111 protein-coding genes, 1 tRNA gene and 1 riboswitch (1 of these 113 cut by a window edge) are annotated in these 115343 nt (G+C 41.7%); of the genes, 50 read left to right on the top strand and 62 right to left on the bottom strand.

What is annotated here, in order from left to right; all coding sequences use genetic code 11:
• Window positions 1-61 precede the first annotated feature (61 nt).
• Together ACOQON_RS13045 and ACOQON_RS13040 are read left to right on the top strand one after the other, a co-directional pair.
• Window positions 62-367 (top strand): FtsB family cell division protein, encoded by a 306-nt coding sequence (locus tag ACOQON_RS13045; RefSeq protein WP_420575859.1) that lies wholly within the window; start codon window positions 62-64, stop codon window positions 365-367.
• The gene (locus tag ACOQON_RS13040; RefSeq protein ID WP_420575858.1) at window positions 364-882 is read left to right on the top strand and encodes a hypothetical protein; all 519 of its coding nucleotides are present in this window, start codon (window positions 364-366) and stop codon (window positions 880-882) included. Before ACOQON_RS13045 ends, ACOQON_RS13040 begins: the two co-directional genes overlap by 4 nt.
• Here ACOQON_RS13040 and ACOQON_RS13035 read toward each other — a convergent pair.
• The 5 genes from ACOQON_RS13035 to ACOQON_RS13015 all read right to left on the bottom strand — a co-directional run bounded on the left by ACOQON_RS13035 (window position 879) and on the right by ACOQON_RS13015 (window position 5733).
• Window positions 879-1235 carry a SiaC family regulatory phosphoprotein gene (locus ACOQON_RS13035; protein ID WP_420575857.1) on the bottom strand — a complete coding sequence of 119 codons (357 nt, stop codon included), beginning with the start codon at window positions 1233-1235 and terminating at the stop codon, window positions 879-881. The two genes, ACOQON_RS13040 and ACOQON_RS13035, sit on opposite strands and share 4 nt — an antisense overlap.
• Before the next feature lie 112 nt (window positions 1236-1347).
• Entirely contained in the window at window positions 1348-1866 is a 519-nt protein-coding gene (locus ACOQON_RS13030) for a hypothetical protein (protein WP_420575856.1), read from the bottom strand.
• A gap of 11 nt (window positions 1867-1877) precedes the next feature.
• On the bottom strand, window positions 1878-2951 hold the full coding sequence (locus ACOQON_RS13025) for an Ldh family oxidoreductase (protein ID WP_420575855.1): 1074 nt from the start codon (window positions 2949-2951) through the stop codon (window positions 1878-1880).
• A gap of 9 nt (window positions 2952-2960) precedes the next feature.
• Window positions 2961-4646 (bottom strand): hypothetical protein, encoded by a 1686-nt coding sequence (locus ACOQON_RS13020; protein ID WP_420575854.1) that lies wholly within the window; start codon window positions 4644-4646, stop codon window positions 2961-2963.
• A 58-nt stretch (window positions 4647-4704) separates the two neighbouring features.
• Complete coding sequence (locus ACOQON_RS13015; protein ID WP_420575853.1) at window positions 4705-5733, bottom strand: exopolyphosphatase; 1029 nt, start codon at window positions 5731-5733, stop codon at window positions 4705-4707.
• Window positions 5734-5767: 34 nt separating this feature from the next.
• On the opposite strand from ACOQON_RS13015, the gene ACOQON_RS13010 reads away from it, so the two are divergent.
• From ACOQON_RS13010 to ACOQON_RS12995, 4 genes are read left to right on the top strand one after another with little or no spacing between them, the layout of a single operon-like run.
• Window positions 5768-7351, top strand: coding sequence for an acyl-CoA carboxylase subunit beta (locus ACOQON_RS13010; RefSeq protein WP_420575852.1), 1584 nt, complete (start codon window positions 5768-5770; stop codon window positions 7349-7351).
• 38 nt (window positions 7352-7389) lie between these two features.
• Window positions 7390-8457 carry a M42 family metallopeptidase gene (locus ACOQON_RS13005; RefSeq protein ID WP_420575851.1) on the top strand — a complete coding sequence of 356 codons (1068 nt, stop codon included), beginning with the start codon at window positions 7390-7392 and terminating at the stop codon, window positions 8455-8457.
• Between the two features lies 1 nt (window position 8458).
• Window positions 8459-8908, top strand: coding sequence for a hypothetical protein (locus ACOQON_RS13000; RefSeq protein ID WP_420575850.1), 450 nt, complete (start codon window positions 8459-8461; stop codon window positions 8906-8908).
• Window positions 8898-9659 carry an ABC transporter substrate-binding protein gene (locus ACOQON_RS12995; protein WP_420575849.1) on the top strand — a complete coding sequence of 254 codons (762 nt, stop codon included), beginning with the start codon at window positions 8898-8900 and terminating at the stop codon, window positions 9657-9659. Before ACOQON_RS13000 ends, ACOQON_RS12995 begins: the two co-directional genes overlap by 11 nt.
• Window positions 9660-9662: 3 nt before the next feature.
• Here ACOQON_RS12995 and ACOQON_RS12990 read toward each other — a convergent pair whose 3' ends face one another.
• Entirely contained in the window at window positions 9663-10916 is a 1254-nt protein-coding gene (locus ACOQON_RS12990) for a serine hydrolase domain-containing protein (RefSeq protein ID WP_420575848.1), read from the bottom strand.
• 223 nt (window positions 10917-11139) lie between these two features.
• Between ACOQON_RS12990 and aat the strand changes: the two genes are divergently transcribed.
• The 5 genes from aat to ACOQON_RS12965 all read left to right on the top strand — a co-directional run bounded on the left by aat (window position 11140) and on the right by ACOQON_RS12965 (window position 18212).
• Window positions 11140-11775, top strand: coding sequence for a leucyl/phenylalanyl-tRNA--protein transferase (gene aat / locus ACOQON_RS12985; RefSeq protein WP_420575847.1), 636 nt, complete (start codon window positions 11140-11142; stop codon window positions 11773-11775).
• 45 nt (window positions 11776-11820) lie between these two features.
• Complete coding sequence (locus ACOQON_RS12980) at window positions 11821-14724, top strand: GH92 family glycosyl hydrolase (RefSeq protein WP_420575846.1); 2904 nt, start codon at window positions 11821-11823, stop codon at window positions 14722-14724.
• Between the two features lie 137 nt (window positions 14725-14861).
• On the top strand, window positions 14862-15842 hold the full coding sequence (locus tag ACOQON_RS12975) for an isoaspartyl peptidase/L-asparaginase family protein (RefSeq protein ID WP_420575845.1): 981 nt from the start codon (window positions 14862-14864) through the stop codon (window positions 15840-15842).
• Window positions 15835-17088, top strand: coding sequence for a sugar MFS transporter (locus ACOQON_RS12970; protein WP_420575844.1), 1254 nt, complete (start codon window positions 15835-15837; stop codon window positions 17086-17088). Before ACOQON_RS12975 ends, ACOQON_RS12970 begins: the two co-directional genes overlap by 8 nt.
• 212 nt (window positions 17089-17300) lie before the next feature.
• Complete coding sequence (locus ACOQON_RS12965) at window positions 17301-18212, top strand: ROK family protein (protein WP_420575843.1); 912 nt, start codon at window positions 17301-17303, stop codon at window positions 18210-18212.
• Between the two features lie 6 nt (window positions 18213-18218).
• On the opposite strand, the gene ACOQON_RS12960 is transcribed toward ACOQON_RS12965, so the two are convergent.
• The 3 genes from ACOQON_RS12960 to ggt are packed head-to-tail and all read right to left on the bottom strand — an operon-like array spanning window position 18219 to window position 22421.
• A complete protein-coding gene (locus ACOQON_RS12960; protein ID WP_420575842.1) occupies window positions 18219-18377 on the bottom strand; it encodes a hypothetical protein in 159 nt (52 codons plus the stop codon).
• 1 nt (window position 18378) lies between these two features.
• Complete coding sequence (locus ACOQON_RS12955) at window positions 18379-20691, bottom strand: GH92 family glycosyl hydrolase (RefSeq protein WP_420575841.1); 2313 nt, start codon at window positions 20689-20691, stop codon at window positions 18379-18381.
• An 11-nt stretch (window positions 20692-20702) separates the two neighbouring features.
• Window positions 20703-22421, bottom strand: a complete 1719-nt coding sequence (gene ggt, locus ACOQON_RS12950; RefSeq protein WP_420575840.1) for a gamma-glutamyltransferase — start codon at window positions 22419-22421, stop codon at window positions 20703-20705.
• A 234-nt stretch (window positions 22422-22655) separates the two neighbouring features.
• On the opposite strand from ggt, the gene ACOQON_RS12945 reads away from it, so the two are divergent.
• The 4 genes from ACOQON_RS12945 to ACOQON_RS12930 are packed head-to-tail and all read left to right on the top strand — an operon-like array spanning window position 22656 to window position 25754.
• Entirely contained in the window at window positions 22656-23456 is an 801-nt protein-coding gene (locus tag ACOQON_RS12945) for a hypothetical protein (protein ID WP_420575839.1), read from the top strand.
• 45 nt (window positions 23457-23501) lie between these two features.
• Window positions 23502-23846: a hypothetical protein gene (locus tag ACOQON_RS12940; RefSeq protein ID WP_420575838.1), complete on the top strand. Its 345-nt coding sequence runs from the start codon at window positions 23502-23504 to the stop codon at window positions 23844-23846.
• Window positions 23843-24670, top strand: coding sequence for a tetratricopeptide repeat protein (locus ACOQON_RS12935; protein ID WP_420575837.1), 828 nt, complete (start codon window positions 23843-23845; stop codon window positions 24668-24670). Before ACOQON_RS12940 ends, ACOQON_RS12935 begins: the two co-directional genes overlap by 4 nt.
• A gap of 25 nt (window positions 24671-24695) precedes the next feature.
• Window positions 24696-25754: an amidohydrolase family protein gene (locus ACOQON_RS12930; protein WP_420575836.1), complete on the top strand. Its 1059-nt coding sequence runs from the start codon at window positions 24696-24698 to the stop codon at window positions 25752-25754.
• An 18-nt stretch (window positions 25755-25772) separates the two neighbouring features.
• Here ACOQON_RS12930 and ACOQON_RS12925 read toward each other — a convergent pair whose 3' ends face one another.
• The 3 genes from ACOQON_RS12925 to ACOQON_RS12915 all read right to left on the bottom strand — a co-directional run bounded on the left by ACOQON_RS12925 (window position 25773) and on the right by ACOQON_RS12915 (window position 27506).
• The gene (locus tag ACOQON_RS12925; protein WP_420575835.1) at window positions 25773-26237 is read right to left on the bottom strand and encodes a nuclear transport factor 2 family protein; all 465 of its coding nucleotides are present in this window, start codon (window positions 26235-26237) and stop codon (window positions 25773-25775) included.
• Window positions 26234-26929: an SIR2 family NAD-dependent protein deacylase gene (locus ACOQON_RS12920; RefSeq protein WP_420575834.1), complete on the bottom strand. Its 696-nt coding sequence runs from the start codon at window positions 26927-26929 to the stop codon at window positions 26234-26236. Before ACOQON_RS12920 ends, ACOQON_RS12925 begins: the two co-directional genes overlap by 4 nt.
• 112 nt (window positions 26930-27041) lie before the next feature.
• Window positions 27042-27506, bottom strand: a complete 465-nt coding sequence (locus ACOQON_RS12915) for an outer membrane protein (RefSeq protein ID WP_420575833.1) — start codon at window positions 27504-27506, stop codon at window positions 27042-27044.
• Between the two features lie 386 nt (window positions 27507-27892).
• Here ACOQON_RS12915 and ACOQON_RS12910 point away from each other — a divergent pair, with 386 nt between their 5' ends.
• From ACOQON_RS12910 to ACOQON_RS12900, 3 genes are all read left to right on the top strand, one after another.
• Window positions 27893-28378, top strand: coding sequence for a hypothetical protein (locus tag ACOQON_RS12910; protein ID WP_420575832.1), 486 nt, complete (start codon window positions 27893-27895; stop codon window positions 28376-28378).
• Between the two features lie 90 nt (window positions 28379-28468).
• A complete protein-coding gene (locus ACOQON_RS12905) occupies window positions 28469-29047 on the top strand; it encodes a porin family protein (protein ID WP_420575831.1) in 579 nt (192 codons plus the stop codon).
• Window positions 29048-29179: 132 nt separating this feature from the next.
• Window positions 29180-29704 (top strand): hypothetical protein, encoded by a 525-nt coding sequence (locus ACOQON_RS12900; protein WP_420575830.1) that lies wholly within the window; start codon window positions 29180-29182, stop codon window positions 29702-29704.
• A gap of 45 nt (window positions 29705-29749) precedes the next feature.
• On the opposite strand, the gene rsmG is transcribed toward ACOQON_RS12900, so the two are convergent.
• The 3 genes from rsmG to ACOQON_RS12885 all read right to left on the bottom strand — a co-directional run bounded on the left by rsmG (window position 29750) and on the right by ACOQON_RS12885 (window position 32116).
• Window positions 29750-30376 carry a 16S rRNA (guanine(527)-N(7))-methyltransferase RsmG gene (rsmG, locus tag ACOQON_RS12895; RefSeq protein WP_420575829.1) on the bottom strand — a complete coding sequence of 209 codons (627 nt, stop codon included), beginning with the start codon at window positions 30374-30376 and terminating at the stop codon, window positions 29750-29752.
• 70 nt (window positions 30377-30446) lie between these two features.
• A complete protein-coding gene (locus ACOQON_RS12890) occupies window positions 30447-31058 on the bottom strand; it encodes an RNA polymerase sigma factor (RefSeq protein WP_089356963.1) in 612 nt (203 codons plus the stop codon).
• Window positions 31046-32116, bottom strand: coding sequence for a glycosyltransferase (locus tag ACOQON_RS12885; RefSeq protein ID WP_420575828.1), 1071 nt, complete (start codon window positions 32114-32116; stop codon window positions 31046-31048). The genes ACOQON_RS12890 and ACOQON_RS12885 overlap by 13 nt, the downstream gene beginning before the upstream one ends.
• 90 nt (window positions 32117-32206) lie before the next feature.
• Between ACOQON_RS12885 and tgt the strand changes: the two genes are divergently transcribed.
• The 4 genes from tgt to ACOQON_RS12865 are packed head-to-tail and all read left to right on the top strand — an operon-like array spanning window position 32207 to window position 35665.
• Window positions 32207-33337, top strand: a complete 1131-nt coding sequence (gene tgt / locus ACOQON_RS12880) for a tRNA guanosine(34) transglycosylase Tgt (protein WP_420575827.1) — start codon at window positions 32207-32209, stop codon at window positions 33335-33337.
• 6 nt (window positions 33338-33343) lie between these two features.
• Entirely contained in the window at window positions 33344-34435 is a 1092-nt protein-coding gene (locus tag ACOQON_RS12875; protein ID WP_420575826.1) for an LptF/LptG family permease, read from the top strand.
• Window positions 34432-35343 (top strand): DMT family transporter, encoded by a 912-nt coding sequence (locus tag ACOQON_RS12870; protein WP_420575825.1) that lies wholly within the window; start codon window positions 34432-34434, stop codon window positions 35341-35343. Before ACOQON_RS12875 ends, ACOQON_RS12870 begins: the two co-directional genes overlap by 4 nt.
• 1 nt (window position 35344) lies before the next feature.
• Window positions 35345-35665 (top strand): heavy metal-binding domain-containing protein, encoded by a 321-nt coding sequence (locus ACOQON_RS12865; RefSeq protein WP_420575824.1) that lies wholly within the window; start codon window positions 35345-35347, stop codon window positions 35663-35665.
• Here ACOQON_RS12865 and ACOQON_RS12860 read toward each other — a convergent pair.
• The 5 genes from ACOQON_RS12860 to ACOQON_RS12840 all read right to left on the bottom strand — a co-directional run bounded on the left by ACOQON_RS12860 (window position 35662) and on the right by ACOQON_RS12840 (window position 41258).
• Entirely contained in the window at window positions 35662-36627 is a 966-nt protein-coding gene (locus ACOQON_RS12860; RefSeq protein ID WP_420575823.1) for an NAD(P)-dependent alcohol dehydrogenase, read from the bottom strand. The genes ACOQON_RS12865 and ACOQON_RS12860 overlap by 4 nt on opposite strands.
• Before the next feature lie 58 nt (window positions 36628-36685).
• A complete protein-coding gene (locus ACOQON_RS12855; protein ID WP_420575822.1) occupies window positions 36686-38299 on the bottom strand; it encodes a SulP family inorganic anion transporter in 1614 nt (537 codons plus the stop codon).
• 92 nt (window positions 38300-38391) lie between these two features.
• Window positions 38392-39474, bottom strand: coding sequence for a DUF6544 family protein (locus tag ACOQON_RS12850; RefSeq protein WP_420575821.1), 1083 nt, complete (start codon window positions 39472-39474; stop codon window positions 38392-38394).
• Between the two features lie 110 nt (window positions 39475-39584).
• A complete protein-coding gene (locus ACOQON_RS12845) occupies window positions 39585-40184 on the bottom strand; it encodes a porin family protein (protein WP_420575820.1) in 600 nt (199 codons plus the stop codon).
• 153 nt (window positions 40185-40337) lie between these two features.
• Window positions 40338-41258, bottom strand: a complete 921-nt coding sequence (locus ACOQON_RS12840) for an App1 family protein (RefSeq protein ID WP_420575819.1) — start codon at window positions 41256-41258, stop codon at window positions 40338-40340.
• 128 nt (window positions 41259-41386) lie between these two features.
• Here ACOQON_RS12840 and ACOQON_RS12835 point away from each other — a divergent pair, with 128 nt between their 5' ends.
• A complete protein-coding gene (locus ACOQON_RS12835) occupies window positions 41387-42262 on the top strand; it encodes a diacylglycerol/lipid kinase family protein (RefSeq protein WP_420575818.1) in 876 nt (291 codons plus the stop codon).
• Window positions 42263-42309: 47 nt separating this feature from the next.
• Here the strand turns inward: ACOQON_RS12835 and ACOQON_RS12830 are convergent, their stop codons facing one another.
• The 9 genes from ACOQON_RS12830 to ACOQON_RS12790 all read right to left on the bottom strand — a co-directional run bounded on the left by ACOQON_RS12830 (window position 42310) and on the right by ACOQON_RS12790 (window position 51111).
• On the bottom strand, window positions 42310-42510 hold the full coding sequence (locus tag ACOQON_RS12830) for a hypothetical protein (protein WP_420575817.1): 201 nt from the start codon (window positions 42508-42510) through the stop codon (window positions 42310-42312).
• Window positions 42511-42695: 185 nt separating this feature from the next.
• Window positions 42696-43487: a 4-(cytidine 5'-diphospho)-2-C-methyl-D-erythritol kinase gene (gene ispE / locus ACOQON_RS12825; RefSeq protein ID WP_420575816.1), complete on the bottom strand. Its 792-nt coding sequence runs from the start codon at window positions 43485-43487 to the stop codon at window positions 42696-42698.
• A 76-nt stretch (window positions 43488-43563) separates the two neighbouring features.
• The gene (locus ACOQON_RS12820; RefSeq protein WP_420575815.1) at window positions 43564-44376 is read right to left on the bottom strand and encodes an enoyl-ACP reductase FabI; all 813 of its coding nucleotides are present in this window, start codon (window positions 44374-44376) and stop codon (window positions 43564-43566) included.
• Between the two features lie 98 nt (window positions 44377-44474).
• A complete protein-coding gene (recN, locus tag ACOQON_RS12815; RefSeq protein ID WP_420575814.1) occupies window positions 44475-46145 on the bottom strand; it encodes a DNA repair protein RecN in 1671 nt (556 codons plus the stop codon).
• 27 nt (window positions 46146-46172) lie between these two features.
• On the bottom strand, window positions 46173-47060 hold the full coding sequence (locus ACOQON_RS12810; RefSeq protein WP_420575813.1) for a DUF4835 family protein: 888 nt from the start codon (window positions 47058-47060) through the stop codon (window positions 46173-46175).
• The gene (gene coaBC / locus ACOQON_RS12805; protein ID WP_420575812.1) at window positions 47057-48247 is read right to left on the bottom strand and encodes a bifunctional phosphopantothenoylcysteine decarboxylase/phosphopantothenate--cysteine ligase CoaBC; all 1191 of its coding nucleotides are present in this window, start codon (window positions 48245-48247) and stop codon (window positions 47057-47059) included. The genes ACOQON_RS12810 and coaBC overlap by 4 nt, the downstream gene beginning before the upstream one ends.
• A 10-nt stretch (window positions 48248-48257) precedes the next feature.
• Entirely contained in the window at window positions 48258-48590 is a 333-nt protein-coding gene (locus ACOQON_RS12800; RefSeq protein WP_420575811.1) for a DNA-directed RNA polymerase subunit omega, read from the bottom strand.
• Between the two features lie 10 nt (window positions 48591-48600).
• A complete protein-coding gene (locus ACOQON_RS12795; protein ID WP_420575810.1) occupies window positions 48601-49416 on the bottom strand; it encodes an outer membrane protein assembly factor BamD in 816 nt (271 codons plus the stop codon).
• A 60-nt stretch (window positions 49417-49476) separates the two neighbouring features.
• On the bottom strand, window positions 49477-51111 hold the full coding sequence (locus ACOQON_RS12790) for an OstA-like protein (protein ID WP_420575809.1): 1635 nt from the start codon (window positions 51109-51111) through the stop codon (window positions 49477-49479).
• A 78-nt stretch (window positions 51112-51189) separates the two neighbouring features.
• On the opposite strand from ACOQON_RS12790, the gene tilS reads away from it, so the two are divergent.
• Together tilS and ACOQON_RS12780 are read left to right on the top strand one after the other, a co-directional pair.
• On the top strand, window positions 51190-52443 hold the full coding sequence (gene tilS, locus ACOQON_RS12785; protein ID WP_420575808.1) for a tRNA lysidine(34) synthetase TilS: 1254 nt from the start codon (window positions 51190-51192) through the stop codon (window positions 52441-52443).
• Window positions 52444-52478: 35 nt separating this feature from the next.
• A complete protein-coding gene (locus ACOQON_RS12780) occupies window positions 52479-53696 on the top strand; it encodes an ABC transporter permease (protein ID WP_420575807.1) in 1218 nt (405 codons plus the stop codon).
• Between the two features lie 18 nt (window positions 53697-53714).
• On the opposite strand, the gene ACOQON_RS12775 is transcribed toward ACOQON_RS12780, so the two are convergent.
• The 18 genes from ACOQON_RS12775 to ACOQON_RS12690 all read right to left on the bottom strand — a co-directional run bounded on the left by ACOQON_RS12775 (window position 53715) and on the right by ACOQON_RS12690 (window position 70363).
• The gene (locus ACOQON_RS12775) at window positions 53715-55646 is read right to left on the bottom strand and encodes a cation:proton antiporter (RefSeq protein WP_420575806.1); all 1932 of its coding nucleotides are present in this window, start codon (window positions 55644-55646) and stop codon (window positions 53715-53717) included.
• Between the two features lie 72 nt (window positions 55647-55718).
• The gene (locus tag ACOQON_RS12770; protein ID WP_420578692.1) at window positions 55719-55910 is read right to left on the bottom strand and encodes a YwbE family protein; all 192 of its coding nucleotides are present in this window, start codon (window positions 55908-55910) and stop codon (window positions 55719-55721) included.
• Complete coding sequence (locus ACOQON_RS12765; protein ID WP_350219394.1) at window positions 55910-56149, bottom strand: CBU_0592 family membrane protein; 240 nt, start codon at window positions 56147-56149, stop codon at window positions 55910-55912. Before ACOQON_RS12765 ends, ACOQON_RS12770 begins: the two co-directional genes overlap by 1 nt.
• Window positions 56150-56198: 49 nt before the next feature.
• Window positions 56199-58772: an FtsX-like permease family protein gene (locus ACOQON_RS12760; protein WP_420575805.1), complete on the bottom strand. Its 2574-nt coding sequence runs from the start codon at window positions 58770-58772 to the stop codon at window positions 56199-56201.
• On the bottom strand, window positions 58759-59088 hold the full coding sequence (locus tag ACOQON_RS12755; protein ID WP_420575804.1) for a PadR family transcriptional regulator: 330 nt from the start codon (window positions 59086-59088) through the stop codon (window positions 58759-58761). The genes ACOQON_RS12760 and ACOQON_RS12755 overlap by 14 nt, the downstream gene beginning before the upstream one ends.
• A 217-nt stretch (window positions 59089-59305) precedes the next feature.
• Complete coding sequence (locus ACOQON_RS12750; RefSeq protein ID WP_420575803.1) at window positions 59306-59752, bottom strand: YHS domain-containing (seleno)protein; 447 nt, start codon at window positions 59750-59752, stop codon at window positions 59306-59308.
• An 11-nt stretch (window positions 59753-59763) separates the two neighbouring features.
• A complete protein-coding gene (locus tag ACOQON_RS12745; RefSeq protein ID WP_420575802.1) occupies window positions 59764-60105 on the bottom strand; it encodes a hypothetical protein in 342 nt (113 codons plus the stop codon).
• 66 nt (window positions 60106-60171) lie between these two features.
• On the bottom strand, window positions 60172-61128 hold the full coding sequence (locus ACOQON_RS12740) for an AraC family transcriptional regulator (protein WP_420575801.1): 957 nt from the start codon (window positions 61126-61128) through the stop codon (window positions 60172-60174).
• Between the two features lie 424 nt (window positions 61129-61552).
• A complete protein-coding gene (locus ACOQON_RS12735) occupies window positions 61553-61987 on the bottom strand; it encodes a hypothetical protein (RefSeq protein ID WP_420575800.1) in 435 nt (144 codons plus the stop codon).
• 37 nt (window positions 61988-62024) lie between these two features.
• Complete coding sequence (locus tag ACOQON_RS12730; protein WP_420575799.1) at window positions 62025-62213, bottom strand: hypothetical protein; 189 nt, start codon at window positions 62211-62213, stop codon at window positions 62025-62027.
• 307 nt (window positions 62214-62520) lie between these two features.
• On the bottom strand, window positions 62521-63147 hold the full coding sequence (locus tag ACOQON_RS12725; RefSeq protein ID WP_420575798.1) for a hypothetical protein: 627 nt from the start codon (window positions 63145-63147) through the stop codon (window positions 62521-62523).
• A 9-nt stretch (window positions 63148-63156) separates the two neighbouring features.
• Entirely contained in the window at window positions 63157-63591 is a 435-nt protein-coding gene (locus ACOQON_RS12720) for a hypothetical protein (RefSeq protein ID WP_420575797.1), read from the bottom strand.
• Window positions 63592-63720: 129 nt separating this feature from the next.
• Window positions 63721-65256: an NFACT RNA binding domain-containing protein gene (locus tag ACOQON_RS12715; RefSeq protein ID WP_420575796.1), complete on the bottom strand. Its 1536-nt coding sequence runs from the start codon at window positions 65254-65256 to the stop codon at window positions 63721-63723.
• A gap of 45 nt (window positions 65257-65301) precedes the next feature.
• Window positions 65302-65664, bottom strand: a complete 363-nt coding sequence (locus tag ACOQON_RS12710; protein ID WP_420575795.1) for a four helix bundle protein — start codon at window positions 65662-65664, stop codon at window positions 65302-65304.
• 51 nt (window positions 65665-65715) lie between these two features.
• Window positions 65716-66477 carry an MBL fold metallo-hydrolase gene (locus tag ACOQON_RS12705; protein ID WP_420575794.1) on the bottom strand — a complete coding sequence of 254 codons (762 nt, stop codon included), beginning with the start codon at window positions 66475-66477 and terminating at the stop codon, window positions 65716-65718.
• Window positions 66474-66749, bottom strand: coding sequence for a hypothetical protein (locus ACOQON_RS12700; protein WP_420575793.1), 276 nt, complete (start codon window positions 66747-66749; stop codon window positions 66474-66476). The genes ACOQON_RS12705 and ACOQON_RS12700 overlap by 4 nt, the downstream gene beginning before the upstream one ends.
• On the bottom strand, window positions 66739-67113 hold the full coding sequence (locus tag ACOQON_RS12695; protein ID WP_420575792.1) for a response regulator: 375 nt from the start codon (window positions 67111-67113) through the stop codon (window positions 66739-66741). The genes ACOQON_RS12700 and ACOQON_RS12695 overlap by 11 nt, the downstream gene beginning before the upstream one ends.
• Entirely contained in the window at window positions 67106-70363 is a 3258-nt protein-coding gene (locus ACOQON_RS12690; protein WP_420575791.1) for a PAS domain S-box protein, read from the bottom strand. Before ACOQON_RS12690 ends, ACOQON_RS12695 begins: the two co-directional genes overlap by 8 nt.
• Before the next feature lie 125 nt (window positions 70364-70488).
• Here ACOQON_RS12690 and miaA point away from each other — a divergent pair, with 125 nt between their 5' ends.
• The 7 genes from miaA to ACOQON_RS12655 all read left to right on the top strand — a co-directional run bounded on the left by miaA (window position 70489) and on the right by ACOQON_RS12655 (window position 79434).
• A complete protein-coding gene (gene miaA / locus ACOQON_RS12685) occupies window positions 70489-71406 on the top strand; it encodes a tRNA (adenosine(37)-N6)-dimethylallyltransferase MiaA (RefSeq protein WP_420575790.1) in 918 nt (305 codons plus the stop codon).
• Window positions 71407-71440: 34 nt separating this feature from the next.
• Window positions 71441-72721, top strand: a complete 1281-nt coding sequence (locus ACOQON_RS12680) for a glycosyltransferase family 4 protein (RefSeq protein WP_420575789.1) — start codon at window positions 71441-71443, stop codon at window positions 72719-72721.
• Window positions 72721-73728: a Gfo/Idh/MocA family protein gene (locus ACOQON_RS12675; protein WP_420575788.1), complete on the top strand. Its 1008-nt coding sequence runs from the start codon at window positions 72721-72723 to the stop codon at window positions 73726-73728. Before ACOQON_RS12680 ends, ACOQON_RS12675 begins: the two co-directional genes overlap by 1 nt.
• Window positions 73721-74560, top strand: coding sequence for a hypothetical protein (locus ACOQON_RS12670; protein ID WP_420575787.1), 840 nt, complete (start codon window positions 73721-73723; stop codon window positions 74558-74560). The genes ACOQON_RS12675 and ACOQON_RS12670 overlap by 8 nt, the downstream gene beginning before the upstream one ends.
• Window positions 74553-75365 (top strand): N-acetylmuramic acid 6-phosphate etherase, encoded by an 813-nt coding sequence (gene murQ / locus ACOQON_RS12665; protein ID WP_420575786.1) that lies wholly within the window; start codon window positions 74553-74555, stop codon window positions 75363-75365. The genes ACOQON_RS12670 and murQ overlap by 8 nt, the downstream gene beginning before the upstream one ends.
• Window positions 75366-75561: 196 nt before the next feature.
• Complete coding sequence (locus ACOQON_RS12660; protein WP_420575785.1) at window positions 75562-78783, top strand: TonB-dependent receptor; 3222 nt, start codon at window positions 75562-75564, stop codon at window positions 78781-78783.
• 81 nt (window positions 78784-78864) lie between these two features.
• Window positions 78865-79434 carry a hypothetical protein gene (locus ACOQON_RS12655; protein ID WP_420575784.1) on the top strand — a complete coding sequence of 190 codons (570 nt, stop codon included), beginning with the start codon at window positions 78865-78867 and terminating at the stop codon, window positions 79432-79434.
• On the opposite strand, the gene ACOQON_RS12650 is transcribed toward ACOQON_RS12655, so the two are convergent.
• Window positions 79431-80240, bottom strand: a complete 810-nt coding sequence (locus tag ACOQON_RS12650; protein ID WP_420575783.1) for a ParA family protein — start codon at window positions 80238-80240, stop codon at window positions 79431-79433. The genes ACOQON_RS12655 and ACOQON_RS12650 overlap by 4 nt on opposite strands.
• Before the next feature lie 80 nt (window positions 80241-80320).
• The gene (locus tag ACOQON_RS12645) at window positions 80321-80941 is read right to left on the bottom strand and encodes a SprT-like domain-containing protein (protein ID WP_420575782.1); all 621 of its coding nucleotides are present in this window, start codon (window positions 80939-80941) and stop codon (window positions 80321-80323) included.
• 132 nt (window positions 80942-81073) lie between these two features.
• Between ACOQON_RS12645 and ACOQON_RS12640 the strand changes: the two genes are divergently transcribed.
• Window positions 81074-82246 (top strand): T9SS type A sorting domain-containing protein, encoded by a 1173-nt coding sequence (locus ACOQON_RS12640; RefSeq protein WP_420575781.1) that lies wholly within the window; start codon window positions 81074-81076, stop codon window positions 82244-82246.
• A 2-nt stretch (window positions 82247-82248) separates the two neighbouring features.
• On the opposite strand, the gene der is transcribed toward ACOQON_RS12640, so the two are convergent.
• From der to era, 4 genes are all read right to left on the bottom strand, one after another.
• Complete coding sequence (gene der, locus ACOQON_RS12635; protein ID WP_420575780.1) at window positions 82249-83553, bottom strand: ribosome biogenesis GTPase Der; 1305 nt, start codon at window positions 83551-83553, stop codon at window positions 82249-82251.
• A 97-nt stretch (window positions 83554-83650) separates the two neighbouring features.
• On the bottom strand, window positions 83651-85504 hold the full coding sequence (locus tag ACOQON_RS12630; RefSeq protein WP_420575779.1) for a S41 family peptidase: 1854 nt from the start codon (window positions 85502-85504) through the stop codon (window positions 83651-83653).
• Between the two features lie 78 nt (window positions 85505-85582).
• Window positions 85583-87220 (bottom strand): S41 family peptidase, encoded by a 1638-nt coding sequence (locus tag ACOQON_RS12625; protein WP_420575778.1) that lies wholly within the window; start codon window positions 87218-87220, stop codon window positions 85583-85585.
• A gap of 18 nt (window positions 87221-87238) precedes the next feature.
• Entirely contained in the window at window positions 87239-88123 is an 885-nt protein-coding gene (gene era, locus ACOQON_RS12620) for a GTPase Era (RefSeq protein ID WP_420575777.1), read from the bottom strand.
• Between the two features lie 38 nt (window positions 88124-88161).
• Between era and ACOQON_RS12615 the strand changes: the two genes are divergently transcribed.
• The 5 genes from ACOQON_RS12615 (at window position 88162) to ACOQON_RS12595 (ending at window position 95382) form a co-directional block, all read left to right on the top strand.
• Window positions 88162-88605: a nuclear transport factor 2 family protein gene (locus tag ACOQON_RS12615; RefSeq protein ID WP_420575776.1), complete on the top strand. Its 444-nt coding sequence runs from the start codon at window positions 88162-88164 to the stop codon at window positions 88603-88605.
• Window positions 88606-88652: 47 nt separating this feature from the next.
• Window positions 88653-88725, top strand: a tRNA-Met gene (locus ACOQON_RS12610).
• Window positions 88726-88809: 84 nt separating this feature from the next.
• A complete protein-coding gene (locus tag ACOQON_RS12605; RefSeq protein ID WP_420575775.1) occupies window positions 88810-90318 on the top strand; it encodes a tetratricopeptide repeat protein in 1509 nt (502 codons plus the stop codon).
• 114 nt (window positions 90319-90432) lie between these two features.
• Complete coding sequence (locus tag ACOQON_RS12600) at window positions 90433-94452, top strand: Ig-like domain-containing protein (protein WP_420575774.1); 4020 nt, start codon at window positions 90433-90435, stop codon at window positions 94450-94452.
• 135 nt (window positions 94453-94587) lie between these two features.
• The gene (locus ACOQON_RS12595; protein WP_420575773.1) at window positions 94588-95382 is read left to right on the top strand and encodes an RMD1 family protein; all 795 of its coding nucleotides are present in this window, start codon (window positions 94588-94590) and stop codon (window positions 95380-95382) included.
• On the opposite strand, the gene ACOQON_RS12590 is transcribed toward ACOQON_RS12595, so the two are convergent.
• Both ACOQON_RS12590 and ACOQON_RS12585 read right to left on the bottom strand, forming a co-directional pair.
• Window positions 95379-95582 carry a hypothetical protein gene (locus ACOQON_RS12590; RefSeq protein ID WP_420575772.1) on the bottom strand — a complete coding sequence of 68 codons (204 nt, stop codon included), beginning with the start codon at window positions 95580-95582 and terminating at the stop codon, window positions 95379-95381. The genes ACOQON_RS12595 and ACOQON_RS12590 overlap by 4 nt on opposite strands.
• Before the next feature lie 51 nt (window positions 95583-95633).
• Entirely contained in the window at window positions 95634-96203 is a 570-nt protein-coding gene (locus ACOQON_RS12585; RefSeq protein WP_420575771.1) for an RNA polymerase sigma factor, read from the bottom strand.
• A gap of 53 nt (window positions 96204-96256) precedes the next feature.
• On the opposite strand from ACOQON_RS12585, the gene ACOQON_RS12580 reads away from it, so the two are divergent.
• The 6 genes from ACOQON_RS12580 (at window position 96257) to ACOQON_RS12555 (ending at window position 101470) form a co-directional block, all read left to right on the top strand.
• Window positions 96257-96988, top strand: a complete 732-nt coding sequence (locus ACOQON_RS12580; RefSeq protein WP_420578691.1) for a C39 family peptidase — start codon at window positions 96257-96259, stop codon at window positions 96986-96988.
• The gene (locus ACOQON_RS12575; RefSeq protein ID WP_420575770.1) at window positions 96966-98411 is read left to right on the top strand and encodes a RimK family protein; all 1446 of its coding nucleotides are present in this window, start codon (window positions 96966-96968) and stop codon (window positions 98409-98411) included. Before ACOQON_RS12580 ends, ACOQON_RS12575 begins: the two co-directional genes overlap by 23 nt.
• Before the next feature lie 4 nt (window positions 98412-98415).
• Complete coding sequence (locus tag ACOQON_RS12570) at window positions 98416-99675, top strand: carboxylate-amine ligase (RefSeq protein ID WP_420575769.1); 1260 nt, start codon at window positions 98416-98418, stop codon at window positions 99673-99675.
• Window positions 99651-100370, top strand: coding sequence for an N-formylglutamate amidohydrolase (locus tag ACOQON_RS12565; protein ID WP_420575768.1), 720 nt, complete (start codon window positions 99651-99653; stop codon window positions 100368-100370). The genes ACOQON_RS12570 and ACOQON_RS12565 overlap by 25 nt, the downstream gene beginning before the upstream one ends.
• Window positions 100367-100591: a hypothetical protein gene (locus ACOQON_RS12560; protein WP_420575767.1), complete on the top strand. Its 225-nt coding sequence runs from the start codon at window positions 100367-100369 to the stop codon at window positions 100589-100591. The genes ACOQON_RS12565 and ACOQON_RS12560 overlap by 4 nt, the downstream gene beginning before the upstream one ends.
• Before the next feature lie 147 nt (window positions 100592-100738).
• A complete protein-coding gene (locus ACOQON_RS12555; protein ID WP_420575766.1) occupies window positions 100739-101470 on the top strand; it encodes a hypothetical protein in 732 nt (243 codons plus the stop codon).
• Window positions 101471-101686: 216 nt separating this feature from the next.
• On the opposite strand, the gene ACOQON_RS12550 is transcribed toward ACOQON_RS12555, so the two are convergent.
• Window positions 101687-102592, bottom strand: coding sequence for a Ppx/GppA phosphatase family protein (locus ACOQON_RS12550; RefSeq protein WP_420575765.1), 906 nt, complete (start codon window positions 102590-102592; stop codon window positions 101687-101689).
• Between the two features lie 59 nt (window positions 102593-102651).
• Window positions 102652-102763, top strand: a riboswitch (SAM riboswitch).
• A gap of 46 nt (window positions 102764-102809) precedes the next feature.
• Here ACOQON_RS12550 and ACOQON_RS12545 point away from each other — a divergent pair.
• Genes ACOQON_RS12545 through metF form a run of 5 tightly spaced genes read left to right on the top strand, consistent with a single transcriptional unit; the run spans window position 102810 to window position 108269 of the window.
• A complete protein-coding gene (locus ACOQON_RS12545) occupies window positions 102810-103838 on the top strand; it encodes a homocysteine S-methyltransferase family protein (RefSeq protein ID WP_420575764.1) in 1029 nt (342 codons plus the stop codon).
• A gap of 6 nt (window positions 103839-103844) precedes the next feature.
• Complete coding sequence (locus ACOQON_RS12540; RefSeq protein ID WP_420575763.1) at window positions 103845-104198, top strand: four helix bundle protein; 354 nt, start codon at window positions 103845-103847, stop codon at window positions 104196-104198.
• On the top strand, window positions 104195-106891 hold the full coding sequence (gene metH / locus ACOQON_RS12535) for a methionine synthase (RefSeq protein WP_420575762.1): 2697 nt from the start codon (window positions 104195-104197) through the stop codon (window positions 106889-106891). The genes ACOQON_RS12540 and metH overlap by 4 nt, the downstream gene beginning before the upstream one ends.
• Window positions 106892-106913: 22 nt before the next feature.
• Window positions 106914-107282, top strand: a complete 369-nt coding sequence (locus ACOQON_RS12530) for a four helix bundle protein (protein ID WP_420575761.1) — start codon at window positions 106914-106916, stop codon at window positions 107280-107282.
• Window positions 107283-107315: 33 nt separating this feature from the next.
• Window positions 107316-108269, top strand: a complete 954-nt coding sequence (gene metF / locus ACOQON_RS12525; RefSeq protein ID WP_420575760.1) for a methylenetetrahydrofolate reductase [NAD(P)H] — start codon at window positions 107316-107318, stop codon at window positions 108267-108269.
• Between the two features lie 3 nt (window positions 108270-108272).
• Here the strand turns inward: metF and ACOQON_RS12520 are convergent, their stop codons facing one another.
• Window positions 108273-108653: a hypothetical protein gene (locus ACOQON_RS12520; RefSeq protein ID WP_420575759.1), complete on the bottom strand. Its 381-nt coding sequence runs from the start codon at window positions 108651-108653 to the stop codon at window positions 108273-108275.
• 53 nt (window positions 108654-108706) lie between these two features.
• On the opposite strand from ACOQON_RS12520, the gene ACOQON_RS12515 reads away from it, so the two are divergent.
• The gene (locus ACOQON_RS12515) at window positions 108707-109552 is read left to right on the top strand and encodes a hydroxymethylglutaryl-CoA lyase (protein ID WP_420575758.1); all 846 of its coding nucleotides are present in this window, start codon (window positions 108707-108709) and stop codon (window positions 109550-109552) included.
• 11 nt (window positions 109553-109563) lie between these two features.
• Here ACOQON_RS12515 and ACOQON_RS12510 read toward each other — a convergent pair whose 3' ends face one another.
• The 5 genes from ACOQON_RS12510 to ACOQON_RS12490 all read right to left on the bottom strand — a co-directional run.
• A complete protein-coding gene (locus ACOQON_RS12510; RefSeq protein ID WP_420575757.1) occupies window positions 109564-111966 on the bottom strand; it encodes an FtsX-like permease family protein in 2403 nt (800 codons plus the stop codon).
• 128 nt (window positions 111967-112094) lie between these two features.
• Window positions 112095-113189 (bottom strand): DNA-processing protein DprA, encoded by a 1095-nt coding sequence (dprA, locus tag ACOQON_RS12505; RefSeq protein WP_420575756.1) that lies wholly within the window; start codon window positions 113187-113189, stop codon window positions 112095-112097.
• 3 nt (window positions 113190-113192) lie between these two features.
• Complete coding sequence (locus tag ACOQON_RS12500) at window positions 113193-113528, bottom strand: MerR family transcriptional regulator (RefSeq protein ID WP_420575755.1); 336 nt, start codon at window positions 113526-113528, stop codon at window positions 113193-113195.
• Between the two features lie 16 nt (window positions 113529-113544).
• Window positions 113545-114729 (bottom strand): CapA family protein, encoded by a 1185-nt coding sequence (locus ACOQON_RS12495; RefSeq protein WP_420575754.1) that lies wholly within the window; start codon window positions 114727-114729, stop codon window positions 113545-113547.
• A 65-nt stretch (window positions 114730-114794) separates the two neighbouring features.
• Window positions 114795-115343 carry the 3' portion of a M23 family metallopeptidase gene (locus tag ACOQON_RS12490; protein ID WP_420575753.1) on the bottom strand. It continues 435 nt past the right edge of the window, so only the last 549 of its 984 coding nucleotides appear in the window; the start codon falls outside the window, past its right edge; the stop codon is at window positions 114795-114797.

Here is a 115343-nt window from a genome sequence, read left to right as displayed (position 1 = left end):
ACATTTGTACAGCTATCTGCTGAAGCTTTGAAAGACAAACCACCCATTAAATTCAAAGCAGATGAAACAGTTGTTAGATCGTATTCCTTCTTTCTTTAAAAATTTTTACTTCCTATCTACACTTTTTTTTGTGGTGTGGCTGGCTTTCGTGGATAGCAATGACCTGTTTTTGCAGACGCAGCTATCCAATAAAAAAGCTGAATTGGAGGAGGCCAGACAGTTTTATCAGGATAAGATCATGCAGGTAAAGAATGATCAGGCAGCATTGAACCACAATCCTGATCTTCTGGAAAAAATGGCGCGTGAGAAATACCTGATGAAAAAACCAAACGAAGATCTATTCATTGTCGTAAGAGAAGATCGATGAAATCGCTAATTACAGTCTTCTCTTTGGTACTTGCTTTTGGCCTTTATGGTCAAGACAAACTTTCTGACAAAATCTACTTCGGTGGCGGAGGAGGCTTCAGTGCAAGTTCCAATCAAACCAATATCAGCGTTTTTCCACAGGTAGGTTACAAGATCACTGATCGTTACTCGGCAGGTGTGGGCATTACATATCAATATGTAAAAGTCAAGCAGCCGAGCTTCACATTTTCAAACTATGGTTGGAGTGTTTTCAATCGCTTCAATATCACCAGACAGTTTTTCGCATATGGAGAATTTGAAAGGCTAAACTTCGAATATCCAGTTTCTTTAGAACGTACAGAACGAAGCTCTTTCAATAGCCTTCTGCTTGGAGCAGGATATTCTGAACAGCTAGGTGGAAAGGCATCTTTTAATGTCATGGCACTTTACAATGTACTCTATGATGAGAGCGAGGTTCCTCGGCCTTACAGGAGCCCCTGGGTAATACGTGCCGGTGTTGGTATAGGGATCTTTTAGTTATCCGATATATCAAACTCCATTTCCAGCAATTCACTGTAGTCATTCGCCATTTCCTTCATTTCCTCATCCTTATTATTAAAATACCAATGTATGGAAGGTGCTTTGCTGTTAAACTTGAAGGACTTTAGTAGTTCAAGCAACGACTTAGCTGCCATGGTATTAAAAACATCCAGTTTGATATTCAAATCATTGTAATCGAACTTATCAAATTGTTCGATCATTTCTTTGATCACAGACGCATAAACTGTGATGTCACGACATAAGGAAGAGCCTGAAATAAGAGCTGATTTTGTTTTTGAATCCATCATCACCACAGGCGAAGTGCTGGTGGCTTTTCGAAAATAATCCATGTGATTAAGTATTAGGGTGTAATGATTATACACTTTATCTACTCATGAGTTTTTAGGATTAGCTAAGTGCTATTATTTCTTCGTCGAACTTCATTTATTAATAGTCAAAGAGCTACTTCATGTTCACAACTAAGGTATCAATTATTTTTTCGATTACTTGATCCATTTCATTTAGTGTTTCAATAGTTGAAGCTGAACAGGTTAACTCAAACCGTTGATTAAACCGCATGAAGTAAAAGGTTCTATTAATTGCTGTTCTTTTTTCTAGCTTAAAGGAATACGTGCATGTATATAATTCGGAATCCTTATGATCAGATTTCTTTATCGATCCGATTAACTTATAAGCTGGCTTATTTACCTCTAGCAGTTCTTGCCTAAACTCAATGATTTTATTTAAGGGAACTGTATCAAAACTTTCTTCCGAGGCTGCTTCAAAATAGGTTATGTTGATTTGCTGAATTTCTTCAACAGGTTTTTTAGGGTACATTGAAATGTTGAATCCATCATCTACCAATTCCCATTTACTAGGCTTTTTAAAGCTAAAACTCAGGTCAGGGTCATTAAATGATACTCGCTGAGAGAATAAAATAAATACTTGGAAAAGAAATGCTAAGAATAAAAACTGTCGCATGGTTGATGCATTTAGTTCAGCTTTATTCCAAACTTCTTGCCAAGTTCTTCCAGGTCTTCAACCACAGGATCAAGTAAGTCAATACCATTTTTGAGTCTCTCTTCAGTCATTTCTCTCTCCGGATCACCAGGGATCAGGACTTTCTCTTCGGGGTTTACCGTTTCAGATGCTCTAAATCGCTCAATCCAGTTATCCATGTGTGATTTGAATTCTTCCCCATCACGAAAAGCATCAATCCGCATGGCACCAAAGAAATGGCCAAGACCTTCGCCTACCGGATTGGGGGCAGGGTCGATAAAAGCCACAAAAGGGGGTACCCACGGGCCGTAGTTGGCCCCTGATAACACAGCGGAAAGAATATCTACAACTGCTCCGAGCGCGTATCCTTTGTGAGATCCATGTTCTCGATCTCCACCCAATGGGCGCATTGAACCACCTTTGATTAGTCCTTTTGCATCGGTTGTAATATAACCTTCTTTGTCTTGCAGCCAGCCTTCGGGGGCATCAAGTCCTTTTCGCTGCAACACTTCCAACTTGCCATTTGCAGCGGTGGTAGTAGCCATATCCAGCACGAATGGAGGTTGATTCTTGGTTGGGATGGCAATAGAAATCGGATTTGTGCCAAGCAATCGTTCCTTGGAAAAAGTAGGAGAAACGAGTGGACTGGCATTCGTGAGTGAGATGCCAATGCAGTCTTCTTCCAGTGCCATCATGGCGTGATATCCGGCGATACCGTAGTGGTTGGAGTTTTTTACAGAAACCCAGCCTGAACCTACATTTTTTGCTTTATCAATGGCGAGTTTCATTGCATGTGGCCCAACCACTAACCCAAGCCCTAAATCACCATCAACAACTGCTGTTGAGGGAGTTTCGTGTGCGGTTTTAATCGATGGTGTGGCATTAAGCCGCTTCTTTTCGTGCAAACGAATATATCCTGACAAACGCGCAACTCCATGAGAATCTACGCCTCTGAGATCGGCACTAACTAAAACATCGGCTGCCTGCTGTGCTTCTGCTTCAGGACAACCGATGCTTAAAAATATCTCTTTTGAAAATCGCTTAAGTTCTTCCGCTGAAAAAATCATGCGGCGAAATTACTCATTTAGCTCCGCTATGATCTGGTTGAAAACTAAAATTACATTTCTTGCCTTCTCAATATCTGTCATACTAAGCTCAAACCCGTCCTGATAGTTTTCGATTTCTCCGTCTTTGTAATACTTGATGATATCTTCCTTGAATTTGGTTTCGAATGATATCGCTAGTGTTTTGCTTCCGATATCATATTGGATACTTTTTGGGTTCAGGTCTGTGAAGTTGAATTCGAAAATTTCTTCCTGGCTGCCTTTTGAGTCCACTTCCAGTTTCGTGAGTTTGATTTTGTCAGGGTCAGAATTATCAATGCGCTCAAATGTTTGGGTTATGGTCTCATCGTCAATTCGGACTTCTCCCATGTTTTCGGTTAGCCAGATCACTTTTTGGTCAAGCGTCATTTCAGTGAAAGGGTCAATGTAATCACGTTCGCATATTTTTATTAAATCTTCCAAAACCGCCTTTATTCTTCTGGCAACTTCAACATTCTCGGTATAGATTTTTAGCTCGTCATCATAGCCATCGAACTCATCGTTTTCATAAACCTTTAAAAGATCCAATGACTCCTTCGTAGTGAATTCAACATACATTTTGTCTGACGAAACATCATAGTCAATGAGGTTACCGTTGATGTCAATCAGGTTGAATTCGGCGATAAGTTTTTCTGTTGATTTAGGATCGGATTCAACTCTGGAAAATTTCATCAGACAGTCACCAGTTACAGATTGCTCAAATGAATCATCACCGTAATCAATGTTCTTGACAAATTGCCCCAGATAATCAAGCGCCGGTTGAAGAGATTCAAATTTTTGTATAGAGCCTTCCACTTTGTCCTTTGCAAGTGGAACAGCGAGTGTAAGAATATTTTTTAAGTCTCTAGCTTCCTCTACATTGTTGGTGAAAATTTCAATTTCATCATCAAATCCAGCCGGAACACCATTCTCCAAAACCTTAATGACTTTTTGCTTTCGGTTTGTTTCAAAGTCAAGCGAAAAATTTGACCCGGAAATGTTGAATTTCAGACTATTAATGTTAATGTCTGCCAGGTTGAAGATATATTGCTTTTCTTCGGAAGACTTTGATGTGATCTCTGTTTGAATGAGTCGAAAATTAGCGGGAAAGTCTTCTAACGCAACCAGTTTTTGGTTGTAGCTGTCGCCACCGCTCTCGGCATTCACCACATGTTCCTCCAGCCAGTCTTCCATCTCCTGGTAAGTCTTCACTTTTAGCTTATTCTTCATGATCTCCTCTGCCAATGGGATGGCTTTTTTAATTAGATCTTTTAGAATTCTGGCATTGTCAATATTCTTGGTCACCATTAGCATATTTTCTTCATATCCTTTGGCTTCACCATTTTCGTATTCCTTGATAAATTTTTGACCGTTATCTACAGTCAGGCTCAGATATATGATATCATTTTTTGTTTCCTCCCTAACAACATAGGGGTCTAAGTCTGCTACATTGAATTCATAGACAAGCTCCTCTCGGTCCCCTTTTTTGTCTACCTCTATCAATGTGTACTTAAGAACAGAGTGGCCCAATGATTCTAGTTCATGAGTGTAGGTTTCATCACCGGTTTGAACTTCAAGTAAGTTTGCTTTAATTTCTGTGACGATGCTTTCAAACTCAGTACTTTGAGCATAACCACAATAGGATATAATAAGTAAAGACGCTGCAAAAAAAGACTTCATAATAGGAGTTAGGTTGATAAAGTGTAAAAGTTAAAAAGAAGTGACTGTTTGCCAATACCTAGTTAGAGGTATTTATTTCAGCTTGCAACTTATCTAGTACATTATAAAGGATGCCCTCCTTTAGAGCATAAGCAGAAACCCGTATGTTCTTCAGGTCAAGTTTTGTGACGATGTAATCAACAAGCACGCAAGCCACTACAATCATATCCACTCGCATTTCAATCATCCCGGGGATAGAAAGGCGTTGTTCTCTGTTTTTGCTAATCAGCTCATTAAAAATGTCTCTGAAAGCATCTTTGCCAAATGGATACTCCGTTTCGTTAGGGTTTCGTTCTTGGCCGGTTTCTTCACAATAAATATCACTAAGCGTATCAAATGTGCCCGAGCAGCCCACCAGAGTCACGGGTTTAAATTCCTCACAAGCGGCGATTAGTGGTTTTAATTCCTGATCAAAAAAAGCATGCAGGTCAGCGATTTCATCTTGAGAGATAGGATCTGTTCGGTGAAACTTCTCCACAAGCCGTTGACCTCCCACCTCGAAGCTCCTCAGCCAATATGTCTTAGACGAGTCAGCGATGATGAACTCGATGCTTCCACCGCCTATATCCATGATTAAATTCTTCTCAGATCCAAAATTGAGGGCTTTACTGGCGCCAAGGTGTATAAGCTCAGCTTCCCTGGTACCGGATATCACTTCTATTTCAATTTCTGTCTGTTTATAGATTTCTTCCACCAGGTCTTGTCCATTGCTTGCATTGCGAATAGCACTCGTTGCTGTCGCAAAAACCTGATCAATCTGATGCTCGTCTATGATACTCTTGAACTCATTTAATGCCTGAAGTGCTCGTTTCCATGCAGCCTTTGTTATTTCACCTTTATTGATCCCCTTCTCTCCAATTTTTACAGCTTTACGCTCACGAAGAAGAATTGCATGCGAGTCCTGCTCTACTCTGGCAATGAGTAGATGAAACGTATTTGTACCTAAATCAATAACTGCGACCTTCATAAACAGGCCGCAATATAGCAAAATGGATTTGAGTGTTTTTAGAATTCCCCGATAGATAATTGCTGAATTCTCATTGTCCATTGCTCACCTTATCTTTGGCGTTTTCAATAGGAATATGAGCACAGAGAAACCAAAAACCGCAACGAACATACAAACCATCGCTGAAAAAATTGAGCGATTGGAATCCATGAATGAAGAAGCCCTGAAAGGAGGGGGAGAGGATCGGATAGCCAAGCAACATGAAAAGGGCAAACTGACGGCTCGTGAACGAATAGACCTGCTGCTGGATGAGGGGTCATTCGAGGAAATAGGCAAATTCGTTACACATCGTGCTACTGATTTCGGGATGGATAAGCAAAAGGTTTTAGGAGATGGAGTCGTTACCGGTTATGGTACTATTGATGGCCGTCTCACCTATGTCTTCAGTCAGGATTTCACTGTTTTTGGAGGATCTCTTTCGGAAACGTTTGCTGAAAAGATTGTAAAGATCATGGATATGGCGATGAAGAATGGGGCTCCTGTGATTGGGCTGAATGATTCCGGTGGTGCAAGAATTCAGGAAGGAGTGGTTTCGTTGGGTGGATATGCAGATATTTTTTACAGAAATACACTGGCGTCTGGTGTAGTACCACAGATCTCAGCGATCCTTGGTCCGTGCGCAGGAGGAGCAGTATACTCACCAGCCATTACGGATTTCATCTTTATGGTGGAGCAGAGTAGCTACATGTTTGTAACCGGACCGAATGTGGTAAAGACAGTTACTCAGGAGGATGTAACGAGCGAAGAATTAGGTGGAGCGCAGGCACATGCTTCCAAAAGTGGGGTGACTCACTTTGCTTGCGCTAATGAAGCGGAATGTATTCGTCAGATTAAACAGCTCATGAGCTACATTCCTTCCAACTGTGAGGAAGAACCACCAAGGGTTGATTATGAAATAGGTGATGAAACCAGGAACCAACTTGATGATATTCTTCCGGACAACCCTAACCAACCGTATGACATGCATGATGTCATCAACGGGATCATTGATTCGGATAGTTTTTTAGAAGTGCATAAGGATTTTGCTGAAAACATCATTTGTGGCTTTGCAAGACTTGCCGGAAGAAGTATTGGTATTGTAGCCAACCAGCCTATGAGCATGGCTGGTGTATTGGATATTCAATCAAGTACAAAAGGTGGAAGGTTTGTGAGGTTTTGCGATAGCTTCAATGTTCCACTGCTTGTTTTGGTGGATGTTCCCGGATTCTTACCTGGAACGGATCAGGAGTGGAATGGGATCATAACCAATGGAGCGAAACTTCTTTATGCATTCAGTGAGGCAACTGTTCCAAGGATTTCTGTTATCACAAGGAAAGCATATGGAGGAGCCTATGACGTGATGAACTCCAAGCATATTGGTTCTGATATGAACTATGCCTGGCCTACAGCAGAAATTGCGGTAATGGGAGCTCAGGGAGCATCTGAGATCATCTTCAGAAAAGAAATTCAGAAAGCAGATGATCCAAATGCCAAGCTTCAGGAAAAAATCAATGAGTATACGGAGAAGTTTGCTAATCCGTACATAGCGGCAGCTCGAGGCTTTGTGGATGAGGTGATTATGCCACATAACACCCGAACCAAACTCATTCATGCATTTAAAATGCTGGAGAATAAAGTAGATAAGCTACCGAGAAAGAAACACGGAAATATTCCGCTGTAAAATTGAGAATAGAGAATTAAATAATTGACAATTACAATATGGATCAGAAAAGCAGAGATTTCCTTTTCAAATACCTCAATAACGCATCTCCTACGGGTTTTGAGCAGGAGGGACAAAAAATATGGTTGGATTACATCAAACCCTATGTAGATGACTATGTTGTAGATACCTATGGCAGTGTGTACGGTGTGGTAAACCCTGAAGCTGAATACAAGGTAGTGATAGAAGCACATGCGGATGAAATCAGCTGGTTTGTAAATTATATTACAGATAAAGGGTATATCTATGTTGTAAGAAATGGTGGTTCCGATCATCAGATAGCACCATCCATGCGGGTAAATCTTCATACGAATAAAGGAATCGTAAAAGGTGTTTTTGGCTGGCCGGCGATCCATGTGAGAAAAGAAAAGGAGGATAACCCAACTTTAAAAAATATCTGCATTGATGTGGGAGCAGAGTCAAAAGAGGAGGTAGAGAAAATGGGTATCCATGTAGGTACCGTTGCTACTTTTCAGGATGAGCTATTCGAAATGAATGAGAAGTACTTTGTTGGAAGAGCACTGGATAATCGTGCCGGTGGTTTTATGATCGCTGAGGTGGTTAGAAGAATATCTGAAAACAAAATGAAGTTGCCTTTCGGACTTTATGTAGTAAACTCTGTTCAAGAAGAAATTGGCCTTAAAGGTGCAGAAATGGTCTCCAGACGGATCAAACCTAACCTTGCGATTGTTACAGATGTAACCCACGATACTCAGTCTCCAATGTATGACAAGATCACGAGTGGAGATATGACGGCAGGCAAAGGTCCGGCTATAACATATGGTCCTGCGGTGCAAAATAACGTGCGTGATATGATCATTAAAGTAGCTGAGAAAAAGAAAATACCATTTCAACGAATGGCAGCTTCCCGAACCACTGGTACCGATACGGATGCATTTGCTTACTCTGACATTGGAGTTGCTTCTGCATTGATTTCACTTCCATTGAAGTACATGCACACGACCGTAGAGACCGTACATAAGGAGGATGTTGAAAATGTAATTAAGCTCATTTACGAAACAGTTATTCAGGTCAAAGACGGCCAGGATTTCACCTATTTTAAGTAAAATGAGAAACGCTCTAATCCTTGGTTTACTTGTTCTTTTAATTAGCTGTAATACAAAGGAGACGACTTCTGTAAAAGGGAAGTGGTATACCTATGCTGAGAGTGGTGACTATATGGAATTGTGGCTGGGAGAAGATAAAGCAATAAGCTACTTAAGCGGAATTGATGAGTTTCTTCTTTATGATTTGAAACGAGATGGGAATGTGCTAAAGTTTTCTCTCATTGAAAGCAGAATCACTGATGAGCACCAGTTTCAACTCATTGTAAACAAGTCTAGTGAGGAATTATTTCAAGCTACTTTCATTGGTGGGGAGAAGGTCGATTCACTCAAAACCTATTTCCTGGTAGACAGCAAAGTGCCGGAAATAAAAGCTTCGTTAGAAGCCAATAGGGATAATATGCAGGAGCTGCTTTCTCGAATGGAAGGATCGCATGCCGGGCATGGTCACTGATCAAACCAGAAGGATAGAAGATATGATGGATAGGGAAGTAAAATTTCCCTATCCACCTAAACGCGTTGTTTCTCTGGTACCTTCACAAACGGAATTTTTATTGGATATTGGAGCGTCTGTGGTTGGACGGACAAAGTTTTGCGTCCATCCTAAAGACCAATTGAAGGATATTCCAATTATTGGAGGGACTAAGAATTTCCGCTTTGAGAAAATCCGGGAGCTACAACCGGACTTGATTATTGGCAACAAAGAGGAAAACTATAAATATGGTATCGAGAAGCTGGAAAAAGAATTTCCGGTCTGGATGAGTGACATTTATACCTTCGGTGACGCATTTGAAATGATGACGGCTATTGGTCGCATCTGTGATTTGGAAGGCAGTGCTGGCAACATCATTCGTGAATGCCGTGAAGCTACCGAAAGTGTAAAAGGAACCAAATCAGGAAAAGTTATCTACCTGATCTGGAACAAACCCTGGATGGCAGCAGGAAAAAACACCTTCATTGATCATTTGCTCAATCATTTGGGATATGAAAATCTGGTCACTAAGGACCGCTATCCTGAGTTAACCACGGAGCAAATCACCGAATTAAATCCTGATAAAATCCTTTTTAGTTCCGAGCCATTTCCTTTTAAAGAAGAGCATTTAGCTGAGGCACGGGAGTATTGGGAAGACGCAGCGTGCGAACTAGTTGACGGTGAGTTGTATAGTTGGTATGGAAGTCGACTAAGAAAGTGGAACAACTCTTAAATACTACTCTTTTATCCACACATACTCTTCTCCCTGCTTGATTATAATCTTATCATCCTCGAAAGTGACTGTAGCTGCAGGTTGTATGGTTTTTGTAATGAAAACGTTATTACCTTGAGGCATCAATTCAGACCTCCAACGCTTTTTTTGTTCCACAAAGAGGTTACCTTTTTTTAAGAATACTTCTACGGTTTTATCTTTAGCATCCACCGATCGATACGTTCCTTCATAGCTTTTTAGCTCATCCTTCGTAGGCGCATCTGCTCGTTCAACAATGGTGGGTAAGTAAGTACTCCAACCATATGTTTCAGCAATACCCCGCATGATTTCATGGATGAGATCAAACTTTTCGGCATTGATCATAACAACAGCTCCATGTCCTTTTTCCATACTGGCATAATACAGGCAGTTGAATCCTTCATTTCCTCCTGAGTGTTGGAAGTATTTGATTTCTCCTTCACTATCAATAAATGTTCCCAGTGCATTGGTTTGTCCCTCCATCCATGGGGTAGTAAGTAGTTGCACAGTTTGTTGAGTTAATATTTTTTCTGATTTACCTTCCAAAGACAATTGCAGTTCGATAATGAGTTTGGCTAAATCGGTTGGAGTTGTCCAAAGTGCAGCAGCTCCAAGTTCCGGGTAAACATTATATCCATTTTTTCTTGTTTTTCCTTTGTGGTCGTGACTCATGCTTACAAGGTCTTTGAAATTGGTGGGATAGAACGATCGCTCCATTTCCAATGTAGTGAAGATGGCTTTTGACATGTATGCTGCATAATCTCCTGCATTATCCTCAAGCAGCAGTTGGATAATGGTGGTTCCTCCACCGGAATATTTGAATTTTTCTCTTGGTGCAAATAGCGGCTCAATTCTATTGTTATTAGCAGGTTTTTGACCATTGAGTATTTGTACTGTGCCAGGTAAATCACTATCATCGGTGTATCCAGGAAATCCATGAACAGAAAGTCCAGCAGTATGGGTCAGCAAGTCATAAATTGTTACTGTATCCTCACTTTCAAGCTTCCATGATTTTAAATACTTATTCACATCTGTTTTGATGTCAATGTTATTTTCTAGCGCCCATTTTAATACTCCAATGGCATTGATGGTTTTGCTAATAGAAGCAGCTTGAAAAGCAGTAGATGGAGTCACTTTTTCTTCTGTTTTCTGATTCAACACCCCATATGCGTCTGCCCAATCAAGCGCATAGTCTTTGATAACAGCAATTGTTACACCGGGTACTTTGTAATGAGCCATTCTTTCTTCAATATTCCATGGTTTCTCATCATTGAATCTTAGGTTTGATGTGAGTCCATTCTCAACCTGTTGCTTTCGAATTTCAACTGAATTCTGTGAATAGAGTCCTGTGATAGTTAAGGTAAAAAGCAGGATAATACATATATTTTTCAGTAGGATAGATTGTTAAGGTGAATCTTGCATTGAGCAATTTTAAAGCCAAAGACTGAGACATCATTCAAATATGCCCATTTACCAACTCACAGATGATCTGATTTTTCCTCCTGTTGAAGGTGCTGAAGATGGAATTGTAGCTGTGGGTGGTGACCTGCTCCCAGAGCGATTGATTATCGCTTATCAATCTGGAATATTTCCATGGTACACCAAGGGTGATCCAATTATCTGGTGGAGTCCCGATCCTCGTTTTGTGCTATTTCCTGATAAACTTCATATCTCTCGCTCGATGAAACGAGTGTTGAATAGTGATAAATTTTCTATCACATACAATCAGACTTTTGAAAGAGTCATTCATCAATGCAAACAAATGCCTCGTGCCGGACAGCAGGGGACATGGATTACAGAGGAAATGGAATTGGCTTATATCCGATTGCACGATATGGGTTTCGCTGAGTCAGTAGAAGTATGGAAGGGGGATGAATTGGTGGGTGGAATGTATGGCGTTCGGACCGGAAATATTTTCAGTGGCGAGTCTATGTTCTCTAAAGAAGCCAATGCGTCTAAGTTGGCACTGATTCATTTCATTCAAAAATTCCAACAAGAAGGAGGGAAGCTATTTGATTGTCAGGTGCACTCAAAGCACATGGAAACCATGGGCGCAGAGGAGATACTTCGAGAGGGGTTTTTGAATTATTTGAAATAATATTTATCCATAGCACTCTGCATTTTTCATTAATTTCCGGTCAGTATGAAAAATCAAAACCTGACCAGAAAGACTCTTTTCAGTCTTTTAGCTTTAATTTTCCTTTTTTCCTGCTCTGATCAAGCCACAAAAGCACCCTTCGAATATGTTGATCCTTTTATCGGGACAGGTGGACATGGACACACGTTTCCCGGAGCAACTATGCCGTTTGGAATGGTACAGCTAAGTCCGGATACACGACTTACCGGCTGGGATGGGTGCTCGGGTTATCATTATACCGATTCGATTGTTTATGGTTTCAGTCATACTCATTTGAGTGGTACAGGAATCTCTGACTATGGAGATGTACTGATCATGCCGTATACGGGGACAACTTATTATCATAATGGAGCCGACGGGAAACTTGGCTATAGATCTCACTTTTCAAAAGAAACAGAAGAAGCAGCCCCCGGATACTATTCTGTTAACCTTTCCAAAGACAATATCAAGGTTGAACTCACAGCTTCAGAACGAGTAGGGTTTCATCAATACACATTCAATGGCTCAAAGGATCGCAAGCTGATCATTGATCTTGATCATCGGGATAATGTGTTGGCATCCAGTCTCAAACAGGTAAACGATTACGAACTCACGGGTTTCCGTCACAGTAAAGCCTGGGCCGAAAAACAATATGTATTTTTCCGCATCATCTTTGATCAGCCGATTCAATCCATGACTTACGGTGGAACTGCTAATGGGGTGAAGGCTGCTTTGTCATTTGGAGAAGGACCACAACTGAAAGTGAAGACCGCCATTTCAGCAGTGGATGAAGAAGGAGCCAGTAAAAATCTGGAGGCTGAAATCCAATATTGGGATTTTGAAAAAGCGCGCCAGGAAGCACGACAATCCTGGGAGAAACAGCTGAATAAAATCATGGTTGAAGGTGGAAACGATAAGCAACAGCGAATTTTCTATACGGCATTCTATCATACAATGATCGCCCCAAACCTCTACCATGATGTAGATGGGAGGTATCGGAGCACGGATTTAAAAGTGCATCTGGATACTACTTTCACCAATCACACTGTCTTTTCTCTTTGGGATACCTACCGCAGCACACATCCGCTTTATACAATCCTGGAACGTGAACGAACGACTGATTTTATCCGAACTTTCCTGAAGCAATACCAGCATGGCGGTCGTCTTCCGATGTGGGAATTGGCCGGCAACTATACCAACTGCATGATCGGTTATCATGCGGTTCCGACCATTGCAGATGCCTATGTAAAAGGGATCAGAGGATTTGATGAAGAGTTGGCATTGGAAGCCATGATTCATAGCTCTATGCAGGATCGGTTGGGTATTGATCATTTTCGAAATCAAGGGTTTATTCCTTCCGATCTGGAAGCAGAAAGTGTTTCTAAAACATTAGAATATGCCTATGATGATTGGACGATCGCTGAGATGGCCGATCAAATGAGTGAGTCCGAAATAGCTGCAAATTACTATGAGCGAGCACAGTACTACAAAAATGTATTTGATTCATCGACCGGGTTTATGCGTGCGAGAAACAACAACCGATGGTTTTTCCCTTTTGAACCAGCGGAGGTGAACGTCCACTACACCGAGGCAAACTCGTGGCAATACAGCTACTACGTGCCGCAGGACGTGGAAACCTGGATAGATCTATTAGGTGGAGATGAAGCTGCCGAGCAAAAATTGGATGAACTCTTTTCAGCCGAATCGGAAACTTCCGGCCGGGTGCAAGCTGACATTACCGGGCTGATTGGACAGTATGCGCATGGAAATGAACCTAGTCATCACATTTCGTACCTCTACAATTTTGTGGGTCGTCCTGACAAAACGCAACAACTTGTACGTCAAATCATGGAAGAGCTTTACTCTGATCAGCCTGATGGACTTTCCGGCAATGAAGATTGCGGACAGATGTCTTCCTGGCTGGTGATGAGTGCAATGGGATTCTACCCGGTGACACCCGGAAGTGTGGATTATATCATTGGCAGTCCATGGTTTGATAGAGTGACACTTAATCTTGAAAACGGGAAGCAGTTTGTGGTGGAAGCGAAAGATAATGGACCAGAAAATGTGTATGTGGAATCTATTGAGCTAAATGGCTCAAGCCATCCTTTTTCTTATCTCACTCATGATGATATCATGCAAGGCGGAAAGATGACATTTTTCTTGAGCGATCAGCCTTCCGAATTTTGGAAAGCTAAAGAGCATCGTCCCAAATCGAAGATTGAGTCAGAAATTGTATCGATACCCGCGCTCGAAACCGGTGATCATGCTTTTCTGGAGTCAACAACGATTACCCTGTCCACTCCAACTAAGGGTGCAGAGATCTATTACAGCTTTACAGAAAATGGGGGAGGAATCAAGTATGAAGCTCCGTTTGAGATTAATGAATCTACTGATTTATTTGTGTGGGCTGAAAAAGACGGAAAGCAAAGTTTGCGCGCGAAGAGTGAGTTTTACAAGATTCCGGAGAAGCGAAACATTACGCTAGGAACAGAGTATGCCAATCACTACACGGCGGGGGGAGGTATGGCGCTGATTGATTTTATCCGGGGAGGTAAAGATTTCCGAACGGGTGCCTGGCAGGGATACCATCAGGTGGATCTGGAAGCCATTGTAGACCTGGGAAGTGTCAGGAATTTTAATACAGTAAAGATCGGCTTTCTTCAGGATGAAAACGCATGGATATTTATGCCAACGGAAGTTCAGTTCTGGGTTTCCAATGATGGTGAAGCGTTTAGACAGGTTGGACGCGTGGAAAATGATATCCCTTACCTGGAGAAAGGAGCCATCCTGAAAGATTTCGGAATCAATAAATCAATTAGTGGAAGATATGTTAAAGTCATAGCAAAGAATCGAGGTATATGCCCACCTGATCATAAAGGAGCAGGTGATAAAGCCTGGATATTCGCTGACGAAATAGTAATCAATTAATCAGTGTCGGAGAGTATAACATTAAGTTCTGGATCAATTCCTCCCTTGAGGGAGGTTAGGTGGGTGTTTGATTTTTTAACAAACACCCCTGTCGTCCCCTCAAGGGGACAATCACTAAGCTTTAAAAACCCAACAACATGAGCTCAAGAAGGAAATTCATAAAAAATTCACTCGCAGCATCTGCTGCATTGGGATTGGCAGGCACAGCCTGTGCTGATGACAAGAAGCCAACTGTATTAGAGCGATCGACTACCCCTAAAGCACTCAGCACATGGAACCACGGTCTTCCAGCCAATGAAGTGGCGATGCGCGTGATGCAAGATGGGGGCTCAGCACTTGATGGTGCAGAGAAAGGGGTGATGGTCGTAGAAGCTGATCCTACCGGAACATCTGTAGGAATAGGTGGAGCACCTGATCGGGATGGGAACGTGACCCTTGATGCTTGCATCATGGATAATGAAGGCAATGCCGGCTCGGTGTGCTTTCTGCAAAGCATCAAACACCCGATAGCCGTGGCGCGAAAGGTCATGGAAGAAACGCCTCATGTGATGCTCGCTGGGGAAGGGGCGAAAAGATTTGCACTTGCTCAGGGGTTTGCTGAAGAAAACCTGCTAACGGAAAACTCCAGAAAGGCCTGGGAAGAATGGGTCAAAACGTCGAATTACGAACCGGTGATCAATGTAGAAAATCACGACACGATCGGGATGATTTGCCAGGATGCCAACGGAAACCTTTCCGGTTCCTGTACCACTAGCGGACTGGCGTATAAGATGCATGGTAGAGTGGGAGACTCACCAATTATTGGAGCGGGTCTTTTTGTTGACAATGATTATGGAGCGGCTGTAGCTACCGGTATGGGTGAGTTGATGATGAAAACATTAGGCTCTTTTCTGGTGGTGGAGCTAATCCGGCAAGGTGCGAATGTGCAGGAGGCCTGCGAAGAGGCAATCCAGCGGATTGTAGATAAGCTTGATTACAAATCGTTCCAGGTAGGATACCTGGCGATGGATATTGCCGGGAATACCGGAGCTTATGCGATTCATCCCGGCTTCAATTACGCCGAGATGGTCAATGGTAAAAACGAATTGATAGACGCCAAATCATACATCAATGAATAAGCAATCCTATGGAGCATCCATGTTCTACATGCTCTTGTTATTTTTCACATGGGGTTTCCTCACCGAGCTCGACGGGGCACTGATTCCATATTTGAAGGGACTTTTTTCTCTTAATAACTTTCAAGCTGCTCTTGTACAGTTTGCCTTTTTTATCGCCTTTTTCTGCGTCAGTTTGCCTTCATCCTGGTTGCTAAACAAAATCGGTTATCACAAAGGAATCATTGTGGGACTAGTGGTGATGGCAATTGGGAGTTGGCTGTTTTACCCCGCTTCTGTGGTGATCTCCTATCCACTTTTTCTCGGTGCGATTTTTATTCTTGCCTCAGGAGTGACGTTGTTGCAAGTGGCAGCCAATCCGTATGTGGCTAGATTAGGAGAGCCATCAAAAGCTTCCAACCGGCTGAATCTTGCTCAAGGGTTCAATAGTGTGGCAAAAGTCATTGCGCCTCTGGCAGGTAGTTATTTTATTCTGCGTGGACTGGAAGGGTTAGCGCCCGAAGATCAGGCGCAAGCTGTGCAGGTACCTTATCTCGTATTAGGCGGATTACTCCTTATACTGGCGATCGTTTTTCGTTTTCTGAAGCTACCGGAGGTAGTTGAAACCACCGAAAGAACTGAACATGAAGTTGATATCAGCATTTGGAAACGACCACACCTGGTCAAAGGTGCGGTGGCCATCTTTCTTTATGTAGGTGCCGAGGTGACCATTGCGTCTTTCCTTGTGATTTACCTTAGTGAAAATATATTTCCTAACCTGGCCGAATATCAAAGTTATATTGTTGGCTTGACGGATACGGATGATCAGATCGCTAAATTTCGTGAAGTAGGAGCTAGGTACCTGCCTTTTTACTGGGGAGGTTTGATGGTTGGAAGATTACTTGGATCCTGGATTTTAAAATTCATCAACAGTCAACGTCTATTGACAATGTCAGCGGTGGTTTGTGTGCTGCTGATGATCGGGTTTAACCTCTCAGGCGGATACCTGGCCATGTGGTTACTCATTGGAACAGGTCTTTTCCTTTCGATCATGTGGAGCAACATTTTTACCCTGGCGATTGCTGACCTGGGACCACAGACAAGCAAAGGGTCGGGTATTTTGGTAGCCGCTATTGTGGGTGGAGCACTGCTCCCTCCTTTGCAGGGGTTGATTGCTGACAGTTCGGTTGGATTGCATCATTCCTTTCTGATCACCATTGTGTGCTTTGTTTACATTGCCTGGTACGGATGGAAAGGATATAAGCATTAGGCCATTTGACAAGTTTAACTCAATAGGAGACCAGTGAATATAAGTGCAATTTCATTCAAAATGATATCAAAAAATCTCCTCTCGGGAGGAGAGCAAGAGGTGGGTTTAAGAAAAAAAATCATTTTGAATGATCTTGATAAGAACAATCTAAAACCCACCCCAAACCCCTCCAAGGAGGGGATTTAGTAGTCTGTTAACACTTTTTTTTCTAAATGAACATAAAACACTACATCGGTATTGACATTGGCGGTACGAGTACGACGGTCGGGCTGGTTTCTAAAGCAGGCAAGATTGTAGATCGATCCATCATCCTAATTCAAGATTATGCCAGCGGCCCGATTGAGCCTTTTCTGGATGCGATGGCTGATGCGATTACAGAGCTTTCTGAAAAGCATCAGGTAGAAATAAGTGGGATCGGAATCGGAGCACCAAATGGAAATTTTTATCGAGGCACGATTGAGTATGCTCCTAATATGCCCTGGAAGGATGTGCATGAAGTGGCTCCTTATTTAGAAAATAAGCTAGGGATAAGATCTGTCCTAACGAATGATGCCAATGCAGCTGCCATCGGTGAAAAACAATTTGGAGTAGCTAAAGACTTTGATGACTTCATTTTGATCACACTCGGGACAGGACTGGGTAGCGGAATCGTGGCAGGAGGAAATGTGATCTATGGACACGATGGATTTGCCGGGGAACTGGGGCATGCCATTGTGGTGCCGGATGGACGCAATTGCACCTGTGGTCGCAAAGGGTGCCTGGAGGCGTATGTTTCCATCCGCGGATTGCTGGAAACGTATCATGAACTAGCGGATGATAAAGTAAATACCCCTCAGGACATTGCAGCAAAAGCACAGGCGGGCGATCCGAATGCTATAGAGACTTTCAGAAAAACCGGAGAATGGCTGGGATTGAAACTTGCAGATGCAGCGACTTACACCAGCCCGGAAGCGATCATATTTTTTGGAGGCATAGCTCAGTCGAGTGACTTGTTTTTCCCCGCATTGAAAGAAACGCTGGAAACGAATGTCCACAACCTCTATCGTAACAAGATCAAAATATTGAAATCCGGTCTACCACTGAATGATGCGGCGGTGCTGGGGAGTACAGCGTTGGTGATGTAGCACTGATTATTTTCTACTGAAGCTTACAATATTGAGCACAAAGCCAACAAGTGCCAGTCCTCCCGCTATCGTTGTATTTCGGTTAGAGCCTCCTTCAAGCACCATGTAGATAGACACGCCGATAAAGATCAGGCTAATAATGTAGATCAAGGTGTTCGTTTTCATTTTATTCTGATTCGTTAGTCATTTCAAATATAATCTCCCCTCCATTCACAATGTCCTGGTGGTCAAGTAGCAAGCCTTCTAATTCCTTACCATTCACCAACACTCTTTTCACATAGACATTTTCCGCGCTTTGATTCTGCGCTTTTATGGTGAGTGTTTTGCCATTTTCAAGTTTGATCTTCGCTTCTTTCACTAGCGGACTTCCCAAAGCATATTGACTCGAACCCGGCGTAACCGGATAGAAACCTAAACTGCTAAAAATGTACCAGGCGCTCATCTGGCCTGCATCGTCATTGCCGCAAAGACCTGTTTCAGAGGGGCCATACATCGTATTCATGATCATGCGCACTCGTTCCTGGTTTTTTTCGGGATGCCCCGTCCAGTTGTACAGGTAAGGAATATGGTGTCCCGGTTCATTGCCATGCACATAATTCCCGATGATGCCATCACGCGTAATATCTTCATGTTTCTCAATGTATTTATCATCAATCTCCATGGTGAAAAGCGAATCGAGATGCTCCGTGAGTCGTTCGTTTCCTCCCATCATTTCCACCATTTTCTTCAACTGGTGCGGAACGTATAATCCATAATTCCACGCATTTCCCTCAATGAACCCTTGTCCATGTGTATCCAGCGGATCGAAGTTTGATCGAAATGTGCCATCTGAAAGTTTGGGACGCATGTAGCCAATGCGTGCGTCATAGACATTATTAAAATATTCGGATCGTTCTAGGAATTCCTGTTCGGTTTGGCTATCTCCAACCTGCTTGGCCATTTGCGCAATACACCAGTCGTTGTAAGCCAGTTCCAGCGTTTTCGAGACAGATGAATGGCTCTTGTCATCCGGCACATATTGGTAATCGATGTAATCACCCAGACCATCAAAGTATCTGACATTCGCGGTATTTACAGAAGCCTGCAATGCACGCTTCACGTCAAAATCACCAACACCTTTAGCCATGGCGTCAGCAATGACCGATGTGGCGTGATAGCCAATCATGCACCAGTTTTCATTGGCATAATGACTCCAGATCGGCAGCATGTGATGCACGCTCTCGTCATGATGTGCAAGCATCGATTTGATCATGTCGTTGTTTCTGCTAGGTTGCAAAATATTGAAAAGCGGATGCAGTGCTCGATAGGTGTCCCACAACGAGAAGATGGAATAATTAGTGAAGTCCTCGGAAGTATGGATGTTCTGATCGAGTCCGCGGTATTGCCCATCCACATCCTCGTACAGAATTGGGCTGAGCATGGTGTGATAGAGTGCTGTGTAGAACGTTCGTTTGTCTTTTTCAGTGATGGTTTCCACATCTACTTTCGAAAGCTCATCGTTCCATTTCTGTTGCGTTTCGTTTCTGACCTGATCAAAATCCCAGTGAGGAATCTCCGTTTTCAGGTTGAGCATGGCTCCCGCTGTGCTCACCGGGGACAATGCAAACTTGATCTTGATTTGTTCACCTTCCCTGGTATCAAAATTGAAGTAGGCACGCAGTTCTTTGCCAGCCATCTCCGGAAAGTTCTCCTCCTGATCAAAGCGACGATAGAATCCATCGTATGTTATATCGTCATATTTTTTGTGTCCGTAGCTTTTGAATGGCTTGGAGAATTGCATGGCGAAGAAGACTTTCTTTGTCCGTGCCCATCCTTTGGTTTGTCGGTAGCCTGTCACCAACGAATCGTTCTCCACGCGGATAAAAGTCCAGACATTTTTATTGTCGTGGTGATAAACATTATACACCAGATCCAGAATGATATGTGCACCCTCACTTTCAGGAAAGGTATATTGGTGAAAGCCAACCCGCTCACTGGCGGTGAGTTCTGCCTTAATATCATAACTATCCAGATCTACGCTGTAGTAACCGGGTGAGGCCGATTCACTTTCATGTGAGAAAAGCGAATAAAAGCCTTTTGTGCTGTCAGCAGTTTTCAAAGGATCAAGCACCAGATCACCAGTCGTAGGCATCACGAGAAAATCACCCAAATCCGAATGACCTGTTCCGCTGAAGTTGGTATGGGCGAAACCAATAATCGTAGAGTCTCGGTACTGATAGCCTGCGCAATACTCATACGTTTCTTTGTTATAGCTTCCATCTGCATCAAACATCACCTCGAAATTGGTTTGTGGACTTAGTTGCACCATCCCGAATGGAGCGGTGGCACCCGGGAAAGTATGCCCCATCTTACTGGTTCCCACAAAAGGGTTAACGAACTGGGTGAAGTCTTTCCCTGCTTCCGGGGCTGGTTTCACGGTACAACTTTGACCAACATTCAGCAGGATGGTCACAAGAAATAGATAGGATAGGTTTTTCATTTCTTTTCTTGTTAGAAGCCCTCTGCATAGTTATCACCCCTTGTATAATCCGCACCGCCCTCCAGCATACCATCCTCTCGTACGAGAATGCAGTCCATTCTTCCCATTGATTGTCTCAGCTCAATTTCATGTCCCATTTTTTCGAGCTTTTGAGCGACCCTCGGGTCTAGTGGACGCTCTTCAATCAGGATTCGATCCGGCAGCCATTGATTGTGTGTACGAGTAGCATTCACCGCATCCTGCATTCCCATTCCATGGTCGATCACATTCATAATGGCTTGAAAATTTGAAGTAATGATCGTGGCTCCACCGGGTGTACCTACTACCATTTTAAGTTTTCCGTCTTTTTCCACGATGGTTGGAGTCATACTGCTTAGCATGCGTTTCTCTGCTTGGATGGCATTGGCTTCTCCGCCTACCAGTCCAAACTGATTGGCCACTCCGGGCTTGGAGCTGAAGTCATCCATTTCATTGTTAAGGAAGAAGCCAGCTCCTTTCACATATACCTTACATCCAAAAAACGAATTAAGTGTGGTGGTAAGCGAGACCGCATTTCCATACGGATCTACGATGGAAAAATGAGTGGTCTCCACGCTCTCAATAACCTCTACCTCGCCTTCCTTAATTTCCTGGGAGTCTGTCTTCTTTTTTAGTGAAATCGTGGAGAATCGTTCTCTATTGTACTCAGGAGAAAGTAACATATCAACCGGGACCTCATAAAAATCAGGATCTCCAAGGTGGGTGGCTCTATCGGCGTAAACCCTCCGCTCTAGTTCTGTCATCAGGTGGATGGTCTCTGCGGTGTTGTGTCCCATTTTTTGAATATCATATTGTTCGGCTCCCTGAAGCAGTTGCAAAAGTGCGACACCACCACTGGAGGGAGGAGGCATGGAGATGACTTTATGTCCGCGATATGTTCCTGTCACTGGATCCCGCCACTTAGAGCTATAATTTTTAAGGTCTTCTTCAGTAATCAATCCACCACCTCTTTGCATTTCTTTGACGATCTGGTCTGCAACGATCCCGCCGTAGAAGCCTTCTCTTCCCCGGTCTCTGATTTGAGTTAGGGTGCCAGCTAATTCAGTGAATTTGATTGTATCTCCTGCTATCCACGGCCGATCTTTCACCAGGAAAAAATCAGCTCCATTTACTTCAATAAAAGCTTCACGCTTCTCATTATACTCATCCGCTTGATCCTGAGTAATCGTATATCCATAGTAGGCCAGCTCAATGGCCGGTTGGATCAACTCTATCAAGGGCTTAGTTCCATATGTTTCATGCAGCTTAAGGATACCATCAACAGAACCCGGAATACCTGCGGCCATATGTCCAATGGTGCTGATGCCATTGATAACATTACCATTTTCATCCTGATACATGGTTCTTTTTGATGCAGCTGGTGCTTTTTCACGGAAATCCAGTGCTCCAATACTTCCATCATTCATTCGGTACACAGCAAATCCACCACCGCCGATATTTCCTGCACGAGGAAAGACAACCGCAAGTGTAAATTTTACAGCCAAAGCAGCATCAAAAGCATTTCCTCCATTCTTCAAGACATCCAAACCGATTTTTGTTGCCAGAGGATGAGCGGTGGAAATCATTGCATTCTCACCAAGTGGACCAACCTCCGAAGAAATTGGCTGATATGCAGGTTGAGACTTACATGCTACAAACAGAAAGAGGAGCAAAGAGTATTTTAAGTACCGGAGGTATAATTTTTTTCTCATATTCAGATGAGAAAGCTAATCAACGATGAAACCAGAAAAAAATACCATTGCAGATTCGTTGTAAGTGAAAGCAGGAAGTGAGATTTATAAGTGGGTAGTATTCAGGGCTTAGCAATTCATTGGATTAACCTATTCCTGAATGAAAAAATTTTGTTGTTACGGGTCGAATGACTATCTTCAACAGCCCTAAGAAAAAATAGCTTATTAATCTACCTGTAAGATAACCAGCCAACCATGAAAGATTCACCTAGAACTCCAATCGAAATAGAAATTCCAAAGGGTTATAGAAGATATAAATTAAAAGGCATAGATCGAGAGATTATAGCGAAGAAAGGCGGACCAACAGCTTCACAGATTAAGACCAAAGCATCTTATAAAGAACTTCGAAACAATCAGAAAGAATTTGGCGTGGCATCCATGATGGCAAAAACATTGCGTCAATCCTTATCGAGTGGAATGTCTGAAATATGTGAAACGTATGTTTCTGGTAAGCTTACAGCACAATTTCGAAATCTTGCTAAAATGGAGGAGGGACAGACAGGTACCCGTCCATTGTTCCTCAGCAAGCATGGGCACTTACTTAATGGCTTTGAGTTCAACTCAAAGGCTCCTTATGAAAAAATTTTTGGTGCAAAATATTTCGTGAAACCTGGTTCGCAAAGGGGACAGGTTATTCTTCACTTTCCTGCCTTTATTCCAGAGAAAACGTTTAAAAGCCCGAAAGGAGCAACGAACTTCAAAATCACTGCACGTCTAATAGCCTTGTCTGATTATCAGTTTGATCAGAAAGCGGGTGGATATAAGCCGGTGAATAAAGACCTTCATGGGAAATTCGGAACGTATGATAGTGCGATGCTTCCTCTGTTAAAGATTCCCACTGAACCAATGACAGGGATGATTTCGATTGACAACCGCATCATACCGGAAGGTACCGGACTATTCCTTGTGATGGCAATTAGTTTCTATAGAATGGAGAACGGAAAGTTCGTTCATCTAAGTAAGGAAAGCAGTATGCAAATCCAGAAGGTGCTATAACCTAATTATTCAGGCTATCGTTTTCATAGGTTGAAATACTGATCTATGAGATCATTCACTTTCTTCATTTTTTGGTTGATTGCAGGACATGTTCTTGCTCAGGACTATTATGATCGTGCGAGAAAGTATTACAATGAAAATAACCTGGACTCAGCCCGATTCTATATCAACCTAAACCTCAGTAAAAAGCCAACGACTGAAGATTATTTTTTAAGTGGGATGATCCATGAGTCTGAGAATAAGGATATAAGGGCACTAGCCGATTATGAAGCCGTGATTCAGAAAGATTCTTATAATCTGGAAGCCTATTTCCAGAAAGGACTTATTTATTATAATTCAGCAGGCACAGAGCAGGCACAGAGCAGGCAATCAAAGATTTTACCTATGTGATTGAACATCATTCAAACTCCGAAACAAAAGCTGTTTACTATGCCTCTGATCCGGCAGGGGCTAAAGGGACTTTTCTAACAACACTTCAGTCCATGATAAGCCAGGTCTACCAATATCGGGCGATGGCTTACCAGAAAAATGGACAGTGGGACAAAGCACTTGATGATTTTACAACTGCTTTTGAATATGACACGACAGTCGATGGTTATATTAATCGATCGCAGCTTTATGCTAAAATGGGAAAGGAAGAAGCAGCAATTTTCGATTTGAAAAGAGCTATCGAACTGGATTCAGGTAGTTATAGGGCCTGGTATAATCTTGCCATTATGGATCAGACAACTCAGCTTCCAAAATTTTTAATGGAAGAGGAAGAGTTTACACCTATGCTCAATCTCGTAGGAGCGAATGCATTTGAAAGCGGCAATTATGCCTTGGCTGCCCAATATCATTCCCGGGCCATAAAGGCAGATCCAAATGATGATTTGGCCTATCTGAACCGGGGTAAAGCTTTGCTTCGAACAGGTGCACACAGTCAGGCTCGTGAGGATTTTATCCGCGTAATGCAGTTAGAACCCTCAAGAACCGAGGTGTTCTATCTCATTGGTAACTCACTTTTTTATGAAAAAAAATTCAAAGATGCAGTGGGGTTTTACGAAAGATACCTCTCGATAGATCGAGGGTATGAAAATGTGTGGTTCAATGCGGCTATGGCCTATTTGAGCCTGGGCGAGAATGAAAAGGGATGTGAGTATTTGAAAAATGCTCAGGGTTTGGGCATGAATCAGGCAAGTCTTATGTTAGAGAAACATTGTGGTAGTCAGTAGGTGATTTTCTTTTTACCTTTGTAATATGGCTAAACAAACAAGTTTGAAAATAGATATGCATACGCATATCCTCCCCCACAGTATCCCAAATTTTGCAGAGAAGTTTGGATATGGAGACTTCATTCATCTGCTGCATCATAAGCCGGAGGCTGCTCGAATGATGAAAGGTGATAAGTTTTTCAGGGAGATACAATCAAACTGCTGGGATGAGAAACTTCGAATAGAAGAGTATAAAGAATTTGATACTCAGGTACAGGTTGTGTGTACAATACCGGTGATGTTTAGCTACTGGGCAGATGCGCATGACTGTCTGGATCTTTCCATGTTTTTGAATGATCACATCGCGCAGGTCGTAGAGGAGAATCCTAAAAATTACATTGGGCTGGGAACCGTGCCTATGCAGGACCCTGACCTTGCAGTTAAAGAATTGGAGCGACTAAAAAAGCTCGGCATTCCTGGCGTACAGATTGGGTCAAATATTAATAATCATAACTTAAGTAAGCCTCGCTTCTTTGAATTTTTTGAGGCATGTGAAAATCTCGGCATGGCCGTTCTGGTACACCCATGGGAAATGATGGGTAAAGAGTACATGGAAAAGTACTGGCTGCCATGGCTGGTGGGAATGCCTGCTGAAACAGCTAGAGCTGCAGCTTCCATGATATTTGGAGGCGTTTTTGAGCGATACCCAAAACTGCGGGTTTGTTTTGCGCATGCGGGAGGGTCATTGCTTGCAACTATTGGAAGACTGGAGCATGGTTTTAATTGTCGACCTGATTTGGTGGCGGTCCATAATGACGTAAATCCGAGGGAATATCTTGGAAAGTTTTGGGTTGATAGCATTACACATGATCCAACCTATTTACAATATGTAATTGATTTGATAGGTTCGGAAAAAGTTTGTTTAGGGTCTGATTATCCGTTCCCGCTCGGAGACTTAGAAATAGGAAAATTCATTACAGAAATGGATTTGCCTCAAAAAGATTTGGACAATATCTTCTATCAATCCACACTTGATTGGCTGGGTTTAAGTGAAAATAAGAATAAAGAGCTTCTTAAAGTACTGATGGAAGATACAAACCTCTAGCCCCTTTGCTAAGGGTGATTAATTCTCTCTTAAATACTTCTCTAGCGACATTCGTGCTACTTTACTGACCCTATTTTTAAGGTAGGGAGACCACCCCATTAGTACTCCTGTAAGACCCAGAGCCATTTTAGACCAACGCCAGAAATCAAATTCATCGGTGTGTTTGACAATCAATCCATCTTTAAATTCCATCGTGCTGTGAATGATATTATGAACCGGGTTGCCTGTTTTTGAAAATTCATAGTCAGCTTCCCAGATACATTGAGCCATCTCATCATCGCCCATTATGGAGTGAAAGTCTATATTCAGATTCCCTTTAGATCGTTTGATTAGCATCTCCCACATGGAAGTTGCTTCCTTATAGTTCAGGTTTTTGAATACCGGGTCATTAAAAATGATGTCTTTGTGATAGCATTCAGCCATTGATTTTGGATCAAGGTTTTGAAATGATCGGTAAAATTTCTCAAGTGTGGTTTTGCTCATAAATAATTCTTGATCAGGTATTCTTTCACTTTAGGTAGCCCTGTGCTGGCCGATTCTTCATAAAGGTAGAAATTATTACCATTAGCGACTGCAGGGATCTGAGGGTCAACAACAAATTTTGGTATCTCCGGACGTATGAAGTCTAACAAACCTGCGGCTGGGTAAACAACTAATGAAGTCCCTGCTACGATAAAAAAGTCAGCTGAAAGCACCTCCTTCATTGCGGGTTCCATCATGGGTACCGGCTCACCAAACCATACGATATGGGGTCGAAGCTGGGATCCTTTTCCACATTTATCGCCATCTTTCAACTCCCAGCCCTCCAAATCATATATAAGCTCAGGGTCGAGCGTACTCCTCACCTTGCTGATTTCTCCGTGTAGGTGAAGAACATTGGTACTTCCGGCTTTTTCATGAAGAGCATCAATATTTTGTGTAATTATGGTCACCTCAAAATGCTCCTCCAACTCTGCCAGAGCATAATGCCCGGGATTTGGCTTGACTGTTAGTGCTTGCTTTCTTCTTTGATTATAAAATTCTAAAACAAGTGCTCTATCTCTTGTCCAGGCTTCCGGAGTAGCGACCTTTGTTACATCATGTCCTTCCCATAGTCCACCAGAATCCCGGAAAGTTTTGAGTCCGCTTTCAGCGCTAATGCCAGCACCTGTAAGGACGGCTATTTTCTTTTTCATAAAAAATCACTCATGTTATTTGTCTTTCCACCGCCCAAAGTGACAAGACAACTTAAAATCCATAAAAAAAGCTTCCTTTTGGAAGCTTTAAGTTAATGAGATTGATTTTTATTTAGAATGGGAACCTGACCCCACCAAAAAGTGAGAGCTGATCGTAGTTGCTTAGCACGTATTTTGCTTCAGCAAATGGAATGACTGAGCCTGATTGAGCAAAACTGGCTCCTACGCCTAGATTTAACCCAAGCTCTGAATCACTTCTATCACCAAAAACTCCGGCATCAACTTTAACTCCCGTAATGTTAAGACCGGCAATACCATAAAAAGTCGGTCCACTAGAGCTAAAAATGTAGTTGATGTTTCCATTCAGCTCCCATAAAGTGACATTATTCTTTTTGAAGTAATAAATAAAGCTGGGAGAAATATCTATTTGGTCATTCAGGTCAAATTCTGCATTTATTCCAATACCCAGGTTTTCAATTTCAGAGCCGTATGCCAGTCCTGCGCCTATCGTTTTTTGAGCCTGTGAACTAAAGGAAATAACAGTGATAAGTAAAACACTAAAAATTAGCTTTTTCATGTGTATTTAATTTGATTTTTAATGGTCACATGGAATGTCCAAACCCAAGACCTTTGCATTAAATGGTTGTTTCGTTTAAATAATCATGTACTGTTGGCCAGTTGGAGTGCGGACATTTCACGGTTGAATTCTTTTTTTTGAAAAGTTAGATGATTTAATGATAAAATATACTTTTTCTAAGTAATTAATGAAATATTCATATTTTTCGATGAAAAAACCATTGATAATAAAAGAGCTCTATTTTTAATAAAATGTATCTATCTGATACTGAGGCGTATATTTGGCTATTTACATAAACGGCTAAAATACCCACATGAGGGTATTTTATACTTCATATTGTATCACTATATTGCACCCATTGTACAACCAAATTATTTATTAATCCTATGAAAAAATTTACTATCCTTTCTTTATTCGCAGCATGTGTGCTGTTTGGATTTAACGCAAACGCACAGGAGTCTGGTGACATGATGATCCATGGCGGTGTTGGATTTGCTACTGGACCTTTCGGTTCTGACGATAGCTTCACTGGTTTTGGTGGAGGTTTCGAATACGTATTTGCCGATGCTATGTCTGGAACTGCTGAGTACTATTCTTATGCAAAAGATGGTTTCTCTGTTGGAGTTCTTGGAGTTGATTTCAAGTACTACTTTGCTACTGAAGCTTTCAAAGCATATGGTAAAGTAGGTTTCTCTAGCGCTAGCCCTGAAGTTGGTGACGGTGCATCTGGAATCAATCTTGGAGTTGGTGGTATCTACGGATTCTCTGACAACATTGGAGCACACGCTGGAGTAGATTACAACCTTGCAAAAGGTGATTTCGAAGATCCATTTGGATTGGCTATCAAACTAGGTTTGACTTACATGTTCTAAGAGAACATTCAAAGAATTAAAAAACCCCGGCAACAGTCGGGGTTTTTTTATGTCCAATCACTTCTTGGTTATTGAACAAAAGTTGTTTTTATGGATGGTTTTGAATGTATAAATTGCGATTCATTAAAAACAAATATTATTAATCATATGAAAAAATTATTACTTACTACTGCATTGATTGCAGTTTTTGGATTTGCAGCTACAGCTCAGGAGGGTGAAATGAGAGTAGGAGGAGGATTAGCACTAGGTACTAAAGCTGCTGTAGATGAAAGTGGAAGCAAAGCTGGAATAGGGATTAATATTGGAGGAGAATATTTTGTGTCAGATGTGATTAGTGTTGCTCCCAGCTTCACTTATTTTTTCCCTTCAAAGGTTACTTTTTTTGGAACAGAAATAAAGAGTCAAGGTTCTTCAATAAATCTTGATGGAAGGTATTACTTCGGTGATAGTGACGTACAGTTATATGGTTTAGCCGGAATTGGAATTGGTCTAGCAACTGCGAAAGTAGGAGGCGAAAGCGAATCAGATTCAGAGGTAGGTTTAAACTTAGGTATAGGTATGAACTATCCGTTAGGGGATGGTATGTTTCTAAATGGACAGGCCAAGTACAATACCCCATTTGAACAACTAGTAATTAATGCTGGTGTAGTTTTTAATATCGGAGGCTAAGTTCAAAAAATTCAATGTCTATTTGACCCCTCCACATGGAGGGGTTTTTTTATGCAATTAAAATCCTTGCTTAATCCCTAAAAGTCGATTTAATTAACTTCACTATCTTTTCTTTTAAAAAAAAATTGATAAATGAAAAAAATATTGCTTGGTGCCACACTTTTTGCTGTTTTCTCCTTCACCTCAAATGCCCAAACTGAAAAAGGTGGATGGCTGATTGGAGCATCTACGAACTTAAGTTTCACCTCAACAAGTTTTGATGGATCGGATGATAGCGTAAATGAATTTGATGTGACATTGAGTGCGGGCAGCTTCATAGCCGACAACCTGGTAATTGGTTTAAATATGAACTACAACAGTGTTAGTGATAGCTTTGATAAACAAACGACCAGTTTGGTGGGGCCATTCTTCAGGTATTACGCAGAAGGCACATTTTTCTTGGGGGCTTCTTATTTGTTAGGAACCACCAAACTTGGAAGCGGTGGTACAGATTTCACCTTTAATGGAAATTATTTGGGTCTTGAAGCAGGATATCCGATATGGGTTGCTGAGAATATAGCTATAGAACCATCACTGAATTATGCCATTGGTGGGGGTGATTTTGACGGCTCAAGCGCCATTGGAATTAATATTGGCTTTGGTCTCTATTTCCAATAATTAGTAGAAAAAAGAAGCTGATTACTCAAGAGACCAGCCTATTTATTACACGGGGACGTAAATTATTTTCTTTGTTTCAAAGAACTCTTCTGAGAAATAATCTGATAAGTCTTTTTCGACATACCCTCTTCCAAACTCTTTCATTTCCAGCGTCAGATCACCTCCTTTCAAGAGGATCATGCCATTATCAAGGTCGTTTCGTTGGTTTTTGCTCACCTTTTGATGAGCCCAGATAAAAAGCTGTTTTGTTTGGGCGACAGCTCTGGAAACTATGAAATCGTACGTTCCCTTCACTTTTTCCATGCGTTGATGCTCAGCAGTCAGGTTTTCTAGTCCAATGGCATTTGCTACCTCATTAACTACTGTGATTTTCTTTCGAATGGAATCCACTAAGTGAAAATGGCATTCAGGAAATAAAATAGCTAACGGAATGCCCGGAAAGCCACCCCCTGTTCCGACATCCAGAACTCGAGTTCCGGGAGAAAAGGATATAAATTTCGCAATTGCGAGGCTATGCAAGACATGACGCTCATATAGCTGATCTATATCCTTTCTACTGATGACATTGATTTTGGCATTCCATTCTTCATACAAAGGGAATAGTTGCTCAATCTGGCTCTTTTGTCTGTCAGTGAGGTTAGGGAAGTATTTTTGAATAATTCTGGAGACCATATCTGAAATCTTGAAGCAGCAAAGGTATCACCCACCTAACCTCCCTCAAGGGAGGAATTAAATTAATGCCTTAAATATGCTTCTTTTTATCCTTTACCAACTCATACATCAGCTCACGAGCTCGGTGTAGTTGAGCTTTAACGGTACCTAATGGTGCCTCCAATTCCTTTGCTATTTCATCGTAAGATAGCTCATCAAAGTACCTAAGTTTTACTAATCGTTGGTATTTAGCCGGCAGCTTGTCCACAAACATCCGTACTAACTCTATCTTTTGATCTTTGATGGTCTCCTGGTCAGGAGTCAGGTTTTTGTCCTGAACGTCAATATTTACCGACTCGCCACTGTCATCGGTGAAAGTGCTATTAAGGCTAAAAGTATTTAGCTTTTTCTTTCTAATGAAGTCGATCGCATTGTTGGTGGCAATTCGAAAGAGCCATGTACTAAATGTATAGTCTTTTTTAAACCTGCCTAAATTCTTAAACGCTTTTGCGAATGCTTCTATGGTCAGATCCTCTGCATCATCCACATTTCTGACCATTTTCAAGATCATGTGATACACAGGCTTTTTGTATCGCTGCATGAGTTCTGCATAGGCTGCCTGATCCTTGCCTTCAGTGGCCAGGTCAATAAGCTTAAAATCCCGTAGCGCCTTATCAGAAAACTGACGATTTAGTTCTTCCATGGAATGTCCTTTACGAGTTTTGACCACAGAGCAATCACCGGGGTGAGCACTGCATATAGCATGTCAACGAGCGGAAGCAACATATAGTTGATGTGCGTTCCGATTTTACTCGCAGCAAATCTATAACTCACTAATTTAATAAATAGGTAAAAAAGGAGCATCGGCCAGAAAAAACTCTGAGATGCATTAAAAAATAGTAAAAGGAAAAAGACCAGGTGAGTGGTATGCCATACCCCAAGGAATAATTGGTCACGATTCTTATAGGTTGTTCCAACAGAAAGATGTCGTATTTTTTGCAGGAAATAGGCTTTCCAGCTTTTTTTCGGATAAGTCCAGACCAGAGCATCCTGACCCAGTACTATACTCAGGTTTGACTTATTAGCGTGCTGCTGAATGAACAGGTCATCGTCACCACCATGAATATTTTTTATTTTTTCATACCCGCCCATTCGTTTAAAAAATGATCTTCTCACCATCATATTTCTCCCGACCCCCATGTAAGGTTTTTTATGAAGTGCTCTGCCAATGTAGGCAAAAGCAGTCATAAAGGATTCGAAGCTGATGTACCCGGAGAGAAAGGAGTGTCCTATCTGGTAGGGCGATACACCTAAAACGATGCTCGTCTGATCGTCAGCCTGTTTTACTAAAGAAGTCAACCACTTGTCTGAGGCAGGTTTGCAGTCTGCATCGGTAAAAACCAACCATTCTCCTGATGCGTGTTTGATTGCCTCATTTAATGCATACTTCTTCTGGTTCCAATCTGCAGGCACTTCGTTAATTACTATCGGGATGACTTTATCACAATCAGCCAAATGGTATTTACTGTTATCTGTTGTACGGTCCAGTGCAACTACGATTTCAAAATCAGGATATTTCTGGCTTAAAATAGCAGGGATTAACCTTTTTAGATTTTCCTCCTCATCATGCGCGGCGATGATCACACTCAGCTTGGGTCTTTTCAGATTGTTAGCCGGTGTGTATTTACGGAAAGCCATTGACAGATAAGCCGTTATGGCCAGATGCAGTAGTCCAAAAACACACCAGATTATGAAAATCATTTCGTGAAGTAAATCAAAGCCTGGGTTAAAATGAATCGGATTTGATTAATCTCCTTTAAGGAGCGCATTAAAAGTTATTTTTGCGCCCCAATGCAATTCGATTTACACCATACTGATAGCAAATCTGCGGCCAGAGCGGGCACGTTAAAAACCGATCACGGCGAAATTCAAACGCCCATTTTCATGCCGGTAGGAACAGCCGGAACTGTGAAGGCCGTCCATCAGCGTGAGCTAGAAGATGATATAAAAGCTCAAATTATTCTCGGCAATACCTATCACCTGTACATGAGGCCGGGCTTGGGAGTAATTGAACAGGTGGGAGGTTTGCATAAGTTCAATGGGTGGGATCGTCCCATTCTCACCGATAGTGGTGGGTATCAGGTTTATTCGTTAGCGGACAATCGGAAGATTGTGGAAGAAGGCGTGCACTTCCAGTCTCACAAGGATGGAAGCAGGCATTTTTTTACTCCCGAGTCGATCATGGATATTCAGCGGACTATTGGGGCGGATATCATTATGGCATTTGATGAATGTACACCTTACCCATGTGAGTATGATTATGCCGAACGCTCGATGCACATGACCCATCGTTGGCTGGATCGCTGCATTCAGCGATTTGATGAGACGGAAGGGAAGTATGGCTACACTCAGACACTTTTCCCAATTGTGCAGGGGAGTGTTTATAAAGATTTACGCACTCAATCAGCCGAATATATAGCCAATACCAACCGTGAAGGAAATGCAATAGGTGGTTTGTCTGTGGGTGAGCCAGCTGAAGATATGTACGAAATGACAGATCATGTTTGTGGCATTCTTCCTAAGGATAAGCCTCGATACCTCATGGGGGTAGGTACACCTGCAAACATTCTTGAATGCATTGCACTGGGGGTGGATATGTTTGACTGTGTGATGCCAACGCGAAACGCAAGAAACGGAATGCTTTTCACTACCCAGGGGATCATAAATATTCGAAATGAAAAGTGGAAAGATGACTTTTCTCCGATCGACCCTGAGCTGGGAGGCTACACGAGCACTTTTTACAGTAAAGGATATTTACGTCATCTGATCACGAGCAATGAAATTCTTGGCGCACAAATTGCAAGCATCCAAAACCTCACCTTTTACCTATGGTTGGTGGGTGAGGCACGCAAACAAATCTTAAATGATAACTTCGCCAGCTGGAAGGAACAGATGGTGAAGAAGGTGAGTCAACGACTCTGATTTGATATGAAAATAAAGAAAATAGACTGGTACATTCTTAAGAAGATTCTGGCGGCATTTGTCTTTGTGGTGGTGTCACTGGAGTTGATTATCTGTGTGCTGGATTGGGTGGATAAGAACGATGATTTCATTGAAAATGATGTTCCGGGCCACCTGATCAGACAGTATTTCTTAACATTCATTCCCTGGATTGCGGGTTTACTTACACCAATAACTGTATTTATTGCTACGGTATTCACAACTGCAAAAATGGCTTCTAAATCAGAGATTGTAGCGATTTTGGCAAGTGGGGTGTCGTTTCGAAGGATGCTGATTCCATATTTGATGGCTGCCACAATGATTGCAGGTGCAAGCTTTTATTTGAATAGCCACGTGATACCGAATGCAAATAAATTTCGAATAGCATTCGAATTGGAGTATTTGAAAGACCCTTTCTACAATACAGACAAGCATATGCATCTGAAGATAGCTGAAAAGGATAGTCTTGAGGATTATATCTACCTCTACCGCTATGACGTGAGACGTGATATCGGGTCTTCTGTTTCCCTTGAAAAAATGAATGGGACGAAGCTTGTGGATAAGATCAACGCCAGGCAGATTCAGTGGGTGGATAGCACTGAAAGGTGGAAACTGAAAAGATGGCAAAGAAGACAGATTCTGGAAGACCGTGAAATTATCACAGAGGGTCAGGAGTTGGATACTCTACTCAATTTATACCCAAGCGATTTTGGAAATAAGGATCGAATGTGGGAAACCATGACAATGAGTGAATTGAATGATTATATCAAGCTCCAAAAATCCAGAGGTGCAGATGATGTTCATATTTTTCAGGTAGAGAAATATATCCGATACATGTCTCCATTTTCTGTCTTCATTCTCATGGCGATTGGGGTAATTGTTTCAGCCAGGAAAACCCGGCAGGGGACAGGGTTTCAGATTGCCCTGGGATTCGTGATCGCATTCATTTTCATTATCACTTTTGTTTTGGCAAGAGCTATTGCTGAGGCTAATTCCATGAATACAATTTTGGCGATATGGATGCCGAACATCATTTTTGGCGGGGTGGCCATGCTACTCTATAAAACGGTTCCCCGATGATTCAGGAAAGAAAAGATTATCTCACACTACACTTTATCGTGCTGATATGGGGATTTACTGCGGTTCTGGGCCTACTAATAGATATTCCATCTGTAGAGGTAGTGTTTTACCGAACACTGATTGCAGCCATTGGTCTCTTTATCCTTTTAAAATTTTGGAAACGATCGTTGAAGATCAATTCACGAAAGCACATTTATCAAATTATGGGGACGGGTGCACTTATTGCTGCTCACTGGATATTATTTTTCTTATCTGCCCGAATTTCGAATGCTTCTGTGTGTCTGGCTGGTATGGCCACCTGTTCTTTATGGACCAGCTTGATCGAGCCACTATCTCAGGGGAGAAGGGTCAAAGGGTTTGAGGTTATGCTTAGCATCATTGCATTCATAGGAATTGCCATTATTTTCAACGTAGAGTTTGATTATCTCGCAGGGCTTTTAACCGCAGTGTTATCAGCTTTTATCGCCTCGGTTTTTACTGTAATAAATGGAAGGCTTACAAAAACATATGACCCATATGTCATCACCTATTATGAAATGATTGGAGCGTGTGCTGCTACTGCCGCTTTTTTTCCTATTTATTCTACTTTCTTTGTTGAAAAACTCTCGCTATTGCCCAATCTGACAGATTGGCTTTATCTGAGCATGTTGGCGATTGTTTGTACCGTATACGCGTATTCTGTTTCTGTAGAATTGATGAAGCGGTTATCAGCATTTTCGATCAATTTGGTCGTGAATCTGGAGCCAGTCTATGGGATTATACTTGCTTTGATTATTTTCGGTGATAGCGAGGAGATGAGCCCGGGTTTTTATTTGGGAACACTTTTAATCCTAACCTCAGTGCTCCTCTACCCGTTATTGAATCGACGCTATAAGAAGAAGGCGCTATCAACTGATATAATACGATAATATGCTATTAACTACAACAAACAGTGTGGAGGGAAAAACCATCTCCACGTACTATGGAATGGTGACCGGAGAAGCCATAATTGGTGCCAACATATTCAAAGATATCTTCGCTTCCATCACTGATATCGTGGGCGGCCGATCAGGAGCATATGAAAAATCATTGAGGGATGCCAAGAACATTGCCATCCAGGAAATGATCGAAGCAGCCCGGGCACTTGGAGCGAATGCTATCCTGGCCATTGATCTTGATTATGAAACTCTTGGAAAAGATTCAGGAATGATGATGGTGAGTGCCAATGGAACAGCGGTGAAACTGGATTAACCGTACTGAAGAGGGGAAACAATCACTTTGCCGTGATGCTTTCCCTCACCAAAATACTGAATGGCCCAGGGGGTCTTTTCTAAAGGGTAGGGGCCATCGATGACGGGTTTGATTTTACCTGAATCATACAGATTCTGAATTTTATCCAGATCTTTATTTGCATCGAGAGGTACCAAATAAACCGGCTTTTTTCGTACTTTTTGCGCAAAAACCACTTGAAGGATTCTTTTGAGCTCACCTCCTACTGTCACATACTTACCACCCGGGTTTAATACTCGAATATAAGCTTTAGGTGCCCTGGTGGATTTGGCATCCAGAATCAAGTCGTATTTTTCTCCGTTTTTGGTGAAGTCCTGCTGTTTATAATCGATGATTTGATCAAAACCGATCTCCTCCATCATTTTAAGTTTTTCACCAGTATCTACACCGGTTACTGTGCAGTTAAAGGTCTTGGCTATTTGCAGTCCCATCGAGCCAACACCTCCTCCGGCTCCATTGATCAGCACTTTCATTCCCTGCCCGATTTTACCTATATCTACCAATCCCTGCCAGGCCAGGTTTGCCGCATGAGAGAGAGCCGCAGCATCCTCAAACGACATATTTCTGGGCTTTTTGACAAGTGCATTTTCATTGATGCAGATGTACTCAGCGAAGCTACCAAACCCATAGTAAGAGATATCTCCATAGACAGTGTCTCCACCTGTGAAATTGGTTACGCCTACTCCGCAGGCTTCCACCACACCCGAAAGCTCCATACCCGGAATAGGATGCTTCGGCTTGAATATGCCAAATAGCAATCGATAGATGTTGGGCTTGCCCCTCACCATGCTCCAGTCATAATCATTGACAGCACTGCAGTGAATCTTGACCAACACCTCTTTTTCTCTGGGGATTGGCTTCTTTATGTCCTTAATCTTGAGGATGGAAGTGGGGCCGTACGAATCGCAAACGAGTGCTTTCAAAATATTGGTGAGTTAGGGTGACCACTTAAGGACGTATGACACGATCAAAGAGTTACACCTAAACCTCTTTATCCATCAAGTCTGTCACCACGTGATATCGTGGATCATCAATGGATGATACGATCATATGCTCAAATTGAGGGCTGGCTTTTTGCAGAAGTACCTTACACTCCGGGCTGAGATGAACCAGCTTGACCCGTTTACCATATTCTTTGTATTTCTGCTCGAGCGCATAAATGGCTTCAATGCCGGAATGGTCGCTCACTCTGGATTCCATGAAGTCCAGCTCGATTACCTTAGGGTCATTGGCAGCATCAAACTTGGAATTGAACGCCTGAACCGACCCAAAGAAAAGAGGGCCCCATATTTCATAGACTTTGGTGCCATCTTCCTTTATTGATTTTCTTGCCCGGATACGTGTTGCATTTTCCCAGGCAAAAACCAAAGCCGACATAATAACACCAACGATTACGGCGATCGCAAGATCCTGCCAAACAGTGATAGCTGAGACTGTAACCAATACAATAGCGTCTGCCAATGGAATCTTATTGATGATCCGGAAACTACTCCAGGCAAATGTTCCAATCACAACCATAAACATCACGCCAACAAGTGCTGCGATCGGGATTTGTTCAATCAACGGAGCTGCAAACAGAATGAAGCAAAGTAGAGCTACTGCAGCAGTGATCCCTGAGAGCCTTCCTCTACCACCTGAATTTACATTAATAATGGATTGACCGATCATTGCGCATCCTCCCATACCACCAAACAAACCATTGAGGATATTAGCACCACCCTGGGCAACACATTCACGATTCCCACTTCCTCTTGTTTCTGTCATATCGTCGATGAGGTTTAGTGTCATCAATGACTCAATGAGGCCGACAGCCGCCAATAGAAATGCTGTGGAAAGGATTAAACCCCAATGCCCATTAAGCGTGTCAAGCAATCCAAAAATCTGTACTTGAAAGCTCGGCAAGCTTCCCTCAAGGCCATTTCCACCACTTTCTCTAATAAATGAGCCAACGGTGCTTACTTCTAATCCGCCAAATATGGTAATGCAAGCCACCACGACAATGCCCATCAGGGCAGATGGAATTTTTTTGGTGAGTTTAGGGAGAAAATACATGATGGCCATCGTAAGCCCGACCAGACCCAGCATGATGTATAATTCGTCTCCGGATTTCCATTGGTAGATCCCATTGATTTTCTCTTTGAACAGGCCTAATTGTGACAGAAAGATGACAATAGCAAGACCATTTACAAATCCCATCATTACCGGGTGTGGGATTAGTCGCACAAATTTTCCCAGTCGGAAAACACCTGCCATGATTTGTATTCCACCAACAAATAAGAGAGTGATAAACAACCATTGTAGTCCAAGGTTTTCAACCGGATTTGTAAGCGACATTCCGACCTCATTTCCTTTCTGGATCATATGCACCATCACTACCGCCATAGCGCCGGTGGCGCCAGAGATCATGCCTGGCCGACCACCAAACATGGAAGTAACGATTCCCATCATAAATGCGCCGTACAAACCGACCATCGGATCGATACCAGCCACAAAGGCGAAGGCCACTGCCTCAGGTACCAGAGCAAGTGCTACGGTTAGTCCGGAAAGGATGTCGTTTTTTGGATTAAAGGTGAAGTTTCGGAATATTCTTTGCATGTCGATCTAAAATGAGCGCGCAAAGATAGAATATTTGGAGAGGGTGCGTAAGGATGGTTCGATTATTTAGGAGCCATTGATCGAAAAGTAAATCAGTTTATTACCACATCTGTGATTTCAACTTCATACCAGGTGAATGCTCCTTCGGGTAAAACCCAGGTTACGGTAACCTGAGTTGGAATTGAAAAGCCATCAAAGGAAGTGTAGGAATTCTCATCAATTGCGATTTTCCATGTCTCAAGCTTTTTAGTTTGATCATGGTATCTCAACGTTTCAAAACCAATGACTTTTCCTTTTTCATTAAAAATGAAGGTTCCTTCCACAGACTTACCTTTATCATTTAGTGTGGCTTTTGCTTTGACATCACTAATTGCATCCCATTGGATAAAGTCATTCATTGCGGCAGTCGGATACCACACCATTTCAGCTAAGTATCGCATGGCTGCTCCCTGGTCAATATTAATTCCGCTTTCATTTATAATGGGAAGTAGTGAATACAGCTTGATAACCATGCTTCCTTCTCCGTCATCATACTTATCTATTCCTGAAAACTGAATGGCAGACCCTTTACCAACTTTTGTACTCCAGGTGAAACCCGGTTGTGCAAGTTTAACCCACTGTTCAGCATCGAATGACATCCACTTATCTTTTGGAGAGAGTTTCATTTGTCCAGCCTGAAGCAGGTGAACAGTCTGAGGTTTCACCTTTCCAATTACCCCACTTTGTCTCATCCACTTTCGAACCGGTTCTGGCAAGTGTGGGATGTCAGCCTCTGTAATGGTCAGAGTTGACGCTGTTTTTGTCGGTAAGAATTTATTGAGTTCGGACTGAAGAGACTTGTTTACATTCCATTCACCAAAAGCAAGAACGGAGGCAAATATCACCAGTACGTTTATTATCGATCCGAATTTGGCATCCTGCCAGTATATGAATATCAGTATTTGTGAGGTGATAGCAGCTGTTAAACCGATCATCCACCACCAATTGATTTTGAAGCCATAAAGAATGGCTGAAGAGATGAAAAGCAAGCTGCATAGAAACCAGAGAACACCTGATACTTTGGAAATCGGTAAAGTGAGCTGATTAACAGGTGCCAGATTAAGGGCTTTCACAAACCCTAAAAGATGAATCAGGCCGTGAAGAAGCATAGCGATTATGAATATTGACTTTAGCATATTTTTAATTTATAGCTATTGCTGACTCTTTGCAGAAGCAGCTTTCATTTTTGATATAAAAGTGCCTTGGCAATTAATACCAAAGCACTTTTAATTGAAAAGCAAATGGGTTAGAATGTCCTGGATATGCCTACGCCGGCACTGATGTAGTTAAGATCAACCGATGTAGTGGCGGTTTCAATTTCAATATCTCTAGATAAAGATCTGTAGCGCACACTCGGCATTAAATTCCATTTATCGGCAAGTGGTATTACCAATCCGGCTCCCAATTGCCAGCCAAAACCGTGACCAGAATCAGCGATAATATCATCACCTTGCTCGACTTCAATATGGTTTGCTAATCCACCACCCCTGATCAATAAATCAACTTTTGAGTCTCCTATGGGATGGATAAACTGAAGGCCATAGGTATAGCCCGTCTCTTCAAAGTCTAAGCTGGTGCCATTTATTTCCTGGTCAGAACCAAACTTATTCCACCCCCAACCAGCGTACACTGATAGATGAGGCATGAATCGATAAGCGAAAGTGCCTTCAAAACCAAATCCTGTTTTGAGATCAGCATCACCCAAATCTTTCGTAGCAAGGCTTACACCAGGACGGAATTCAAAGCTTAAGCGATCTTGTGCTAATGCACTTTGTGACACGCCTATCAAAGCAATGATTGAAACTATCACCACTGCTTTTTGAAAGAGTTTTTTCCTGTATTCCATAACATTTTCCTGTTAATAAATTTTGATTTTCAAGTGCCTTTGCGAAGATCATTTATGTTAAAATGAATTGTAATGAGGCCTATCATTTTCATATATGATTGTTATCAATGACATGAGGCATGTGGGCATTAAACACCCGAAAAAGGAGGATTTTCAAATCAGACCAATGGACACAGCATGTCGGTAAGCTTCGTCTGTATGGGCTACCATTTGGATAGGAACATCTGCACTCTTTACTTTCTGAGCAGTTTCATTTGCTAATGATTTATCACGAATGGCCCGGATGTAAATTGCCTGAACCCGGCCCGGGTATTTTTCTACGATAGAGGCATAAATCTCCGGATCACGCTGGCCACTATCGCCAATCAGCACAAAAGAGAGGTCAGGGTAGAAATTCATCAGAGCTTCTATTTTTTCCTGTTTGTGCATATGGGTGCCACCGCCGGATTTGATCAATTCTTTAAGTCCGCTTTTGAATCGCTGTAATAAAAAAGGTCCCTTAGGGAGGTTTTTGGCCTCAAAGAAATCGACTAGAAAATCATAGAGATTCCACTCGCTGCTACTGACATAAAAAATGGGATTAGCTGATTCATTGCTGGACAAAGCACAGTAAAAGTCTTTGACACCCGGAAAAGGGAGTCGGGTTTTAGCATTTTTTGTCAGAATTAATCGGAGCTTTCTAAATAGCTGTGTGGCATGTGAGATGAGCACCGTATCATCAATGTCAGAGATGACTCCAAATGGAGGTTGATGATTTACAACAAGGACCTCTCCACGTGTTTCATAATCATCGATGGTGAACCTCACTTCTTTCCAGCCAGGCTCAACCGGATTATCGAGATCGATGATCAATTGAAAAAAACCCAACTCATCAGTGATTACCTGATGTTGTTGTCCCTGAAAATGAATGTCAACTGTTACCTCAGGTAGCGAGGTGCTCAGGTACCGAGCAATCATATTCCTGAAGTTCTTTCTTTTTTTATCTCCTTCATCAGCCAGAAACTCCGGTCTGTTTTCCAGTGCATGGCCCGAAACGATGATTTGTGAGTCGTTTCCATAGCCACGATAGGGCACGACGACCGGCGGACGAATAATCCCAAGCTTTTTTTTCAGCCAAAGGAAAAAGCGTATGCGGATTTTTTTGAATATTGCGATTGTACCGAGTGTTTAAAATCCATTAAAAGATACCAATCCGATAACAGGTGGGCAAACAGAAAGTTCTTTTCGTCATCAATCCAATCTCCGGAGGAAACAATAAAGAGGGACTTTATGCGCAAATAGAAGATTTCTGTGAGCATAATGAGGTGGAGTGCGAGCTGTTGAAAACGTCCGGTGAAAACGATCCTGAGTCTATACGAGAGAGAATCGAATCCTTCCAGCCGACTACCGTAGTGGCCGGAGGTGGTGATGGTACGGTAAAACTGGTAGCTGAGGAACTTCTGGAAACAGGTATTAAGCTTGGTATTTTGCCGTTGGGATCTGCCAATGGACTGGCTACTGAGCTTGAGATCCCTGAGGGAATTGATGATAATTTAAAACTCCTGCAGGAGGGTAAGACGAGGAAAATAGATGCTGTACGGGTAAACGGAGAGCTATGCTTGCATTTAAGTGATATCGGTTTCAATGCGGAGCTGATCAAAGAGTTTGAGGAGGAGGGGACCCGTGGAAAACTGGGCTATGCGCTCTCGTTTTTTAAGCAGCTGAGCAAACGACGAAAAAGTACGTTTGAAATTCAGATAGATGATGAAGGGCACACCTACAAAGCAGAGATGATCGTGATTGCCAATGCCTCAAAGTACGGAACCGGTGCGGTTGTCAACCCAATGTGTGACATGCAGGATGGGTTATTCGAAGTGTGTGTGTTTATGCCGCTCCCGTGGCACAAGTTCTTTCATCTCACCTGGCATAGCTTCATCGGACGGCTGGAAGTGTCCGAATACTTCGCGATTCACCAAGGGAAGAAAGTGACCATCACTTCAAGAAAATTTCGCACGTTACAAGTAGATGGCGAGGTAATAGGTAAAACCCAAAAGGTAGAGGCAGAGGTGTTGAAGGGGGTTTTGAAGATGGTTGTTTAAGAACAGGGCACTCATTGCATACGAGTGCCAGTTTGATGCGGTGGAAGTTAAAGCTGTTCTAAGGAAGACTTAGCTTGTTCTATGCTGAATAGGGCCTCACGAAGGACTTCCGTATCATCCATAAACTCCATTCCTTTATCGGAGTTTTGCCAGCTTGAAGATCGGGAGTCAAAAATTTGATCTCGCTTTGCGATGTGTTTATCAATTTCAAGTTCTACCTGATTGAGTTTTTTAATAATACGCTCCATAGATGTGATGATTTAGGGACAAGGCACTCGTTACAAACGAGCGCCAGCTTGAGGCAAAAAACAACGTAACGCGCAAACTACTAAATTCCTCTCAAACAACGCGTATTCAGTATTTTCATCTGATTTGAACGTTTCATAAGCGTTTTTTATACGTATAGTTAACTCCTCTAAGCGTTATAAGACGGTTAGTGTAATTCGAATGATTTCCACTCAGCATTCTCAATCCGATCTTCAAACACTCCAAACACCGTACTCCCGCTTCCGGTCATAGAAGCATAAACAGCGCCGACCTCATACATCTCCTTTTTGAGTTGTTCGATTTCCGGATGATTCGGAAAAATGGAAGCTTCAAAATCGTTTTTCAGCGTTTCTTTCCAGTTCTCAATGGGTTTTCGGATAATTTCAGAAACTGAGCTTTTTGGTTGGTGTGGAGTGACACCTGTATAGGCATCTTTCGTGGAAACATGTATGCCCGGATTGTGAATGGCTAAATAATAGCCGGAAAGGTCCAGGTCAATGGGTTCCAGTTGTTCGCCTCGCCCTCTGGCAATAGCCGATTGGTTTTTGATGAAGAAGGGGCAGTCACTACCCAGCTGTAAGGCATAAGCTTCAAGTTGCAAGTTGGTGAGTCCTAATTCAAATAATTCATTTAGCATCTTCAACGTGAATGCTCCATCAGCAGATCCTCCGCCCAGTCCGGCTCCCATGGGGATATTTTTCAATAAATGAATCTCAACCGCAGGGATCTTGAAATCCGCTTTCAATAGCTCGTAGGCTTTTACGCATAGATTGGAGGAGGAGTCTCCCGGAATCTCCAGTCCGTAGCTGCAAAAAGTAAAAGAAGCTGCCTCTATCACCTCCAGACTGTCGTGCCAGGGAATAGGATAGAAGCAGCTCTCAATGTTGTGGTAACCATCTTCCCGCTTACTCACAATGTTAAGGCCCAGATTGATTTTTGCATTAGGGAAGACTATCATATCGTGTCATCCTGAGCCTGTCGAAGGAGACACTTCGATAAACTCAGTGTGACACCTTCTTTAAGGCTGCTTAGAATTATTTACTCAACTCTTCCACCATCGCCTCTGTGATCCCTGAGCTGGAGAATCCTCCATCGTGCATCAAGTTCTGCATGGTCACCATACGGGTCAGATCAGAGAACATCGCGATACAGTAATCTGCACAGCTTGCAGCATCTGCATTGCCCAGTGGTGACATCTTATCTGCATAGTTGAAGAAGACATCAAAGCCCGGTACACCTGAACCTGCAGTGGTCATCGTTGGCGACTGAGAAATAGTATTTACACGCACTTTCTTGTCTCGTCCCATGCGGTAGCCGTAGCTTCTGGCGATGGATTCCAATAGGGCTTTGGCCTGGGCCATATCTGAGTAATCCGGGAATGTTCGCTGTGCTGCGATGTAGGAAAGACCAAGAATTGATCCCCACTCGTTCATTGCGTCCAGTTTTTCTGCTGTCTGCATCATTTTATGAAAGGAAAGCGCAGAAACATCCAGTGTCTTCTGAAACCAATCATAGTTCAGGTCACCATAGTCCTTACCTTTCCGAACGTTGGGGCTCATTCCGATGGAGTGAAGTACAAAATCAATTTTACCACCTAGCGCTTCCTGTGATTTTGTAAAAAGGTTTTCCAAATCTTCCATTGAAGTAGCATCCGCAGGAATGATTTCAGCACCTGTCTGCTCTCCCAGTTTATTGATCTCACCCATACGCATTGCTATCGGGGCGTTTGTTAATGTAAATGTGGCTCCTTGCTCGTGTGCTTTTTCAGCAACTTTCCATGCGATGGAGTTTTGATCCAGTGCGCCGGAGATGATTCCTCGTTTTCCTTTTAGTAGATTATGTGACATAATGTTAGTTTTCAATTGAAGTCATTCTGAACTTGATTCAGAATCCAAATATATTTCAGTAAGCATAGACCCTGAAATAAATTCAGGGTGACAACTTTTTAATTTGATCGTTCAGGTGCCATTTGCAACAACTCCTTGGCACTTTCTACCGCAGAAGTGCCCGGGTTTTCACCACCAATCATTTTGGCGATCTCATGGATACGATCTTCGTTTTCCAGCCGTTTGATGCGGCTGACAGAGCGATCTGAAGTGTGATCTTTGTATACGAAGTAATGCGCATCACCACCAGCGGCAAACTGTGGCAGATGGCTGATGCTGATCACCTGGTGACTTTTAGCCATGTGTTTCATCATGCGGATCATCTGTAGGGCTACCTCACCGGATACGCCGGTATCAATTTCATCAAAAATGATGGTTGGCATGGCCGTTTTATCTGCGATCAAATATTTCACTGCGAAAATCAAACGTGAAAATTCACCTCCTGAAGCCACTTCTTTTAGTTCCTGAGGCTTAATGCCCTTGTTGGCACTGAACAGCATTTCAATGGTATCTAAACCGGTTGCAGAAGGCTCAGATGGGCTAACCCTGATTTCAACAGTGCCATTCTCAATCCCAATCTGGTGGATGATTTTCTCAATCTCATCTGAGAAGTTAAGAGCAGAGAGCTTTCTGGATTCTGTGAGCTTATTTCCTTTTTCCTGCGTCTCTTTCTCTGCCAACTCCAGTGCCTTTTTAGCTTTCGCAATATCATGATCCAGGTTAGCAACCTGGCTCAGGCTTTCGTTGATTTCATCACGAATCTTTATTAGTTCTTCTACAGTGAGAACCGAGTGTTTTTTTTGCAGCCTAAACAGTAAATCCAGCCGGTCTTTCAATTCCTGAATTTTTTCTGGATCGTGTTCTACTTTATCCTGTACCCGCTGCATCTCGTTAGCGATATCAGCGAGCTCAATGGAGGTGCTCTCCACTCGTTCACTTATATCCTCTAAGTCTTTTGAAAAAGAAGCAATCGAATGTAACAGAGACTTGGATTCATTAAGCTGTTGCAGGATAGCAACCTCAGATTCATCCAGCATGTGGATAGCCTGAGAAAGCTTCAGTTTGATATCTTCCGCATTTTCCAACACCTCCAGCTCACTTTCCATCTCCTCTTGATTCAGGTCATCTAGGTTTGCTTCCAGTAGTTCACTAAGCAGGAACTGCCTGTAGTCTGCATCTTCTGCGCTTTGTGCAGCCAAAGACTCAAGCTTGTCTAATTGTTTTTTAGCGGAAGCATATTTTTTATACGCTTCCTGATAGCTCTTTAGGATGTCGGGGTGTGCGGCAAAGGCATCTAATGCATTTAGTTGATATAGGTTATTTCCGAGCTGTAGCGATTCGTGCTGAGAGTGTACGTCCATTAGTTTTTCACCAATGGCTTTTAGTGCACTTAAGTTAGTCGGCGTATCATTGACAAATGCACGCGATTTTCCGGTAGGACTTATTTCCCTGCGGATCACGCATTCAGCTTCATAGTCAAGGTCTTCGCTTTCGAAGATTTGTTTTAGGGAATAGGAAGAGATATCAAATGTTCCTTCTACAATGCATTTTTGATTTTCATCCAGTAAGACTTTGGTATCCGCTCGTTTTCCGAGTAGAAGCCCCACGGCACCTAGCATGATTGATTTACCTGCTCCGGTTTCACCAGTGATAATATTCAGGTGAGAAGATGGGGACATCTCCAGCTCGCGAATGAGTGCGTAGTTTTTTATCTGCAGTGACTTGATCATAAATGGGTCACAAAGATAGGTCAGAGACTACTCAATTAATGCCTTGTAATCGTCCGTTCTTGCCGGGTCGATATTGCTGAGCAGATTATAGGCTTGCCGGCGAGTTGCCAGGCTGGATTCAGAGAAAATTTGAATTAACTCTCCGGATTTACTATCCATGAAAGCGATGGTCAAAATGGATCTGGGGCGCGCACGGTTGGCTCGCTGAACTTTTGATAAAGCATCCAAAATATTTTTTTCAGCCTGCTCACGATCCTCCAGCATAATATCTAACCCCTGACGATGGTAAGTATAAAGTGCCTGCCTTATCGGTTCCAGTTGTGGGTTTTGAACATTTTCTACTAACCAGTACCTGTTTCGAACACTGTTGAATTGTTGCCACCCCGAGTAGTTAGTCTGTTGAGCGTTGTTGACAATTTTGAAAGCATTTTGAAAGTGAGGGGTGCCTCCCAGCTCTGAAAAAGTGTCGTAATCAAAACCAATGATCATATATGCATAGTATGCGAGCATGGAGGTAATGTTGCTGGTAAAGGTGTTTTCATTGAACCGCAGTGGTTGTGATTGTACATACTCAAAATTCCAATCCCGATCAGCGAAATTCATTATTACGGACTCATAGCCGGTACCATAAACCGGACGACTGGAAAGAACCTGAACGGAGGCTTTAAATACACCGATGCTCGGCATTTCTGAGATGGTGATTACCAGATTGCAATTGATGACCTCCTCTTCCTCAAATTCATCATTGGTCCATTTGGTGGTATTTAGGAATTGGGCAAATTCCGTTTCCATTTCTGTGAATATGGCTCTTTCAGTGGTTTGTACCTGCTGTGCATTCACGATCACCCGGCAATTGAGCTCCTGGGCAAATGACGCTGACAGGAAGAAGATAAGTAGTATTCCGAAAAATCTCATTTAAGATGCTTTATGACATATTCAACGATATCCTGCGCCACATCAGCCTTACTCTTCAACTCAAATTTTTGTTCGTTATTGTCTTTATCAAAAAAGGTTACTTTGTTGGTGTCTTGCTGGAAACCAGCACCCTGATCATTGAGTGAGTTGAGAACGATCAGGTCAAAATTCTTTTTCTTCAGTTTTTCCTTTGCGTTGACTGATTCATTATTTGTTTCAAGCGCAAAACCAATGTGAAATTGCTTCTTTTTCTTTTTCCCCAGAGTAGCAGCAATGTCCGGGTTCTTTATAAGCTCAAGGTGTAAATTATCATCGTTTTTTTTAATCTTTTCCTTGGCAGGTTCTTTTGGTCGATAATCCGATACTGCAGCTGAGAAAATAACAATATCTGCATCTAAATGATGTTTTTCTGCCTCTTTTAGCATTTCGTTAGCAGATTGCACTTTGACAACTTCTCCATGGTTCGGAAAGAAATCTGCCGGGCCTGATATCATGGTGAATTCAGCTCCAGCATTGCGAAAGGCATTGGCAATTGCTGTACCCATCTTACCGGAAGAATGATTACCAATGAAACGGACTGGGTCAATAGATTCGAATGTAGGACCCGAGGTGATCAATACCTTTTTTCCCTTTAGCGCTTCGGAGTTAGCTAGCTTTTTTTTTACGATTTGCAGCAGTTCTTCTGGTTCGGCCATCCTTCCTTGTCCGGAAAGGCCACTGGCAAGCTCTCCGTCTCTTGCCTCGATTACTTCATTGCCGAAGGACTGTAATTTCTTTAGGTTTTCCTGAGTGCTGGGGTGTTGGTACATGTCCAGATCCATGGCAGGAGCCACGATCACAGGACACTTTGCTGAGAGATACGTTGCAAGAAGCAGGTTGTCACAAATACCATTAGCCATCTTACCCAGCGTGTTGGCACTGAGTGGGGCGATGAGCATCAGGTCTGCCCACATGCCGAGCTCCACATGATTGTGCCATTCGCCACTTTTCCCATCAAAATATTCAGAGTAGACCGGGTTTTTGGAGAGAGTGGATAGCGTTAGAGGTGTGATAAAGTCTTTGGCACTTTCTGTCATAATCACTTTGACTTCAGCACCTTCTTTCTTAAGTAAACGCACAAAAAAAGCGGTTTTATAAGCCGCAATGGACCCACAAACCGCTAATAATATTTTCTTACCCGCCAACATGGCGACTAATTTATGCTAAATCTGAACCAGAATCGGCTTCTTCTTCAGGTAATCTGAAATTTAATTCTCCGTTTAGGAATTCTTCGATTGCCATTGTAGTAGGCTTGGGCATACGCTCATAAAACTTGGAGATTTCTATTTGCTCTCTGTTTTCGAAGATTTCTTCCAAATTGTCTACTGAAGATGCAAACTCAGCAAGCTTTGCATTAAGCTCTTCTTTTTGATTTGCGCTGATTTGTCTTGCTCGCTTAGCAATGATCACCAAAGACTCATACAGATTGCCTGTTGGCTCAAGAATGTCCTGATTGTCTCTGGTAATAAGTGAAGAATTGATCTGATGCATTTCGCTCTATTTATTTTGAATCCGCAAATTTAGTAATTTCTTCGATGCTTTTCCCATAAATCTTTTCAGCATCTTTCAAATATTCGCTATTTGGATATTTATCTATGAACTCCAGGTAGTGATCGATTGCGGCCTGGTATCGTTCCTTTTGCTTGGAAGGGATACTTGCCTCTGCATAATCGTATGCAGTTTCTATTCGCAAATAAGAGACTTCCTCATTGTATTTGGAATCAGGGAAATCATCGGCAAAATTGTCAAAAACGACCAATGGGGCTTTGTAGCCACGTAGTTCTCGTAATTTATAGTAAAGCCTACATTGCTCATAAGCCTTCTTTTCCAATTTCACCTGCATATCATCAATGATTCTATCCGCCTCAGGCGCATAGTCTGATGCTGGGTACTTATTGATGAAATTTTGCATAGCTGCCACTGCTTCGTATGTCACCGTTTGATCCAACTGATAATCTGGTGACTGAAGGTATAATGAATATGCGTGCATATATTCTGCTTCCATCACGTATTCAGATCGTCCATAGATTTTCACAAACTCCTGAAAATGATGGGCACTAAGGATGTATTGTTTTTGATAGTAATAACTGTAAGCCAGATAGAAGTTTCCGAGCTCGGCTTCTTCTGTTCCTCTGATAATTGGAAGAATATCTTCCAAAAGAATGATCGTACGGTGATAATCTTCTTCTTCGTAGTATGCCAGTGCAGCTTCATACTTCACTTTCCAGTCTCCGCTTTTTTGTATTTTTCGGAACTTACAACTGCCGAGCATCCCCACAGCAACAACCAACAAGATAAGAATTCGAATTTCCCTCATATTTTTTTAATAGGTCGGCAAAACTAAGGACTTATGCTTTAAACGGAAACAGTGCTGCAATCATTCACCGTCCTTCTTAAGGCTTTTTAACGTTTGTTTTCTGTTTTCCATCTTTCCTTCGAGATCAATCCTTTTTGAAGGAGGTTGTTGGGTGGGTTTTTCTTTTTTTTCTGGCTTAAGAAGTGGTGTTGTAATCAGGTCTTTCAGCGAAGGACGTTCATTACCTCTCCACTCAAAGCCGTCTAATTTTTGCACTTCAGGAGTCAACTCGTGAGGAGGAATAAATCTTGCATCAGGCTTTATATAAAAGGAGATATTGTCCAGTTCTTCATCTACAAAACGGATGGTCATGTCACTACATAGTATGCGGTTCATGCCAAGCGTGATAATATTATTTGGGTCGTCTTCATCTAATACATAATAAATGCTCTCTCCGTTTCCATTCACATTGATGTGATCAATTTTGGAACGTTTAAAATGAGCCTTCATGGTTCTGCCCTTGATCTGATTGTAGTTCATCAGGGTATCTTCAGTAGCCAAGAATGCTTTCTGAAGCAATGTCATGTTTTTGATTTCTTTTTCAGTGACTTCCATGACAATAGTGTCACCTTCCAATTGATTTTTTAGATTCCAGAAAATGGGATCTTCATAAAAATAGAGCAAAGAGTCCTGAAGGAAATAGGAAGCTGAATCAGCAAGGCCCTGAAGGTTACGCTTCCAAATTCTCACATTATGGTAGGCAAGAATCCGTTTTGCAGAATCGTATTCGCTTTCGATGGATACCAGCGTATCTGCAGCCATATAGAGTGTATCTTCTTTTAGAAAACGACGCATGAGTGCATTGCCGTAGACTTTGCTGATCCCGTTTGCCTTATCCGCGAAACCGTCATCGCCTGTGATCACAACATCATCTTCTTTAGACGTAAGCTTCACGTTTCCACTAGCATCATAGAATTTTTTGAGATCGTCAAAAAAAAGCTCATCACCTTCCATGTAGTAGTCGGTCGTTTCTACCGTGCCATCGATAAACTCAGACTGATCAAACTGCGTACGGAAAGTGCCTCCTTTTGCATGCAAAATGGATTCATCTTCGGTGATGATGGTGGTTTTTCCTTCAGTAATGGCAATTTTGGGACGTATATTGTAGCGTAAAGTATCTGATTTCAGGGTGTAATCCGGGGCAACCAATACCACGTTAGAGTAGAATAGGGCGTACTTCTGCCGCCCGTAATAATAGCCGGTTTTGCTAGTCAGCACATTAACTGAATCTTTGAGCTTACCACCATTGAAGTACTGCCCTTCCTCTGTTTCCATATTATAATCGAGGAAGTCAGTGGTCAATCTTTGATCTGCTTTGGTATAAACCACATTTTGACGCAGCTTAGCCGTACGATCCTGACCATTATAAATGAGTTTCTGAGAAGTGATGGTGACAGAATCGTCAATGATTTTCACCCGACCAAAAGCCTCCATTACATTGTCATCCACATAATAATAGGAGCTGTCACAATACATGGTAGTGGTTTCCTGTGCAAAGACCACATTTCCAATCAAGCGTCTGATTTTTTCACCATTTTTACGAAATTCAAATAAATCTTCAGCTTTGTATTTGATGCGATCTTTCTTCTGGGCTTGTGTGTTCCAGCAGAGGAGTAAAAGTGAGAAGACTAAAATGGTATGGAGTAACTTCCGCATGTGGCAAAATTAACTGATCGAGTTGTGCATTCTTTACAAAAACAGTTCCATGATTTCATTCACACCAATCATTTGGTAGTGAAAGACCAAAAAATCTTGTTGGCGGTTAGTGGAGGGCTTGATTCTATGGTTATGGCGGACCTCTTTTTGAAAGGAGGCTATCCAATTGCATTGGCACATTGCAATTTTGGTTTGAGAGGAGATGAATCAGATGGCGATGAGGCATTTGTGCTGAAATGGGCAGATAAGAATAATGTTAACTGCTACGTAAAATCTTTTGATTTAGGAGACGGGTCCATTCAGCTGGAAGCCAGGAATGCGCGCTATCACTGGTTTAGTGAACTGCTGTTAGAGCACGATTTGGATAAGGTCAGCACTGCTCACCACCTGAATGATTCATTGGAGACCGTTTTGATAAACTTAACCCGAGGTACCGGTATTAAAGGTGTTTCCGGTATTTCAATAAAAACGGATAAGCTCATACGTCCACTCCTTTTTGCAACAAAAGAGGCGTTGCATACCTATGCTATGGATGAGGGGGTGGACTGGAGAGAGGACTCCAGTAATGAAGGTGTAGACTATGATCGCAACCATATTCGACATGAAGTAATCCCTGAATTAGAAAAGCTAAATCCATCTTTAATCAAGACGTTTTTTAATACATCTGAACGATTGAGGTTTGCTTCTGAGATTGTATCTCAGAAAGTACATGCAGTCAAGAGTCAATACCTCTCGGAAGACCAAGGTGGGTGGAAGCTCCAATTACACTGGGTTTCGAGTGCTACGGATGAACTGATCCTTGCGGAGATCCTGGCAGAATTTGGGATGAATTACGTCACTGCGAAAGAGGTATTTGCTGCAAGAGGAAAGTCGGGCAAAAGTTTTCAGGAAGGTGAGTGGCTAATCACCATGGATCGTGAGTCACTCTATATTGACAGGAATGGCACTACCACCTCAGGGGAATTAATTATTGAAGAGCCGGGACTGTACTACTTAGATGGAAATGAATTTGAAGTAAAAGAGGTCTCAAAAAAGGACGTGGAGTACCGGGATGAACGCACTGTCTTTTTGGATGCGGAGAAATTGGTTTTTCCACTTAAGGTTAGGCCATGGAAGGAGGGGGATCGATTCAACCCATTGGGGATGTCAGGTGAAAAAAAGCTAAGTGATTTTTTGATAGATGAAAAAGTGCCAGTACCTAAAAAGAAAACCGTGCTTGTGTTGGAATCCAATAATCAGATCGCATGGGTAGTGGGATACCGAGTATCTGACTCATTTAAAATTAATGAAGCTACCAAAGGTGCGATCAAAATTTCAAAATCGAGTTCATAGCGTAACATTTTACTTATCATACGCATCCATAAGACATGTTGAAAATCGTCCATGCTTTCAAAACTGCGTTTCATGATACGCGTAAAAACTTACTCCACACACTACTATCAATTTTAGGTATTGTGATAGGTGTTGGTGCGCTGGTTTCAATCTTGTCCCTGATTGATGGAATGGAACAATATGCCCATCAACAAATTTCTAGAACGACTTCCCTGGAGAGCATATCAGTCTCGACCAACACCACTAAGCGGGTTGATAATGTGATTGTGAGCATTGAGGACTATCCATACTTCAATTATTCAAAGTTCTCACAATTAATGGATGAGTTGCCGGGTGAATGCGAGGGCTATATCAAGTACGAGGAGTCTGGTTTTATCCAGGTAAATGACTCCACTGACAGAGGAATATTGCTCTCAGCGATTGGCAGTACTCAACACGAACGTGTGACCCAATTATCCGGTGTGTTTATCTCAAAAGAAGATCTGGAAAACAAAAGTCCGAATATTCTGATTTCAAAGGAACTTGCTGTTGCGTTGGATGAAGGGAGAGATATGGAAGACTGGCTTGGAAAAGAGCTGGTGTTTAAACAGGATACCTTTCGGATCAAGGGTGTGGTGGATGTCCCATCCGAAAGACTGGAAATTTTTGCGCCAATTACATTGATTACCGAAGAGAAATTGAAAAACACGCCACCCTCTGTGATGATATTAGCTCCTACAGTGGAAGAGGTGGCTACCCTTAAAGAAGAAATTTTAGCCCACCTAAAAACGGAGTTCGGTTCTAGAGCAGAAAACCTCCGGGTGATCACGAATGAATTTAGGGTGGAGCAGGCAAACCAAGGGTTTTTAGTGTTTCGTATTGTAATGGGACTTATTGTAGGAATATCAGTTTTGGTAGGAGGGATAGGCGTAATGAATGTATTGTTGATTTCTGTGACGGAGCGCACATCAGAGATAGGTGTTAGAAAAGCTGTGGGAGCCAAGCGAAGAGATATAATTATTCAGTTCCTGTCAGAGTCTTTGAGTGTCAGCTTCATTGGGAGTTTTCTTGGTGTGATCCTGGGCGTTTTATTTACACTGGCCGCTGTTCCAATCATTAAACATTTCACAAAAATGCCCTTTCAGGCGGCTTACACTGTGGATACCCTTTTAATTATTTCTACCGTTTCTATTCTGGTTGGAATTGTGTTTGGTACATACCCGGCAATGAAAGCTTCTAAGCTTGATCCGGTAGAGGCTATTCGAAGGGAGTAATAAGCATAAAGGTCACACTCAGCTAAATTTTTGTTGTACCTCGTCGAGACTTGAGTCAGAACCAACGAATGTTAATGTATCGCCTAATCGCAAGCGGGTGTATCCATGGGTAATAATGACATTGGAAGATCTCATTACTGATAATATGATGACATCCGATGGCAATCTTAACTCTCTTAAGGTAATGCCATGGAGGTCTGTATTTCGAAGGACAATATCTCTCGAATCTTTACCTTTTTCCAGTCCTAGGATAAGCGATGTAGCTTGAGGAGATCTCACAAAGTGATCAAGGAGACTTATCATAGCCGAAGATGGGTCTACAATTCGTGCATCGTAAGTTTTGAATTCTTCCAGGTTAGTCGGGTTGTTTAGTTGGACGATAATATCCCTTGTACCCACTTCTTCATAAACCAATCGACAGATTTCAAGGCTCTCTTCATCGGACATCATACTCACTATAGCATCATATTTTGATGCTTCGATTTTTTTAAAATATTCCGGTGAAATCTTATCGTAATGTAGGACCTTGATTTTTTCATCAGGCGAATTGTAGCTGGGGTTCCTGGTGGCTATTTCCACAACCCATCCTTTACTTACCAATTGGTTGGCAAGTGCAAGAGATTGATTGTTGTAGCCAAAAATCAATGCTTCTTTTATTCCATCAAAGGCGGGAATATTTGCTCTTTTCTTATTCTCTCCCATTATCGTAATTGCCTTGGCAATCAGGGGAGGTCCAATGATCTGGTTGATGATAATAACGGAGATACACAAGGTGGCGAAATCTGCACCCCAGGTCGGGAATTGATTAGCGACAACTGTCACCAGACCGAGTGCTACCCCCGCCTGTGCAACATAGGGCATCCAGCCTACTTGATAATATTTTGCTTTGTCTCCGTTTATGACACTTCCTGAAAATGAGCCCAAAATGACAGTGACCAACCGAACAAGAAATAATAATAAAGCCAGGACCCACACCTCTGATAAAAGCGACAGGTTCATCGAAGCTCCCGTCAAAGTGAAGAAAGCTACATAAACATATAAGCTGATATCATGAAGGATTTTTAAGAACTCCGCACGATACTTGGTATAGTTGGCGATATAGAAACTAGCGATGAGGCAGATCAAAAGAGGCTCGAAATAGACTTCATGTCCAAACTGAATAGAGGAGTATTCCCTGAAGAAGTTGGAAAAGGTGTAGTTGAGGAGGCCTAGCACCAAAATAAGTATGGTTTTCAGGTATTTTCGCTGACCCCATTTCATGATAGCATGTAGGAGTTTGCCAACAATATAGGCCAAACCGAAAGAGGCGATTATTTCCAGTGCCAGTATGATGAAATCCAGAATCTGGATACTATCGGTTCCCAGCAATGATTTTGAAATGGACAGGACGATGGCAAAAAGGACGACCACAAAGAAATCTTTGGCCATGGTGATTCCCAGCATCATTTTGGTGAACGGCCCTTTGGCTCTAAGCTCCGAGATCACTGCGATTACGGATGCAGGGGATGGAGCGATAAAAAGTACTGAAATGAGCATGGAAATCACTATTTGTGCTTCCAAGCCCAAGCCTGCTGCAAATGGCATCAGGTCGATGAGAGCAAAAACCAGAAAGGTTCCCAGGATCAAACCTGCAAAACTCTGGACGATGGAATGAATTTTAATAGCCCTGAGCTTACTGCGCAACTCAACCAGGTATAATTCCGCACCAGCAGCAAAAGCGATATAAGCCAATGAGATTTCATTTATAAAACGAAGGTCTTGTGCAGCTGAAAGTGGAATTAAGCCAACTACGAATGGACCAACTAAGATTCCGGCAAATATCACCCCGGTGATCAGAGGTAACTTGATGATCTGGAATACTTTAGCTATTTGATTGGCTGAAATCGAGACAATCAGAAACCCAAGTATTAGGATGAATACGTTGACATAATTGCTTGGCAATTCACTCATTCTGACAATAATAATCAAATTATGCAGGATCAGTGATGACAATTTTTGATTTGAGGATGACTTAAAATAAGATCAGAGAATTTCTTTCACGCGACCTACAATTCCGTCTTCCAACATCACCTTTATACCGTGCGGATGATGGGGTGATTTTGTTAGAATTTTCCTGACCACTCCATGGGTTAGTTCACCACTTCGTTGATGGTGCTTTTGAACCACCGCTACTTCAGCTCCAATCTTGATATTGCTTCTTTGTGTCCCTTCCATCATGCTTTTATTCGCATTTGAATGAGTTTGAAAGCAGAGAATACCACCCAAACGAAATTGACTGCCACGAATGGGAAAGCTGCATTCATATACGCATTGTAGAGTAGCAGAATGGAGCCGATGAGGTTTAGCAGCAGATAGCTTGTCGATTCAGCGGTAATCTTTTGAAAAAGATTCAAGGCAAACCCCAACAATAAGCATCCTGCTCCCAGCCATCCAATTAGTTCGAGTGTGTTCATACTTCGAAATGTTGAATAGCGAAAGTAGGATGCTTTTTACAAAATATGGTCACTCATCTTTTAAGTATTGCGCAGGGTTTGTTTTCGTCACCTTGAAAACCTGTGAAATAATGGTGATAAGTGCGATAGCCAAAGTAATTATTGCAGTAAAGCTAATGATGGTTCCATCGAAATTTACGTGATAAGGATAATCTTCAAGCCATCGGTTGATGAGCACGCGTCCAACCCCAATACCCAGGACCAGACCAATCAGGATAATAACAATAAATCTACTGGTGAAAACCCGATAAAGATTTCCCGGGGTTGCTCCCAATACTTTCCTGATGCTGATTTCTTTCAAACGCTGGTTAAGCTGTAAGCCCACAATGCCCAACAAGCCCATCGCGGCAAGGAATATAGACACGAAGCATCCAATCGCCACCAGTTGCATCATCCGCTCTTCTTGTCTGTATCCTTGTTGGTAAACATCCTCGAGGAAGCTGAATTCAAAAGGGAATGGATCAAAATGTTTGGCCCAAACGGAACTGAATTTTTCCTGATCGAAGACGGTACCCTCGCTCAACTTGAGGTATACGGATTGTAACGGATAAGCTGGCGCTACATAGATCACCAGTGGATCCACCGCACTTTTTGCGGATTCATAGTGGTAATCTTCCACTACACCAATGATTTTTGGATTGATCAGGTCTCCATACTCAAATGGGACAATCTCTCCAATAGGATTCTCCAAATTCATTTTCGAAAGAAAAGCCTCATTCACCAAAATAGCAGACTCATCAGAGCCTATTTCCGGATCGAAATTTCTTCCTTTCAAAACCTTAATGTCCAGCAAGCTTATCAGGTCCTTGTGGACGCGAAGGTGACGTACATCAAATTGGTTTTCGCCCATCATCCGGGTGCCATTGTAGCTGGAGATAGCTGCGACACTCCCCACCTCCGGCATTTGCGATAGATCTGTAACGAAGGAAGCAATTTTCCCCTCGTCAGCCTGGATGTAATCCATGTAGATCACATTTTCATAGTCGATTTTGGTATCGAAGGATGACAGGTATTTGATCTGCTTGTTCATGGTGAGCATACCTGCTACCAGAACCGTAGCAATCACGAATTGGATACTTAACAAGGTTTGAGTGATCCACTTACCCGATTTGATTTTTTGCTCGCCTTTCAGGCTCCTGATGATATGAAATCGTGAAAGCACGAATGCAGGATACACACCGCTGATGAATGCTGCCGTGATGAGTATACTCATTGCCCCGGCTATAAAATCCCAATCCAGAACGTATTCCAGGTTGTAATCTTTTTGAACAAAGTCCGAGAAGTAGGGGAGGACGAGCAACATTACCGCAAGTGCCAATACCCCGGCCAGCACGGCAGAAATAAATGATTCAGTGATGAGCTGACTGAAAATACCGCTCTTTTCAGCTCCGATGACTTTTCTCAGGGCCACTTCTCGTGCACGATTGATGTACAGGGAAATATTGAAATTGGAATAGTTGATCATGGAGATGATGAGGCAAAAAATGCCTATCCCGGCAAAAAGTCGAATGAGCTCAGTGTTTCCACCTCTGGAGACGCCATTATAATGGCCATACTCTTCGTTTAGGTGAATTTCAGATATTGGCTGCAGTTTCAGCAGGACCGATGCACCTTCTTCATCAGGCTCATTTTCCTGATGGATTTCATTCATTTTTATCTCAGCAGCTGTCTTGGTTAAAGAATTCGTCAGCTTTACCAGAGAGTTCATATTGATATCAAACCAGGTGGTCAATCTTCGCTCCGGTGCATTAGCGATGTAATTGGCATAGGACATGATCATATCCCTTCTCACAGAAGTGTTTTCCGGAATGTCTTCATACACGCCACGAATGATAAAATCCTCAAATTCTTCTCCTCGAATCAATGAAATGATTTCGCCGACCGCTTTTCCCCTGATGTTGAGTTTTCCTGCCAGCGTTTCAGAAATGATGATATCGTTGGGTTGGTCAAATGAAGATGCAGAACCTTCTAAAAAATCGAGATTCAGGTAATCGACCATGGCACGGTCAGCCATGATGAATGACTGCCCGATCGTTTCTTCACCTTTCTGGATGAGTCCGTAATCAGATTTAAACCGGGCAATACTCTCGATCTCCGGTATTTTTTCTTCAAACTGAACGGACATGGCATTGGAGCTGCCGCCAATATGATGGACATCATCACCTCTCCGGAAGTCTGCAACGATACGGTAAATCCGTTCATGGTCCGGTAAGTGCTGATCAAAGCTCATCTCATCCTGAGCATAGAGATAAGCCAGCCAGCAGAAGGAGATGCCGAGTGCCAGTCCAAGAATGTTGAGTGAGGAGTAGAGCTTATGTTTTTTCATAAAGCGCCATCCTGTTTTGATGTAGTTTTTGAACCTCATGATGTAGTTGTTTAAGTAATGCGTTGGTTTGAGATTGGCCGGCCGAATGGATCGCATGGTTTCCAGGATAAAATGCCAGCGTGCTTTTGTTAGTCCTTTTTCTTGCACGCGCCAGCAAAATGCCTCATGCAGATCCCCCTGGACTTCTTCTACCAGGTGATCGGCACAGCATTTTTCAACCAGCCAGTCGGCCCACTTTGGTGGATTAGGCCCTGACATACTGTAGTGATGGTTTAGTTACGCCACTCCACAGCTTGGATTTTACTTCATTCAACTCGCTAACGAGTTGGTATCCTTTAGGTGTAGCCCAATAGATTCGCTTTCTTCGGCCTCCGCGCTCGGCGGTAGGTTCACCAAATTCAGAGCTGACCCAGCCTTTCTTTTCCATGCGTTTAAGCACGACATGAATAGCAGGAATGGAAATGTTCTTGCTCAGTGCATCTTCATACTCCTTGGCAATATCCACACTGTTGATTCGCTCATTTTTGAGCAGAATCATCAATGCAATTTCTTCCAGTGATCCAATCGATTCCATTAGATTAATAATTGTTTAAGTTATGAATACGAATATCATTAATAAATGTTTAAGTAATAAATAAAAAAGGGACAGAATCACTTCTGCCCCTTAACATCAACCATAATTAGAGCTTATTTATCATGAAATTGAAAAAGAAATAATCCATTAAACCCACCCCTTACCCCTCCAGGGAGGGGATTTAAAGTATTTCTTTTTTCAACTTTGTTGATCAAACTCATTTCGATTTCAGTGTCTTCCAGTTTTCGTTGGCACTCTTTACCATCGCATCATGGCCTTTTTCATTCCATACCTGCAAGGCATCCACCTCGATGCTGTTCAGGTACACATAGTATTTGTCACCCTTCACCAAGAACTTATTCGGGTCTGTTCTGAATTTTGCACCGATAGCAATTCCCGTAGCACACCATCCGCCATATTGAGGGAGGTACTTCTTAGGGTTTGCATCGAAGGTTTTTTTCTGCTCTGCAGATGTAAAGAAGTACTTCACTCCATCGTATTCAGAGACATATTCCTTTGAACCTCGCTGAGCGAGCTGTAAATCCAGGTACGAAACCGGACTGTAGCCATTTAGAGCGATTTTACTGTCATCTGTATTGTATGCCTGAGCATATGCACCAAAGGTTCCCAGAACCAGGAGTGCTGTAGTTAGAATTTTCGACATGTTATTGTTTTTTAGTTTTGAAAATATGTTTCATCTATGACCTGTCCGTCTTTCCATTTGCGACGGATCACTTCATGCCAGTTAATTTCACTTCCATCCTCCATTTGAAAATGAAAGCGGAACTCTGACATGCTTACATCCTGACCTACCGAACTATTGAGTAGCGATATTTCATTGACTTTAGCAATGGCTCCTACAAATCCCGTAAGCTTTTGAATGGCTTCTTCCTTTGTGGCTGTTTCTGAGCCATCAACATCTTTTGTGTGAGCTGAGTTACTGAAAAATTTGGCAACTGCCTGGGGGATCTCACCTCGCAGCACCATGTTGTCCATTTCTGATACTAGTTTTTGCATTGTTTTAATGTTTGAATACAATGCAAATCAATGCAGCAAGTGACCCTCGCTGTTTATGAAAAATTCCTAACCTATGGTACTTTCTGTGGAAAGGGAGGAGGGACTGGAGCCTGTATGGAGTTTGAAAAAAGCAGAAAAATGGCTGATCTCCTCAAAGCCTAACCCGAATGCAACGGAGGTCACTGGCTCGCCCTGATCCAGCATCTCCTTTGCTAAGGTGATCAAATGTTTGGTGATATGTTCTTTTGGTGTGAGTCCTGTCGATAGTTGGATGTTTCTACTGAGTGTTTTCGGCGTTTGATTGAGTAGATCTGCATAAAAGGAAACCCGGTGAGAATAGGTGATGTTTTGCTCAAGTGCCTGTCGGAACGCTTCAGAAAGTGCCTGATTTCTAGATACAATCTCTAATCCATCCACAAATTGACCGGGAGATAATGAAGTTTGATTTTTGAAAAATCGGGAGAAATAGGCCGGGTCTTTAAATCCGAGTAGGTAGGATGCTTCCTTCACCGATCCTTTGGTTTCAAAGAGCAACTGTCTGGCCTTATTGATCAGTTTGTGATTCTTCCATTGAAAGAAGGTCAGATGAAGTTTTTCTTTTGAAATGCGCTGGACATCCTGATAGGATAAAAAAGAGTCGGGCGATTCCATTTTAGCAGCTACATTCCGTTCCAGCCATTCATTCAGGTCAAACAAGGTGGATAGCTCATCATAAGTTGCATTAAATGGATTCATTTGTAACCACCGATCCTGAGCAGACTTCAGTGTCTCATTTTGGTTCTTTAAGGGAAGTTTTTCATCGGCATGCACATGACCTACGGAGAGTACCTGGGAAAAGAGAAAGCGATAATGGCTGGTGGAGCGATCTTCCACTGCCAGACTGTGGGCAGGCTTAATGCTTACATATTGTCCTTTGGGAATAAAGATGGCAGAAGGTTCACTGAAATGATAGGTTTGAAAATTGAGTTTTATGGAACTATCAGCGGGAATCAGATAGATGAATGGCTGCCGGGTTTTTTCCATCGCAAGTTAAAGGTACGATTTGCAGGCAGTGGAGTCTATTATTCATCATCCCTTTTAATGTGTTTGTCTACTATGCGTCAAATGGTTGGGGGTTCATTAATCATTAGTCTAAAGGGTCACGTCCTGAAATAGGTTGACACAAAATACGCTCTGGCAAAGTGTAAGTATGCTCTCGCAAACTCAAAGTACGCACTCGCAGACTTAAAGTATGGATTTTTCAGGCTGAAGTATGCTCTGGGAAACTCAAAGTATGGATTTTTAGAGTTAAAGTGTGAAGCTTTTCCAGATTTGAAATCTGGAAAGAATGGTTGGTCGTTTGTAACGACAAAATTGAAAGGAAGCGAGTTGTAAACTCTTTATCAAGGCTTTCGGATTGCAAATCCGAAAGAGCAGTGGGTTATAAAAGCTTGATTGGCATTTGATGCTAAAATTCCACAAGATAAACGTAAATGGTCAACGTTAACATGGCTGTTACTAAACAAACGTAAGTTGCCGTTTCGCAAAATCTATAAAATACGGGTTTTGGTATGGGTTCAATGTGTAAAGCCTTGGAGGAATCATTTAGAAATTCTATTAGTTGAGTCGATAGAATGGAAGCCTTCTTACGCAATACATATACTTCGTACCGTTGAGCGATTAAAGAAAAAAGGCTACAAAATGATAAGGTTCCAACACTAATTATGAAAGCAACCTTAGCTTCATAAACGCCGATACTGCTCGGCTTGAGTCCAATAAGAAGTCCAGTTAGAGCGACCGAAAAAGTTGTAATTTTGGCAAGGAAGGAAGTATTCGCCTTACTTCCTTCTTCAGCCGTATCCATTAATTGCTTTAAACTAGCTTCGTCTAATTGTCTATTCATTTTATGAGAAACTGCATAATAATGTAACTTGTACAAATCATTGAGCCAGTCTTTCCAGCAATTCTTTATCTTCTGTTAAGATAGTTCGAAGGTTTTTTGAGAGAGATACAGACTTTTTAGATTTCCCTTGTACTGATTTTAGATAGTCAAAAACTTCCTGAAGTACTTGTTCAGGTGTATTGTCTAAAAGTTCATTAATTGCGGTTTTTACTTCTTCTCTGCTCATCCATCAAAGATACGGATTTGACAGGAAAACGGTTTAGTTGGAATATTTAGGGTGACATCTTCCTATACCATAGCCTTTCCAGATTTCAAATCTGGAAAGAATGGTTGGTCGTTTGTAACAACAAAATTGAAAGGAAGCGAGTTGTAAACTCTTTACCAAGGCTTTCGGATTGTAAATCCGAAAGAGTAGGGGTAGAAAGCACTTAAGTTTTTTGGCGGCAGACCTTCCTTTGACGGCAGGCAGGTAAGCGGGATGTTGGGCAGACACTTTGCAGACGGCTAAGTAAAGCCATGCGCAATATCGCCTGTTAGCTTTCGTATTGCTTGATTCGTTCGATTAGCTTGTTGATAAATGAGTTCAGGAAATCAATGTAGATCTTAGGTAGTTTGCCTTCTAATATTATCGTTCCATTTGGCCCTTGACTCAGGTGTTCGATCTTTAATATTTGCTGATATTGAGTCTTTTTGTTAGTTGGGATCAGTTGATAATTTCCGTTGAAATGGGCAATTAAATTTCTGAGTTGATGGTAAGTCGTAAGCGTGTTCCAATCACGTTCAAGGTCTTGATCAAAGAGATTATAACTCCACTTCACTTGATCATCATTTCCTCTTAAAAATCTACCAATTTCCTTCAAGTTATACCTGTGAAATGGTTCGATCGACTCGCGGAAATCAAAATTAGTTTCGATCCATTTACACAAATGTTGGAGTAGAGACTCAAAGCCTGCATAAGCGGATATTATAATCGGATGTAGAAATGTTTGGTTTATAAGATCAGTATGCATTTTGGAGATTTCAGAATACTCATAATTGATATCTCTTTGCATATTCTCAAATGCAAGTTCAGTCAAAGCCATACCCAAGCGATGTGCATTATTGAATTGATCTAAAACTTCTGATTCATAGATTGAAATGAGTGCCTCAGAAAATTTCACAACAGCAGGTTAAATTCTTATAGCATTTAAAAATTGAGAGAAATTCTCTGACTTTTGAGCTGCTTTGTGCGCCTTCAATAAATTTTTCCTTCTTCGATTGAATGCTTTTCTTAGTTCGCCGGCACTAAGTCCATATGAATAAGCATAAAACAGCCCAAAAAATGCTGGTAGAATCATAAATGCAAAAAATCCAGTAATTTCTGATCCAGATTCCCAAGTTAAAAACAGACCGAGTAAGGAAATAAGAAAAACAGCTAATGATATTTCATAAACGATTTTTTGAGTTTTCCATTCTTTATTAAACTCAGATCTAGTTCGTTCTTTGAATTTTTCAAAATCTGACAATATCTGTTCGGTCGTATTTGATTTCAAGTATTGAAACAGCTTTTCGTCAATTGTAGAATTGTTAAACTCGTACTTAAAATATGGAATTTGATAAGACATGACTATGAGCGATTTTGAATGAAAGCTAACATTTATGTAACGCGCACAAACCCGTGCAAAACGGTATTTTTGAATGGTTTATGACGTTTAGATGGAAAGTTAACGGTTTTAAGAATAACTCTAATGAAATCAATTCATTCCTTTCGGCTCCACCATCACCACCTCTTCCTTCTCTACGATCACCTGACCGGCGGGTGCGCCTTTCATTTTTCGCACAAACTTTTTCTGGGTGTAAATAACCGGACAGAGAGTGTCCGTTTTTCGTTTGGAATTGGCGGCTGCCAGGGCAGCTGCTTTTTCGATGACATGGGTCGGGAAATTTTGTCCGGGCTTTTGCCTCACGACCACATGTGATCCGGCCACATCTTTGGCATGCAGCCACAGGTCGTCTTTGTTGGCCACTTTCAGCGTCAGTTCATCATTGGCTTTCGCATGCTTTCCAAGCAATATTTGCCAGCCGTCAAACTCAAACGCATGGTAGGGAAGGTTTTCTTCCTTCACTTTTTCTTTCTGAGCAAGCCCGTGATCTTTCAGGTATTTTCGGAGCTCTTTTGTGTCGGCTATTTCCTGAATGTGCAGGATTTGTCTGCTTAGCTTATCAATGAGTTTCTCTTTCGCTTCAATGTTTTCTTTGAGAGCGTCTATCTCTTGATGTCGGTTCTTTGCCTTGCGGTACAGGTTCTCCGCATTCTTTTGTGGGCTTAGCTCCCGGTTTAGCTTGATTTCAATGGGCTCATCTTTGTAAAAATCATGGAGCACTGCCTTGGATAATCCTGTTTGCAGGCTATTCAGGTTTGCCATTAAAATATTGGCGATCTCCTCGGGGCTTCTGGCATTTTCTACCTGCTGGAGTTTGCTTCTGGTTTTCGAAATGTAGTTTTCAGATTTCTTGATTTTCTGTTTCAGCTTATTGATCGCCTGATTCTTTTCCTTTTCGAAATAGAACCCCCTGACGGTCTTGTTGTACAGCCAATTGGCTGCCTCAATAGCTGACTCTGTCTGCTCTGTGGAGGGATCCAACAGGCTAATGGATGGCGTTTCATGAAGGTAGATCGGATTTTTATCGAGCTGGTTTAGGAGCTCTTTCAATAGGTTCCATTTTTCTGCATCCTGCTTTTCATAAAATCCTGATTTCTCCAGATAGACCTTGGTTTCTTTTCCCAAAGCAGGGATCAAAGAGGTTGGATCATAATTGTGCTGAGCCAGCGCAGGTTCAGAGATGTTAATAGCTTGATTGAGCTCGCCCGGAATGATTTCAACATCCTGACTGATGTTTTTCCGGAAAATATTGATAATCTCATTGTTTCGGGCATGCAGGATATTCGCTCTTCGCGCATGCATTTTAAAGATCAGAGCTTCATCTCCCAGTTCAATCTGAAAGGAGCGCTCAAAAGCAAAAACCGAAACACCGGTCACTGCTTTATCGAGTAGCTTAGAAAAAAGATCTACGCTGTTTTTTCCAGCTCGTGCAAACTCATCGGGAAAGGCAAGGAGCGAAACATTGGGGTCTAAATTAGCCCTGATATAAAATGATCGATCCGGATCTCCGAAACCCAAGATCAGTTCGTCTTTGTTTTGTGAAAAGCACTCTAAGAGTTTTAAGCCTTTCAGCTTTTCCTCCAGCTCTGGAGCAAGGCGTTTCAGGAAGAAGTAGTTGTGGAACATATTGGTTGCTGGTTGACTGGATGCTGGTTGACTGGTTTCTGGTTGTTATTTCCAGCTTGATTCTACGTACTGAATGAACTTGTTGATCTTTCTACCCAGTTGATCGTAGGCTGATTTTAGTTCAGTGAGAGGCTTTTCCTTATAATGAATATCACTAATCATATCTAATTGAGAAGTGGTTTCATCACAAGACGCTTGAGCATAAACCAGAAACTTTATAAAGTCATTTTTGTACCTCCTTCTGCCATACCCTTCCACAATGTTATCCTTAATGCTCTTACTTGCTCTTCTAATCTGACTTCCTTGTTCATAAAGCTCATAAGAAGGAAGCTTAAGACTCACATCATGAATTTGGATCGCTAACTGATAAGCTTCTTCATAAATATCTAAATCCCGATAACTTTTCATAGCGGAAATTTAACCAGATCACAAGCAACTAACTCACGAGCAACTAGTTCACTAGATCACCAGTTGAAGTCCGTCCCAGGCAATCTCCACATTATCCGGTAGTTCTTCGGATACCTCTTTGTGTGTGCCCATAAAGTGTCCGATGTGTGTCAAGTAGCCTTTCTCAGGTTTTAACTCTTCCATCAGTTCTAGCGCTTCCTCGAGATTGAAATGGCTAATATGACTTTTCTTCTGAAGCGCGTTCAGCACGATCACCTTAGACCCTTTGATTTTCTCTTTTTCCTTCTCTGAAATGTGATTAGCATCCGTGATATAGGTGAAATCTCCAAATCGAAACCCTAAAACAGGGAGTTTGTAGTGCATCACCTCAATGGGAATGATCTCCTTTCCATCCACTTTAAATGGTTTGTTCTCGATAGGGTGTACATCCACTTTTGGAATCCCAGGGTAGTCATCAACGGCGAAAATGTACTCAAACTCTTTCTTCAGCCGCCCAATCACAAACTCTGTCGCATAGATGGGCATGTCTTTTTTCTGGAGGAAATTATAGCTTCTGATGTCATCCATACCCGCAACGTGATCCTTGTGTGCATGTGTGAAGAGTATGGCGTCTAATTCATCTATTCGCTCCCGTAGCATCTGTTGTCTGAAATCAGGCCCTGTATCTACTACGATTTTCAGGCCCTCATATTCCACATAAATAGAGGAGCGCAAGCGCTTGTCCCTGTAATCTACTGAGGTGCACACCTCGCATTTACAGCCGATGACCGGAATGCCCTGAGAGGTACCAGTACCCAGAAAGATGATTTTCACAACTGAAGTTGATTATTTGTGATTTCAGAATAAAGTTTTCGGTTGTTCTCGCTCAGTTTGCTGGAGTCTACCTTGATGGACCTGATGATCTCAATGAGGCTATTCACTTTTCCCTCCAAGGCGAAAAATTTATTTATCACAGCAACTTTGCTCTCATTTAGAATGCAGTAGCCAGACTGGAAGTTCCCTTTTTCGTAACGCAGGATGTAGTCTGTTTCAGACATGATGTCCTCCAGCTTGTTTAAAAAATGATTGGTGTATTTAATTGTCATCCGTATACTTTTTCACCATCTCCACCACGGAATCATAATTGAGGGGTTTTGGGATAAAAGCATTGATGCCGACCTCTTCGAAATCCTCCATGGTATAGTTATTCGCATTTCCTGTTATTGCGACAATCGGAATGTCCTTGTTGCTGCCCGACATACTTCTGATCTGTCGTGCGCACTCCATTCCGTCCATAACAGGCATGTGAATGTCTAATAATACCATTCCATAATCATCTTTTTCAAGGAGGTCTATGACTTGCTGCCCATTTTTTACCGACTCGATTTCGTAATTAAGTTGGGACAGGATTTTTTTGGTTAGGTTTTGGATAACACTGCTATCCTCGGCGACTATTATTTTCTTACTCATTGGTGACTAATAAATTTTGGCTACTCTCTTTGAATTCCTGAAACAGCGTTTTCAGCTTTTGTACTTCCCCTTCCAGTCCTTCAAATTTATTTTCTTTTAACCTTTTTTCAATAAAAGCAGCTTGTTTAGATAATTTTTCTATTCCTAAGGTGCCTGCATTGCCTTTTAGCGTGTGCAATTCCCCCTTCATTTTTTCATAATCCTTTTCATTCAGGAATAATTCTGTGTTTTTCACCAGATCTTCGGCTTCTTCTTCAAACTCCATCAACGTGGCTTCTATCAATTCCTGCCCACCAAACTTTGCAAGCTGATTCAGTGTATTTTGGTTGATGGCCAGATCTTCTGCGTGATCCGCAATGGAGTCAATCGAAACCTCTATTGGTTTGAAGTCTACCCATTTTTTGATCTTATCAATGATCATTTCAGCCTTTATGGGTTTAGCAAGGTAGTCATCCAGTCCGGCTTTTAAGAATCGCTCCCGGTCCTCTTCCATGGAGTAGGCGGTCATAGCTATGATCGGTGTATTGGATCCGTTTGCTAGCTTCCGCACTTCCTTTGTAGCCTTTAGACCATCCATTTTTGGCATCTGGATATCCATAAAAATAAGGTCAAAAGCTTCCTTCTTCACTTGCTCTATGGCATGGAATCCATCATATGCCTCCAAAACCTGACAGCCTGATTTTGTCATGATGCTACTGGCTACCTTCCGGTTTACATCGTTATCATCAACCAGCAATATTTTCGGCTGCTTGCCGGTAAATTCTTTGATGAATGGCTTATCCGGCTGACTGGCTTTCACCTGATCAGGTGAGATTTCCTCCGCCATAAAAGTAAACCAGAAGGTACTGCCTAGTCCCGGGGTGGAAACGACTCCAATATCACCTTTCATTGATTTTACCAGCTCACGTGATATGGCCAGACCAAGACCTGTTCCGCCAAAGTTTTTGGAACTACTATTATCCAACTGGTGAAAACTCTGGAACAGGCTTTTTTGATCCACCTCCGAAATACCAATTCCGGAATCTTTGATCGATACCTTGAAAACAAACTGCTTGCCCCGCTTTTTTTGCAGGCGAATACTCATGTTGATATTGCCTTTGTTTTCACTGAACTTGATCGCATTCGAAGTAAGATTGGAAAGGACCTGGATCAACCGGGTCTCATCTCCAAGGATCCACTCAGGGATTCGATCGTCAATGTGGTAATATAAGTTGTTGTCTTTCGAGGATGCTTGCTGCGAAAACAGGTCGTATACTTTCTCTATCGTTTTCACTAAATGCACCGGATGCTGGCGCAAGTCCATTTTTCCTGCCTCAATCTTGGAAAGATCGAGTATATCGTTGAGGATATTCAGCAAGGTTTGCGAAGACTTATTGATCGTTTTTACATACTCCGATTGCTCATCGTCCAGGGTTGTGCTGGCCAGCAGGTCAATCATCCCGATGATGCCGTTCATTGGGGTACGGATTTCATGGCTCATGTTCGCAAGAAATCGCTCTTTGATTTTCAAGGATCGTTCCGCCATTTCTTTGGCTCTGATTAATTCCTCGTTGGTTTTTTTCAACTGAGAAATATCCCTTGCGACCCCTTCAATTTCCACTGAGCCATCGTCTTTATTGATGAGACGAATGTTGAATAAGAACTGCAGCTTTTTTCCATCAGCTGTTTTTAAAGTACCCTCTACGTTTCGTATTCGCTTCTCTTTTGAGATTCTCCGTCCGATCTCGATAACCTGTGTGGTGCGGTCTGCATAATTCAGCACATCTGTATTGATGACTTTTCCGGGTTCATAGCCCAGTACCTCTTGAACAGAAGGACTAATCATGGTAACTATCCCTTCGGTATCGCATCGGAAATAGATATCCTGGAAAGATTCGAAAATGGTACGGAATTTTTCTTCACTGGCGATCAGTGCACCTTCAGATTCTTTCTTTTCGGTAATGTCATTGGCGATGATGGAAAGCTCCTCAATGCGTCCGTTTGGAAGAAAAATGGGGTTCACGAATACTTCACGCCAAACCATTTTACCGGACTTGTCGAGGTTATTTGTTTGAAAATTGACAAACTTCCCGGTAAAGGCCTGCTCATATTTGGATACCCAGAAATCCTTGACATCCTCAGTCAAGAATTGATTCGATGCATCTGTGATACTTGTTCCAACCTTTGGTGTGATTCCGTAGTACTTTTTGAATGCTATTTCGTAATTCTGGTTGAAAGACGTGAAACGGAAATTCTGATCCACCGACCATATTTCGTGGGTACTACTATCGAAAATAGCTCCAAGAGTAGCGGCCTGGTTTTCAATCTTTTCTTCTTTGTGTTGCCGCTCCATTGCAAGACTGATCTGCCCCCCGATGTAGTCAAGCAATTCCAGGTCTTTGTTGTTGAAGGCACTTTGGTCTTTATAGCTATAAATGGACATTACACCCATTTCTGAGGCTGTTCGGATGATGACTCCCAGCCAGATTTTTGGAATCGGGTCTTTAAACTCGGTTCCGGTTTGTTGGCTTATTTTCTCAATACCATCCTTGTAGATGATAAGAGAGCGGTCTCGCTGGACCGTGTAATCCATAAGCGTATGATCAACATCGTAGGTGAAATCTGAATCAGCTTTTTCATTGATGCAAAATACCTGGCGATAGCTGTTTCCATCTTTGAGTGAAATATGGAAGTTGTGCACTTTCAACATCTGATTCAGCTGGTGATAGATGTTTTTATATAGCTGCTCCAGGTCGTTTTCAGTGATCGTGATGTTGGCGATCTGGTAATAGAGGCTTTGTGCACTTTCAGCTCTGATTCGTTCGGTAATGTCGTAAAACACACACCGATATTCCACCGGCTCATCATTCTCAAAAACGGAAGTCATTTTTCCGGTTACGTAGATGTTCTTCCCGGATCTCGATGTTAGCACTGTTTCGAAACGCTCGAAACGACTACCGGCGGTGATTTTTAAAATATTCTGAAGGGTGCCTCTTTGATATTCATGGTGGACAGCTTCCAAAAACTTCATCTCGGTTATTTCTTCCTCTGTATAGCCGAGCTTCTTTTTTACCGCCTCATTTGCAAAGCGGATTTCACCGGTTCTTTTGAAAATAATAATGAGGTCATTGGAGTTGTCAAAAAGATCTTTGAGGTTTTGATTGGTCTTTTCAACGAGTGTATAATAGTCCCGCTGTGTATTGTCTAGCTGGGCCTCCAGGTTGGCAATTTTCTTCTTTAACTTATCAATATCGTTTTCCACCTCTGCCATATCGAGGGCTAAGCCCTTTTAACTAATAAACGTAAAACTTTAATGACTCTTAAATTGCAGTCCTGAATTTCTTTATGCACAAATGATGTCATAAGCATTAAAATTAGGCATTTTAGCCCTTACAAATGATGGCTATTTCGAGCAAACCCCTATTAATATCTATCGTTGGGCCCACTGCGGCTGGTAAGACGGATTTGGCCATTCAAATTGCCGGATGGCTTGATACCGAAATTGTGTCTGCTGATTCCCGACAGTTTTATAAAGAGATGACCATCGGCACGGCTAAACCAACTGCCGAAGAACTTGAAATGGTCCCGCATCATTTTATCGATTCACATTCCATCTCAGAATTATACAGTGCAGGGGAGTATGGTAGAGATGCATTAAGAAAAATTTCGGAGTTGCATCAAAATCACGAGGCGGTAGTGGCGGTTGGAGGATCAGGGTTGTATTTGAAAGCCATATGGGATGGATTTGACGAGATGCCTGAAATTGATTCTTCTATTCGGGAAAAGCTGAATGCTGAATATGAGGAAAAGGGACTTGATTTCCTTTTAGATGAATTGAAGCAAGCAGATCCCGTTTATTACGACCAGGTCGATAGACAAAATGGTCAGCGGGTAATTCGCGCATTAGAGGTGATTCGGAGCACTGGAAAGCCTTTCAGCTCATATCGGATGAAGAAAAAAGTTGAGATGCCCTATGATCATTTGAAGATTGGGTTGAATATGGATCGTGAAGTCTTGTTTGATCGCATTAATTGTAGAATGGATGTAATGATCGAACAAGGCCTATTTGAGGAAGCTGAACAATTGTATTCTCATAAAGATCATAACGCCTTGCAGACAGTGGGTTACTCGGAGATTTTTGGGTATATGGATGGTGAGTATGATAAAGAGGAAGCAGTCAGACTCTTAAAAAGAAACAGCCGAAGATATGCCAAACGCCAACTCACGTGGTTTCGAAAATATGAGGATATTCATTGGTTTAAGCCCGATCAACTGGCGGAGATTAAAGCACTCATCCAAAAAGCACTTTCCTGAGAAGGAAGATTTATGTTGATTTGCCAATCGTTTTATGGACTCATCCCGCAAAATTCTGATAATTACTTATTACTGGCCGCCGAGTGGAGGTGTGGGTGTTCAACGCTGGATGAATTTTGCTCTTCAGCTTAAAAACAGGGGGTGGGAGCCATGGGTGCTGACACCAGAAAATCCACAGTTTGAGATTAAGGATGAGAAACTGCTTGAAAAGGTAAAAGACATTCCGGTAGTGAAAATTCCAATATGGGAGCCCTTTAACCTTTTTCACAAACTCACCCGGAATAAGGATCGAAAGAATGTGCAACAAGGGTTGGTGCTAGAGAAATCGAAGAGGTCCTTTAAGGATAATTTGATGATTTGGGTTCGTGGGAATTTGCTTATTCCGGATCCACGCGTTTTTTGGGTAAAGCCTGCTGCAAAACGGGCAATTGAGCTGATTGAGAAAGAGGGGATTGATACGATCATTACGACCGGACCCCCTCACAGCATGCATCTGATTGGAAAACGTGTGAAGAAAAAAACAGGGGTAAAATGGCTGGCGGACTTTCGGGACCCATGGAGCAAGTGGGATGTGCTAGAAAAGCTCAAGACATCTTCGATTGCACTTGATGTTCACCAGAGACTGGAGAGGTCAGTGCTTAAAAATGCAGATTGTGCCATGACCGTCAGCTCCAGGTTGGCAGACGCTCTTGGGGGGATAGAGGTGATTCATAATGGGATCACTGTCAGAAATAAATCCGATATCAACCCAAATTCGGCTCATTTCACCATTGGCTACTTTGGTCTTTTAAATGAGCTAAGAAATCCAAGACAGCTGTGGCAGCTACTGGACCAGATGTGTCGTGAAAGTCAGGTTTTTGCGAACAAGCTGCGGATCAGAATAGGGGGAATTGTATCCGAGTCAATAAAAGATGAGATCTGCGAGCTAAAGGAATTGAATGGTAAGGTGGAGTTTTTAGACTACCTGCCTCACGAGACCATGCAAGACGAGTACAGAAAGTGCGATATACTGCTGCTTTTGCTCAACAAGTCCACTAATTCAGAATGGATTCTTCCTGTGAAGTTTTTTGAATACCTGGCCGCCGAACGCATGATTTTGGGAATGGGTGAGCGAAAAAGTGATTTAGGTGATTTGATGAATACGAAAGATGTGGGTGAAATTCTCGCTTATTCTGAAATTGATTCAATCAGGGGATTTATAGAAGATATATTTGAAAATGAAAGAAGGCCAAATGGCGAAGATACTGCTTCACTTTTGAATCAGTTTTCACATGAAAGGCTTGTCGACAAACTAGAGGAATTGATAAAGAGATAATGAATAAAATTCGCGTTGGGTTAATTGGGTGCGGACGCATCGCTCAGAGACATGCCGGCCATATCAAAAGGCTTGGGGAGCTGGTGGCTGTTTGTGATGTGAATGAAGAAAAAGCAAAATTACTCGGGGAAGAATATGATGTGCCGTGGTTTACTTCAGCAGAGGAGCTTCTAAAAATCAAAGAGATGGATGTGGCGGCAGTTTGCTCACCGAACGGACTTCATGCTGAACATACCATTGCCGCTTTAAATGCCGGGTTTCACGTGCTTTGTGAAAAGCCGATGGCGCTCAATTCAGCCGATTGCGAGGAAATGATCAAAACAGCTGAGCGATGCAATAGAAGGTTATTTATTGTAAAACAAAATCGATTTAATCCGGCGATTGAAGCAGTAAAAGAAAAAATTGACGCAGGTGCTTTCGGAGAGATTTACTCCATTCAGCTCAACTGCTTTTGGAACCGAAACTTTGCTTACTATCAGAACTCCGATTGGAAAGGAACGAAAAAACTGGATGGGGGGACGCTTTTTACGCAGTTCAGCCACTTCATCGATTTGCTCTATTGGATGATTGGAGACGTGGAGGAAGCATCAGCGCTCATTCACAATTATGCACATCAGGATGTGATAGAGTTTGAAGATACAGGAGTTGTTTCATTGAAGTTTAAGAATGGGGTATTAGGAACGGTGAACTACACGGTAAATGCTTATGCAAAGAATATGGAAGGCTCAATCACCATATTTGGAGAAAAGGGCACGGTGAAGGTAGGCGGACAATATCTCAATAAGCTGGAATACCAGTCATTCGAGGGTGAAGAAATTGGTGAGCTGAAAGAAGGAAACCCTGCAAATGAGTATGGTGAGTATCAGGGAAGTATGAGTAATCATGATCGGGTGTATGAAAACCTGATAGACGTTCTTCAGAAAGGTGGCAGTATTGCTACAAATGGCTTGGAAGGACTGAAAACCGTTGAGATCATCGAAAAGATTTATAAGTCTGCCAATGGCTGATTCTTTCATAGTTGGAGATGCAGGAGGAACCGGCACGCAGTGGCGAGTGGTGAAGGATGGAGATATTCAACAATTTGAGACCATTGGGTTTAATGCATACACACATAACTTGGAAGATCTTAAAACCAGCATCACACAGACTTTTGGTGAAGAAGTCGAACCAAATATTCCCATTTATTTTTATGCAGCAGGAGTTGACACAAAGCAACAGGCGGAAGATGTGCGTAGCGAGTTTGCTGAAATTTTTGGGAGCAACATACATATCGAAAACGATCTGGTAGGAGTAGCCCGATCACTCTGCGGTAGAGAAGAAGGAAACGTATGTATCCTTGGAACGGGATCCAATGCATGCTATTACAATGGACAGCAGGTAAACAAAGTCAGTGCTTCTTTGGGATATGTGCTGGGCGATGAAGGAAGTGGTGCTTATCTGGGTAAAAAATTAATGATGGGGATTTTTAGAGAACAGTTCTCAAAAGAAATAATCACGCAGTTTCAGGAGAAGTATAGCCTAACGTCGCATGAGGTGATACAACGAATCTATCACGAACCTCGTCCCAATCATTTTTTGGCGTCTTTTGGTACATTCATTTATGAAAACAGGAACCATCCGGAAATTCATCAGCTAATAACACGTGCTTTCAATGATTTCTTTGATGCCTTCTTTCATAAATCTGAGCATAAGGAGAAACCTTTTCATTTTTCAGGATCAATCGCTTATTACTTTTCAGATACATTGCGTCAGATTGGGACGGAAAGGAAATTTCTAATCAAAAACATAGTCCAGTCACCGATAGCAGGTTTAGTTTTATATCATCAGCAGTATGACTAAGAAACCGATCACCGAATCAGATTCCAATTATGACCATTTAGAAAAAATGGTTGTGGGTGATTTGCTAGCTAATATTAATCGGGAGGATCAGACTGTCGCTCAGGTAGTAAAGGGGTGTATACCTCAAATCGAAAAACTAGTGCTTGAAATTGTTCCGCGAATGAAAAAAGGCGGACGGCTATTTTACATTGGTGCAGGAACCAGTGGTAGATTAGGCATTGTAGATGCCTCGGAATGCCCGCCCACGTTTGGGGTTTCGCATGATCTGGTGATTGGCATCATTGCAGGTGGTGATGGAGCGATTAGGAAAGCAGTGGAATTTGCAGAAGACGATACTCATCAGGGATGGAAGGACCTTGAATCACATGGAATCAGCCAAAAGGATACAGTAATAGGGGTAGCGGCATCCGGCAGGACTCCCTATGTCATTGGTGCGGTTAAATCTGCACAGGAAAATGGGTGTTTGACAGGGTGCATCACCTGTAATGAGGACACTGCTCTTGCCAGAGCCTCTGAATATCCGATTGAGGCAATCGTAGGCCCGGAGTTTGTCACAGGAAGCACCCGTATGAAAGCGGGCACTGCTCAAAAGCTCATTCTCAATATGATATCTACTTCCGTCATGATCCAGCTGGGTCATGTCTCAGGAAATAAAATGGTGGATATGCAGCTGAGTAATGAGAAATTGGTAGAACGGGGCATTCAGATGCTGGTGGATAAATTGAATATAACTTTCGAAGAGGCTGAAACTCTTATCAAAAAGCATGGATCTGTACGAGCTGCACTAGCAGCATATCAATTCTAATACAGCCATCAATTCACTTTTAGTTGGCTGTAAATTTCATTAACTTAAAATCTGAGTTTTTATAAAACGCAAAATTTTCTTTGTTAACTATTTATTAATAGTTCGATGGAAAATTTAAACGTAAAAAAATACCTATCTGCACGATAGATTCTACTTTTGTAAGGCTTTATTAAACCAAAAAAGAAAAACAGAAAGCATGAAAAAAATTTTACTAACTGTAACGCTTGCAGTGAGCACCCTTCTCCTCTTTGGACAGGGCTCTACAACGTCTGCCATGAATGGTAGAATAACAGATCAAAGCGGAGAACCGCTTATTGGAGCAACTGTACTAGCAGTTTACACCCCTACGGGTGCTGAATACGGAAACGTAACAGATGTAGATGGTTATTATCGAATTCCAAACATGAAAGTAGGGGGTCCTTACACGATCACTATTTCATATGTAGGGTTTGAAACTAAGACTCAGGAAAATATTTACCTTGATTTGGGTCAGTCATACAAGCTATCAACTACACTATCGGAATCTGCTGAAGCTCTGAGTGAAGTAGTTGTTACAGCAAGCTCAGGATTGATTGATGGAAACAGAACGGGAGCCGAGACAAAAGTATCAACCAGAGAGATCAACTCATTACCGAACGCAAGTAGAGGAATACAGGATTTTACTCGATTGACGCCTCAGGCAAGTATTACCTCTGGAGGAGGACTCAGTATTGCCGGAAGTAATAATAGATACAACTCAATTTTTATTGACGGAGCTTCCAGTAATGATGTATTTGGTCTTGCAGGAAATGGTCAGAATGGTGGTCAAATCGGCAACTACCCTTTGGTAAGTATGGATGCACTTGATCAAATCAGTGTTGCAGTAGCGCCATATGATGTTACATTGAGTGGTTTTGCAGGAGGTGGAATTAGTGCAGTAACCAGAAGTGGCACGAATGAATATGAAGGCTCAATTTATTACTTCGTAAGAAATCAGGATCTGGCAGGAAAAACTCCAAAGTTTATTTCTGATCCGGCAGATATAGAGAGAGAGAGGCTTGCTGAATTTTCTGCTAAGACATACGGGTTCAGAGCTGGTGGACCTATTATCAAGGATAAATTATTTTTCTTCATAAATGGTGAAATTCAGAGAGAAGAGACTCCTCAGCCATTTGATTTTGCAAGCTATACAGGATCAGCAACTCAAGCTGACGTAGACAATCTAATTTCTACTTTGAATGGACTTGGATACAACCCTGGGTCTTATGAAAATGTGGTTCAAGAACTTCAGGCTGAGAGATTTTTGATCAAGCTTGATTATAACCTTAGTAGAGAGCATAAAATTTCATTAAGACATAGTTATAATAAAGGTGAGAATTTTTCCCCGAGTGGCTCTTTTACCACAGGAATTCGATTTGCTAATTCTGGTGTATTCTTCCCAAATACGACCAATGCAACTACGCTTGAAGTTGCATCAAACTTTGAGAACAAATCAAATAAGTTAATTATTGGATTTACTTCTGTGGTAGACGACCGTGACCCACTTGGGTCACCGTTCCCGTACATTGATATTAGTGAGGGAAACGTAGAGGTAGGAAGTGAGCAGTTTTCAACAGCAAACTTGTTGGAGCAGAAGATTTTAACTTTTACAGACAACTTTAGTCTTTACAAAGGAAGACACACCATTACAATCGGGACGCACAATGAGTACTATGATATGAACAATGTATTCATTCGTCAGAACTTCGGATCTTATAGATACGATAACATAGCTGACTTCATAGCTGATGTTAATGGTGGAACTGATCTAGCGACACAGTATGATCGAAGTTATTCACTAATAGACAATACAACAGGGGATAACACTGAGGCTGCTGCAGCTTTCAAAGCTTTGCAAATTGGACTTTATGTGCAGGACGAATTTCAGGTAACTGAAAAATTGAAGTTGACAGGTGGTCTTCGAATTGATATACCAATGTTTTTGGATGATCCAGTGGAGGACACCTACTTTAATAACACAACTATTGGATTGATTGAAGCAGCAGGTTATGACTTAAAGGGAGCCAGAGCAGGGCAGGCGCCAGACGCACAAGTTCTGTTCTCTCCAAGGGTTGGATTTAATTATGACGTAAAAGGTGATCAATCAACTCAATTAAGAGGTGGAATTGGTGTATTCACTAGTAGAATCCCTTACGTATGGCCAGGTGCGATGTACAACAATAATGGTTTGACCGTAGGAGGTACTCGACAATTTTCAGGAATAGATTTCAGAGCCGATCCTTTTAATCAATACACAGTTGGTGATTTTGGTGGTACTGATGCTATCCCACAGGGTCAAATGGATTTGTTTGCCTCTGACTTCAAGTACCCTCAGGTTTTAAGAACAAGTATCGCTGTGGATCAAAAATTACCATGGTGGGGATTGATTGGAACTGTGGAAGCAATCTACACAAAGAATATTAATGCGATTTTCTATGAAAACCTGAACGTGGCACCAGCTACTGAAACGCTGGAAGGAACACCTGATAACCGTCCTGTCTTCAACAATCCTGATATTGACAATACTTACACGGCTATTTATCTTGGTTCAAATACAAGTGAAGGTTATAGCTATAACTTATCAGCAAGTATTACCAAGCCATTTGATAATGGACTAACGGCTAACGTGGCGTATAGCTTTGGTAGAGCGGAAGCGATTTTTGAAGGTACTTCATCACAAAACTCATCTCAATGGAGAGGTGTTTATTCTCTTAATGGACGAAACAACGCTACACTAGGTAGATCTGATTTTGATGTTGCTTCAAGAGTACTTGCATCTGTCTCTTACAAAAAGGAGTACTTAAACAACTTTGCGACAACCATTTCATTATTCTATAATGGACAAAGTGGTTCTCCTTTCTCATATACATATAACGAGGACGTAACAGGGGAAGACTCGAGAGAAAGAGCATTGATATATGTGCCAGAATCACAATCAGAAATTGTTTTTGCTGATGCGGGAACAGCTAATGCTCAGTGGGCTGCATTGGATGCATATATTTCTAATGATGATTACCTAAGTGAAAGAAGAGGTCAGTATGCTGAGAAAAATATGGCAAGACTTCCTTTCTCCAGTATTCTTGATTTTAGGTTACTTCAGGATTTCTACATTGAGATGTCTAATGGAAAAAGAAATACCATCCAACTTTCATTTGATATCTTCAACGTAGGTAACCTGATTAACCCGGATTGGGGTAGAAGATACTTCACACCAGATGGTGACGGAACTTCAGTACAACTTCTATCATTTGAAGGATATCAAACAGGAACCAACATTCCTACCTATTCTTTTGATACAAGTGTTCAGGATAAAGAGGATTTACTGGGTAAAGATGATACCGGCCTTATCAGTTCCAGATGGCAAATGCAATTTGGAGTACGATATATTTTTGGAAACTAATAATCAACCAACCTAAACTTAAAACCCTGACCATTTGGTCGGGGTTTTTTGTTTCTACACATCAAATCTACCTTTGCGTCAATGCATACCATTACTCCTTATGAGCGTTGGAATCAATACTACAATTCCAGCTACGATGATCGCTCCCCTTTTTCGGGGAAGGAGTATAACTATGATCTCTATTCAGAGAATATTTATGGCTATTATATTGACCCGGCCTGGGATTTTTTTGGTTCTGAGACCCTCTATATCAAAATCCTTTTTGTGGATTATGATCGAGGGTTTGCCGTCATCGAAATGATCGGTGAATGGAATGATGCACTCAACAATGACATCATGCAACTCAAGCGAAACATCATCGAGCACATGGTCTCATTTGGGATCAATAAGTTTGCGCTGGTGGGAGAAAACATCATGAATTTCCACGGCAGTGATGACTGCTACTATGAAGAATGGTTTGAAGATGTAGAAGACGGATGGATTGCAGGAATCAATTTTCAGGAGTTTGTGATTGATGAGATGAAGAATTTTAATATTGATAATTACATCAATATGTCAGGAAGTCTGCAGATAGAAAAATGGAGAACCCTGCCACCGCTTCGCTTTTTTGAGTTAGTCAATGGCTTGATATCCCGAAGGCTGGCAATTTAGTTCACCGTTTGTTCATCGAGCTGCTTTAAAGCAGTGGGAAGGTCAATACTATTCATCCGAGCAATTACTTCTTCGCTGAGTTTCAGGAAATCTTCAGCTACTGCACTTTGCTCAGTAAAAGAATAGAGTGATTCGTGTTGTTCATTCGCTTCACTGACCCGAATAGACTCCCGAATGCGTTGATCCAGGATGAGTCTTCCAAGTTCTTGCTCTGCTTCACGCACAATTTTTTGATGGAATAAAGTATGCTTTCTATACAGATTGAAGAAGATCCCTAAAATATTGAGAGGCTTATCTTTCTCTACTTCATTGAGGTATCCAAGTAGTTTTTTGAATCCCGCTACAGAAAATGAACCGGGGGTTGCCGGAATGAGGATTCCATCAATGTTAGCGATAAAAGATTTGACCGTAACACCAAAATGGGTAGGAAAATCCAAAAGAATGATGTCGTATTGATGTCTAATAGCAGCCAGGAGTTTATAAAACAGGATATGACCAAATGAAATGAATTGGGTATTGGATTCCATTTCCGCCATATTATAATCACCGGGAATTAAATGAAGGTAAGGGTGAATTTCAATCGGTTCGATTTTCGGTTGCTCATTGTGAAGGATTTTTTTGGTTAGCGTAAAAAGTGTAGTGGCTTGGTTGCTTTGCCCGATGAGTGCCTGACTAAGGTTGGATTGAGGATCACAATCAATAACTAAAACTTTAAAAGCACGAGACCAGGAGTGAGCCAAACTCAATGTGGTGCTGGTTTTACCAACTCCTCCTTTGAAGTTATATACCGCTATTGTTTGGGACATATTGTGTCTAGCCATTTTTCCATCCAGCAGCGGTGATTTTAGGAAATGTTAAAATAGTAAAATTTTATCTTATTAAGATACTATTTAGCTATTTTCTCTGGTTCCATTGGTTTTACCTCAGCCACTTCAGAAATCAGGTATTTTCTCTTCGTGTTGACCTGTTGACAGACCGATCGAGTTCGCTTCTTTTCTAATTTGATAAATGGTTTGTTATTAAAAATGAAAACTTGACCAACTTGAATACTCTTTAGCATTATCAGGTCTGAAGGAGCATCAAATTGCTTTAGAATTTGATAAAGAACAGGATCTGAGCAGCTGGATGCCTTTGGGTTTTTGAAATATTTGTTCAGTGCTTGCAATACGCTGGAATGAAAAACATCTTCTTTAAGCATTGGTGTAGCGATTTGCTTAAAACATTCTTTCCATTCTTTTCCATGTGGCTGAATCCTTCTTCCATATTGCTTGAAAGCCATCAGGTGTGCAACTTCATGCAGATATGTTACCAGGAATGCAAAAGGGTTCAGGTCATTATTGACAGTGATGGTATGTTTTTCAGACTGAGGATTGAATCTATAGTCTCCTAATTTGGTCTGCCTGGCTTTCTTGATTTTAAATTCAAAACCCATGTGTTCATAGAGCTTTACGCAGTATACGACGGCATTGGGAGGTACAAATTTCTGAAAAACCTCAATAGAAGTCATTTGAATATTGGTTTTGTGTCTTTAAAACTTAAAATAATCCAAAATGATTTTCCATTCATCGAACAATAATAGTTACTGACTAATATTTATATAATTTTATATACCGTTATTGTAGTACCACAACACCAAACTATGAAACAGAAGCTATTGCTTTCTTTAGTGATATCTTGTGCCAACTTTTTAGCACTAGGCCAATGTCCAAGCTATAATATCACAAATATCCAGTCAGGCACTTGCGTTGAGCCAGCAGGAGATATAGAACTTTTTGGTGCTGGCAATATTACTTTAACCGTCAATGGAGACCTCACAATTAATGGAAATCTTACAATAAGAGAGGATTTAATTGTAAATGGTGTGCTGACAGTAACAGGTGATATTATTGCAAGGAGTGGCTCTCTAACTATTGGTAATGGCGGAACAGTTGATGTTGGTGATGACTTTAGACCCCAAAATAATTTTACTTCGTTCTTCGATATAATAATTCAGGATGGTGGGTTTTTACAAGTAGCTGATGATTTTGATGCTGCAAATCTATCGGGGCTTGATATTCAGAATGGCGGAACAGTTGATGTAGGCGGAGATTTCACAACAGGTGCAGGAAGTGTAACCAATATCGATGGCAGTATGAATGTTGATGGAAATTTCACAAATGAATCATTCATTGTGGATGCTCTACTTGAAGGAGATGGAAATCTTACCGTTGGAGGCACATATACAAATAATGGGGATGATTCCGGGTTTACGGGAGATCTGAATGGTGCTCCGCTCCCCGTTGAATTGGTCTATTTTAAAGGATTGGTTGAAGGAAACAGCGTGAAATTGGAGTGGCTCACATCGGCTGAGATAAATAATGAAGGTTTTGAAATACAGAAAAGCGCAGATGGAGAGAATTTCAAAGTAATTGGATTTGTAGGTGGTCATGGCAATAGTAATCAAGAACACCTCTACACCTTCACGGATAATAATCCATACAGTGGGTCTTCTTTTTATCGGTTCCGACAAGTGGATTTTGATGGACAGTTTGAATACAGTCCGATTGTTTTGCTCAACACCGATGGACAAATAGGAGGTGATTTAGAAGTATTTCCTAATCCGACTAATGGCCCCATACGCATTCAGGGAGTAGTAACCGATATTCAGCTTTTTGATCCAATGGGCAGGTCCGTTTTGAGACTATCAAATACAACTAACGCTGAGGCAGAACAGTTAATATCCCAACAATTGGAAGGATCAGCGGTAGGTACTTACACATTGCATGCGATGGCAGGAAATGAGACTTATCGGGTCCGAATAGTCAAGAAGTAGATCTATTTCTTTCTGAATACCATTTTAATCGGCACTCCTCTGAAATCGAAGTGTTCTCGCATCCTATTTGTAAGGTAGCGCTGATACGGTTCTTTTATATACTGCGGGAAATTGCAGAAGTAAGCAAATGTCGGAGTTTGTGTCGGTAGCTGGGTAATGTACTTGATCTTGATGTAATGTCCTCTTACTGCTGGAGGTGGGTAGTTTTCAATTTCTTTTCCCATCAGCTCATTCAGCTTTGAAGTTGTGATTCTTCTGGATCGGTTTTCGTAAACCCTCAATGCCAATTCCAGCGTTTGCATAATGCGTTGCTTTGTCAATACGGAGGTGAAAATAATGGGGATATAACTCAATGGGCCGAGTTTCTCCTCCAGGAATTTCCGATAATTATCGGCTGTCTTTGAGTCTTTTTCCTGCAAATCCCATTTGTTTACCATCAATACGATCCCTTTCTTGTACTTATGAGCCAACCCAATAATATTCATATCCTGAGATTCCAGACCTGTTTCTGCATCAATCATTACAATACACACGTCAGAATCCTGGATGGCTTGAACTGCCCTTAAAACTGAATAGAACTCAATATTTTCTTTTACGCGTGACTTCTTTCGAATACCTGCCGTATCAGTCAGGATAAAATCCTTTCCAAATAAATTATATCGGGTGTTTGTGGCGTCTCTGGTAGTTCCTGCGATATCGGTTACAATACTCCGTTCTTTACCAATGAGTGCATTGATGAATGAAGATTTGCCAACGTTGGGTCTTCCAACAATCGCAATGTGAGGAACCTCTTCTTTTTCAATATCCCCGTCATCAAATCCTTTAACCACCTCATCCAACAGGTCACCGGTCCCTGCACCGCTGGCAGCTGCTATAGCAAAAAGAGGAGCGTTTAGTCCAAGTGAATAAAACTCATTGGATGCCAGTAGCTTTTCCTGATTGTCGGCTTTGTTGGCTACCAGATATATTGGTTTGTCAATCTCCCGAATCACATTCGCAAAATCCTGGTCTAGTCCATGCATTCCCGTATCACAATCAACCATGAACAGTATAGCTGTTGCTTCTTCCAGTGCCTCTTTCACCTGAGATCGGATAGCTCCTTCAAATATGTCATCTGAGCCTTCAACATACCCTCCTGTATCTATAACGGTAAACTTCTTCCCGTTCCACTCTCCATAGCCATAATGACGATCACGGGTCACACCCGATTCATTGTCCATAATGGCCTGTTTTTTTTCTATCAGCCGATTGAAAAGGGTGGATTTACCCACATTGGGTCTGCCTACAATTGCGAGAACATTGGCCATCTGTACTTTTTCTAATTAACCTGCGAAATTAAAGCAAACAGCAGCCAAACCCTTACTTTTTAGATTTCAAGTATTCTATGAGATACTTAGTTAATGTTTAATTGTCAATTCCCTCATCAATCTTCAAAGAGTCCATCTGAAGTGAATCCATAGGTAATGCATTCATCCGTACCGAGTCAATTCGTAATGAATCTAACACTCTCAGGGAATCAAGGCGTGCCAGTGAATCCAGTCTTCTTTGACGAGCGAGTTCCTCTAGTCGTGCTATTTCTTTCAGTCTCTCAATCTCTTCTTGTGCAATCTGAATGGCTTTGTCTAGCACTTCATCTTTATCCGCGCGAATACCGGCAATGGTAGGTTTAACGTTCACATCCGGAACAATACCTACTCGCTGAGTCTCACTGCCGTCTGGGTAATAGACACCAATTGCGGACATGGAAGTGTGTAGTCGCGCCAGAATGGCAAACTTGGAAACATTACCGAGTGTGCCGGCCGTTTGGCTGCCAACGACGGTCACATTTGGTGCTGTTTGAAGGCTCATGCAGGTAAACTCTGCATTGCTTTGGGTATTCTCATCAACCAGCAAAACCACATTTCCCTTAAAGTAGTCTTCATTTTCTTCCCCGCATGTTCGTTCTCCATCCCAAATAAATTTTCCCGGGTAGCTTAGATCCGGTCGGGTAAATTTTGCAAAAACCGTATCAGATGGATTTAAGTATTTGGCAAGGGCGCGATAGGAAACTCTGGGATTTGATCTGAGGTCAAAAATGATAAACTGCTGATTTATTAACTCACTCATCATTTGATCCACATCTCCATTTGTTACTTTCCCTAAATCAGCATAACCAATTGAATCATCGACAATGGACCATTTTTCGGCGGAATTGTTGGACTGATAGCTGAGATCAGAATATTTGTAGAGATTAAGTGTGGCAGTCCTAACCGATCCATTTCGTTCGATTTCTACATGAGGAGGTTCTTTCATACCCATGAAAAGGGTATGGTAGATATTCCGATTTTTTACTGCCTCATTCGATCCCCAGATATACTTTCTGTTGGCTTCATGCATACTCACTGCGGAGCGACCATTGATATTTTTTAAGACATCACCGACCTTTAGATCACTCATCTGTGCTTTTGAACGATCAATTATTTCGGTCACTACCACCTGGTTCTCAATCAAATCAATTCTGGCAGGCAGAAAATTATTGTAAGGCATTTCATCGAGTTCGGAAGTCACCAATCCTGCATGGCTATCGTCTATTTTCACAATTAATTCCAGCATGGCCAGGTGGAAGCCGAGCTCCGTATCTGCATTCAGAAATTTCGGGATCATTTCTTTGAGTACGTCATCCCAGTCCTGATCAGTCAGGTACTTGTGAGGGTAGAAGTATTCGATGTAGTTCCAATACCTGAATAGTGGCAGTAATCGCTGGTTAGGGTCTTTCCATATAAAGTCAAAGTCAGGACCTTCGTTTTTTGGTTCAAACTGCTGTGCATCTCCCTGACTGATGTAGAAGTGATTGCCTTGAAACCGATTATTCTCTATGTTTTTGAATGTCTTCCGAAACTCATCAGAGAAGCGCCTGTCCTGCGTCCAGGAAAGATCAAAGTTTTTTAAAAAATGTTGGTCGCTGTTAGAGTTATTGCAGCTTCTGCAAGGAGGTAGCTGGCCCATGTAATAGACCCATTTAGCTATGTAATTTGAAAACTCTGCATGAGTTTTATACTTCGCCGTTTTCTCAATCATATTTTGTAGCTTCTCATCCCAGTTATATGAGCCTTTGGCAACTAGTGGGTGATAGTATTTTAGAAATCCCCATATTTTAGCGACATAGAAAAGGCGATCAACATCCTGCAGTTGGTCTTGGCTATCACCGGACTTTATCGGGACAAAAGAAGTGTTGATAGAGAAGCAAAAAGCTATCAGAAGGAGTACAAGTGGTCGCATGAGCATATAAGTTGATTAGCAACCAAACTTACTCAACTTTCACCATCCTTTTATTGCAACAGGCTTAATGCCTACGTATTACTTTCGTGCTATCTCGATCGCTTTTTCCAATACCTCATCTCTTCCTTCTTTAATTCCTTTTATTGTTGGTCTTATTTCAATATCAGGTACAATTCCAATTCGTTGGGTTTCTCTTCCATCCGGATAGTAGACACCAATACCAGACAATGTAGTATAATGATTACCAAAGAGATTAAACCGAGTAACGTTACCGTCTGCACCTGATGTCTGGCTGCCGATGCTTGTAACGTTAGGTGCAGTTTGAAGACACATACAGGTGAATTCTGCGTGGCTCTGTGTTCGTTCATTGAATAAGATAATGACTTTCCCCCGGTAATAGTTTTTATTCTTCTTACCACACCAACTCTCGCCACTCCATTCAAATTTTCCCGGGTAGGAATAGTCCGGGCGGGTGAACTTCGCAAATTGTTTTGGTTTATTATTTAAGTAGCGAGCAATTGAATAAAGGGTGCCTTTTGGATAATTTCTTAGGTCAAAAATGATGGCACGTGTATTCATCATTTCCTCCATCATCTCGTCGACTTCCTTAATCACTAATTTTCCCATATTGACATATCCGATTGAGTCCTCCAAAAAAAGCCATGGCTTTTTCTCTTTAGATTCGATTTTTAGTTCATAATACTTGAAGAGATCTATTTTCTCATTCATCATTTGATCTCCTCTCTGAAAAGAAATACTTGCTGAATCACTTAATTCAAAGAGTAAGGCAAACTGAAGCAATCGAGTTTTGGCAGTTGGATTTGACCCCCACACATACTTTTGATTTCCTTGCCAAAGATCATTTACTGGCCTTTCGTTAATAGCCATGATTACGTCACCTCTTTGGAGCATATTTTGATTTTTAGCTGAATCCAAAATACTCACTACAACTGGCTTTTCTTCAACCCACATAAGTTGAACTGGAAGCATAAGGTCGAACCCTAAGTCTTCTTTGAGAAGTGGTGTGACAAATCCGGCGTGTGAGTCATCGACTTTGACTACTAAATCAAGTACGGCACGATGAAAGGCTGCCTCAGAATCAACAGATAGAAATTTTGGAATCATTTCTTTCAATACTTCATCCCAGTCCTGATCTGTGAGGTATTTGTATGGAAAAAAATATTCGACATAATTCCAGTATCGAAACAGAACGAGTAAGCGGTGATGGGGGTTTGACCATTCAAGACTCTGAAGGACATCTTCATTCCTTGGTTTAAACTCATTTACTGGTCCCTGATCAACATAGTGATTTTTACCCTGAAAGCGATTGTCTTTAATGTTTTGAAGCAACTCCTGAAGGTCTGTGGTAAAATATTGATTGTTAGTCCAGCTAAGATCAAAATTCTTGAGGAAAGATGCGTTCTTAGACTCTTCATCACACTTCTTGCACTCTTCAATGGTCCCAAGATCATTGACCCACTTTACATAATAGTCAGATAGATCTTTGGTATTTTCAAATGAGGAGGTTTGATCAAGCAGTTCCGTAAGTTTTGCATCCCAGTCGTAAGTTCCTTTTCCAACCTCCGGATGGTAGTATTTGAGGAATCCCCATAACTTCCCTGTAAAAAAGTGCTTGCTTTCTTTCGTAAGGTTGGTTTGTCCAAAGGAGCTAAAGCAAATGAATGCAACGAGAATGATCGATTGAAGAGATTTCATTCAAACAGGTAGTTAGGATTAATATCCAAACCTACTCAACTTACGGTCATCTTTTCTCCAATCCTTTTCAACTTTAACAAACGTTTGCAAATGAATCTTCTTGCCAAAGAACGCTTCCATGTCCTTACGGGCCTCCATTCCTACTTTTTTGATCGACTCGGCTTTCTTACCAATGATGATTCCTTTCTGGCTGTTTCGCTCCACGTAGATCTCCGCATCTATACGGATGATTTTGTCTTCCTCTTTAAAGCTGGTTACAACCACCTCTGAACTATATGGAATCTCTTGCTGGTAGTTGAGGAATATTTTTTCACGGATGATTTCAGCACTTATGAATCGTTCACTTTTATCCGTCAGCTCGTCTTCAGGGAAGTATTTAGGATGCTTTGGTAGTAATTCCAGAATTCTGTTGAGAAGCACTTCAGTCCCATTTTGTTCCAGTGCTGAGATAGTCATGATCTCCAATTCAGGATACAACTCTTTCCAGTACGTGGTTTTGTCAAATGTTTGTGAGCCTTTATTCTGATCGGTTTTGTTAATTAGAAAAAGGACAGGAGCGTTGGCTCGTAGGGCCATTTCAATAAGTTGAGGATAATCATTTTTATCCTCGAGAGCTACCATAAACAGGATCACATCCGCATCTTCCAGGGCTGTTTGTACATACCCCATCATTTTTTCCTGGAGTTTATAGGCTGGATCAATGGCACCAGGAGTATCAGAAAATACAATTTGATAATTAGGCTCATTCAGGATGCCAAACATTCGATGACGTGTGGTTTGAGCCTTACTGCTGGTGATGGCCAATTTTTCACCCATCAGTGCGTTAAGAAGGGTGGACTTACCCACATTGGGTCTGCCAATGATATTCACAAACCCCGCTTTATGATCTTTCGTTTCAGTCATTTAAATAGTAGACACCATAATAAGTAAACACCAAAACTATGCGTATAATCTTAACCATACTAGTACTTACGATTTTTAGCTCAATTAATGCTCAGGATAAGGAAGTTGAATCAATCAAATCTCAAGCAAAAACTTTTTCTGAATACCTTATGAAGGGAGAGCGTGAGAAGATTGTGGCCATGTACACCAGTGATGCCAAAATATTCCCTTCTGATGCAGACATTCTTGAGGGTGAAGCCTTGGCAAACTATTGGAATCCTCCGGGTGAAAGCTCATGGAAGACTTCTTATCACAGGATTACACCGGTAGAAATTAAAATTTTAGGTAATGAGGCGTATGATTACGGATATTATGAGGGCACTTCTACGAATGGAGAGCAAACGTCTGATTGGCGAGGAAAATATGTAATCATTTGGCGCAAGGTAAAGGATGAGTGGAAGATATACCTGGACATCTGGAACCGAATAAAACTGGATGATTAAAAACCTTTGGCTATCAAAATTATTCTGTCTAATTTTGCAGCTCACATCGCGGGATGGAGCAGTTGGTAGCTCGTCGGGCTCATAACCCGAAGGTCGCAGGTTCGAGTCCTGCTCCCGCTACTAAAGAAGAAGCCTCAGAGAAATCTGAGGCTTTTTTTGTTGCTTTCGACTAGATTAGTAATTACGAATCCCATTACTGCAGAGATGAAAAAAACATATTATTTACTAATTCTTTTCTCTCTTATTACTGCCTACCAACTAAAAGGACAGACCATTGATCAGATTATTATTCAGGTAGACACGATTAATAATCCGAAAGAAATGCTTAAGTTATTAAATCCACATTTGGGATCGGTTAAAAAATCGAAGGATAGCATTCAGGCTAAATTCTTTTATCATCTTGGCATAGCTCACGGAATGCTTTACAATCCAGATTCATCTACTTATTACTTCAATCGAAGTTTGGATATTGCTCGTAGAAGCAAAGATGTTCTTTTACAAATCGGTGCTTTGAACGGTTTGGGAAATGTGGCGAGAATATCCAGTGAAAATGAAACGGCAAAAACCTATTTTGAACAAGCACTGGATTTGGCAGATGGAAAGGAGGAAGTAGCATTCAGGAGTTGGCAATCCAAGTTAATAGGTAATCTGGCAGGTATATTTTTTGAGCTGGGTGATCCTAAATCTGCTTTGGGATACTCAAAAAAAGGGCTTTCTATTTCCAGGAAAATCGGTGATCAAAAGGAAATAGCAACTAATCTCATCCGATTGGGCTATTGCTACAACGCACTGGAGAAGCAGGACAGTGCGTTGATGGTAAACAAAGAAGCTGCCGGTTTATTAGAAAACTCGGGGGATAGTCTGGGGTTGATCTATCAGTATTACAGCATTGCAAACATTTATAAATCAATGCAAGAATGGATAGAAGCAGAAAGTTATTTCGAAAAAGCTGTGGATATGGCAGCACGTTTTGGAGAAGCCGAGACTCATGCGGGAAGTTTGAATGCCCTTGCCGAGATGGCAATTGATAAGCAGGACTTCAATCGATCTCACATATTATTAGAAGAGGCAATCAAGCTGTCACAAAAGAACAATATGCCTTTTGGTCTGCGAAGATCTTATCAATTATATTATCAGCTGGATCGAATGCAGAAAAATTGGGTTTCTGCTATTGAAAATCTCGAAAACTATCATGCGTTAAACGATTCTATTCAAAAAACAGAAACGCTGAAAAGCATCGAGGAATTTAAGGTGAAATATGAGACAGCAGAAAAGGAAAAGGAAATTCTTGAGGCAAAGCAGGAGCTGGAGAGAAAAGAACGTTTTCAAACCTTTTTGGTAATCATTATTGCGGTCATCGTTGTATTTAGCATCATTGCTATCCTTCTGCTTATTCAGCGGTTTAAACTTAAGAGAGCTCTTCTTTCCCAGGAAATAGACACGTTAAGAATCCAGATCAATAGCATTTTTGAAGGGGGAATAAAAAGCCTGGATGTGAATCTGGACCAGATCAATGAAGGCCTTTATAAACCTCTTTCTGAAAGAGAATACGAAATCCTTCACGAGGCTATTTCCGAGAAGACCAACAGTGAAATAGCAGAATCTATGTACTTGTCTGTAAACACGGTTAAGTACCACCTAAGAAATGTTTACGAAAAACTGGGTGTGACTAACCGAAAAGAAGCACTGGAAAAAATACTCTCCAGGCACTAAAAATAAACTTTTTGTAAAAACTACCCACTTGGGTAGGCGATAACCACCCGGGGTGGATGGGCGTTTTAATAGGGTCCAATCCGAGCTTGGCATTGAATTTAAAATCGCAATGCCATGAAAAAGTTTTACCCTAGTTACACAGAAATAACAAATAAGTATGTTGCACTATTCGTACTATGCACTTTACTGAGCATATCGGCTTTTGCTCAGGATTCCACTCCACCATCGTATACTTTGTTGGAGCCTACTCCGGATGCTACAGCACAAAGTATTTACCCAGCCATACGAATTACGTTTAATGAAGATATAGCGGTAGGTACTGGAAATGTGGTCATTTACAATTATGATGATGAAACCCCATTTCAAACCATAGATGTGGCCAATATGCCTTCATACTATACGCTGAATGGTGATCAGATTTCTTTTTGGAGAGACGATAACTTCGAAGACCTGACAAAATACTATGTTGAAATCTGCAATACCTGTATAACAGATTTAGCTGGGAACGCTTTCTCCGGAATAGCTGGGAAAGATACCTGGTCATTTACCACTGGTGACTCCCAGCCACCTCAGGTAGATGGGTTAAGTCCGACTAACACAGCATCAGAAGTGGCTGTTGAAGCTAACCTCATAATCACATTCGATGAAAATGTCCGATTTGAGCCTAATGAAGAGATCTACATTAAGTACGCTTCGGATGATCAGATTTGGGCTACCATCAATACCAACTCTAGCGACATATCCATCAGTGACAATGTGGTGACTATCGATCCTCCTTCAGATATGCCATTTTCCACTGAATTTTATGTAGAAATTGATCAGTACGGCTATGAGGGTGATGGAATTATTACCGATCAGTACTTCAATATTTTTGAAGGAATTGGTCAAACAGACTGGTCTTTCACCACGGCAGAAGAGGTGGTAGACATCCCGGATGCAAACTTCAAAAGCTATCTGGTGAATAACACGAATATCAACACCAATGAAGATTCAGAGATACAGGTCAGCGAAGCATCAGCCTTTACTGGTACTATCAATATATATGGTCAGTCTGTTGCAGATCTGACGGGTATTGAAGCGTTTACATCACTCACTGGCCTGAATTGCCTTGATAATGACCTTACCTCCATTGATATCAGTCAGAATACCGCCCTGGAAACATTGAATTTGGGATTTAATTCACTTTCCTCGCTGGATGTGAGCAACAATACTAATTTGACTTATCTAGGTGCCTATGTGAATGATATCACAGCACTTGATGTGAGTCAAAACACTTCCTTGACAATTCTGGAGATCTATGACAATATGCTTACTTCAATAGACGTAAGCCAAAATCTTGATCTGGAAGTATTGGAGGTTCAGGAAAACCAACTCACATCAATGGTGTTGGGTGCAAACACAATATTGGAGGCCTTGTATTGTGATAACAACCAGCTTACCTCTCTTGATGTAAGTCAAAATACCGGACTGTATGAGATTTATTGCCATGATAACTTGCTTACTGAGTTGAATGTGGCAAATGGAACCAATGCAGAAGGGTATGCTGAGGCGCAGAATAATCCGGACCTCACTTGCATTCAGGTCGACAATGAGAGTGAAAGCAATCTGGATTTTTGGAATGTAGACGCTGAGGTGAGGTTTAGCGAAGATTGTAGTGTGCCATTGGATAATGAAGCACCTACGGTTGAAGCTTTTGCCTATCGCTACGCTACCGATGTGCCAATAGATGTAGGTGAATTGACCATTACGTTTAACGAACCGGTGGTGACCACTTCAAATTTGAATATTAACATGTGGGATTACTCCAACAATCTCATTGCGCAGTACCTGGGTGTGGATCCTAATGAAGTCACTGTTGATGGTGAGGTAGTCACCTTCGATGTTCCCCAGCTTACCTATGGTGAATCCTATTATATCCAGATAGCTAGTAGCTCATTTAAAGATCTGGCGGATAATACCTATGCAGGAATCATAGGAGCGCAGCACTGGTACTTCACCGCAGAATCAGAACCCGAGGAGGTTGTTCAAATTAACGATACAGACTTCAAAACCTTCCTGCTGAATAATGGACAAATCAATACGAATGAGGATGAGGAAATTCAGGTATCAGAAGCCGAGAATTATTCTGGTAACCTTACCTACTCTAATCAAGGGTTGTCTGATCCGACAGGAATCGAAGCTTTTGTCAATGTCGTGTGGATAGACCTTTCGCTGAATGATTTAACAAGCATTGATCTTTCTGCGAATGTGGATGCTGCGCAGGTCAACCTGGTAGGCAATGACCTGGAATCCCTTGTGCTACCAAACCGGAGCTCCTTCAATAACATTTTACTGAATGGGAATCAGTTGACAAGCCTGACATTGCCGGAAGACATTACGGCCAATACGGTGCAGATTTACCAGAATCCTTTGGAGTCTTTCGAAGCAGTAAATGGTTCCTTTGACATGATCAATGGATCAGGATTGAGCAGTTTGACTACTGCAAATATTACAGGCACAGATGTCAGGGTTTTGAATTTGTCGAGCAGCCAAATCAGCACCCTGGCCCTTGGGAGTGCTTCTTCTTTGGAAAGTATTGATGTATCCAGTTGTGGAAATCTTACCACCCTTGATCTTAGTGCCAATACGAGTCTGGAAAGTGTTACTACGGCGTTTGGTGCAGTACAATCATTGGATCTCAGCAGTCACCCGAATATAACAACGCTGATGGCTAGAAACGGTCAGCTAACAGAGTTAAACATTCAGAATGGTATGAATACAAGCATCACCACTTTTCAGATTCAAAACAATAGTAACCTGGAGTGTGTGCAGGTGGACGATGTAGATTATTCCACCGCCAACTGGACGAATAAAGATGCTGGCACGCAGTATAGTACAGATTGCAGTGAGGAAGAACCTCAGGACCAAACTATCACTTTTGAAGCAATTCCTGATAAAGTCTATGGTGATGCTCCATTCAATCTGGTTGCCACCGCTTCTTCAGGTTTGGCTGTGAGTTTTAGTATTGTCAGTGGACCCATTTCTTTGGATGACAATGAAGTAACCATCACGGGAGTAGGCACTGTGGTGATCGCAGCAAATCAGGCAGGTGATGATGATTTCAATCCCGCACCGGAGGTGGAGCGTACATTTGAAATTGCGAAAGCAGATCAATTGATAGCTATTGAACCAATTGCAGATAAACTAACTACAGGTGCATCGTTCGATGTGGTGGCCAGTGTTGATTCGGAACTTCCGTTATCCTACAGTGTGAGTGGACCTGCTACTAATGATGGTCCGACGATTATATTGACTGGAGGAACCGGCACGGTGACGGTGACTGTGAGTCAGTCAGGAAATGCAAATTATAATGAGGCAAGTGAATCGGTGAGTTTTGTGGTTACTGACCCTGCCAAAACGGACCAAACCATCACCTTTGAGACGATTCTTGATAAAGTCTATGGAGATGCGCCATTTAATCTGGTTGCAACGGCTTCTTCAGGTTTGGCTGTGAGTTTTAGTATTGTCAGCGGACCCATTTCTTTGGATGGCAATGAAGTAACCATTACGGGAGCTGGCACTGCGGTGATCGCCGCAAATCAGGCAGGTGATAATGATTTCAATCCCGCACCAGAGGTGGAGCGTACATTTGAAATTGCGAAAGCAGATCAGGTCATTACCATTGATCCAATTGCAGATAAACTAACTACCGATGCATCGTTTGATGTGGTGGCCAGTGTGGATACGGAACTTGCGTTATCCTACAGTGTGAGTGGACCTGCTACTAATGATGGTCCGACGATTACATTGACTGGGGAAATTGGTATCGTAACTGTGACTGTCAGTCAGGCGGGGAATGAAAACTATCTGGAAGCCTCGGAGAGAACTTCTTTTGAGGTAACAGAAGAAGCAGCTCTCTCAGTAGAGAATGCTTTGGAGGTTAAGTTTTATCCTAACCCTGTAATAGACCTCTTAACTATTGAGAGCAACAAAGAGCTAGAAGTGAGGCTTCTTAACCTTAAAGGACAAATCGTACAGAAGATATATTCAAATCGTACGCAAATGGATGTATCAGGCTTACCTAAAGGAATTTACATTCTTGAGGTAAGGAGTGATCAGGGCACGAGAAGGGAAAAAATAGTAAAGGCAAACTAAGGCAGCATTAGCTATGGCTATTGCGATTGGCGACCCCTAGGGGGTCGCCTTTTTTTTGGGTGCCACTATTTATATCTCGGAACTTTAGCTTAGTGACTTTTTGTCTCCACACCGTCCTATGTTTAAACCAAAGGAATGATGGAGAAAAAAGGGTTTACTTACTCGGCTTACTTGCTGGCTGATAAAATTGATTTGGCATCCTTTCGTAAGGATCATACTGACCATCTGAAATCATCAAATTCCTCAGAGTTATACTATCAAACATCGGAGGATAAATTCATGTATTTGCTTAGCTATGGAGTAGTGGTTTTTGCGAACATGAAGTCGGCAGACATTCAATTGTTTTTGGGTCGAATATCTCCCTATTGTATTAATTTGAAGGAGAAGCCGGTAGAGGACGACCTACAAGTTGAGTTTTTAAGTGATAGCCAAATTCAAATAGGGTTTGCTGAATTGAAAATCGGAAGGTTTGATCATCCGGTAAACCGAATGGTAATGCTTCATTTAGCTCAGTCGGTAGCTCTGGACCATTATTCAATCCTGATGGAGCAGATTCTGAGAAGCATCAATACACATACAGATCTGATGCGAGTAAAGGGACGCATTTTGCTTAGCAAAAGAAAGGCCCTGAGGTTTATTGGTACTGCCTTGTCTACCAAAAATACGATCGCAGAGAATCTCTACATCCTCGATAGCCCTGAGATAGCATGGGAGGATGAATTTTTAGATCAGCTGCATAGAAAACTGGTCAATCACTTTGAGCTGGCTCAACGATACAGAGCACTGGAAAACACCCTCAAAATTGTGGGGGATAACCTGGAAGTTTACATTTCCTACAACAATCACAGGGAAAGTAGTAGACTGGAATGGATCATTATTATTCTCATTGTTATTGAGGTAGTAGATACCCTGCTGAGTAAGTTCATTTAAGCCTGCAGGGAAGTCTCAGCTGCAATTCGTTTGATTTTGAGGTCATGGATTTTGTGTTGAATCTCTTTGATTCGAATCATGGCCTGATCTCTTAAGTTGGCGTTATTCCTTACACTGTCTGACTGTAGGTTAGCCAAAATAATATCCATTTCATTAATGAGAAGCTGGATTTGATCGTAATAAGGGGTCTTTGATTTCATTTTTATCTGTTCCTGAAATATGACGAGGAACAAATAAAAAGTCACAAATGACTATTTCTTTTTCAGCTGCTCTCCATACAGTTTGTTGATTGTTTCTTTGGCTCGTTTCAGTCGCATTTTTACGGCACTTTCGGAGAGCCCTAATGACTGCTGAATGTCTTGAATGGAGTGCTTTTCCTTGTATTTCAAAAGAAGAATCATCTTTCCTTCTGGGGTCATTTGCTCCAAAAGGCTTTCGAGAATCTCAACGGTTTTCTCTTCAGATATTTCTTCGTCATGATCTACAATATCAAATACTTCATCAGCAAGTTTTTCGGTGATTACCTCATGTGGGCTTTTTTTCTTGGATCGCAGGTAATCGATACATGTGTTATGGATGATGCTAAAGAGCCAGGTCGTGAGCTTAGCTTCCTGACGAAATTTTGATAGTTGCGTGAAAACTTTGATTAAAACTTCCTGAGATAAATCGGCTGCTACATCCTGATCCTTTACGTAAGACCTGCATTTATTAAAAATATGTTTTTCATAACGATCCACGAAGACAGAAAAGTAGCGATGCTCACCACTCTTCATGCGTAGGACTAGCTCTTCATCGCTCAGCTTATCTGACGGATTGCTCATTAGGATGTGACTTATTCAAAATTCTTCGTCCAAGATAAAAAAGATAACCAGTGATGCTTTTGCAGGATGAGCGAAAATATATCAAAATTTTACCCCAGCCCACTGATGAGAGTTGTGGGCCTACCTGCCTGCATGCGGTTTACAATTACTATGATGACTTCCTCAATCTGGACGATGTGATTAAGGAGGTAGCTCAGGTAAAAGGAGGAGGGACTTTAGCAGTAATGCTTGCAAATCATGCTCTCCCCCGTGGATATAAGGCTAAAATTTACACATACAATTTGCATGTTTTTGATCCTACCTGGTTTCAGAATAATGTAGACCTTTCCGTAAAGCTGAAAGAACAATCAAAGTATAAGAAGTCGAAAAAACTGCGACAAGCCACAAAGGCTTATCAACAATACATTAATTCAGGCGGTGAGCTTCTTTACGAGGAGTTAAGTCCTGAATTGCTAAAGACAATTTTAAGAAGCAAAACACCAATACTCACAGGTTTAAGTGCTACTTATTTGTATCAAAGCGCCCGGGAAATTGGTGCGATAAACATGTATCATGATACAAAGGGTGAACCAAGTGGCCATTTTGTAGTCTTGTGTGACTATGATGAAGTGCAGGATAAGGTACTGATCGCAGATCCACTGGACCCAAATCCAATCAGTGATACCAATCAATACTATGCAGTGGATATCCAGCGGGTAGTTAACGCAATTTTACTGGGTATTGTAACATATGATGCTAACCTTTTAATCATAGAACCTAATCATGCAGCGATTAATCATAACTGAGAATCCGGAACTATTAAAAATAAAAGTAGAAGGAGTGCAAATAGAATCTCCATCTGCATACATCAACAGTAAAGAATACGCCAGGCAGAAAAGTATCAAAGTGATCAATCTCTGTAAGAGCTATCAGTATCAATCAGAAGGTTACTATATCTCGTTATTGGCGGAAGCACGGGGGCACAAATCACTTCCTGTTACTTCTACTTTGATGGACTTCAAGTTACCTAACTTGGCAAGAGAAGACGCCCAGGATTTTGATCAGCTGATTCAGGATGAGCTCGAAGATTTAAAGACTGAGACAAAACTGGAGTTCAATATTTACTTTGGATCCAGCTCTGATCAAACGCTTACGAAGGTGAGCCAATTGCTTTTCAACTTATATCAGATGCCGATTTTGAAAGCCATCTTTATTAAAAAAGACAAATGGCTCCTTCAATCGCTAAAGCCGGTAAACCCAAAGGATTTGAGTGAAAGCGAAAAGGAAGAACTAATAAATGCATTGACCCTCTTTTTGAAAGGGAAAAAGATTGTTCGTAAGAATTATCAGCGAAAAAAATATGATCTGGCTATTTTGGTGAATCCGGATGACCCCAATCCACCATCTGATCCTAAAGCTCTTCAAAAGTTTGTTAAAGCTGCAGATAAAGTAGGGTTCAGTACAGAGTTTATCACACGTGCTGATTATGGAAAACTGACTCAATTTGATGCGCTTTTTATCAGAGAAACGACGAATGTAAACCACCACACCTTTCGGTTTGCTCGCAGGGCGGAGTATGAGGGATTGGCTGTTATTGATGATCCAAACTCGATACTGAAATGCACAAACAAAGTGTATTTGAATGAATTGTTAGCAGCTAATAATATCCCCACCCCTAAATCTGTGATCATCCAAAAAAACAACCACGATTCACTGAACATGGAGTTTCCATATGTTTTAAAACAGCCTGATGGTGCCTTTTCAAAAGGAGTGAAAAAAGTGAAGGACAAAGAAGAGCAATCGTCTCTGCTAAAAGAATATTTTCAGCAGACCGACTTGATGATTGCCCAGGAATTCATGCCCACCACGTTTGATTGGCGTGTAGGAATACTCGGAGGAGAAGCCATTTATGTATGTAAGTATTACATGGCCAAAAACCATTGGCAGATCATCGATTGGAAGTCTACAAATAAGGATCGCCTGGGAGATAGTGAAACCATCCCTGTTCACATGGCTCCAAAAAACCTCATCACTACTTCACTAAAAGCCACAAAATTGATTGGAAATGGACTCTACGGAGTGGATGTAAAGGAAGTAGATGGGAAGTTCTATATCGTGGAGGTTAATGACAATCCAAGCATCGAGTCCGGTATTGAGGATGAGGTGGATAAAATGGATCTGTACATCAGAATTATGAATCATCTAATGAAGATCGTTCAATCAAACTAAACGTATGAGCAAGAGATTACACCTTTTCCAGGGGTATGGAATAGAACTGGAATACATGATTGTAGATAGAGACACGCTCGATGTAAAACCCATTGCGGATGAGCTATTGAAAGAGGCGCTGGGCAAATATGGTGAAGAGTATGAGAATGGATCTGTCAGTTGGTCTAATGAATTGGTTCTTCATGTGGTGGAGTTGAAGTGCAGTTCACCCACCGCTGACCTTGTTCAGTTGGAGGAAGATTTGCACAGAAACATCCTAGAGGTAAATCAGCGACTTAAACGATTTAATGCGCGATTGATGCCTACTGCTGCACACCCCTGGATGAACCCTAAAAAAGAAACATTTCTTTGGCCACATGGTAATTCTGAAATCTACGAAAAGTACAACGAGCTTTTTGATTGTCAGGGGCATGGGTGGTCTAACCTCCAGAGTACACATTTGAATTTGCCCTTTTACGATGATGAGGAGTTCGCTAAGCTGCACACGGCGGCCAGACTTATTTTGCCTATTATACCGGGACTTACGGCGAGTTCACCAATACTTGATGGTGCCTTTACGGAATATCACGACAGGCGAATGGTGTATTACAAAAACAATCAGAGGAGGTTTGATAGCATCACTGGTAAGGTTGTTCCGGAGGGAGTCACCTCCAGGCATCAATATCAAAAGCATATTTATGATAGAATTGCTAAACAAATAAAGCCTCACGACCCGCAAAATATTCTGGAACCTGTTTGGGTGAATTCCAGGGGAATCATCGCCCGTTTTGATCGAGGTTCTATCGAAATCAGAATTCTGGATATCCAGGAAAGCCCAAAAGCAGACCTGGCCATCTTAGCGTTGATTATTCATACTATAAAATTGTTTGTGGATGGTAAACTCACCAGCTATCATGACCAGCTTAACTGGGAAGTCGAGCCACTTTACAACATTCTGAAAAAGTGTATAAGGAAGAGCAGTGATACAGTAATAGATGATCCTGCATACTTACAATCTTTGGGCATTAGCCAACAAGAAATGCCGGTTATAGACATTTGGAAACATTTCATGGATTTGTGTTTAAAATTCTATCCGGAGAAAATGGCTCATTGGAAAGACCCGTTAAACCAAATTTTTGAGCATGGATCTTTGGCAAAGCGTATTCTTGAAGTAGCCAACGGACAATACACGAAGGAAAATTTAAAGCTGATCTACCAGGAACTAAGCCAAAACCTAGAAGAGAACAAAATTTTTGAGCCATGCGACACGTCCATATCCTTGTAACCTGTGAGCATGCCGGAAATCAAATTCCAAAGCAATACAAGCATCTTTTTAAAGATCAGGAGGTTCTTTCTAGTCATAGAGGAATTGATTTAGGAGCACTTCCCTTTGCCCAGCAGCTGTCTGATCTACTAAGAGTTAAATTGTTTGAAACACGCATCAGCAGACTGCTCGTAGACTGCAATCGAAGCATTAGCAACCCTCATGTTTTTTCGGAATTTGTTGATGAGTTAAAATCACCTGAAAAGAATCTGATTTTACAGAAATATTACTTTAGATACAGGAACGCAATTGAAAGTTATATCCATCAGCATAGTATTCGTAAGCCGGTACTGCATATTTCTATGCATACATTTACACCCACCTGGGAGGGAAAAGAACGGAAGATCGATGTAGCTCTTCTTTTTGATGAGCAGCGAGTAGCTGAAAATGAGCTTTGCTTCAAATGGCAGGAAAAATTAAAGGAGGAGCTGACAGATTTCGATGTGTTGGTCAATGTGCCATATAAAGGATCCGATGATGGTTTTACCACCTATTTGAGAGGGAAATTCACCTCTCCTCAATACATGGGAGTGGAGATTGAGATCAATCAGAAATGGGCTGAAATGAATCAGGGTTCACAGATGGTTGAGGCGATATACAAATCGCTTGAAGCTACGTTAGAGAATATAGAGTTTCATCAAACTACAATGTCATGAAAATTGATGAGGAAATTTTAATCGGTGAATGCCTGGAGCTGATCTCCTTACATAAAAACATTCAATGTGACCAAAGTAAGAAAGAGTCTGATTTGGATTGGTACCGCAGAATTCAAACCTTACTACATGATATTCAGGAAGAACCGGATAGAAATTCGGCCAAAGACCGGTCGGCGGTTCTCATCAAAGCGATCAATGAGTTGATTGCGGACAAACAATAAAATTTTCTGAAAAATCCTGTGACCTTTTATTAAACCCACGTCTCACTAATGTGATTAGGTAGGTGATAAGATACCGGCAGTTTCGAAAGAAAATCCTCGTGCTGCCGGTTAACCTTCTCCGACCAATCTAATAGCATTCGATAGAATATGAAATTAAAATTGATGGCTATTTCCATGCTGGTGATAGCTGGATGTAGCAAAGTGCAAAAAGAGGCTCAGTTGCAAGAAACGAGCAAAGTTGACTCACTACTTCAGGTAGTGGAGGAGCATAGGTATGCCGTGGCTTTATTGAGCCAGATAGGCATGTACATGGATTCGATTGACCAAAACCGCAAGATGATCGCAATTGATTTGGAAACAGGTCTTAATGAGGAGGACTACATACAGCGAATGAAGAGCCTGAATGAGTACACTCAGAAAGCTGAATGGACAATTGCTGAACTTGAAAAAACAAGAGCTGCATATGCAATTCAGGTTAAGAGACTCAAAAAGCAAATAGTTGAGCAGGGTGACCAAATCGCAATTCTTCAAATGAGCGTAGAAGACTACAAGACAAAAAACACAAGTCTGGAGAATGAAGTCAAATTGACAAGAGACCAATTGTTAGATACTCAGGTGTCACTCAGTTACAATGAAAACGTATTGGCTGAGACTGAGAATAAGGTTGCTGAACTTGATGAAAAACTGACACTTTCTGAAGCGGAAACTTTGTATGCAAAAGGAGAGGGACTGGAGTTGATGGCGTCTCGAATTGAATTTGCACCTAAGCGGAAAAGAGAAACACTGGAACAATCATTGGCTTACTATAAACAAGCCATTGAACTGGGCCATACTCCTGCAAGAGCAAAAGCAGAAAACATCGAAAAACTTCTAAAATAACACCGATTGAAGTTGCATGATGAGTGAAAAGGAGGAGGGGTAAAACTCTCCTTTTTTTGTGACCTTTTCTCAGTTTCTCGTCTTAATTGAAAACAACATTATGTCAAGAGTTATTTTAATATTAGCGACTGTCTTCACTCTGATATTCTTTGGTTTTTTGGTTCATAATGACAAAAAGCAGGAGGAGTCAGAGGAAAGTGATGAGGTTGGTTAGAATTAATTTTTCACAAAGACCTTTTCGCTTTCCGGATGGTGAGCCTGGTACAGGTAGTAGTTTATTCCATCTTTTAGCCCTACGTCAGGGACTATGATACTTTTTGCCTTGGCGGATTTCATTACTTCAATGTAAATATCAGAGGCAGGGATGATGACATCTGCACGATCCGGATTTAGTTGAAGTTTGTTTAATCGGTCTTCAAGGGAAAGATTTTTCAAAACTTCCTGAGTTCGGATTAGGGTGTCAAGCGACATTTTACGCTTTTTCTTTTCGGGGTTAGACAATTCGTAAAGTTTATTGATGTTACCCCCTGTACCAACAGCCGTAATTTTCTCTCCTTTTTTAAAAGCATGTTTGGCCACCCAATTCCTCATCTCATCCCAGGCTTCCGGCACATTTCTTCCCTCCAGTGTTCGAACTGAGCCTATCTTAAACGAATGAGTATAAACCTTCTCGTGCTTTTCATAAATATTGAGCTCCGTGCTACCACCTCCCACATCAATGTGGATGTAATGTCCGTCATCCAATCCTTGCAGGATTACTTTATTAATCATATCTGCCTCTTGCTCTCCACTGATAATTTCAATAGAAAGACCCATCTCTTCCTTCACCCGATCCACAATGGCTTTTCCATTTTCAGACTCGCGCATTGCTGATGTGGCGCATCCATAATAGCCGTCCACCTCGTAGAGATTGATGAGGTTTTTGTAAGCAGTCATAAGTTTGAAAAAGCGCTCTTCATTGAACTCACTAATGCGACCCTGAGAAAACACATCCCGACCTAATCGAAGGGGGAATCGGACATACTCCAGTTTCTTAAATGTGATGATTTTTTCGTATTCAATCACTTTGGTAATCTGCAACCTGACCGCATTTGATCCTATGTCTATCGCCGCTAATTTCATTGTTGCCTAAAGGTAATACCTGAATATTTGTGAGGAATTAATTTCTGATATATTTGCACTACTTATCAAGAAAGACCGAGGGACTGGGCCCGTTGACGTCTTAGCAACCTGATCGCCAGCGTGTGATTTCCGGTGCTACTTCCCATCCTGCAGTTGCGGGAGAGATGAGTCGAATCCAATCGGAACTTTCTCTGGTAAGTAAGCTTTAAGCCAGAGAATGAAGAAACTAACAGACCTTTTACATAAAAAAATCCTGGTGCTCGATGGAGCCATGGGTACGATGATTCAGCGTCATAAGCTGGATGAAGATGATTTCAGGAATGAGGCTTTGAAGAATCATGAAAAATCCCTGAAAGGAAACAATGACCTGCTTTCCATTACACGCCCTGATATCATTAGAGAAATCCATTCAAAGTACTTCAAAGCGGGCGCTGACATAGCCGAAACGAATACTTTTTCCAGTACAACCATCGCGCAAGCTGATTATGGGTTAGACGGTCTGGTCTATGAGTTGAATTATCAGTCAGCAAAAATTGCCAGGGAAATAGCAGATGAATTCACACAAGCTGAGCCGGATAAACCAAGGTTTGTGGCTGGAGCAATGGGGCCAACCAACCGAACAGCCTCCCTTTCTCCGGACGTTAATGATCCCGGTTTTCGAGCAATTACATTCGAAGAGTTACGAGTTGCTTATAAACAACAGGCAGAGGCACTGATTGATGGAGGAGTAGATATGTTGCTTGTTGAAACGGTTTTCGATACACTCAATGCGAAGGCCGCTCTGTTTGCTATTGACGAGATCAAGGAAGAACGAAAAATGGATATTCCGGTGATGGTTTCGGGCACGATCACTGATGCTTCTGGGCGGACACTTTCGGGACAAACCACAGAAGCTTTTCTGATCTCCATTCAACATATGGATTTACTAAGTGTGGGTCTGAATTGTGCACTCGGAGCTGCTCAGCTCAGACCATATTTGAAAGTGCTCGCAGATAAATCAGACTTTTTCGTCAGCGCACATCCAAACGCTGGTTTGCCCAATGAATTTGGCCAGTATGATGAAACACCTGAGATGATGGCAGAACAGATCAAGGCATTTCTGGAAGAAGGCCTGGTCAACATCATTGGAGGTTGTTGTGGGACTACACCCGAGCATATAGGTGCGATAGCTGATCTGGCTGCAAAGTATAAACCAAGAATTGTTGGCAGTCAACAGTCGACTGTCAGCAGATTAACCGTTCACTAAACAATTATGGCATTCAAGTTTGAAAATTTAAGAGTTTGGCAAAGAGCCCTAGTGTTGACAGGTGATATTGATGAGCTTACCAAAACGTTTCCATCCGATGAACGCTTTATACTTACATCACAGATAAAAAGAGCTACTGATTCAATCTGCTTAAACATTGCGGAAGGTTCTACCGGACAATCAAATAAGGAATTTGCTAAGTTTCTTGGGTATGCTCAGCGATCCGGCATTGAAGTGATTTCATGCTTATATGTTGGTCAAAGAAGAAGTATTATTTCAGAGCAGGACTTTGATCGATTTTATAAAGAAGTTGAAGAAATTATTGTAATGATTCAGGCTTTAAAGAAGGGGTTGAGATGAGTGAGTCAACAACAAATCAGTCGACTGTCGACGGAAAACCGTTGATCCATGAAATGAAGCCATTGATTCTTTCAGGCTTAGAGCCACTAATAGTTACGGAACACACCAACTTCGTCAATGTCGGTGAACGAACCAATGTCACCGGATCTAAACGTTTTGCCAGGCTCATTGCAGAAGATAAATACGACGAAGCATTAGAGGTTGCTTTGGATCAGGTTCGGGGAGGGGCTCAAATTCTGGATGTGAATATGGATGAAGGCATGCTCGACGGTAAAAAAGCGATGGTCAAATTTCTTAACCTGATTGCTTCCGAACCGGAGATTGCCAGAATCCCTATCATGGTCGATTCTTCGAAGTGGGAGATCATTGAAGCCGGACTTCAATGTATTCAAGGTAAGGGAGTTGTCAACTCTATTAGTCTGAAGGGCGGTGAGGAAGAGTTTATTGAGCAGGCCAGGAAGGTCAAGCGATATGGAGCCGCGGTTGTGATAATGGCCTTTGATGAAAAAGGACAGGCTGATACATTCGAGCGAAGAATTGAAATATGCAGACGCTGCTACCAAATACTTACGGAAAAAGTCCATTTTCCACCCCAGGATATCATTTTTGATCCTAATATTTTTCCTGTTGCAACTGGTATAGCTGAGCATAACAATAACGCTGTAGATTTCTTTAATGCAACCAAATGGATCAAGGAAAACCTGCATGGCGCCAAAGTGAGTGGAGGGGTAAGCAATGTCTCTTTCTCTTTTCGTGGTAATAATGTGGTTAGGGAAGCAATGCACTCTGCATTTCTCTATCATGGCATTAAAGCCGGTATGGACATGGGGATTGTCAATGCGGGGATGATCGAGGTATATGATGAAATCCCAAAAGACTTGCTGGAACATGTGGAAGATGTGCTGCTAAATCGAAGAGAGGATGCCACGGAAAGGCTACTTGCTTTTGCTGAGAACGTCAAAGGTGAGGGCAAAAAGAAAGTAGAGGATCTAAGTTGGAGAGAGGCATCTGTTGAAGATCGTTTGTCCCATGCGCTCATAAAAGGAATTATTGATTTTATAGAAGACGATACGGAGGAGGCAAGGGTTAAATATCAAAGTCCACTTAAGGTCATCGAGGGTCCGCTAATGGATGGGATGAACATAGTCGGTGATCTTTTTGGCAGTGGAAAAATGTTTTTACCACAAGTGGTAAAAAGTGCCCGGGTGATGAAGAAGTCTGTCGCTTATCTCACTCCCTACCTGGAAAAAGAAAAAGCTTCAGGAAATACGAAAGGAAAAGTGCTTCTTGCTACTGTAAAAGGGGATGTGCATGATATAGGTAAGAATATCGTAGGTGTGGTCATGGCTTGCAACAACTTTGATATTGAAGATATGGGCGTGATGGTGCCTGCCGATAAAATACTGGATCGGGCGGAGGAGATCGGAGCGGATATCATCGGTTTGAGTGGATTAATCACTCCATCGTTGGATGAGATGGTGATCGTCGCTGAGGAGATGAGCAGGCGTAAAATGAAGACCCCTTTATTAATTGGAGGCGCTACCACATCACGAATTCATACGGCCGTAAAGATTGCGCCAAAATATGATCAGACAGTCGTTCATGTGTTGGATGCTTCAAAAAGTGTGGGTGTCTCAACAAGTTTATTGAGTGATAAAGCTGCCGACTACAGCAAACAAATAAAATCGGAATACGAAGAGCTGGCCGCCGGACATGCATCCCGAACGGAGGCTAAAAGCTATATTTCCTATGCTAGTGCAAAATCAAATCCGGCTCCAATCGATTGGTCAGATCATTCTGTCGATCGACCGAAACACCCTGGAATTACTGTATTTGAGGATTACGACTTAGCTGAAATTAGACAGTATATCGACTGGACTCCTTTCTTTTCTACCTGGATGTTGAAAGGAAAGTATCCGAAGATTCTTGAAAATCCAACGGTGGGTGATGAAGCGAAGAAGCTGTTTAATGATGCTCAATCCATGCTTGGTGCGATCATCAAAAATCGATCACTTAAAGCAAGAGGAGTGGTGGGTCTTTTCGAAGTAAGTAGAGAAGGGGATGATGTTCAGGTCGTTGGACATGATCACCAATTCCATTTTTTAAGGCAGCAAGGAAAGAAAGCTCCTGGTGTGCCCAACCTTTCATTGGCGGACTTCTTAGATCCAAATCAACGTGATTATATGGGAGGGTTTGCAGTGACTGCCGGAATTGGGATTGAGGCGCTGATTGAAAAATATAGAGCCGAGCATGACGACTATAAGGAGATCATGGTGAAAGCATTGGCGGATCGATTGGCAGAAGCTTTTGCCGAGCTGATGCATGAAAAAGTGAGGAAGGAACTGTGGGGCTATGCTGCTGATGAAAAGTGGTCCAATGAGGACTTGATCAAGGAAAAATACCAGGGTATTCGTCCTGCACCCGGCTACCCGGCTTGTCCCGATCACACGGAAAAGCGAACGCTGTTTGCCTTACTGGGGGTAGAGAAAAATACAGGTATTACATTAACAGATTCTTATGCGATGTATCCCGCCTCTTCAGTCAGTGGATTTTATTTTTCACATCCGGATTCAAAATATTTTGGGTTAGGTAAGATTAGCAAAGATCAGGTTGAAGACTATGCAGCTCGAAAACAAATGAAAGTAGAGGAAGTTGAGAGGTGGCTTGCTCCGAACCTAAGTTACGAAAGTTGAGATGTGTTAAAGTGCTAATGTTATGGCCAAAGTAGAATCATTTGAAGATCTTGATTGCTGGAAATCAGCAAAGGAACTAACAATACAGATTTATAAAATTTGTGATGATACAAAATTCAAAAATGAATTCTTTGCAAAAGACCAGCTAAAAAGAGCGGCACTTTCATCAATGAACAATATTGCGGAGGGCTTTGGTAGATTCTCCAATAAGGAATTTATTCGATTTCTGAATATTTCAACTGCATCTTTAGATGAAGTTCATAGTATGCTATTGTTATACTTTGAATTGGGATTCATTTCTGAACCTGATAAATCAAAAGCAATTGAAACTTTGAAGAAGAGCAAACATCAAACTTTAGGCTTTATTAAATACCTCCGAACCAAACTCTAACACCTAGTACTTAGAACTAACTTAACCTTTGAAATGAAAGTAACCGAACATATTGCAAACGCAGATAGTACTCTTTTTTCTTTGGAGATCATTCCTCCGAAAAAAGGGGATAGCATCAAGAACCTTTTTGATCAAATTGACCCATTGATGGAGTTTAAGCCTCCATTCATTGATGTGACCTATCATCGGGAGGAGTTTGTCTATAAGGAGCGAGAAAATGGATTGCTTGAAAAGCGAAGCATCAAAAAACGACCGGGCACGGTTGGAATTTGTGCTGCTATTCAAAATCACTATCACATCGATGCGGTTCCCCACATAATCTGCGGAGGTTTCTCGAAAGAGGAAACGGAGAATGCATTGATTGATTTGAATTTTCTGGGAATTGACAATGTCCTTGCTCTTCGCGGTGATAATATTAAATCAGAGAGAGAATTCAAGCCTGAGCCGGATGGGAATGCGTATGCCTCGGACTTGGTGGAGCAAATCTCCGATATGAACAAAGGGGAGTACCTGGATGAAGAGTTACAAAATGCTATACCGTCTAACTTCTGTATTGGGGTGGCCGGCTATCCGGAAAAGCACTTCGAAGCGCCCAATATGAATTTTGATTTGAAGTGGCTAAAGAAGAAAGTGGAACTGGGGGCAGAATACATCGTCACCCAAATGTTCTTTGACAATAAAGCTTATTTCAAATTCGTGGATGACTGCAGAGCCATTGGTATTGATGTGCCAATTATACCTGGTATCAAACCCGTCGCGGTAAAAAGGCACCTCACAATACTTCCAAATATTTTTAAGATTGATTTACCGGATGAATTGGAGCAGGCGATCACCAAGTGCAAAGACAATGCTGACGTCAAAGAGCTAGGTATTGAATGGGGAATTCAGCAGTGTCGCGAGCTGATTGAAAAAGGTGCCCCGGTGATCCACTTTTATAGCATGGGAAAATCAGACGCCATCCACCGGATAGCAAAGGAGTTTTTTTGATCGCTATTTCTCATGATATCTATTATCTGCATCCAGCCACGCCAACTTTGTTTCTTCAATTGTGAATTCACCGCGATCCACATCAAATAGTAATTCTTCTGTTCTGGATTCTCCTGAATTCAACGTTCCAAAAAAACCAACATCCTCCTCAATGATATGATTGCCTGATTTGAGTTTGACTTTAAGTTGGACATGAAACGCAGTTGGTTTACCTATATTTTTTACAGTGTAGCTTTTTGCCAGATGTCCGTATTTACCCTCTGAAAAATTTGAATTACTGATTATGGTACATTTCGGGGGCGTAAATGCAAGACTTACAGGATCATCTGCAGAGCATGATATCGTAAATATGGTTAACAGGGTGATAGAGAATTTTTTAATCATAGGATTAGTTTATTTCTTTGATCTAATTCAAATCCCGTACCAAAAGACATTAAATGAAAATCATCGAATGCCCCAGAGACGCCATGCAGGGCCTGCACGACTTTATACCTACTGCGACTAAGATCAATTATATTAATCAACTGCTTAAAGTGGGGTTTGATACCATTGATTTCGGAAGCTTCGTTTCTCCAAAGGCCATTCCTCAGATGCGGGATACGGCAGAGGTGTTAGAGGGCCTGAACCTGTCAGAAACACAATCGAAATTGTTGGCTATTGTGGCGAACATTCGGGGCGCGAAGGATGCATGTCAATATGATGAAATCCAATACCTGGGATATCCACTATCCCTTTCTGAAACTTTTCAGCAGCGCAATACCAACCGAACGATCAACGATGCTTTCAATGATCTCTCTGAAATGCAGGAGCTGGCGGATGATCACGAGAAAATTTTAGTGGTGTATTTATCGATGGGTTTTGGTAATCCTTATGGAGATCCGTATGAAATGGATTATGTGGGCGAGTTTGTGGATCGTCTAGACAAGATGGAAGTTCAAATTATTTCTTTGGCAGATACGATTGGGGTTTCCGAACCAAAAAATATCACCAACCTATTCGAGACATTGATTCCTAAATTCCCGCATATTGAGTTTGGCGCTCATTTACATTCGACACCCGAAACCATCAAAGAAAAAGTAAAGGCAGCTTATGAGGCTGGATGCCGTAGAATGGATGGAGCGATCAAAGGATTTGGTGGCTGTCCTATGGCTAAAGACGACCTTACTGGCAACATGGCCACTGAAGTGATGCTTTCCTGGCTCAATGAAAATAACGTTGAAACAGGCATTAATAAGGAAGAATTTGAAGGAGCCATGAATATGGCCCCTTCAGTATTTGGCTAGTTGTGTGTTTTTTATTCGTCCTTCAGTACGTCCACCGGGTTGATTGTGGCCGCAGCATAAGATCGATAACCCATGGTCATCATCGCAATTAGGAGGATGGAACCAAGTGCTACAGCAATGATCTCCCAGCCAAAGGTGATACGGTATTCAAATCCATTTAGCCATTGATTCATTAGCCAATATCCAGCTGAAGCAGCAATAAGAAACGCAATAGTGAGTATAATCATTACTTCTTTGAGAAAAATTCGAATGATCTGCATGACTTCAGCACCTACTACCTTTCTTATTCCGATTTCCTTTTTCTTGGCATTGGCCATATAATCAATGAGTCCATATAGGCCCAATACCGTGATGATCAATGCAATCACCACAAAGAAGCTGGTCGATTTAGAAATCACTTCTTGAAATCGATACCTGTTTTTAATCTGCTCATCCAAAAAATCATACTGAATCAGCAGATTGGGGTACACCTGATCCCAAATTGATTCAACCTTCTTTAAGGTAGCCTGCATATCTTCTTTTCCATAGTCAGAGATATTTATTGCTAGCTCATAAAACCCATCTTTTCGATACCCTAGCATCACGGGAGTTTGTTCATCAGCTAAGGAACGAACCATGAAATCATCTACCACACCCACGATTTTGAACTTTCCGCCCCAGCTAGCCTCAATGGTTTTTCCAAGCGCTTCTTGTGCGTTTCCGAGCTTAAGTTTTTCCAGCGCTTTCTCAGTCACCAAAACATTTCCATCAGGATCCTGGGCGCTTATGTTTCTTCCACTGATCAATTGAATATCGAATAAGTCGAGGTACTTCTCATCAATACTTTTCGAGTTGAATGTGATCAGCTCTTCATTGCTATATTCCGGATTAAAATATTTATCCGTGTTATTTGTTCTGGCAACCGGACTACCCAGATTTAGTGAAGCTCCTGAGATCTCTGGTTCAGCTTCCATGAGCATTTGAAGACGGTGTTGTTTTTCAAAATCAGGCTCAGGAAACGTCATGCTAATGATGTCGTCACTCTTAAAGCCCATGTCAAAACTTTTCATGTATTTCATCTGAGAAAAAATGACAGTCGCACTGATGATCAATAAAATAGAGAAGCTAAATTGCACACCCACTAACATTTTTCTTAGGGGGACTTTACTTTGTCGATCGATATTAGAAACTCGGGTTTTGATTGCGTTAAGAGGAGAGAATCCAGATAAAATCAAGGCAGGGTAGAATCCTGAAAAAAGTGTCATGCCAACAACTACAACAGATGAGAAAATGACCCAATCCATAAGAGCTACTTCTGCTATACTAATTTCGAATCCAATGGTACCAAATAGCCTAAGAATTTGATCTGCAAGGCCAAAACCGATAAGTAGTGAGAACAAAACAATTACCAGGCTTTCCATCATGAACTGGGCAATAAGCTGGATTCGCTGGCTTCCCATCACTTTTCTTATCCCTACCTCTTTTGCACGCTTGATTGCTCTTGCTGTTGATAGATTAATGAAGTTAATGGCACCAATCATCGCCAGGAAAACAGCAATGCTGTAGGATAAGATTTTATAGTGATTTTCAAATGAAATCCCGCTATAGTTCTGTATTGGCTCAATATGGATGGCATCCAGTGACTGTAATCTCAGGGTGTATCCATCAATGACATTGTGTTTCTTAAAGGCTGCATTTATATTCTGCTGCACCAGGACTGGATCGGCATCTTTATGTATTTTCAAAATGCATTGTGTGCCTCCATTCAGCCTTCCCCAGATTTCTGGTCCGAAGTACGGATTTAGTCCCTCTTGCTTTTCGTAGCTGGCTATCATGGTAAATGGGAAATCTGTCTTTCTTGGGAAGTCTTTGTAGATCCCAGCAACTCTTAATGTGTGTTTATTCCCAATGATGATGGTTCGTCCGATTGTTGATTGGAAATCAGAATTAACATCGAAAAACTTCTTTGCTGTTGATTCGGATAGATAAACCTGATCCGGTCCGAAAGACTCAGGACCACCCACGGTCCAATCAAAGGTCAGGATGTCAAAAGCGTCTGACTGCACAAACCCCATCTTTTCCTGCCTGATCTTCTTGAGTTGATCATCAGGCAATGGAATATTCACCTGATCATTCAGCATGAAAAGGTTGGAGATAGCGATTACATCTGATAGCTCCTCTCTCAATCCTTTGGCTAATGGATGAGGTACAGTTGCCGTTGTTCCCGATTCATCGCCAATGTGATAATCTCCTACGATACGGTAGAATTGATCACGATCCTTTTGATGTGTATCAAAGTTTGAATTGAAATTGACAATGGTATAAATAGCAATGACACATGAAATGCCTAATGATAACCCAACCAGTCCAAGTCCGAAATAGGTTTTATTTCGACTGAATGTTCTGAAAGAAGTAATGATGAAGTTTTTAAGCATAGTTAGTTGCGTTTTGGTTATTGAAACTATTAACAATACTATGCCATAAGTGAAAAGTGACAGATTATCAATTACTTACAGAAATTCCATTCAATTTTAATGTTCGAATTCGGACGAAAAACTGAACATTAAACCACTCCAAACTTCTTCCCCGGCATGCTCTTTACAAGATTCTTAAACTCTAAGCTGAGTAGGTGAGAAGCAACCTGATTGATGGGGACCTGGGTTTTCATGGCAATCAAGTCGATTTCAAGAGGAAAACGATTTTTGTTCAATAATTCATAAATCGATTGCTCCGGCTCACTAAGCTCCGGCATTACTTTCGGAGCGTCATCCTGACTATCCACATCCCAGTTTAAATGATATACAAGGTCCTCTAAACCTGTGTAGATCAATGCTCGTTGTGTGGCGATGAGTTTATTAGTGCCTTCAGAGTAGGTATGCCCCACATCTCCGGGCACGGCGAAAACGAGCCGATTGTACGAGTCTGCAATATTTGCTGTAATCAATGCACCACCTTTCGCTGCAGCCTCCACAACGATAGTGGCATCTGCCATCCCGGCGATGATCCGGTTACGAGCCGGAAAAAGGTGTGGATCCGGTTTGGTTCCCGGGATACATTCGGAGATAATTGCTCCGGTTTCCTGCATCTGCTCAGCATACTTTTTATGTATGGATGGGTAGATCCGATCCAGTCCTCCTGCCAATATTGCAAGGGTAGGCGTGTTATTGTTCAGGCTTGCTTTATGAGCTTGGATGTCAATTCCGTACGCCAAGCCACTGATGACAGTCACATTGAGGGTGGCTAAGTCACCTACTATTTTGTCTGTTATACTCTTGCCATATTCTGTGGCTTTTCGTGTACCAACAACCGCAATGGTCTTTCTGGGATTCAAATCACCAGCACCTTTTTTATAAATGATGTTGGGTGAGTCGGGAGCCTGCTTCAGCCTGTTGGGAAAATCTGAATTGGTATAATGAAGCACTTCTGCTCCAATATTTTCTGCCGATTTTAGAATGGCTTCTGCTTCTTTGAATGGACTGGCCTGTTTAATGACTTCAGCCATTTTTTCACCAACACCGGGAATTTTGAGGAGTTTACTTTTTGAAGCTCTAAAGACTTCAGTGGCAGATCCACAGTAGCTCATCAGCTGCTTTGTGCCTCTGTTACCAATACCTGGAATTAGCTCCAGTGCAATCTGGAAAACCAACTCCTCTGACATGAATTATAGCTCTTGCTTAAGATCTGTGAGGAATTTTCTGATTCTTTTGAGCGACTCTATCATCTCCATTTTATCAGAGGCAGCTTCTCCGCCATTGGAAATAAAGTCTCTTGCACCCTGCAGGGTATAACCCTTTTCCTTCACCAGGTGATAAATCAGTTTGACATTTTGGAGGTCGTCTTTGGTGAATTGCCTGTTACCTTTTCGGTTCTTCTTCGGCTTGATGTTATCAAACTCGCCCTCCCAGAAACGAATAAGAGAAGTCGCTACACCCAATTCATCGGCTACCTCACCGATGGTGTAGTACTTCTTTTCGATTTCCTTTTCCTTGTAGGGCACGGTTGGTGAGTAGGCTTTAGTTTTTATTGAACTCAATACTTCCACTGTCATCTATCGTCACCGGATTTTCAGGGAAGTCTTCCAAAGATAATCGTTGGATTGTTTTTATTGAAGAAAGATTCAAATCATTTCTTGGTCCATGAGAATAACTTTGTCGAAAAGCATGAATTTTTCCTTTGAGAAACCTTCCTGAAGCGTCTGTTTTGACTTCAAGGATCGGTGCTTCACCAGCCAGCCCTCTCAAATTAAATCTTCCATAGGTCAAAAAATTTCCCAGGCTGTATGCAATGATTCGTTCTTTGTAAACTTCTATAGCCCGAACGATGTGAGGACCATGCCCAAGTACAAGGTCAGCACCATTGTCAATCATCAAATGTGCAAGCTCATATACATTACCTCTATCTTCTCCATAATAGAATTCTCTTTCTCTGGTAACATGCTGATGCTTCGATCCTTCAGCTCCGGCATGAAAGGAAGCGATCACAATGTCCGTGAGGCTGTCTAAGTGCTGAATGGTCGATTTGATATTTTCATATTGGTGGATGCTGACTGTTCCCCGATTGGGTGCAAAAGCGCAAAAACCAATTTTTAGCCTTCCAATTTTCTTGATAGTGAAGGGCTGATCAACGGATCCTGCGTGAGCAATACCAAGTGAATCCAGCACTCGTTGGGTGTTTTTTCGTCCTGTCGTTCCAAAATCATTCGCGTGATTATTGGCCACACTCATCAGGTCAAACCCACTTTCGACAAAGTTTTGGGCAAGGTATTCTGGTGACCGAAAAAGGTAGCAAAGCTTTGGATTGTTGCATTCCTTTTGTTCACCACCTTCATTCAAAATCGTTCCTTCAAGATTTCCAAATGTGATATCTGCCTGATTGAGAAGGGAACGAACATCATCCCAGAGATAAGCGCCATTTCCTCCCGGCAAATACGACTGGTCAGGGAAGTTAGTGCCCCCCATGATATCTCCCACAGCTGCTATGGTAACCGTGTCTGGCAGTAACCTTTCTATTGGAATTGCAATTTCCTCATCCAGGTTGGCCAGTGTGTCGTCTTTCTGTGTGATCAGGTAGATGGTGTCAATCTCAACATCCTTGACGATCGTGTCTACAGGAATCAAGACTGGTGCTGATGGTGTCTTTTTGATTGACTTACATGCCCAAACAGAAATGAGGATTAAAACAAAGTATCGTGCTTTCATCGGGTACAAATAAAAAAGCGGTTAGCCAGAAATTGACCAACCGCTTTTGAAATTTTTTTCAAAAACTAGTAGTTACCCATCGACTGATTCTCAAGAGAAGATAGTCTCAAAATCTCAGCGTATTCTTCATCGCTTAAGTCCTGATAGAAGAAGTTTACCGGGTTCACTTTATTGTTATCCTTGATCACCTCATAGTGAAGGTGTGGTGCAGTAGATCCTCCGGTATTTCCAGAGTAGCCAATTACCTGACCTCTTTTGACCTTTTGACCAGGCTTTACGAGAAATTCACTAAGGTGAGCGTAAAGTGTTTGATACCCAAAACCGTGATTGATTTTGATGTGTTTTCCATATCCACCAAATCTTGTGGTTGTGTATGCGATGGTTCCATCTCCGGTGGCATAGACCGGAGTTCCTGTTGGCAATGAAAAATCAGTACCGGTATGCATTTTACGAACCTTATAAATAGGATGCATACGGTAGCCAAATCCGGAAGCCAGTCGCTTCAATTCTTTATTAGAGACAGGTTGAATGGCAGGCATACTGGCCAATAACGCTTCTTTATTTTTTGCCATTTCAACAATGTCATCGTAAGACTTAGTCTGGATGTACATCTG

Origin of the sequence: Ekhidna sp., from assembly GCF_965221965.1 — a bacterium.
GTDB lineage: Bacteria > Bacteroidota > Bacteroidia > Cytophagales > Cyclobacteriaceae > Ekhidna.
Note: the sequence above shows the minus strand (reverse complement) of the source record. Positions and strands in the feature narration are given on the sequence as shown.

Excerpts from the sequence above, each read along its gene's own strand:
- ACOQON_RS13045 (WP_420575859.1), top strand. The coding sequence starts at position 62 with ATGAAACAGTTGTTAGATCGTATTCCTTCTTTCTTTAAAAATTTTTAC.
- ACOQON_RS13040 (WP_420575858.1), top strand. The coding sequence starts at position 364 with ATGAAATCGCTAATTACAGTCTTCTCTTTGGTACTTGCTTTTGGCCTT.
- ACOQON_RS13035 (WP_420575857.1), bottom strand. The coding sequence starts at position 1,235 with ATGGATTATTTTCGAAAAGCCACCAGCACTTCGCCTGTGGTGATGATG.
- ACOQON_RS13030 (WP_420575856.1), bottom strand. The coding sequence starts at position 1,866 with ATGCGACAGTTTTTATTCTTAGCATTTCTTTTCCAAGTATTTATTTTA.
- ACOQON_RS13025 (WP_420575855.1), bottom strand. The coding sequence starts at position 2,951 with ATGATTTTTTCAGCGGAAGAACTTAAGCGATTTTCAAAAGAGATATTT.
- ACOQON_RS13020 (WP_420575854.1), bottom strand. The coding sequence starts at position 4,646 with ATGAAGTCTTTTTTTGCAGCGTCTTTACTTATTATATCCTATTGTGGT.
- ACOQON_RS13015 (WP_420575853.1), bottom strand. The coding sequence starts at position 5,733 with ATGGACAATGAGAATTCAGCAATTATCTATCGGGGAATTCTAAAAACA.
- ACOQON_RS13010 (WP_420575852.1), top strand. The coding sequence starts at position 5,768 with ATGAGCACAGAGAAACCAAAAACCGCAACGAACATACAAACCATCGCT.
- ACOQON_RS13005 (WP_420575851.1), top strand. The coding sequence starts at position 7,390 with ATGGATCAGAAAAGCAGAGATTTCCTTTTCAAATACCTCAATAACGCA.
- ACOQON_RS13000 (WP_420575850.1), top strand. The coding sequence starts at position 8,459 with ATGAGAAACGCTCTAATCCTTGGTTTACTTGTTCTTTTAATTAGCTGT.
- ACOQON_RS12995 (WP_420575849.1), top strand. The coding sequence starts at position 8,898 with ATGGTCACTGATCAAACCAGAAGGATAGAAGATATGATGGATAGGGAA.
- ACOQON_RS12990 (WP_420575848.1), bottom strand. The coding sequence starts at position 10,916 with ATGGCTCATTACAAAGTACCCGGTGTAACAATTGCTGTTATCAAAGAC.
- aat (WP_420575847.1), top strand. The coding sequence starts at position 11,140 with ATGCCCATTTACCAACTCACAGATGATCTGATTTTTCCTCCTGTTGAA.
- ACOQON_RS12980 (WP_420575846.1), top strand. The coding sequence starts at position 11,821 with ATGAAAAATCAAAACCTGACCAGAAAGACTCTTTTCAGTCTTTTAGCT.
- ACOQON_RS12975 (WP_420575845.1), top strand. The coding sequence starts at position 14,862 with ATGAGCTCAAGAAGGAAATTCATAAAAAATTCACTCGCAGCATCTGCT.
- ACOQON_RS12970 (WP_420575844.1), top strand. The coding sequence starts at position 15,835 with ATGAATAAGCAATCCTATGGAGCATCCATGTTCTACATGCTCTTGTTA.
- ACOQON_RS12965 (WP_420575843.1), top strand. The coding sequence starts at position 17,301 with ATGAACATAAAACACTACATCGGTATTGACATTGGCGGTACGAGTACG.
- ACOQON_RS12960 (WP_420575842.1), bottom strand. The coding sequence starts at position 18,377 with ATGAAAACGAACACCTTGATCTACATTATTAGCCTGATCTTTATCGGC.
- ACOQON_RS12955 (WP_420575841.1), bottom strand. The coding sequence starts at position 20,691 with ATGAAAAACCTATCCTATCTATTTCTTGTGACCATCCTGCTGAATGTT.
- ggt (WP_420575840.1), bottom strand. The coding sequence starts at position 22,421 with ATGAGAAAAAAATTATACCTCCGGTACTTAAAATACTCTTTGCTCCTC.
- ACOQON_RS12945 (WP_420575839.1), top strand. The coding sequence starts at position 22,656 with ATGAAAGATTCACCTAGAACTCCAATCGAAATAGAAATTCCAAAGGGT.
- ACOQON_RS12940 (WP_420575838.1), top strand. The coding sequence starts at position 23,502 with ATGAGATCATTCACTTTCTTCATTTTTTGGTTGATTGCAGGACATGTT.
- ACOQON_RS12930 (WP_420575836.1), top strand. The coding sequence starts at position 24,696 with ATGGCTAAACAAACAAGTTTGAAAATAGATATGCATACGCATATCCTC.
- ACOQON_RS12925 (WP_420575835.1), bottom strand. The coding sequence starts at position 26,237 with ATGAGCAAAACCACACTTGAGAAATTTTACCGATCATTTCAAAACCTT.
- ACOQON_RS12920 (WP_420575834.1), bottom strand. The coding sequence starts at position 26,929 with ATGAAAAAGAAAATAGCCGTCCTTACAGGTGCTGGCATTAGCGCTGAA.
- ACOQON_RS12915 (WP_420575833.1), bottom strand. The coding sequence starts at position 27,506 with ATGAAAAAGCTAATTTTTAGTGTTTTACTTATCACTGTTATTTCCTTT.
- ACOQON_RS12910 (WP_420575832.1), top strand. The coding sequence starts at position 27,893 with ATGAAAAAATTTACTATCCTTTCTTTATTCGCAGCATGTGTGCTGTTT.
- ACOQON_RS12905 (WP_420575831.1), top strand. The coding sequence starts at position 28,469 with ATGGATGGTTTTGAATGTATAAATTGCGATTCATTAAAAACAAATATT.
- ACOQON_RS12900 (WP_420575830.1), top strand. The coding sequence starts at position 29,180 with ATGAAAAAAATATTGCTTGGTGCCACACTTTTTGCTGTTTTCTCCTTC.
- rsmG (WP_420575829.1), bottom strand. The coding sequence starts at position 30,376 with ATGGTCTCCAGAATTATTCAAAAATACTTCCCTAACCTCACTGACAGA.
- ACOQON_RS12890 (WP_089356963.1), bottom strand. The coding sequence starts at position 31,058 with ATGGAAGAACTAAATCGTCAGTTTTCTGATAAGGCGCTACGGGATTTT.
- ACOQON_RS12885 (WP_420575828.1), bottom strand. The coding sequence starts at position 32,116 with ATGATTTTCATAATCTGGTGTGTTTTTGGACTACTGCATCTGGCCATA.
- tgt (WP_420575827.1), top strand. The coding sequence starts at position 32,207 with ATGCAATTCGATTTACACCATACTGATAGCAAATCTGCGGCCAGAGCG.
- ACOQON_RS12875 (WP_420575826.1), top strand. The coding sequence starts at position 33,344 with ATGAAAATAAAGAAAATAGACTGGTACATTCTTAAGAAGATTCTGGCG.
- ACOQON_RS12870 (WP_420575825.1), top strand. The coding sequence starts at position 34,432 with ATGATTCAGGAAAGAAAAGATTATCTCACACTACACTTTATCGTGCTG.
- ACOQON_RS12865 (WP_420575824.1), top strand. The coding sequence starts at position 35,345 with ATGCTATTAACTACAACAAACAGTGTGGAGGGAAAAACCATCTCCACG.
- ACOQON_RS12855 (WP_420575822.1), bottom strand. The coding sequence starts at position 38,299 with ATGCAAAGAATATTCCGAAACTTCACCTTTAATCCAAAAAACGACATC.
- ACOQON_RS12850 (WP_420575821.1), bottom strand. The coding sequence starts at position 39,474 with ATGCTAAAGTCAATATTCATAATCGCTATGCTTCTTCACGGCCTGATT.
- ACOQON_RS12845 (WP_420575820.1), bottom strand. The coding sequence starts at position 40,184 with ATGGAATACAGGAAAAAACTCTTTCAAAAAGCAGTGGTGATAGTTTCA.
- ACOQON_RS12830 (WP_420575817.1), bottom strand. The coding sequence starts at position 42,510 with ATGGAGCGTATTATTAAAAAACTCAATCAGGTAGAACTTGAAATTGAT.
- ispE (WP_420575816.1), bottom strand. The coding sequence starts at position 43,487 with ATGATAGTCTTCCCTAATGCAAAAATCAATCTGGGCCTTAACATTGTG.
- ACOQON_RS12820 (WP_420575815.1), bottom strand. The coding sequence starts at position 44,376 with ATGTCACATAATCTACTAAAAGGAAAACGAGGAATCATCTCCGGCGCA.
- recN (WP_420575814.1), bottom strand. The coding sequence starts at position 46,145 with ATGATCAAGTCACTGCAGATAAAAAACTACGCACTCATTCGCGAGCTG.
- ACOQON_RS12810 (WP_420575813.1), bottom strand. The coding sequence starts at position 47,060 with ATGAGATTTTTCGGAATACTACTTATCTTCTTCCTGTCAGCGTCATTT.
- coaBC (WP_420575812.1), bottom strand. The coding sequence starts at position 48,247 with ATGTTGGCGGGTAAGAAAATATTATTAGCGGTTTGTGGGTCCATTGCG.
- ACOQON_RS12800 (WP_420575811.1), bottom strand. The coding sequence starts at position 48,590 with ATGCATCAGATCAATTCTTCACTTATTACCAGAGACAATCAGGACATT.
- ACOQON_RS12795 (WP_420575810.1), bottom strand. The coding sequence starts at position 49,416 with ATGAGGGAAATTCGAATTCTTATCTTGTTGGTTGTTGCTGTGGGGATG.
- ACOQON_RS12790 (WP_420575809.1), bottom strand. The coding sequence starts at position 51,111 with ATGCGGAAGTTACTCCATACCATTTTAGTCTTCTCACTTTTACTCCTC.
- ACOQON_RS12780 (WP_420575807.1), top strand. The coding sequence starts at position 52,479 with ATGTTGAAAATCGTCCATGCTTTCAAAACTGCGTTTCATGATACGCGT.
- ACOQON_RS12775 (WP_420575806.1), bottom strand. The coding sequence starts at position 55,646 with ATGAGTGAATTGCCAAGCAATTATGTCAACGTATTCATCCTAATACTT.
- ACOQON_RS12770 (WP_420578692.1), bottom strand. The coding sequence starts at position 55,910 with ATGGAAGGGACACAAAGAAGCAATATCAAGATTGGAGCTGAAGTAGCG.
- ACOQON_RS12765 (WP_350219394.1), bottom strand. The coding sequence starts at position 56,149 with ATGAACACACTCGAACTAATTGGATGGCTGGGAGCAGGATGCTTATTG.
- ACOQON_RS12760 (WP_420575805.1), bottom strand. The coding sequence starts at position 58,772 with ATGTCAGGGCCTAATCCACCAAAGTGGGCCGACTGGCTGGTTGAAAAA.
- ACOQON_RS12755 (WP_420575804.1), bottom strand. The coding sequence starts at position 59,088 with ATGGAATCGATTGGATCACTGGAAGAAATTGCATTGATGATTCTGCTC.
- ACOQON_RS12750 (WP_420575803.1), bottom strand. The coding sequence starts at position 59,752 with ATGTCGAAAATTCTAACTACAGCACTCCTGGTTCTGGGAACCTTTGGT.
- ACOQON_RS12745 (WP_420575802.1), bottom strand. The coding sequence starts at position 60,105 with ATGCAAAAACTAGTATCAGAAATGGACAACATGGTGCTGCGAGGTGAG.
- ACOQON_RS12740 (WP_420575801.1), bottom strand. The coding sequence starts at position 61,128 with ATGGAAAAAACCCGGCAGCCATTCATCTATCTGATTCCCGCTGATAGT.
- ACOQON_RS12735 (WP_420575800.1), bottom strand. The coding sequence starts at position 61,987 with ATGAATAGACAATTAGACGAAGCTAGTTTAAAGCAATTAATGGATACG.
- ACOQON_RS12730 (WP_420575799.1), bottom strand. The coding sequence starts at position 62,213 with ATGAGCAGAGAAGAAGTAAAAACCGCAATTAATGAACTTTTAGACAAT.
- ACOQON_RS12720 (WP_420575797.1), bottom strand. The coding sequence starts at position 63,591 with ATGTCTTATCAAATTCCATATTTTAAGTACGAGTTTAACAATTCTACA.
- ACOQON_RS12715 (WP_420575796.1), bottom strand. The coding sequence starts at position 65,256 with ATGTTCCACAACTACTTCTTCCTGAAACGCCTTGCTCCAGAGCTGGAG.
- ACOQON_RS12710 (WP_420575795.1), bottom strand. The coding sequence starts at position 65,664 with ATGAAAAGTTATCGGGATTTAGATATTTATGAAGAAGCTTATCAGTTA.
- ACOQON_RS12700 (WP_420575793.1), bottom strand. The coding sequence starts at position 66,749 with ATGACAATTAAATACACCAATCATTTTTTAAACAAGCTGGAGGACATC.
- ACOQON_RS12695 (WP_420575792.1), bottom strand. The coding sequence starts at position 67,113 with ATGAGTAAGAAAATAATAGTCGCCGAGGATAGCAGTGTTATCCAAAAC.
- ACOQON_RS12690 (WP_420575791.1), bottom strand. The coding sequence starts at position 70,363 with ATGGCAGAGGTGGAAAACGATATTGATAAGTTAAAGAAGAAAATTGCC.
- miaA (WP_420575790.1), top strand. The coding sequence starts at position 70,489 with ATGATGGCTATTTCGAGCAAACCCCTATTAATATCTATCGTTGGGCCC.
- ACOQON_RS12680 (WP_420575789.1), top strand. The coding sequence starts at position 71,441 with ATGGACTCATCCCGCAAAATTCTGATAATTACTTATTACTGGCCGCCG.
- ACOQON_RS12675 (WP_420575788.1), top strand. The coding sequence starts at position 72,721 with ATGAATAAAATTCGCGTTGGGTTAATTGGGTGCGGACGCATCGCTCAG.
- ACOQON_RS12670 (WP_420575787.1), top strand. The coding sequence starts at position 73,721 with ATGGCTGATTCTTTCATAGTTGGAGATGCAGGAGGAACCGGCACGCAG.
- murQ (WP_420575786.1), top strand. The coding sequence starts at position 74,553 with ATGACTAAGAAACCGATCACCGAATCAGATTCCAATTATGACCATTTA.
- ACOQON_RS12660 (WP_420575785.1), top strand. The coding sequence starts at position 75,562 with ATGAAAAAAATTTTACTAACTGTAACGCTTGCAGTGAGCACCCTTCTC.
- ACOQON_RS12655 (WP_420575784.1), top strand. The coding sequence starts at position 78,865 with ATGCATACCATTACTCCTTATGAGCGTTGGAATCAATACTACAATTCC.
- ACOQON_RS12650 (WP_420575783.1), bottom strand. The coding sequence starts at position 80,240 with ATGTCCCAAACAATAGCGGTATATAACTTCAAAGGAGGAGTTGGTAAA.
- ACOQON_RS12645 (WP_420575782.1), bottom strand. The coding sequence starts at position 80,941 with ATGACTTCTATTGAGGTTTTTCAGAAATTTGTACCTCCCAATGCCGTC.
- ACOQON_RS12640 (WP_420575781.1), top strand. The coding sequence starts at position 81,074 with ATGAAACAGAAGCTATTGCTTTCTTTAGTGATATCTTGTGCCAACTTT.
- der (WP_420575780.1), bottom strand. The coding sequence starts at position 83,553 with ATGGCCAATGTTCTCGCAATTGTAGGCAGACCCAATGTGGGTAAATCC.
- ACOQON_RS12630 (WP_420575779.1), bottom strand. The coding sequence starts at position 85,504 with ATGCGACCACTTGTACTCCTTCTGATAGCTTTTTGCTTCTCTATCAAC.
- ACOQON_RS12625 (WP_420575778.1), bottom strand. The coding sequence starts at position 87,220 with ATGAAATCTCTTCAATCGATCATTCTCGTTGCATTCATTTGCTTTAGC.
- era (WP_420575777.1), bottom strand. The coding sequence starts at position 88,123 with ATGACTGAAACGAAAGATCATAAAGCGGGGTTTGTGAATATCATTGGC.
- ACOQON_RS12615 (WP_420575776.1), top strand. The coding sequence starts at position 88,162 with ATGCGTATAATCTTAACCATACTAGTACTTACGATTTTTAGCTCAATT.
- ACOQON_RS12605 (WP_420575775.1), top strand. The coding sequence starts at position 88,810 with ATGAAAAAAACATATTATTTACTAATTCTTTTCTCTCTTATTACTGCC.
- ACOQON_RS12600 (WP_420575774.1), top strand. The coding sequence starts at position 90,433 with ATGAAAAAGTTTTACCCTAGTTACACAGAAATAACAAATAAGTATGTT.
- ACOQON_RS12595 (WP_420575773.1), top strand. The coding sequence starts at position 94,588 with ATGATGGAGAAAAAAGGGTTTACTTACTCGGCTTACTTGCTGGCTGAT.
- ACOQON_RS12590 (WP_420575772.1), bottom strand. The coding sequence starts at position 95,582 with ATGAAATCAAAGACCCCTTATTACGATCAAATCCAGCTTCTCATTAAT.
- ACOQON_RS12585 (WP_420575771.1), bottom strand. The coding sequence starts at position 96,203 with ATGAGCAATCCGTCAGATAAGCTGAGCGATGAAGAGCTAGTCCTACGC.
- ACOQON_RS12580 (WP_420578691.1), top strand. The coding sequence starts at position 96,257 with ATGCTTTTGCAGGATGAGCGAAAATATATCAAAATTTTACCCCAGCCC.
- ACOQON_RS12575 (WP_420575770.1), top strand. The coding sequence starts at position 96,966 with ATGCAGCGATTAATCATAACTGAGAATCCGGAACTATTAAAAATAAAA.
- ACOQON_RS12570 (WP_420575769.1), top strand. The coding sequence starts at position 98,416 with ATGAGCAAGAGATTACACCTTTTCCAGGGGTATGGAATAGAACTGGAA.
- ACOQON_RS12565 (WP_420575768.1), top strand. The coding sequence starts at position 99,651 with ATGCGACACGTCCATATCCTTGTAACCTGTGAGCATGCCGGAAATCAA.
- ACOQON_RS12560 (WP_420575767.1), top strand. The coding sequence starts at position 100,367 with ATGAAAATTGATGAGGAAATTTTAATCGGTGAATGCCTGGAGCTGATC.
- ACOQON_RS12555 (WP_420575766.1), top strand. The coding sequence starts at position 100,739 with ATGAAATTAAAATTGATGGCTATTTCCATGCTGGTGATAGCTGGATGT.
- ACOQON_RS12550 (WP_420575765.1), bottom strand. The coding sequence starts at position 102,592 with ATGAAATTAGCGGCGATAGACATAGGATCAAATGCGGTCAGGTTGCAG.
- ACOQON_RS12545 (WP_420575764.1), top strand. The coding sequence starts at position 102,810 with ATGAAGAAACTAACAGACCTTTTACATAAAAAAATCCTGGTGCTCGAT.
- ACOQON_RS12540 (WP_420575763.1), top strand. The coding sequence starts at position 103,845 with ATGGCATTCAAGTTTGAAAATTTAAGAGTTTGGCAAAGAGCCCTAGTG.
- metH (WP_420575762.1), top strand. The coding sequence starts at position 104,195 with ATGAGTGAGTCAACAACAAATCAGTCGACTGTCGACGGAAAACCGTTG.
- ACOQON_RS12530 (WP_420575761.1), top strand. The coding sequence starts at position 106,914 with ATGGCCAAAGTAGAATCATTTGAAGATCTTGATTGCTGGAAATCAGCA.
- metF (WP_420575760.1), top strand. The coding sequence starts at position 107,316 with ATGAAAGTAACCGAACATATTGCAAACGCAGATAGTACTCTTTTTTCT.
- ACOQON_RS12520 (WP_420575759.1), bottom strand. The coding sequence starts at position 108,653 with ATGATTAAAAAATTCTCTATCACCCTGTTAACCATATTTACGATATCA.
- ACOQON_RS12515 (WP_420575758.1), top strand. The coding sequence starts at position 108,707 with ATGAAAATCATCGAATGCCCCAGAGACGCCATGCAGGGCCTGCACGAC.
- ACOQON_RS12510 (WP_420575757.1), bottom strand. The coding sequence starts at position 111,966 with ATGCTTAAAAACTTCATCATTACTTCTTTCAGAACATTCAGTCGAAAT.
- dprA (WP_420575756.1), bottom strand. The coding sequence starts at position 113,189 with ATGTCAGAGGAGTTGGTTTTCCAGATTGCACTGGAGCTAATTCCAGGT.
- ACOQON_RS12495 (WP_420575754.1), bottom strand. The coding sequence starts at position 114,729 with ATGAAAGCACGATACTTTGTTTTAATCCTCATTTCTGTTTGGGCATGT.